Origin of the sequence: Paraburkholderia sp. J10-1, assembly GCF_905220165.1 — a bacterium.
In the GTDB taxonomy this organism is placed as follows: Bacteria; Pseudomonadota; Gammaproteobacteria; order Burkholderiales; family Burkholderiaceae; genus Paraburkholderia.
Genome location: NZ_CAJMYW010000005.1, coordinates 115344 through 229414 on the forward strand (window position 1 = coordinate 115344; position 114071 = coordinate 229414).

101 protein-coding genes, 1 tRNA gene and 1 riboswitch (2 of these 103 cut by a window edge) are annotated in these 114071 nt (G+C 64.8%); of the genes, 66 read left to right on the forward strand and 36 right to left on the reverse strand.

Annotated elements, in window-relative coordinates; all coding sequences use genetic code 11:
- From thiC to U5A65_RS17960, 3 genes are all read right to left on the reverse strand, one after another.
- Nucleotides 1-1648, reverse strand: the 5' portion of a protein-coding gene (thiC, locus tag U5A65_RS17950; protein WP_321909047.1) for a phosphomethylpyrimidine synthase ThiC. 284 nt of this gene lie to the left of the window's left edge; only the first 1648 of its 1932 coding nucleotides appear in the window; it begins with the start codon at nt 1646-1648; the stop codon falls past the left edge of the window.
- Nucleotides 1649-1751: 103 nt separating this feature from the next.
- Nucleotides 1752-1881, reverse strand: a riboswitch (TPP riboswitch).
- A gap of 73 nt (nt 1882-1954) precedes the next feature.
- Nucleotides 1955-2362, reverse strand: a complete 408-nt coding sequence (locus U5A65_RS17955) for a GreA/GreB family elongation factor (protein WP_321909046.1) — start codon at nt 2360-2362, stop codon at nt 1955-1957.
- Nucleotides 2363-2688: 326 nt separating this feature from the next.
- A complete protein-coding gene (locus U5A65_RS17960) occupies nt 2689-2976 on the reverse strand; it encodes a hypothetical protein (RefSeq protein WP_321946913.1) in 288 nt (95 codons plus the stop codon).
- 108 nt (nt 2977-3084) lie between these two features.
- Here U5A65_RS17960 and U5A65_RS17965 point away from each other — a divergent pair, with 108 nt between their 5' ends.
- Nucleotides 3085-4020, forward strand: coding sequence for an EamA family transporter (locus tag U5A65_RS17965; protein ID WP_321946914.1), 936 nt, complete (start codon nt 3085-3087; stop codon nt 4018-4020).
- Nucleotides 4021-4141: 121 nt separating this feature from the next.
- On the opposite strand, the gene U5A65_RS17970 is transcribed toward U5A65_RS17965, so the two are convergent.
- Nucleotides 4142-4279: an entericidin A/B family lipoprotein gene (locus U5A65_RS17970; RefSeq protein ID WP_042264962.1), complete on the reverse strand. Its 138-nt coding sequence runs from the start codon at nt 4277-4279 to the stop codon at nt 4142-4144.
- Between the two features lie 161 nt (nt 4280-4440).
- Between U5A65_RS17970 and U5A65_RS17975 the strand changes: the two genes are divergently transcribed.
- Nucleotides 4441-4602: a DUF1328 family protein gene (locus U5A65_RS17975; RefSeq protein WP_158757523.1), complete on the forward strand. Its 162-nt coding sequence runs from the start codon at nt 4441-4443 to the stop codon at nt 4600-4602.
- 65 nt (nt 4603-4667) lie between these two features.
- Complete coding sequence (locus U5A65_RS17980) at nt 4668-5210, forward strand: ferritin-like domain-containing protein (RefSeq protein ID WP_321946915.1); 543 nt, start codon at nt 4668-4670, stop codon at nt 5208-5210.
- A 15-nt stretch (nt 5211-5225) separates the two neighbouring features.
- On the opposite strand, the gene U5A65_RS17985 is transcribed toward U5A65_RS17980, so the two are convergent.
- The 10 genes from U5A65_RS17985 to U5A65_RS18030 all read right to left on the reverse strand — a co-directional run bounded on the left by U5A65_RS17985 (nt 5226) and on the right by U5A65_RS18030 (nt 15087).
- Nucleotides 5226-6440 (reverse strand): MFS transporter, encoded by a 1215-nt coding sequence (locus U5A65_RS17985; protein ID WP_321909041.1) that lies wholly within the window; start codon nt 6438-6440, stop codon nt 5226-5228.
- Between the two features lie 126 nt (nt 6441-6566).
- The gene (locus tag U5A65_RS17990) at nt 6567-7394 is read right to left on the reverse strand and encodes a phosphodiesterase (protein WP_321909039.1); all 828 of its coding nucleotides are present in this window, start codon (nt 7392-7394) and stop codon (nt 6567-6569) included.
- Between the two features lie 22 nt (nt 7395-7416).
- On the reverse strand, nt 7417-8457 hold the full coding sequence (locus tag U5A65_RS17995) for an ABC transporter ATP-binding protein (protein ID WP_321946916.1): 1041 nt from the start codon (nt 8455-8457) through the stop codon (nt 7417-7419).
- Nucleotides 8454-9398: an ABC transporter permease gene (locus U5A65_RS18000; protein ID WP_415765117.1), complete on the reverse strand. Its 945-nt coding sequence runs from the start codon at nt 9396-9398 to the stop codon at nt 8454-8456. Before U5A65_RS18000 ends, U5A65_RS17995 begins: the two co-directional genes overlap by 4 nt.
- 26 nt (nt 9399-9424) lie before the next feature.
- A complete protein-coding gene (locus U5A65_RS18005) occupies nt 9425-10249 on the reverse strand; it encodes an ABC transporter permease (protein ID WP_321909035.1) in 825 nt (274 codons plus the stop codon).
- A gap of 20 nt (nt 10250-10269) precedes the next feature.
- Complete coding sequence (locus tag U5A65_RS18010; RefSeq protein WP_415765204.1) at nt 10270-11304, reverse strand: ABC transporter substrate-binding protein; 1035 nt, start codon at nt 11302-11304, stop codon at nt 10270-10272.
- A gap of 201 nt (nt 11305-11505) precedes the next feature.
- Nucleotides 11506-12573 carry a LacI family DNA-binding transcriptional regulator gene (locus tag U5A65_RS18015; protein ID WP_321909033.1) on the reverse strand — a complete coding sequence of 356 codons (1068 nt, stop codon included), beginning with the start codon at nt 12571-12573 and terminating at the stop codon, nt 11506-11508.
- Nucleotides 12574-13583: 1010 nt separating this feature from the next.
- The gene (locus U5A65_RS18020) at nt 13584-13856 is read right to left on the reverse strand and encodes a hypothetical protein (protein WP_321946917.1); all 273 of its coding nucleotides are present in this window, start codon (nt 13854-13856) and stop codon (nt 13584-13586) included.
- An 87-nt stretch (nt 13857-13943) separates the two neighbouring features.
- Nucleotides 13944-14729: a class I SAM-dependent methyltransferase gene (locus tag U5A65_RS18025; protein WP_321946918.1), complete on the reverse strand. Its 786-nt coding sequence runs from the start codon at nt 14727-14729 to the stop codon at nt 13944-13946.
- Between the two features lie 109 nt (nt 14730-14838).
- Nucleotides 14839-15087, reverse strand: a complete 249-nt coding sequence (locus U5A65_RS18030; protein ID WP_321909028.1) for a hypothetical protein — start codon at nt 15085-15087, stop codon at nt 14839-14841.
- Between the two features lie 506 nt (nt 15088-15593).
- Here U5A65_RS18030 and U5A65_RS18035 point away from each other — a divergent pair.
- The 5 genes from U5A65_RS18035 to U5A65_RS18055 all read left to right on the forward strand — a co-directional run bounded on the left by U5A65_RS18035 (nt 15594) and on the right by U5A65_RS18055 (nt 19317).
- Nucleotides 15594-16208, forward strand: coding sequence for a glutathione S-transferase (locus tag U5A65_RS18035; protein ID WP_321909027.1), 615 nt, complete (start codon nt 15594-15596; stop codon nt 16206-16208).
- A 171-nt stretch (nt 16209-16379) separates the two neighbouring features.
- The gene (locus U5A65_RS18040; RefSeq protein WP_415765122.1) at nt 16380-16634 is read left to right on the forward strand and encodes a hypothetical protein; all 255 of its coding nucleotides are present in this window, start codon (nt 16380-16382) and stop codon (nt 16632-16634) included.
- Nucleotides 16635-17007: 373 nt separating this feature from the next.
- Nucleotides 17008-18411 carry an FAD-containing oxidoreductase gene (locus U5A65_RS18045; protein WP_321946919.1) on the forward strand — a complete coding sequence of 468 codons (1404 nt, stop codon included), beginning with the start codon at nt 17008-17010 and terminating at the stop codon, nt 18409-18411.
- 10 nt (nt 18412-18421) lie between these two features.
- On the forward strand, nt 18422-18796 hold the full coding sequence (locus U5A65_RS18050; protein ID WP_321934924.1) for a cupin domain-containing protein: 375 nt from the start codon (nt 18422-18424) through the stop codon (nt 18794-18796).
- 41 nt (nt 18797-18837) lie between these two features.
- Complete coding sequence (locus U5A65_RS18055) at nt 18838-19317, forward strand: metallophosphoesterase family protein (RefSeq protein WP_321909023.1); 480 nt, start codon at nt 18838-18840, stop codon at nt 19315-19317.
- Nucleotides 19318-19384: 67 nt separating this feature from the next.
- Here the strand turns inward: U5A65_RS18055 and proP are convergent, their stop codons facing one another.
- The 3 genes from proP to argA form a co-directional block, all read right to left on the reverse strand.
- Nucleotides 19385-20842: a glycine betaine/L-proline transporter ProP gene (proP, locus tag U5A65_RS18060; protein WP_321909022.1), complete on the reverse strand. Its 1458-nt coding sequence runs from the start codon at nt 20840-20842 to the stop codon at nt 19385-19387.
- Between the two features lie 647 nt (nt 20843-21489).
- Nucleotides 21490-21765: an oxidative damage protection protein gene (locus U5A65_RS18065; RefSeq protein ID WP_069268157.1), complete on the reverse strand. Its 276-nt coding sequence runs from the start codon at nt 21763-21765 to the stop codon at nt 21490-21492.
- 72 nt (nt 21766-21837) lie between these two features.
- Nucleotides 21838-23229: an amino-acid N-acetyltransferase gene (gene argA / locus U5A65_RS18070; RefSeq protein ID WP_321909020.1), complete on the reverse strand. Its 1392-nt coding sequence runs from the start codon at nt 23227-23229 to the stop codon at nt 21838-21840.
- Nucleotides 23230-23252: 23 nt separating this feature from the next.
- On the opposite strand from argA, the gene hrpA reads away from it, so the two are divergent.
- From hrpA to U5A65_RS18095, 5 genes are all read left to right on the forward strand, one after another.
- Nucleotides 23253-27902 (forward strand): ATP-dependent RNA helicase HrpA, encoded by a 4650-nt coding sequence (hrpA, locus tag U5A65_RS18075; protein ID WP_321946920.1) that lies wholly within the window; start codon nt 23253-23255, stop codon nt 27900-27902.
- A gap of 166 nt (nt 27903-28068) precedes the next feature.
- Nucleotides 28069-29106 (forward strand): beta-propeller fold lactonase family protein, encoded by a 1038-nt coding sequence (locus tag U5A65_RS18080; protein ID WP_321934922.1) that lies wholly within the window; start codon nt 28069-28071, stop codon nt 29104-29106.
- 21 nt (nt 29107-29127) lie between these two features.
- A complete protein-coding gene (locus tag U5A65_RS18085) occupies nt 29128-30180 on the forward strand; it encodes a sterol desaturase family protein (RefSeq protein WP_321946921.1) in 1053 nt (350 codons plus the stop codon).
- A gap of 138 nt (nt 30181-30318) precedes the next feature.
- The gene (locus U5A65_RS18090) at nt 30319-31152 is read left to right on the forward strand and encodes an EI24 domain-containing protein (protein ID WP_321909013.1); all 834 of its coding nucleotides are present in this window, start codon (nt 30319-30321) and stop codon (nt 31150-31152) included.
- A 37-nt stretch (nt 31153-31189) separates the two neighbouring features.
- Complete coding sequence (locus tag U5A65_RS18095) at nt 31190-32047, forward strand: competence/damage-inducible protein A (protein WP_321909012.1); 858 nt, start codon at nt 31190-31192, stop codon at nt 32045-32047.
- A 114-nt stretch (nt 32048-32161) separates the two neighbouring features.
- Here U5A65_RS18095 and U5A65_RS18100 read toward each other — a convergent pair whose 3' ends face one another.
- Complete coding sequence (locus U5A65_RS18100; RefSeq protein WP_321909010.1) at nt 32162-32626, reverse strand: rhodanese-like domain-containing protein; 465 nt, start codon at nt 32624-32626, stop codon at nt 32162-32164.
- Between the two features lie 464 nt (nt 32627-33090).
- On the opposite strand from U5A65_RS18100, the gene glnA reads away from it, so the two are divergent.
- The 4 genes from glnA (at nt 33091) to U5A65_RS18120 (ending at nt 39710) form a co-directional block, all read left to right on the forward strand.
- Nucleotides 33091-34506 carry a type I glutamate--ammonia ligase gene (gene glnA / locus U5A65_RS18105; RefSeq protein ID WP_042264808.1) on the forward strand — a complete coding sequence of 472 codons (1416 nt, stop codon included), beginning with the start codon at nt 33091-33093 and terminating at the stop codon, nt 34504-34506.
- A 203-nt stretch (nt 34507-34709) separates the two neighbouring features.
- Nucleotides 34710-35852, forward strand: coding sequence for a nitrogen regulation protein NR(II) (gene glnL / locus U5A65_RS18110; RefSeq protein ID WP_321909009.1), 1143 nt, complete (start codon nt 34710-34712; stop codon nt 35850-35852).
- A gap of 69 nt (nt 35853-35921) precedes the next feature.
- The gene (gene ntrC, locus U5A65_RS18115) at nt 35922-37499 is read left to right on the forward strand and encodes a nitrogen regulation protein NR(I) (protein WP_321946922.1); all 1578 of its coding nucleotides are present in this window, start codon (nt 35922-35924) and stop codon (nt 37497-37499) included.
- 117 nt (nt 37500-37616) lie between these two features.
- Nucleotides 37617-39710 (forward strand): prolyl oligopeptidase family serine peptidase, encoded by a 2094-nt coding sequence (locus tag U5A65_RS18120; RefSeq protein WP_321946923.1) that lies wholly within the window; start codon nt 37617-37619, stop codon nt 39708-39710.
- 9 nt (nt 39711-39719) lie between these two features.
- Here the strand turns inward: U5A65_RS18120 and xth are convergent, their stop codons facing one another.
- Entirely contained in the window at nt 39720-40505 is a 786-nt protein-coding gene (gene xth / locus U5A65_RS18125) for an exodeoxyribonuclease III (protein ID WP_321909004.1), read from the reverse strand.
- Between the two features lie 192 nt (nt 40506-40697).
- Between xth and U5A65_RS18130 the strand changes: the two genes are divergently transcribed.
- Nucleotides 40698-41318, forward strand: a complete 621-nt coding sequence (locus U5A65_RS18130) for a 2-hydroxychromene-2-carboxylate isomerase (RefSeq protein ID WP_321946924.1) — start codon at nt 40698-40700, stop codon at nt 41316-41318.
- Between the two features lie 77 nt (nt 41319-41395).
- Here U5A65_RS18130 and U5A65_RS18135 read toward each other — a convergent pair whose 3' ends face one another.
- Nucleotides 41396-42385, reverse strand: a complete 990-nt coding sequence (locus U5A65_RS18135; RefSeq protein ID WP_321934917.1) for a nitronate monooxygenase family protein — start codon at nt 42383-42385, stop codon at nt 41396-41398.
- A gap of 200 nt (nt 42386-42585) precedes the next feature.
- On the opposite strand from U5A65_RS18135, the gene U5A65_RS18140 reads away from it, so the two are divergent.
- From U5A65_RS18140 to U5A65_RS18150, 3 genes are all read left to right on the forward strand, one after another.
- Nucleotides 42586-43125, forward strand: coding sequence for a PadR family transcriptional regulator (locus tag U5A65_RS18140; RefSeq protein WP_321946925.1), 540 nt, complete (start codon nt 42586-42588; stop codon nt 43123-43125).
- A gap of 141 nt (nt 43126-43266) precedes the next feature.
- Nucleotides 43267-43343 (forward strand) — tRNA-Met (locus U5A65_RS18145).
- Nucleotides 43344-43832: 489 nt separating this feature from the next.
- Nucleotides 43833-45911 carry a site-specific recombinase gene (locus tag U5A65_RS18150; RefSeq protein ID WP_321908997.1) on the forward strand — a complete coding sequence of 693 codons (2079 nt, stop codon included), beginning with the start codon at nt 43833-43835 and terminating at the stop codon, nt 45909-45911.
- On the opposite strand, the gene U5A65_RS18155 is transcribed toward U5A65_RS18150, so the two are convergent.
- Nucleotides 45908-46603 (reverse strand): aspartate/glutamate racemase family protein, encoded by a 696-nt coding sequence (locus U5A65_RS18155; protein WP_321908995.1) that lies wholly within the window; start codon nt 46601-46603, stop codon nt 45908-45910. The two genes, U5A65_RS18150 and U5A65_RS18155, sit on opposite strands and share 4 nt — an antisense overlap.
- A 271-nt stretch (nt 46604-46874) precedes the next feature.
- Between U5A65_RS18155 and U5A65_RS18160 the strand changes: the two genes are divergently transcribed.
- Complete coding sequence (locus U5A65_RS18160) at nt 46875-48161, forward strand: amidohydrolase family protein (RefSeq protein WP_321946926.1); 1287 nt, start codon at nt 46875-46877, stop codon at nt 48159-48161.
- A gap of 84 nt (nt 48162-48245) precedes the next feature.
- Here the strand turns inward: U5A65_RS18160 and U5A65_RS18165 are convergent, their stop codons facing one another.
- From U5A65_RS18165 to fixL, 4 genes are all read right to left on the reverse strand, one after another.
- A complete protein-coding gene (locus tag U5A65_RS18165) occupies nt 48246-50345 on the reverse strand; it encodes a M3 family metallopeptidase (RefSeq protein ID WP_321908991.1) in 2100 nt (699 codons plus the stop codon).
- A 251-nt stretch (nt 50346-50596) separates the two neighbouring features.
- The gene (folD, locus tag U5A65_RS18170) at nt 50597-51451 is read right to left on the reverse strand and encodes a bifunctional methylenetetrahydrofolate dehydrogenase/methenyltetrahydrofolate cyclohydrolase FolD (protein ID WP_321908989.1); all 855 of its coding nucleotides are present in this window, start codon (nt 51449-51451) and stop codon (nt 50597-50599) included.
- Nucleotides 51452-51677: 226 nt separating this feature from the next.
- Nucleotides 51678-52325 (reverse strand): oxygen response regulator transcription factor FixJ, encoded by a 648-nt coding sequence (gene fixJ / locus U5A65_RS18175; protein ID WP_158757559.1) that lies wholly within the window; start codon nt 52323-52325, stop codon nt 51678-51680.
- Complete coding sequence (gene fixL, locus U5A65_RS18180) at nt 52322-54835, reverse strand: oxygen sensor histidine kinase FixL (RefSeq protein ID WP_321908987.1); 2514 nt, start codon at nt 54833-54835, stop codon at nt 52322-52324. The genes fixJ and fixL overlap by 4 nt, the downstream gene beginning before the upstream one ends.
- Nucleotides 54836-55130: 295 nt before the next feature.
- Between fixL and aceE the strand changes: the two genes are divergently transcribed.
- The 3 genes from aceE to lpdA all read left to right on the forward strand — a co-directional run bounded on the left by aceE (nt 55131) and on the right by lpdA (nt 61417).
- Nucleotides 55131-57827 carry a pyruvate dehydrogenase (acetyl-transferring), homodimeric type gene (gene aceE, locus U5A65_RS18185; protein ID WP_321908985.1) on the forward strand — a complete coding sequence of 899 codons (2697 nt, stop codon included), beginning with the start codon at nt 55131-55133 and terminating at the stop codon, nt 57825-57827.
- A gap of 78 nt (nt 57828-57905) precedes the next feature.
- Nucleotides 57906-59570 (forward strand): dihydrolipoyllysine-residue acetyltransferase, encoded by a 1665-nt coding sequence (gene aceF, locus U5A65_RS18190; RefSeq protein ID WP_321946927.1) that lies wholly within the window; start codon nt 57906-57908, stop codon nt 59568-59570.
- Between the two features lie 95 nt (nt 59571-59665).
- Entirely contained in the window at nt 59666-61417 is a 1752-nt protein-coding gene (gene lpdA, locus U5A65_RS18195) for a dihydrolipoyl dehydrogenase (protein ID WP_321946928.1), read from the forward strand.
- 241 nt (nt 61418-61658) lie between these two features.
- Here lpdA and U5A65_RS18200 read toward each other — a convergent pair whose 3' ends face one another.
- The gene (locus U5A65_RS18200) at nt 61659-62231 is read right to left on the reverse strand and encodes a phasin family protein (RefSeq protein WP_042264853.1); all 573 of its coding nucleotides are present in this window, start codon (nt 62229-62231) and stop codon (nt 61659-61661) included.
- Between the two features lie 716 nt (nt 62232-62947).
- Here U5A65_RS18200 and pbpG point away from each other — a divergent pair.
- The 3 genes from pbpG to U5A65_RS18215 all read left to right on the forward strand — a co-directional run bounded on the left by pbpG (nt 62948) and on the right by U5A65_RS18215 (nt 65185).
- Nucleotides 62948-64132 (forward strand): D-alanyl-D-alanine endopeptidase, encoded by a 1185-nt coding sequence (gene pbpG, locus U5A65_RS18205; RefSeq protein ID WP_321908979.1) that lies wholly within the window; start codon nt 62948-62950, stop codon nt 64130-64132.
- A 237-nt stretch (nt 64133-64369) separates the two neighbouring features.
- The gene (locus tag U5A65_RS18210) at nt 64370-64657 is read left to right on the forward strand and encodes a hypothetical protein (RefSeq protein WP_321946929.1); all 288 of its coding nucleotides are present in this window, start codon (nt 64370-64372) and stop codon (nt 64655-64657) included.
- A 3-nt stretch (nt 64658-64660) separates the two neighbouring features.
- Nucleotides 64661-65185, forward strand: coding sequence for a DNA-binding protein (locus tag U5A65_RS18215; protein WP_321946930.1), 525 nt, complete (start codon nt 64661-64663; stop codon nt 65183-65185).
- A gap of 70 nt (nt 65186-65255) precedes the next feature.
- On the opposite strand, the gene U5A65_RS18220 is transcribed toward U5A65_RS18215, so the two are convergent.
- The gene (locus U5A65_RS18220) at nt 65256-66056 is read right to left on the reverse strand and encodes an IclR family transcriptional regulator (protein WP_321908974.1); all 801 of its coding nucleotides are present in this window, start codon (nt 66054-66056) and stop codon (nt 65256-65258) included.
- 181 nt (nt 66057-66237) lie between these two features.
- Between U5A65_RS18220 and U5A65_RS18225 the strand changes: the two genes are divergently transcribed.
- The 12 genes from U5A65_RS18225 to iscX all read left to right on the forward strand — a co-directional run bounded on the left by U5A65_RS18225 (nt 66238) and on the right by iscX (nt 75767).
- Complete coding sequence (locus tag U5A65_RS18225) at nt 66238-66960, forward strand: (Fe-S)-binding protein (RefSeq protein ID WP_321908971.1); 723 nt, start codon at nt 66238-66240, stop codon at nt 66958-66960.
- 89 nt (nt 66961-67049) lie between these two features.
- Entirely contained in the window at nt 67050-68486 is a 1437-nt protein-coding gene (locus U5A65_RS18230) for a lactate utilization protein B (RefSeq protein ID WP_321908970.1), read from the forward strand.
- A 159-nt stretch (nt 68487-68645) separates the two neighbouring features.
- Complete coding sequence (locus U5A65_RS18235) at nt 68646-68876, forward strand: hypothetical protein (RefSeq protein ID WP_321908968.1); 231 nt, start codon at nt 68646-68648, stop codon at nt 68874-68876.
- A 103-nt stretch (nt 68877-68979) separates the two neighbouring features.
- Nucleotides 68980-69462 (forward strand): low molecular weight protein-tyrosine-phosphatase, encoded by a 483-nt coding sequence (locus U5A65_RS18240; protein ID WP_321946931.1) that lies wholly within the window; start codon nt 68980-68982, stop codon nt 69460-69462.
- 154 nt (nt 69463-69616) lie between these two features.
- Nucleotides 69617-70150, forward strand: a complete 534-nt coding sequence (gene iscR, locus U5A65_RS18245; protein ID WP_321908964.1) for a Fe-S cluster assembly transcriptional regulator IscR — start codon at nt 69617-69619, stop codon at nt 70148-70150.
- A 90-nt stretch (nt 70151-70240) separates the two neighbouring features.
- Nucleotides 70241-71464, forward strand: coding sequence for an IscS subfamily cysteine desulfurase (locus U5A65_RS18250; protein WP_321934908.1), 1224 nt, complete (start codon nt 70241-70243; stop codon nt 71462-71464).
- 111 nt (nt 71465-71575) lie between these two features.
- Complete coding sequence (gene iscU, locus U5A65_RS18255; protein WP_028216879.1) at nt 71576-71980, forward strand: Fe-S cluster assembly scaffold IscU; 405 nt, start codon at nt 71576-71578, stop codon at nt 71978-71980.
- A 143-nt stretch (nt 71981-72123) separates the two neighbouring features.
- Nucleotides 72124-72447, forward strand: coding sequence for an iron-sulfur cluster assembly protein IscA (gene iscA / locus U5A65_RS18260; RefSeq protein ID WP_028210067.1), 324 nt, complete (start codon nt 72124-72126; stop codon nt 72445-72447).
- A gap of 84 nt (nt 72448-72531) precedes the next feature.
- Nucleotides 72532-73080, forward strand: a complete 549-nt coding sequence (gene hscB / locus U5A65_RS18265) for a Fe-S protein assembly co-chaperone HscB (protein WP_321946932.1) — start codon at nt 72532-72534, stop codon at nt 73078-73080.
- Nucleotides 73081-73141: 61 nt separating this feature from the next.
- Nucleotides 73142-75013 carry a Fe-S protein assembly chaperone HscA gene (hscA, locus tag U5A65_RS18270; protein WP_321946933.1) on the forward strand — a complete coding sequence of 624 codons (1872 nt, stop codon included), beginning with the start codon at nt 73142-73144 and terminating at the stop codon, nt 75011-75013.
- A 184-nt stretch (nt 75014-75197) separates the two neighbouring features.
- Nucleotides 75198-75539 (forward strand): ISC system 2Fe-2S type ferredoxin, encoded by a 342-nt coding sequence (gene fdx, locus U5A65_RS18275; protein WP_158757575.1) that lies wholly within the window; start codon nt 75198-75200, stop codon nt 75537-75539.
- Nucleotides 75540-75569: 30 nt separating this feature from the next.
- The gene (gene iscX / locus U5A65_RS18280; RefSeq protein ID WP_028204168.1) at nt 75570-75767 is read left to right on the forward strand and encodes a Fe-S cluster assembly protein IscX; all 198 of its coding nucleotides are present in this window, start codon (nt 75570-75572) and stop codon (nt 75765-75767) included.
- 106 nt (nt 75768-75873) lie between these two features.
- On the opposite strand, the gene U5A65_RS18285 is transcribed toward iscX, so the two are convergent.
- The 5 genes from U5A65_RS18285 to U5A65_RS18305 all read right to left on the reverse strand — a co-directional run bounded on the left by U5A65_RS18285 (nt 75874) and on the right by U5A65_RS18305 (nt 82752).
- Entirely contained in the window at nt 75874-76611 is a 738-nt protein-coding gene (locus U5A65_RS18285; RefSeq protein ID WP_321946934.1) for a glycine zipper 2TM domain-containing protein, read from the reverse strand.
- Nucleotides 76612-76926: 315 nt separating this feature from the next.
- On the reverse strand, nt 76927-78462 hold the full coding sequence (gene lysS, locus U5A65_RS18290; protein ID WP_321908954.1) for a lysine--tRNA ligase: 1536 nt from the start codon (nt 78460-78462) through the stop codon (nt 76927-76929).
- Between the two features lie 211 nt (nt 78463-78673).
- Nucleotides 78674-79778 (reverse strand): peptide chain release factor 2 gene (prfB, locus tag U5A65_RS18295; RefSeq protein ID WP_321908951.1). Its coding sequence is split into 2 segments (ribosomal slippage): nt 78674-79696 and nt 79698-79778, totalling 1104 coding nucleotides; the frame shifts between segments, so codons are not numbered across the junction.
- 106 nt (nt 79779-79884) lie between these two features.
- On the reverse strand, nt 79885-81591 hold the full coding sequence (gene recJ / locus U5A65_RS18300; RefSeq protein ID WP_321934907.1) for a single-stranded-DNA-specific exonuclease RecJ: 1707 nt from the start codon (nt 81589-81591) through the stop codon (nt 79885-79887).
- 33 nt (nt 81592-81624) lie between these two features.
- Nucleotides 81625-82752, reverse strand: coding sequence for a regulator (locus tag U5A65_RS18305; protein WP_321908949.1), 1128 nt, complete (start codon nt 82750-82752; stop codon nt 81625-81627).
- Nucleotides 82753-83093: 341 nt separating this feature from the next.
- Here U5A65_RS18305 and U5A65_RS18310 point away from each other — a divergent pair, with 341 nt between their 5' ends.
- From U5A65_RS18310 to ftsB, 9 genes are all read left to right on the forward strand, one after another.
- Nucleotides 83094-84347, forward strand: a complete 1254-nt coding sequence (locus tag U5A65_RS18310) for a lipoprotein-releasing ABC transporter permease subunit (RefSeq protein WP_321908947.1) — start codon at nt 83094-83096, stop codon at nt 84345-84347.
- Nucleotides 84340-85071, forward strand: coding sequence for a lipoprotein-releasing ABC transporter ATP-binding protein LolD (gene lolD / locus U5A65_RS18315; protein WP_321908945.1), 732 nt, complete (start codon nt 84340-84342; stop codon nt 85069-85071). Before U5A65_RS18310 ends, lolD begins: the two co-directional genes overlap by 8 nt.
- A 21-nt stretch (nt 85072-85092) precedes the next feature.
- A complete protein-coding gene (locus U5A65_RS18320) occupies nt 85093-85881 on the forward strand; it encodes a TatD family hydrolase (RefSeq protein WP_321946935.1) in 789 nt (262 codons plus the stop codon).
- Between the two features lie 90 nt (nt 85882-85971).
- Nucleotides 85972-88605: a ComEC/Rec2 family competence protein gene (locus U5A65_RS18325; RefSeq protein WP_321946936.1), complete on the forward strand. Its 2634-nt coding sequence runs from the start codon at nt 85972-85974 to the stop codon at nt 88603-88605.
- A 76-nt stretch (nt 88606-88681) separates the two neighbouring features.
- Nucleotides 88682-89485: an alpha/beta hydrolase gene (locus U5A65_RS18330; RefSeq protein ID WP_321946937.1), complete on the forward strand. Its 804-nt coding sequence runs from the start codon at nt 88682-88684 to the stop codon at nt 89483-89485.
- A 151-nt stretch (nt 89486-89636) separates the two neighbouring features.
- The gene (locus U5A65_RS18335; RefSeq protein ID WP_321908940.1) at nt 89637-91298 is read left to right on the forward strand and encodes a CTP synthase; all 1662 of its coding nucleotides are present in this window, start codon (nt 89637-89639) and stop codon (nt 91296-91298) included.
- Nucleotides 91295-92149, forward strand: a complete 855-nt coding sequence (kdsA, locus tag U5A65_RS18340; protein ID WP_028204156.1) for a 3-deoxy-8-phosphooctulonate synthase — start codon at nt 91295-91297, stop codon at nt 92147-92149. Before U5A65_RS18335 ends, kdsA begins: the two co-directional genes overlap by 4 nt.
- 335 nt (nt 92150-92484) lie before the next feature.
- The gene (gene eno / locus U5A65_RS18345) at nt 92485-93768 is read left to right on the forward strand and encodes a phosphopyruvate hydratase (RefSeq protein WP_103703989.1); all 1284 of its coding nucleotides are present in this window, start codon (nt 92485-92487) and stop codon (nt 93766-93768) included.
- Between the two features lie 101 nt (nt 93769-93869).
- The gene (gene ftsB, locus U5A65_RS18350; protein WP_321946938.1) at nt 93870-94292 is read left to right on the forward strand and encodes a cell division protein FtsB; all 423 of its coding nucleotides are present in this window, start codon (nt 93870-93872) and stop codon (nt 94290-94292) included.
- Between the two features lie 96 nt (nt 94293-94388).
- On the opposite strand, the gene U5A65_RS18355 is transcribed toward ftsB, so the two are convergent.
- The 3 genes from U5A65_RS18355 to U5A65_RS18365 all read right to left on the reverse strand — a co-directional run bounded on the left by U5A65_RS18355 (nt 94389) and on the right by U5A65_RS18365 (nt 96522).
- Nucleotides 94389-94790 carry a hypothetical protein gene (locus tag U5A65_RS18355; RefSeq protein WP_415765141.1) on the reverse strand — a complete coding sequence of 134 codons (402 nt, stop codon included), beginning with the start codon at nt 94788-94790 and terminating at the stop codon, nt 94389-94391.
- Between the two features lie 164 nt (nt 94791-94954).
- Nucleotides 94955-95920: an Hsp33 family molecular chaperone HslO gene (hslO, locus tag U5A65_RS18360; protein ID WP_321908936.1), complete on the reverse strand. Its 966-nt coding sequence runs from the start codon at nt 95918-95920 to the stop codon at nt 94955-94957.
- Between the two features lie 77 nt (nt 95921-95997).
- On the reverse strand, nt 95998-96522 hold the full coding sequence (locus U5A65_RS18365; protein WP_321908935.1) for a gamma carbonic anhydrase family protein: 525 nt from the start codon (nt 96520-96522) through the stop codon (nt 95998-96000).
- A 188-nt stretch (nt 96523-96710) separates the two neighbouring features.
- On the opposite strand from U5A65_RS18365, the gene U5A65_RS18370 reads away from it, so the two are divergent.
- From U5A65_RS18370 to U5A65_RS18415, 10 genes are all read left to right on the forward strand, one after another.
- Nucleotides 96711-97631: a ferritin-like domain-containing protein gene (locus U5A65_RS18370; protein ID WP_321946939.1), complete on the forward strand. Its 921-nt coding sequence runs from the start codon at nt 96711-96713 to the stop codon at nt 97629-97631.
- 61 nt (nt 97632-97692) lie between these two features.
- Nucleotides 97693-98586, forward strand: a complete 894-nt coding sequence (locus U5A65_RS18375) for an alpha/beta hydrolase (protein WP_321946940.1) — start codon at nt 97693-97695, stop codon at nt 98584-98586.
- Nucleotides 98587-98708: 122 nt separating this feature from the next.
- Entirely contained in the window at nt 98709-99539 is an 831-nt protein-coding gene (locus U5A65_RS18380; protein WP_321908930.1) for a 3',5'-nucleoside bisphosphate phosphatase, read from the forward strand.
- A 179-nt stretch (nt 99540-99718) separates the two neighbouring features.
- A complete protein-coding gene (locus U5A65_RS18385; protein WP_321908928.1) occupies nt 99719-100357 on the forward strand; it encodes an L-threonylcarbamoyladenylate synthase in 639 nt (212 codons plus the stop codon).
- A gap of 61 nt (nt 100358-100418) precedes the next feature.
- Nucleotides 100419-101084 carry a site-2 protease family protein gene (locus U5A65_RS18390; protein ID WP_321908927.1) on the forward strand — a complete coding sequence of 222 codons (666 nt, stop codon included), beginning with the start codon at nt 100419-100421 and terminating at the stop codon, nt 101082-101084.
- 4 nt (nt 101085-101088) lie between these two features.
- Entirely contained in the window at nt 101089-102291 is a 1203-nt protein-coding gene (locus tag U5A65_RS18395) for a tryptophan--tRNA ligase (RefSeq protein ID WP_321908926.1), read from the forward strand.
- Nucleotides 102292-102299: 8 nt separating this feature from the next.
- Nucleotides 102300-102932, forward strand: coding sequence for a class I SAM-dependent methyltransferase (locus tag U5A65_RS18400; protein ID WP_321946941.1), 633 nt, complete (start codon nt 102300-102302; stop codon nt 102930-102932).
- Between the two features lie 44 nt (nt 102933-102976).
- Nucleotides 102977-103882, forward strand: a complete 906-nt coding sequence (dapA, locus tag U5A65_RS18405; protein WP_321908921.1) for a 4-hydroxy-tetrahydrodipicolinate synthase — start codon at nt 102977-102979, stop codon at nt 103880-103882.
- Nucleotides 103883-104020: 138 nt separating this feature from the next.
- Nucleotides 104021-105160, forward strand: coding sequence for an outer membrane protein assembly factor BamC (bamC, locus tag U5A65_RS18410; RefSeq protein ID WP_321908919.1), 1140 nt, complete (start codon nt 104021-104023; stop codon nt 105158-105160).
- Nucleotides 105161-105171: 11 nt separating this feature from the next.
- A complete protein-coding gene (locus tag U5A65_RS18415) occupies nt 105172-105948 on the forward strand; it encodes an MBL fold metallo-hydrolase (protein ID WP_321934899.1) in 777 nt (258 codons plus the stop codon).
- A gap of 123 nt (nt 105949-106071) precedes the next feature.
- Here the strand turns inward: U5A65_RS18415 and U5A65_RS18420 are convergent, their stop codons facing one another.
- Nucleotides 106072-106770, reverse strand: coding sequence for a Bax inhibitor-1/YccA family protein (locus U5A65_RS18420; RefSeq protein ID WP_158757600.1), 699 nt, complete (start codon nt 106768-106770; stop codon nt 106072-106074).
- Nucleotides 106771-107086: 316 nt separating this feature from the next.
- On the opposite strand from U5A65_RS18420, the gene ndk reads away from it, so the two are divergent.
- The 7 genes from ndk to bamB all read left to right on the forward strand — a co-directional run.
- On the forward strand, nt 107087-107512 hold the full coding sequence (gene ndk, locus U5A65_RS18425; protein WP_321908916.1) for a nucleoside-diphosphate kinase: 426 nt from the start codon (nt 107087-107089) through the stop codon (nt 107510-107512).
- Nucleotides 107513-107659: 147 nt separating this feature from the next.
- A complete protein-coding gene (rlmN, locus tag U5A65_RS18430) occupies nt 107660-108823 on the forward strand; it encodes a 23S rRNA (adenine(2503)-C(2))-methyltransferase RlmN (protein ID WP_321946942.1) in 1164 nt (387 codons plus the stop codon).
- 212 nt (nt 108824-109035) lie between these two features.
- A complete protein-coding gene (locus tag U5A65_RS18435) occupies nt 109036-110250 on the forward strand; it encodes a RodZ domain-containing protein (protein WP_321908912.1) in 1215 nt (404 codons plus the stop codon).
- Between the two features lie 125 nt (nt 110251-110375).
- Nucleotides 110376-111683 carry a flavodoxin-dependent (E)-4-hydroxy-3-methylbut-2-enyl-diphosphate synthase gene (ispG, locus tag U5A65_RS18440; protein WP_321909204.1) on the forward strand — a complete coding sequence of 436 codons (1308 nt, stop codon included), beginning with the start codon at nt 110376-110378 and terminating at the stop codon, nt 111681-111683.
- 85 nt (nt 111684-111768) lie between these two features.
- Nucleotides 111769-113106 carry a histidine--tRNA ligase gene (gene hisS, locus U5A65_RS18445; protein WP_321908911.1) on the forward strand — a complete coding sequence of 446 codons (1338 nt, stop codon included), beginning with the start codon at nt 111769-111771 and terminating at the stop codon, nt 113104-113106.
- A gap of 78 nt (nt 113107-113184) precedes the next feature.
- Nucleotides 113185-113814: a tetratricopeptide repeat protein gene (locus U5A65_RS18450; protein WP_321946943.1), complete on the forward strand. Its 630-nt coding sequence runs from the start codon at nt 113185-113187 to the stop codon at nt 113812-113814.
- An 87-nt stretch (nt 113815-113901) separates the two neighbouring features.
- Nucleotides 113902-114071, forward strand: partial view of an outer membrane protein assembly factor BamB gene (gene bamB, locus U5A65_RS18455; protein ID WP_321908909.1) — the 5' portion only. The gene runs 976 nt beyond the window's last position; the window shows 170 of its 1146 coding nt (coding positions 1-170); its start codon is at nt 113902-113904; its stop codon lies beyond the right edge, outside the window.

A 114071-nucleotide genomic window follows, 5' to 3' on the forward strand; every position in this document is an offset into this window, starting at 1 on the left:
ACAGCGCGTTGTCGCGCACCTGCGCGCCCGGATGACCCTTCGCAAGATCGGCCGCATGCGCCGCGAGCTTGTACGTGATGATGCCTTCCTTCACGTCGTCCTTGTTCGGCAAGCCCAGGTGTTCCTTCGGCGTGACATAGCAGAGCATGGCCGTGCCGAACCAGCCGATCATCGCAGCGCCGATGCCCGAAGTGATGTGGTCGTAGCCCGGCGCGATGTCGGTGGTGAGCGGCCCGAGCGTGTAGAAGGGCGCTTCCTTGCACCAGTCGAGCTGAAGATCCATGTTCTCCTTGATGAGTTGCATCGGCACGTGGCCCGGGCCTTCGATCATCACCTGCACGTCGTGCTTCCACGCGATCTGCGTGAGTTCGCCGAGCGTCTTCAGTTCGCCGAGTTGCGCTTCGTCGTTGGCGTCGTAGATCGAGCCGGGGCGCAGGCCGTCGCCGAGCGAGAAGCTCACGTCGTATTCCTTCATGATTTCGCAGATCTCTTCGAAATGCTCATAAATGAAGGACTCCTTGTGATGCGCGAGGCACCACTTGGCCATGATCGAGCCGCCGCGCGAGACGATACCCGTCATGCGGTTCGCGGTGAGCGGCACGTATTGCAGGCGCACGCCCGCGTGGATCGTGAAGTAGTCCACGCCTTGCTCGGCCTGTTCAATGAGCGTGTCGCGGAACATCTCCCACGTGAGGTCTTCGGCCTTGCCGTTGACCTTTTCGAGCGCCTGGTAAATCGGCACCGTGCCGATCGGCACCGGCGAGTTGCGGATGATCCACTCGCGCGTTTCGTGAATGTGCTTGCCGGTCGAAAGATCCATGACCGTGTCGCCGCCCCAGCGGATCGCCCACGTCATCTTGTCGACTTCCTCGCCAATCGACGACGTGACCGCCGAATTGCCGATGTTCGCGTTGATCTTCACGAGGAAGTTGCGGCCGATGATCATCGGCTCGCTTTCCGGGTGGTTGATGTTCGCCGGGATGATCGCGCGGCCGCGAGCGATTTCCTCGCGCACGAACTCGGGCGTGATCGCCTGAAGGGCATTCGCGCCGAAAGCCGCTGCGCCGAACGCCTGGCCCGGATGCTGGCGACCCATCATCGCGGCGAGCTTCGCACCGTTCGGGCCGCTGGCCTTGAGGCTTTCCAGATACTCGGCGCGGCGCTGGTTCTCGCGAATCGCGATGTACTCCATTTCCGGCGTGATGATGCCTTGACGCGCGTAGTGCATCTGCGTGACGTTCTTGCCAGCCTTCGCGCGGCGCGGCGTGCGATGCAGGCCTGGGAAACGCAACTCGGCCGTTGCGGGGTCGGCGGCGCGCTCGCGGCCGTATTCGGAGGAGAGGCCCGGCAGCGCTTCGGTGTCGCCGCGCTTTTCGATCCAGCTCTGGCGCAGCGCGGGCAGGCCCGCACGAATGTCGATCTTCGCTTCCGGATCGGTGTACGGACCCGAGGTGTCGTAGACGTAGATCGGCGGGTTCTTCTCGCCGCCGAAGCCCGTGGGCGTATCCGCCTGCGTGATTTCGCGCATCGGCACGCGGATATCGGGCTGCGAGCCGGTCACGTAGATCTTGCGGGAATTGGGCAGCGGCGCGATCGCGGCTTCGTCGACGTGCGCGTTGGCGGAAATGAACTTCGGATTCGCGTTCATGCGTCTCTCTCTCCATGCAATGCAAAGTGGGAACAGCGGCTTAGCAGGAGACGAGACGGAACGTGGACGGACTTCGCTGTGATGGATGAGGCGTTGAGCGATGTTGCGAAGTCCGGACGCTTCCCTGCGCTGGCATTATCCAGATCAGGTTCAAAGGGTATTTCTCACCCGCGAAATACGCAGCACGACTTTCGTTCGATGCGGCGCATAACGCAGGACCCCCGCGTAAGCAAGGCCAAACGATACACCGCGCTGCGACGATCTGGCAAGTGCCTTTGCGCGCGAGATGTGTCACGCGCGCGGAACTTACAACGTGAAATCCTTCGAGGCTTCGGGCTGAAACAGGATGCGTTCGATCTTCAGTGTTTCGACCGCGCCGCCCGGCGTCGTGAAGCGCACGGCGTTGCCCCGTTTGGCGCCGAGCAGCGCGAGTCCCGCTGGCGAGAACACGTTCAGCCGCCCGGCGTCGACGTTCGCCTCATGGGGATAGACGACGGTGTACGTGAGGGCTTCGCCGTTGCGCTCGTCCACGAGCGTCACCTGCGAGTTCATCGTCACGACATTGGCGGCGACGTCGCGCGGCTCCACGATTACGGCGTGTTCGAGCAGTTCGTCGAGCATGGTTTGACGGGCCGGTGCGGCGCCGGGTTCAGCGGCGCATTTCTCGAGGCGGGCGACGTCGAGTTCGGTGAGGTAGCGGATTTTTTTCGACATGACGGTTCTCCTTGCGATCCAGATGAAAGTCGAGGGACGGGCGAGGGCTGGCGGGCGAAATGGCGCGCGGGCCGCAGCGGGGCGCAACGGATCGGCCCGGAGCCCGACCGAACGGCTCCGATGGCTTGGGGAGGCAGGTTCAGTGCGGACGCCGGGCGGCGGTAAGCGGGGCGGACAGGGGAGGCAGGGCGCGCGCTCGGGTGGACAGCGGCCGCGCCGCCGTTCGCTCGCGGCCGGCTCGCGCACGCGCCCGCGCGCTGCGCAAACTGCGCGGCGGCAAGACGGGGACGGGACGCGAAACAAGCGAAAACATGGCGAACGGCGTGTTAGAAATGAAGTAAATGAAAGTTAAACGAAAGATTCGACCATGCTAGCACGATCTCACAAACCTGGCGCGACGCTGTCGCAGCACCGCGATAGGGTGCGCGATCGGCCATTCCGGCTCGCGCTTCGCACTGTGACGCGAACACAACGACACACCGCGCATAAAGCATCCTGAAAGCATCCGCGACGACCGGCGTTGTTGCATAATGCGGTTCGCCCGTCCCGGGTGTCCTTCGCACTCCGTCCTTTTTCGCGTTCTTGCGCATCTGCACCATGCCGTCGAGCTTCACCCGTCCCGCCGCCTTGCCGCCGGGGCGCCCGCGGTTCTGCCCTTCACGTGCCGCGGCAAAATGACGATGCCTCCCCGTTTGCCTTCACGCGTGAACCCCCAATCTTTCATGTCAACGGTCCTTCAGGCCGCCGCCGCGCTATGGCGTTTCGTGCGCGGCGTGCGGTTGCCGCAGTCGCGCGCCGGGCGCGTCGCGCTCTCGCTCGCGGTTGTCTACTTCGTCTGGGGCTCGACGTATCTCGGCGTGAAGGTTGCGCTCGAATCGTTCCCGCCGCTGCTTCTCTCCGGCTTGCGCAATCTGCTTGCCGGGATCGGGTTGTTCGTCTTTGCCATGCGCCGGCGACCCGTCATGCCGACCCTCCTCGAAGTGCGCAACGCGGGCGTGGTGGGCACGCTGCTCGTGGGCCTGTCGAGCGGCATGCTCGCTTACGGCATGCGGACCGTGGGCACTGGCACGGCGGCCGTGATGGTCGCCACAGTGCCGCTCTTCGCGACCGTGATCTCGGCGGTGACCGGGCGGCGCGTGGCGAAGGCCGAATGGGCTGCGGTCGCGCTCGGTCTCGTCGGCATTGCGATCCTGAGTCATGGCGGCGGTGCTGCGGGTTCGGCGGGCGGCAGCCTCGCGATTCTGTGTGGCGCGCTCTTCTGGGCGATCGGCGCACATCTGGCGGGCAAGCTCAGGTTGCCTACCGATCTGTTCATCGCGACGGCGCTGCAAATCGGCCTCGGCGGCGCCATTTCGACCTCGGTCGCGTGGATCAGCGGCGAACGCATGGGCGAGTTGCACGTTCTGCCGCTCGTGGCGTTCTTCTACCTGATGTTCATCGGCACGATGGCGGCCTACGTCGCCTATGGCTATCTGATCCGCAATACCAGCCCGCTCGTTGCGAGCAGTTGCATGTACGTGAATCCCGTTGTTGCCGTCGCGCTCGGCGCGCTGCTGCTCGGCGAGCCGGTCACGAGTGGCACCGTCGTCGCGACCGTGCTGATTCTCGGTAGCGTGGGTTTGTCGTTCCTCTTCGACGACCGTCGCCGGACCTCCTGAGTTCGTCCTGTCCCGGTGACGCGCCTCGCGTCATTGCGCCACATTGGTGTGCGCGGCCGCCCCGCATGTGTGGTGCGGAGCGGCCGCATCTTCGTCGCTGACCAATCGATGCCAGACGCGATTACTTGGCCTTTTCCGCGGAGTTCGTGAGGGCGTGGCCGCCCGCGGAAACGTCCTCGCCGGCACCCGCCATCGTGTTGCAGGCCGAAAGCGCTGCCAGCGAAGCGGTAACGAGAAAGAGGGCAATCAGGCGTTTCATGAGGAAGTCCTCCACGGTGTCAAAGGTGGCCACTGTCCAGCACGTCGCGTGCCCGGTCATTTGTGCCTCCCTATGTGTCCGCCATCAGGTCCGCTGCTTGCGCTAGCACCGATGCAGGCGCGACATAGCGCAGCACATCCGCCCACAAGGAGGACTACGCCATGCTTCACTACGCCATCGTGTTTTTCATCATCGCGATCATTGCCGCTGTGTTCGGCTTCACCGGCATCGCCGCGGGCGCGGCCGAAATCGCCAAGATCCTGTTCTACATCTTCCTCGTGGTCTTCGTGGTCACGCTATTGCTAGGCGTGATGCACGGATGACGCACGCAATGCCAAACCGCTGCGCACCACCCCGTTCATGCATGCCATGTTTGAAGGAGAGTCAGATGTCGAAGACACACGCTTCGTTCGAGTTCGATCTCAAACGCGTGCGCGATGAAGCGCGCCGCAATCTCGACCAGGGATCGGTCACGCCGGATTACCCGGCAAATCGCCAGACCGTGCTCAAGCTGCTCAACGATTCGCTCGCCACGGAACTCGTGTGCGTGCTGCGCTACAAGCGGCACCATTTCATGGCGAAGGGCATCGAGTCCGAGTCGGTGGCGGCCGAATTTCTTCAGCACGCGAACGAGGAGCAGCAGCACGCCGACATGCTCGCAGCGCGCATCGTGCAACTCGGCGGCGAGCCCGACTTTTCGCCGTCGACGCTAGTCGAGCGCTCGCACTCGGAATACAAGGAAGGGGCCGGCCTGAAGGACATGATTCGCGAGAATCTGATCGCGGAGCGCATCGCGATCGAAAGCTATCGCGCGATCATCAACTATCTCGGCCACGACGACACGACCACGCGGCGCATCTTCGAGCAAATCCTCGCGACAGAGGAGGAACACGCCGACGATATGACTGACCTGCTGTACGCGCACAAATAGCGCGCAGACTCGCCCTCAGGAAGAAGCCTCTGCGCCCGTGCCCACGCGCGGGCGCGTTGCATGGTGAATCCAGCCCGCGAGCGCCGTGAACGCAATGCCGGCCACGCACACGCCGATCCAGCCGAACGCATGCCAGGCCGTCACGCCGACGGCGGAGCCGGTTGCGCCGCCAATGAAGTAGCAGACCATGAACACCGTATTCACGCGGCTGCGCGCCTCGGGGCGCAGCGCGTAGATGCGCGACTGATTCGAGATCTGCGCGGCCTGCACGCCGACGTCGAGCACGATCACGCCGATCACGAGGCCGATCAGGCTCTTGCCCGAGAACGCGAAGATAACGAACGCGAGCGCCATCAGTACGATCGACATCGTGATGACCGCGCGCGGCCCGCGCTTGTCGGCCGAGCGGCCCGCCATGGGCGCGGCCAGCGCGCCCGCCGCGCCGACGATGCCGAAAAGCCCCGCCACCTGCGGCCCGAGATGGAACGGCTCGCCCGCAAGCAGCAGCGTGAGCACGGGCCAGAAGAGGCTGAACGCGGCGAAGAGGCAAGCACCCGTTGCCGACGCTTCGCGCAGGCCCGGCAGCTCCAGCACCAGATGCCACATCGAGCCGAGCAGCTTGCCGTAGCCGAGTTGCGAAGTGGGCTGGCTCTTTGGCAGTTTTTTCACGATCACGACCGCAAGCACGAGCAGCGCGACGATCGACGCCCCGAACACCGCACGCCAGCCAAAGTACTGTCCGACGAACCCGGCCGCCGTACGTGCGAGCAGAATGCCGAGCAAGAGCCCGCTCATCACGGTGCCGACCGCGTGGCCACGCGCCTCGGGCGGCGCGAGTTCGGCGGAAAACGGCACGGCCTGCTGCGCGATGGTGGCGAGGATGCCGATCGCGAGGCTCGCGCCGACCAGAACGGCAAGCGACGGCGCGGTGGCCGCGACGAGCAGGGCGACGCACAAGCCGGCCGTTTGCAGCAGGATGATGCGGCGGCGGTCGTAGCGGTCGCCGAGCGGCGCGAGCAGCAGCATGCCGGCCGCGTAGCCGAGCTGGGTGCCCGCCGGCACGGCGCCGATCCACGCTGCGCCGGCCGGGAAGCTCTGGCGGAAGTCGTCGAGCAGCGGCTGGTTGAAGTAGATGTTCGCGACCGTGACGCCCGCGATGGTCGCGAGCAGGAGCAGCAGGCCGCGCAGCGACTGGCTTTCGCCAGCGGTTGCGGAATCAGGTGTGGACATGAGCGTAATGCGGGTGGCGCCCGGTCAGACGGAAGACAGGCTTCGAGCGTGCCGATCATACCGGAGCGCGCGCAATCGCGCTGACGGCGCGGGAGCGTGCCGCCAGGCGTGCGTCTAGCTGCGCATTCAGCCGATCAGCTCGCCCGAGGGCTCGTAGAACGGATACGGGCCGTCGAACGTCTCGACGTACTCGTGGTGCGTCACGATCCCGCCGTTCGGGTCGTAACGATGCAGCGCAAAGGCGGGCGGCTCGAGCGTGAAGGTGGAGGGCGCATCGGGCGCGAGGTCGAGCGTGACCTGGTGAGCGGGCGCGGGCACGGCCGAGGCAATCGTGCCGCCGAAGCGCACGAACATGGGCCGGTGCACGTGACCGCACAGCACGCGCTCGACGTTGGGATGCCGTGCCACGAGCGCTTCGAGCGCCTGCGCGGCGCGGTCGTCGAGGCGAATCGCATCCATGTGACCAATGCCGCAGTCGAACGGCGGGTGATGGAGCGCGACCACCACGGGCTTGCCGCGCGCCGCCTCGAGCTGCTGCTCGAGCCACGCAAGGCGCGCTTCGCAGAGCGTGCCCGCGCTTTGCCCCGGCTGCATGGAGTCGAGTGCGATCACGCGTAGCGCTCCGAGGTCCACCGCGTACTGGACGAACTCGCCGCCCTCGCGCAGTTCGGGCCGATCGGGAAACACTTCGCGCAGCGGCCCGCGCGCGTCGTGGTTGCCGATCAGGAGCCAGTACGGAATCTCGAGCGTGTCGAGCAGCGTTTTGAGGTGCCGGTATTCTTCGAGCGAGCCCTGATCGACGAGGTCGCCGGTCATGAGCACCGCGTCCGGGCGCGGCGTGAGCGCATTGAGCCGAGCGATGGTGCGTGCAAGGCTCGCGGCCGTATCGACGCGGCGATAGGCGAGCGCGCCCGGTGGCTTGATGTGCAGGTCGCTGATCTGGGCGAGCAGCATGGTAGTCCTCGTTTTGTAAGATTTACGCAAGCGCAATGAGTGCTTCAGGGGCGATCGAGATGCCAACCGGCGTGCCGCGTGCAAGCTCGATGCGACCCGCCACGTCGACGAGCAGGGCATCGGGCGCGGCGCCGCCGATGGTCAGGCGCGTGCGCTCGCCGAGAAAGGTCGCCTGTTCGATGACGCCGCGCAGTTGTGCGCCAACGGGGTCGGCGAGCGTGGCGTCTTCGGGGCGGAAATACAGTTCGGCGGCGCCGGTCGTTTGGGACGCGTTGGCCGGCACGGCGCCGCCGCTCGTGCGCAGCATGCCGCCTTGCCATTCTCCGGCGATCCGGTTCAGCGTGCCGACGAACTGCGCGACTGCACGGCTCGCAGGCTGGAAGTAGATCTCGCGCGGCGTGCCGATCTGCTCGATGCGGCCCGCGCTCATCACGACGATGCGGTCGCCCAGTTCCATCGCCTCGGCCTGATCGTGCGTGACATAGACCGTCGTCACGCCCAGTTCGCGCAAGAGCGCATTCATCTCGCCGCGCAGGGTGTCGCGCAGGCGCGCATCGAGCGCGGTGAGCGGCTCGTCGAGCAGCAGCACACGCGGGCGCGGCGCCAGCGCGCGCGCGAGCGCCACGCGCTGGCGCTGGCCGCCCGAAAGCTGGTTGATGGGCTTGGCCGCGTGCGCTTCGAGGCGCATCATCGCGAGCAGTTCGTCGACACGTGCGCGCGCGTCGGCGGCGGGGACGCGCTGGATTTTCAGGCCATAACCGATGTTGCCGCGCACATCGAGGTTCGGAAAGAGCGCGTAGTTCTGGAACACCATGCCGACCTTGCGCTGCTCGATAGGCTGCGCGGTCACGTCCTCGTCGCCGAAGGCGACATGGCCGCCGGCGTCGGGCGTTTCCAGACCCGCGATCATGCGCAGCGTGGTGGTCTTGCCGCAGCCCGAAGGGCCGAGCAACACCAGCGTTTCGCCTGCGCCGATCGCAAGGTCGAGCGGTTCGAGCACGCGCGTGCCGCGAAACGTTTTCGCGCAGCGCGTGAGCGTAATCGGGATCGGTTCTAGTTTCATTCGGAATCCTTGTTGTTCCTTTGCTGGCCTGCGAGACGCGGCTTGCCAGTTGGCTTTCCTGAGGCGCCAGGTACGTCCACGCCGAGCCATTGCATTGCCACGAGCAGCGGCATCGTCATGAGGAAGAAGAGGATCGTGTAGGCGCTGCCGACTTCGATACGCAGTGACGCGTAGGTGTCCGCGAGGCCCACTGGCAGCGTTTTGGTGTCGGGCGTGTGCAGCATCCACGTGAGGTTGAATTCGCCGATCGAGAGCGTGAGCACCGCGAGCGCGCCTGCCACGATGCCGGGTCGCGCGTTGGGCAGCACGATGGTCGTGAAGCGCTGCCGGAAGCTCGCGCCGAGGCTCGCGGCGCCTTCCTCGAGTGTGCGCAGGTCTGCCGACGCGCACACGGCCGCCACGGGCCGCACCATGAACGGCAGCGTGAACACCACGTGGCCGACCACGATGAACGCCGCACTCATGCGAAACGTGCTGAAGCCGCCGTACACCACGAGCAGCGCGAGCGCCGAAGCGAGGCCGGGCAGAGCCACGGGCAGCACGAGCAACTCCTCGATAAAACGCGAGAGGCGCGTGCGGCTGCGTGCGAGCGCATAGCCCGCGGGTACGCCGGTCACTAGCGTGATGGCGAGCGTGGCGGCCGCCACTTCGAGCGAGAGGAATACACTCGCGTGATACTGCGTCCAGACCTGGTCGAGCCAGCGCAGCGTGAGGCCGCTCGCCACGCCGCGAAAATAGTTGACGGTGAGCCCCGCGACGATCGACATCACGACAGGCACGACGAGAAACGCGCACGTGGCAAGCGTGACGAGCCATTGCGCGCAAGCAATCCACGTGCGCGCCGAGGGCAGTGCGACGCGCCGCCGCGCGGCAGGCGGCTGGCCCGGCGCTTCGTGCATGTCTTGCGTTGCCGAAGCTGCGGAATTGACGACCGAATTCATTCTGGAGTCCTCGAAAACCACGGTGCTCATGCCGTGGCCGCGACGGCCGCACCCGTCACGCTGCGCGCGAGCGTGAGCACCGCCCACGTGACGAGACCGAGCACGATGGACAGGCCCGCCGCCGTCACCATGTTGGCGTTGAGCGTGAACTCGGTGTAGATGGTCATCGGCAGAACGTCGATGTCGGTGGCGAGCGTGAACGCGGTGCCAAACGCACCCATCGCGGTCGCGAAACAGATCGCCCCTGCAGCGACGAGGCCGGGCGCGAGCGCAGGCAGGATCACGTCGCACAGCACGCGCCACGACGACGCGCCAAGCGAACGCGCGGCTTCTTCGAGCGAGCCGTCGAGCTGGCTTGCGCAGGCCATCACGGTCACGATCACGCGCGGAATCGAAAAGTACAGGTAGCCCGCGAAGAGTCCCGCCATCGAGTAGGCGAAGACCCAGCGCTCGCCGGTGAGCCGCAGCGAAAGCGCGCCGATGAGTCCCTGGCGGCCTGCGAGCATGATGACCATGAAGCCGACCACCACGCCCGGAAACGCCAGCGGAAACGTGAGCAGCGCGACGAGCGCACGGCGTCCCGCGAACGTGCGCCTTGCGAGCAGAAGGCCGCAGATCGTGGAGATCACGAGCGTGGCCGCGGTGACGGCGGCCGAGAGCGCGATGGTCGCGGCGAGGCTTCTCATGTAGCGGCCATTCGTGAGCAGCGCGCGATAAGTCTCGATGAAGTGTCCGTCGGCGCTCACCTGAACGAGCGCGATCATCGGCAGCAGCCAGAAGGCGAGGAACACCGCGAGCGCGGGCGCGACGAGCGCCACGCGCCAGCGCAACGGAAAGGTGAGGTCATGCATGGAAGTGATTGGCCGGAGTCTCAGTGCATGATCTGCAGATAGCGCTCGCCAAACGTCTGCTGCTGCGCCGCCATCTTCGCGAAGTCCACTGGCTTTGCACGCGCGTAGTCGCTCGCTGGCAGGAACTTCGAAGCTGCTTCCGGCGAGAGCGCGCTCGCGCGCACCGGGCGCAGGTAGGCATTCGCCCAGAGCTTCTGGCCTTCGTCGGAGAGCACGAAGTCGAGCACCTTCTTGCCGTTCGCTTCGTGCGGCCCGTTCTTCACGAGGCTCATCACGTAGGGCACCGAAATCGTGCCTTCCTTCGGGATGACGAATTCGACGTTCGCGTGGTCCTTGTATTTTGCGCGGTAGGCGTCGAAGTCGTAGTCGAGCAGGATGGGAATTTCACCCGAGAGCACGCGTGCGTACGCGGTCTGCTTCGGCACGATCGGCTGGTTGGCCTTGAGCTTGCCGAACCATTCGAAGGCGGGCTGGAAGTTGTCGAGCGTGCCGCCCAGCGCGAGATTCACAGCCACTGCGCCCGCATAGCCCACGAACGCGCTCGACGGATCGAGGTAGCCGACCATGCCCTTGTACTCGGGCTTGAGGAGATCGGCCCACGAGCGCGGGACCGGCTTGCCTTCGAGCGCATCCTTGTTGACGAAAAAGCCGAGCGTGCCCGAGTGGATGGCGAACCAGTAACCTTGCGGGTCCTTCAGGTCAGCAGGAATGTCGCTCCAGTGCGCGGGCTTGTACGGTGTGATCACGCCCTTGTCCTTCGCCTGGAATGCCGACGACACGCCGAGGTAGACGACATCGGCGACCGGGCTTTTCTGCTCGGCCATCAGTTGTGCGATGGATTGTCCGGAGTTCTTGTTGTCGAACGGCACGCGAATGCCGGTCTCTTTCTGGATCGCCTGGATCTGGCTTGCCCAGTCGGCCCATTCGGGCGGGCAGTTGTAGCAGATCGCGGTTTCATCGGCCTGTGCCGTGAGCGGCGCGGCAAGACCGGCCACGAGGGCGGCGGCGGATGCGGCGAGGGGCAGCGCATGCGAGAGGTGAGTCAAGCGCCGCAACGGCGCAGCTAGCGTGCGCAGGGCAGCGCGCACGGGTGCAAGCGAAAGCGGGCCGGCAAAGGCGAGTCGGCGGGTCACGGCAGGTCTCCAGGTCGGTTGCGAGAGCGTACTGGTGGATGAGGGCCGCGTGCGTGCACGGCCCGGATTGTTCAGGTTGTTCGGTGTGTTACTAAGGCCTGCTGATGGTTCTGCAAAAGCGCCTCACGAAAGCGCGCCGCCGAGTTCGAGGTTGCGATCGATCGCAACCCCGCGCGCGCCGAGCGGCGCGTGGGCGATCGCCGCGATGGTGCCGCCCGCGCGCAACGTGTGCGGCAGCGTATTGGCGAGCGCTCCCGCGTACTGGCCGCCGATGCGCGCCATCAGGCATTGCCACGCTTCGCGGCCAATGTCGCGGTTCGGCGTGCCGATGCTCGCGAGCGGCGGCGCGAGCAGTTCGCTCATCGCGAGGCCGTCGAAGCCGAGAATCGACATGTCCTGTGGCACGCGCAGGCGTGCGCGGCGCAGCCCGCGCATGACGACCATGGCGAGCAGGTCGTTGCTGCAGAAGAGGGCCGTGGGGCGCGCGGGCCCGCTCGTCAAATGTGCGAGCACCGAAGGCGCGAGCTCTTGCGCATTGAAATCGATTTCAAGGGCCGGCGCAGGCGTGAGGCCGGCTTGCTGCATCGCGAGAGCATAGCCGGCATGACGCTGGCGCGCGCGGTCGGAGGCGGCCAGCGTGCCGGCCAGCATGAGGATGCGGCGATGGCCGTGCGCGATCAGCATGCGCACGCCGTCGCAGGCGGCCTGGTGGTTGTCCACCGACACCGAAGGGCGGCGCTTCGTGTCGTTGTGCATCAGCACGTAGAGCGGGCCGTCGGCGTCGAGTTCGTCGAGCAACGGATGCGTGTCGGCGTCGGCGACGGTCAGGATCAGGCCTTCGACACGTTGCGCGCGCAACGTCTCGATCGCGTGGCGCTCGCGATCGGCGTCGTACTGCGTGGTCATCAGCATGAGGCGAAAGCCCTGCGCGCAGGCAAGCTCGTCGATGCCTTGCAGGCACTCCGCGAACACCGGATTGGCGAGCGTGGGCAGCACCACGCCGATGAGCCGCGTGCGCTCGCCGCGCAACTGGCGGCCGAGCGGGTTCGGGCGGAACTTCAGCGCGTCGATGGCTTCGCGCACCCGCGCGAGCGTGATGGGGTTGACGGTGTGCGGTGCATTGATCGCACGCGACACCGTGGCGATCGAGAATCCGGCGTGTGCGGCGACATCCTTGATGGTTGGCGTCATGCGAGCGGCCCCGGCGTCGTTGTAAACGTTTTCGATGGGGCCGATTATGAAAAATGCGTATGACCGGCAGATGACGGACGTGCTAGCCGGTCGTGGCTTTGGGGCATGCGCCGCACAATGGTAGAATCGCGTCCGCCCTGCCGGGGTGATGAAATTGGTAAACATAGCGGACTTAAAAAACGATTGAGTGCCCGACCGGAAACGGCCGGTGCAGAACCCCTCAAATTCGGCGAACCCCCTGGGCCATCAAGCGCGTTGCGCGCGAGGCGCCGAGGCAACGCCGAGCCAAGCCGGCTGCTGCGCAAAGCGGCGGTCAGGAAGGTGTAGAGACTAGACGGGGGGCGCCTAAGGCGCGCGCGGCGTGACACACGCGGCGCTTCGCGACGGCGAAGGCATAGTCCAGCGCACGAACGCGCGTCCGTACAGGCACGCGTGGCGTCGAAAGACGTGGTGTGACGAAAATCCGCCGCCTAACGGCTTGCCGGTTCGAGTCCGGTCCCCGGCACCAGATGTTGTTCCAGTGGATTCCGCTGGAATCCTGAAACCCGCGATAGCGTTCAGCTTCGCGGGTTTTTTATTTGCACGGCTAAATCCGTGCGGACGCACGAAAGGAGAGCGGTTACGGCGAAGGGAAGGGCAGAAGAAGGCGGGAAAAAACTCACTGCTGCCGCGCGAAATGGCGGCGCATGAATCAGTCGGGCGCTGCGCCGCAACAAGGCGCTTGCGCACTCAACGATTGCCGATCTTCCCGGTGATGGGATTGATCAACCTTGCGAACCCGAACAATGCCGCAATGCCGAAGGGGCAGGCGACGAAGAATGCGGTCAACATGACTCGGCCCTAAACGTAACAAAATGTATCGTCAGTTTAGCCCGGTCATGCGGTTTGGGTATCAGGGTGAACGACAACAAACTATTGCGCTATCGCAAGGAATTGAGTCCTCAACGCTGGGGGAAACGGGCTGTAACGCCCGTCTGGCGCGGGTAGGCGAAAAGACTGTGCGAATCTCATCAGATGCAGTCGAAGATTACCTCTACTGTCTGTGACGTCACACCGCGCAAGCCTTCGCTATGGATCTCGACCGTGTGTAGCTGCTTCTTCTGCTTTTCGCAGTAGTCCTCGGCTTCGCTGAGCCCGACGGCGCGCACGTGATTCCACGAAACCAGATCCCAGCGCGCGCGGCTCGTGACGGTGAGATGGCCATCCTGTCTCGAATTGACGGCAGTCACCGATGTGCACGCCGTCAGCATGCTCATTACAAACAACAGGACGTAACCTTTCATAGATTCTCCGTGGTCCGCGAGCATTCTCGCCGCCAACCCGGGGCATTGGCAACCCAAAGCAATGCGCTTCGGCTCCGCTTCGGCTCGTTAGGGTTGCTTGATGCAGTGGAACGCTGCCGTGCCGTAGGGCACTGTCACGACAGCTTGGCCGCGCAACTCGGGCTCCGAATCGATCAGTGCGCGCAGTTCGGCTTCGATGCGGGCCTGCTCTTCGGGCGGCAAGGCCGCAATGAAACTCGTGGACTTCACCCGCGCGACGATCACGTCCTCTGGCGAACCAGTGTGGCCTTGCACGAAGCGCTGCTCGTGCAGCGGCCCGAATCCGGCAAACGGGAAGGCGTTGCGCCACTGGCCCGTGTAGTAGCGCGGCGTGTCGTCTTCGGCGCGGTTGACGATGGCGTCGAGCCGCGCGACCCATTCGACGCTCGCGTCGCGCAGGTTCCAGATCAGGCCGAGGCGGCCGCCGGGTTTGAGCACACGCAGCATTTCGGCGAGCGAGGCCGAGTTGGCGAACCAGTGGAAAGCCTGCGCACACACGATCGCGTCGACGCTGGCGTCACCGAGCGGGAGCAACTCTGCCGTACCCGCACGGGTGTCGACTGCGGGTAACGCGGCGGCAAGCTTCGCCCGCATGGCGGCTACGGGCTCGACGGCGATCACGTGGGAGCCGGTTTCCAGCAAGCGTCGAGTGAATTTGCCAGTGCCGGCGCCCAGATCGACGACTGTCGCGCCGGGGCCAAGGCTGAGCGTGTCGCGCAACCAGGCGTTGACTTCGGGCGGGTAATCGGGGCGGCCGCGCACGTAGTGGTCAGCTGCGGCGGGCGTGTAGCCCTGTTCGGCCGAGTGGTGTACGGCGTTGGGCGGGTTGCTCATGAGCGCGCTCCGGCGGTGGGTCCGCGAGCGAGCATAGCACTGCGTGCGGCGCCGTCGAATGGCGCCCGCACCGCGCAACGCGCCCGGATGGGCGCGCGGCGCAAGGCAATCAGTCGTGGGCGATCAGGTCGCCGACTTGACCCTGGCCCGACACGAGACAGGAAGAGAGGAAGTTTTCGCTCTGGCTGTTCGCGCCGCGCTCGCCGAATCCGCGCACGAGCGCTTCGGCCTTAACGAGTGCGGAGCCCTGGGCGCAGGTCAGCGAGCCAGCCTCGTGAGCCTGCACACGTGTCATGGCCCGATTCGCGAGGAGGAGTGCGAGGACGATGACAACACCAACATTGAATGCTTGTCTCATGATTTCGTCTCCTTGTGCATTCAGACTATCTCAGCCGTTCGGCGTCCGAATCCAGGAGTTTCCCGGCGATGCACTGCAGCACATGTGGCGCATAAAAACGCGCTTTCATGCGGTCTGCGTAATGCTTCGGCCTCCTTCGCTTGGCGCTTTCGAGCCGCTGCGCCTTGAGTAGCGTGGCACGGCAAAAAAGCGCTCAAACGCAGGGCCGGGCGCTGCGTCGCAACAATGTCGCGACGCGTCAGATTCGACGTCTGCTAACAAATGTAGCTCCGTTGTGCGCAGAGCTGGACGTGGCACATCGACACGGTGTGTTTTTGCACAACGCGCCGCCGGAAAACCACCATGCGGCACTGTTTTTCCGCCCGCTGCAAGCGTGGAAAGGCGGAAACGCCATGCACGGGCCGCGGCATGACGCCCGACCCCGCTGCGTCCGGCTGTCTTGAAATACGGCGGGGCTTCCTGCAAGATCGACGCCCGATCCCTTTTTTCCTGTGCGAGGTGAACCCATGCAGTTGATCGGCATGATGGACTCCCCCTATGTGCGTCGCGTCGCGATTTCGCTTCATGTGCTCGGCCTGCCGTTCGAGCACCGCAGCATTTCGGTTTTTCGGCAGTACGACGAATTTGCCCAGATCAATCCCGTCGTGAAGGCCCCCACCTTTATCGACGACGACGGCACGCAGCTGATCGACTCGACGCTGATCCTCGACTACCTGGACCACAAGGTGCCCGCCGCGCAGCGGCTCATGCCGGAGGAGACCCAGGAGCGGACTTTTGCACTGCGCGTGAACGGTTTCGCGCTCGCGGCCATGGAAAAGACGGTGCAGCAGGTCTACGAGCGCGAATTGCGTCCCGCCGAGCGCCAGCACGAGCCTTGGTTCGAGCGCGTGAACGCCCAGATGCATGCGGCGTGGGCCGTGCTCGACCAGCTCGTTGCGGGCCGCGACGGCTGGCTGTGCGCGGGCCGTATCACGCAAGCCGACATCACCGCGGCCGTTGCGTGGCGTTTCAACCAGTACATCCTGCCTGGCTGCGCCGATCCCGCCCGATATCCGGCGATTGCCGCGCTTTCCGCGCGCGCTGAGACGCTGCCGGTGTTCGTTGCCACCCCCCTCGACTGAAGCACGCCCGCGCCAGCCGGGCCTCGCGCAAAGCACCGTGTGGCGGGGCGAGGAGCAACGCCGCACCCGATGCCTCCGCCAGTCTTTCGATTGTTTGCGATTTTCGACAAGTGACTTCGCGGACGGCCCATTTATCAGCGCACGCTGCATTCCTAGAATGACAACCATCGAATGACCCTGCGTCAGGAGGACGCGGGGCATGCAGCGGGAGCGGTCATGAAATCCTTTATCGAACGACAGTTGTATCAGCCAGCGTTGGTTCTACCGATGGTGGACCTGATGCAGCTGATGGTGTCGGTCGACTTCAACTTGGGGCAAGTCGGGCTGATGGTGGCAACGCGCGGTGCGCGCGCCGCGTTCCAGCGTTCGCGCGAACTGTGGAGCGCGGGCCATGGGGAAGGTGCGCCCGCCGATTGCGTGCACTGATCGCACGTGCACTGAATTTGCCTGACTTTAACGACGGAATCTCCAATCGCCTATTCATCGAACGCCTGACGCAAACGCGCACTGACGTTCGCCGATCCCCCTGACGCGCAGCGGCTTCGCCCGTTTGCTGTTGTGACGTCACCCTGTGAGCCGCCTCGACGTGTGAGGCGGCTCTTTTTTTGCGCGATCGTCGTCCTTCGCGATGCGCGCCGATACCGACCCGATTCGCTGAATCACACTGGCGGCGGTGGCCGTTCGTCGCGCGTAAGATGGCGCGATCTGCCGCTCGTTCACGGCGCGCGGCCAGTCGGCTCAGGCGCAATTCGCGGTTCAACTTGCGGCTCAACTCGGGTCAACGGCAAAGGAGGGCGGCATGGCACAGCGTTTCGATGCGATCGTGATCGGCACGGGGCAGAGCGGGCCGCCGCTCGCCGTGCGGCTTGGCAAAAGCGGCCGCAAGACGGCGGTGATCGAGCGCGCGTCGTTCGGCGGGACCTGCGTGAACGTGGGCTGCACGCCGACCAAGGCGTATGTCGCTTGCGCGCGTGCCGCGCACGTGGTGCGCCATGCGGCAGATTTCGGTGTGCAACCCGGAAAGGGCGCGCAGCCGGGCGACGTTCGCGTCGATCTCGCGTTCGTGAACGCGCGCAAGGAGCGCATCATCGCGGCGTCGCGCGATGGCGTCGAAAGCTGGCTGCGCCATACGCCGAACGTCACCGTGTTTACGGGGCACGCGCGCTTCGCGGGCGCGCATGCGGTGCGCGTCGCTGCGCGCGACGGTACGCAGATCGATCTCGAAGCGCCCGAGATCTTCATCAACACGGGCACGCGCGCGCAAATTCCCGCCATTCCCGGCCTCGAGACGATCCGCTACGAAACCAATTCGACGCTGCTCGCGCTCGAGCAACTGCCCGCGCATCTGGCGATCTGCGGCGGCAGCTACGTGGCGCTTGAGTTCGCGCAGATGTTTCGCCGCTTCGGCAGCCTCGTGACGGTGCTCGTGCGCGGGCAACGCGTGCTCGCTCGCGAGGACGACGATTTCTCGCGCGCCGTACAGGACGTGCTTGCGCGCGAAGGCGTGGAATTTCGCTTCGGCGCCGAACCGCGCAGCGTCTCGCCGCTCGAAGGCGAGGCGGGCGTGCGCATCGCGCTCGACAGCGGCCCGCTTGACGTTTCGCATCTGCTCTTTGCAACGGGGCGCCTGCCGAACACCGACGATCTGGGGCTCGACGCCGCTGGCATCGAGCGTGACGCGCACGGGCTCATCGCTGTGGATGGTCAATTGCGTACGCGCGTTGAGGGCATCTGGGCATTGGGGGACGTGAACGGTCGTGGCGCGTTCACGCACACGTCATACGACGATTTCCAGATCGTCGCGGCGAATCTGCTGGACGGCAAATCGCGCAGCGCCGACACACGCATTCCCGCTTACGCCGTGTACGTCGATCCGCCGCTTGCGCGCGTTGGCATGAGCGAGCGCGACGTGCGCGAGCGCGGCAAACCCGCGCTGATCGCGACGATGCCGATGTCGCGCGTGGGCCGCGCGCGCGAACGCGGCGAGACCGACGGCTTCATGAAGGCGCTGGTGGATCCGCAAACGCAACGCATTCTCGGCGCGGCGATATTCGGCATCGAGGGCGACGAGGCAATCCACACGTTCATCGACACGATGACGGCCGACGCGCCCTACACGACGCTGCAATACGCGATGCACGTGCACCCGACTGTGAGCGAACTGGTGCCCACGTTGCTCGACGGCCTGAAACCGCTTGAATGAGCGCTTCTGCATGAACGAACCGAACAGCGCCGCGTTTGGCAACCTCTTTGCAGGCATCAACCCGGACGCCACTGAAGAGCGCTTCGATACGCTCGTTTCGCGCGACGGGGTGCTGATCGAACGCATCGTCTCCACAGGCCAGGCGAGCCCGCCAGGATTCTGGTACGACGATGCGCGCGAAGAGTGGGTGGCGCTCCTCGTCGGCGCGGCGACGCTGGAATTCGAAGATGCGGCGCAGCCGCCGCGACGCCTGCTGCCCGGCGACTACGTGCATATTCCGGCGCACTGCCGCCATCGCGTGTCGTGGACTGATCCGAGCGTGCCGAGCGTATGGCTCGCGGTGTATATCGGCGCGGCGCAAGGTGAAGGCGACAGCGAGGCGTGAGCGCGGCGATAATCGGCACTATTGAACCGATACGCAATGTCATGCCCACGAACTATCCCCTGCGCGTCGCTCTGGTTTCCGACACGCACAATCTCGTGCGTCCCGAGTTGCTCGCCTTCGTCGAGGGCGCGGATGCCATCGTGCACGCGGGCGACATCTGCGATCAACGCGTGCTCGACACGCTCGCGGCCATCGCGCCGCTCACTGTCGTGCGCGGCAACAACGACCATGGCGCGTGGGCCGAGGCGTTACCCGTGCAGATCGTCGTCGAGCTTGGCGGCGTTCGACTTGCGGTGGTCCACGAACTGCCGGATCTGCACGGCGATCCTGCCGGCGAAGGGATTGCCGTTGTGGTGAGCGGGCATTCGCACAAGCCTGCGCTGGAAACGCGCGAGGGCGTGCTGTACGTGAATCCCGGCAGCGCGGGGCCGCGCCGCTTCAAGCTGCCCATCTCGGCGGCGATGCTGACGATCGGGAAGGACGGCGCGTTGCACGTCGAACACGTCAATCTCGTGGAATAACGAAACGAGCGCGCAAGAAAAAAGGCCAGCGCGAGGCTGGCCTTTTTTGCGTTTCAGCGGTGCCGTATCAGGCGCGCACTGCGTTGCCGACAGCGTACTCCTCGTCGAGTTCGCGTGCGAGACGCACGCCGCGCAGTACGGCATGCGCTTCTGCCTTGGTGCTCACGCTCGGCGCCGAGCCCGGCAGCGGTCGGCGCGCCGTTTCATGCAGCGCCAGCACCGAGATGATGCCGATCACCGCCGCGCCCATCAGGTAGTAGGCGGGCATCATGAGGTTCTGCGTGTGCTCGACGAGCCAGGCTGCCACGAGCGGCGTCGTCCCGCCGAACAGCGACACCGACACGTTGAAGCCGATGGCGAGCGCGCCGTAACGGATCGCGGTCGGGAACAGCGCCGGCAGCGCCGAGGGCATCACGCCCGTGAAGCACGAGAGCAGCGCGCCGAGAATCAGGAGACCGAAGAACACCGGCACGAGCTCGCCCGTCTGGATCAGTGTGAGCGACGGGATCGACAGCAGGATCAGGCCCACGCAGCCCGCGAGCATGACCGGCTTGCGGCCCACGGCGTCGGAGAGGCGGCCGAACGCGAGCGTCATCGGCATCATGAGGACCATCACGATCAGCACGAGGAACAGGCCGTGCGTTTCGTTGAAGTGCAGCGTGGCCGAAAGATAGCTCGGCAGATACGACAGCGCCATGTAGTCGGTCACGTTGAAGATCAGCACGAGACCCACGCACAGCAGGAAGGGGCGCAGATGCTGCGTGAGCAGCGAGTGCAGCGTGAGCTTCGGGCGCGCGTGCTCTTCGGCTTCGCGCAGTTCCGCTTCGCGCTTGAACGCGGGCGTTTCTTCGAGCTTCGTGCGGATATACAGACCCACGAGGCCGAGCGGACCCGCGATCATGAACGGCACGCGCCAGCCCCAGTCGAGCAGTTGCTGGTGCGAGAGCATGGCGGTCAGCACCGCAACCGTGCCCGCGCCGAACACATAGCCGATCAGCGTGCCGAATTCGAGGAAGCTGCCCATGAAGCCACGGCGCTTGTCGGTGGCGAATTCGGCGATGAAGGTCGCAGCGCCCCCGTATTCGCCGCCGGTCGAGAAGCCCTGCACGAGGCGCGCCACCAGCAGCAGCGCGGGCGCTGCAATGCCGATCGAGTGATACGAGGGAATCAGGCCGATGGCAAAGGTGCCGCAGGCCATCATGATCATCGTCATCGCGAGCACGCGCTGGCGGCCGATGCGGTCGCCGAGCGGCCCGAACACCATGCCGCCGATCGGGCGCACGAGGAACGCGGCCGCGAACGTGCCGAACGTGGCGATGAGCTGTGCCGAGGGGCTGCTCGACGGGAAGAACACCTGGCCGAGCGTGACGGCGATGTAGCTGTACACGCCGAAGTCGAACCATTCCATGGCGTTGCCGAGCGCCATGGCGCCGACGGCGCGTTTGAGGAGGCTTTTGTCGACGATCGTGATGTCGTCGAGGGTAAGGTCGGTCTGGGCCGACGAGCCGGAAGTGGAAGCGGTCAAGGTCTGCATCTCCAATGACTGCGACGAGCCCCACGCGAGCCCGCCACGGTTGCCGGAGAGTGCCGTTTCGCGATAGCGGCGACATTTCGCGCACGGCGCGCCGCATGTCGTCAGGGACGAGGGCGGGCCGATGACGCATCGCACAAGGCGAGCGGCGCACGAAAGCAATGCTGAGGTGTCGCGAAACGACACTCGGACGAATTGTGTTTAACGTAGCGCCTGCGTGGCCGTGGAAGGGGGGCAGGGCGCATGAGGACGCTGGACCGGCATGAGGTGCACGGTAAAGCGCCGCTGAAACGAAAAAGAAGCCCGCGTGGCGGAGCGTTCCTTTTGTCATCTGCGCATTCGGATTAACGGCGTTTTTGGGCGCCTTCCAGAATGCAATTGATGGCTAATGCCTGTTGAACGAAGCGTTATGATAGCACGATAACGGAAGATCGCGCAAACGCCCGCAACTGCGGGGATTGGGGCGCGGGCTGGAAGCCCCGTGTGGCGGGGGATTGGCGCGATTCGATGGAACCGTTTCCGCCGTCTGGAAAGCGCATGAAGCGCATAAAAAAACCGCGCCGGGGGCGCGGTTTTTGCGGGGATTGGCGCGGCGTTTTTCGTCTGTCAGGGACAGATCTCACCGTGCAACGGAAGGGTGTTTAGCCTTCGGTCGGCGGCACGTAGCCCGACGCCTGGTCGGCGCCTTCGCCGAAGAAGAACTTCTCCGTCTGCTTCATCAGGTACTGACGCGCACGCGGATCGGCCATGTTCAGGCGGTTTTCGTTGATCAGCATGGTCTGCTGCTTGAGCCATTGCTGCCACGCCTCCTTCGAGACGCTTTCGTAGATGCGTTTGCCGAGTTCGCCCGGCAGCGGGGGAAAGTCGAGTCCCTCGGCTTCCTTGCCGAGCTTCGCGCATTGGATCATACGGGCCATGCTGTGCTTCTCCTTAGTCGTATGTGTGGGGTGGCGGCGCGCCCTGTCTGCGGACGGTGCAGACGGGAACGTTCAGAGCTGTTTCATCAGCACGAGCGACTTGCGCTGCCAGTTATAGAGGCGGCGGCGGTCTTCGGGCAGGTCGTCCACCGTGGCCTTGACGAAGCCGCGCTTCAGGAACCAGTGTTCGGTGCGCGTCGTGAGCACGAAAATGCGCGTGAGGCCGCGTGCCCGCGCGCGTTGCTCGATACGGCGCAGGAGTCGCTCGCCATCGCCGGAGCCCTGGGCTTCGGGCGAGACCGTGAGGCACGCCATCTCGCCGATGCGCTCCTGCGAATACGCGTACAGCGCCGCGCAGCCAAAGAGCACGCCGTCGTGCTCGATCACCGAGAAATGGTCGATGTCGCGCTCGATCTGGTGACGCCCGCGACGCACGAGCGTGCCGTCGGTTTCGAGCGGCTCGATCAGCGTGAGAATGCCGCCGACGTCGTCGGGGGTCGCTTCGCGCAGGCTTTCCAGGTTCTCGTACGAGATCATGGTGCCCACGCCGTCGTGCAGGAACAGTTCGAGCAGCAAGCCGCCGTCGAGCACGTAGGGAATGATGTGCGCGCGGCCCACGCCGCCGCGGCAGGCGCGAATGGAGTGCTTCAGATAGAAGCCCTCGTCGCCGAGCACGGTGCCGCCTTCCTGCAGCTTGTAGGCGTCGTCGAGCGACATTTCGCGGATCAGCTCGCCTTCCTCGTTGATCAGGCCCTGCGTCTCCGTGAGGAAAATGATCTTGTCGGCGCGCAACGCGATGGCCGCCGCCGAGGCGACGTCTTCCATCGACAGGTTGAACGCCTCGCCCGTGGGCGAAAAGCCGAGCGGCGAGAGCAGCACGAGCTTGCGGCTCGCGAGCGAGTGGCGGATCGAATCGGCGTCGATCTTGCGCACGACACCCGTGTGCTGGAAGTCCACGCCGTCGAGAATGCCGACCGGACGCGCCGTCACGAAGTTGCCCGACACCACGCTGATGTGCGCGTGCGCCATGGGCGTATTCGGCAGACCCTGGCTGATCGCGGCCTCGATGTCGAGACGCACTTCACCGGCCGCTTCCTTCGCCGATTCGAGCGCGCGGGCATTGGTGATGCGCATGCCGTGCGAGAACTCGGACTCGACGCCGTGCAGGCTCATCTGCTCTTCGACCTGCGGGCGCGAACCGTGCACGAGCACGATCTGGATGCCCATGGCCTGCAGGAGAGCGATGTCGGCAACGAGCGCGTTGAGCAGATTCTGGTGCACGACCTCGCCGCCGAAACCGACGACGAATGTCTTGCCCTGGAACGCGTGGATGTAGGGTGCGACCGATCGCATCCAATCCACGAATTGCGCGTGCTGCGCCATGATCTGCGAGTCGGAATCCGCAGCGGCGGCGGAGGCCGGCGCGCTGGCGGTGGCGGGGACGAGGTCGGTTTGGGAATTCATGCCCGGGATTATAATGCGCCCCCATGTCGAATGTACCCAAAAGACCTGCCTCGGCGCAGGGCAGCAACACCCCGGCCGGGCAGGAAACGGCGCAGGACGGCGCGAAAGCGAAAAGCGCGTCGCAGAAGTATGGCGACGGGGAAAAGCTCGCGTCGTCGGACAAGCTTGCCACGCTCATGGGCGGCGGCGCGCTGGGCGGCGCGCGCGTGCAGGACAAGCGTGCGGCACCGCCCGCGCCGACGCAGTCCGCGAGTCCCAAGGACGCGCCAGGCGGGCATGGCGAAACACGCAAGCCCGAGCAACCTCGCGAAGCGCGAAATGTTTCTCAGCCAGCGGCGGCGCAGCCGGCGCGCAGGGAGCCAAATCGCGCAGCGCAAAGCGAACAACGCGTGCAGCAGGGTGAGGCACGCGCGCCGCGCAAGCCAGACGCGCAGCGTGATGCCCGGGCGCAAACGCAACGCGCACCGCGCGACGCTACGGATAACGCATCGCAGAAGCCGTCGCGCAATGCCCCGCGTGATCCTTCCCAGCAGCAAAAGCCGACGCAACATCAACCGCACCGCGCGCCACGGCCGCAAGCTGTACGCGAACGCGATCCCTCCGCGCAGCAGCGCGCCGCGCGCACTGGCAACGAAACGGCCGTAACGAATGAAACGGCCGAAGCGGCCGTAGCGAACGAACGCAAGCCGCGCAGCGAGCGCCCGGCGCGTGCTCCGCGCGCCAACGTCGAGCCGAACAAGGTCCCGCCCATCACGTTCCCCGAAGCGCTGCCGGTTTCGGGCCGTCGCGAGGAAATCGCGCGTGCGATTGCGCAGAATCAGGTCGTGATCGTGAGCGGTGAAACGGGCTCGGGCAAGACCACGCAGTTGCCGAAAATCGCGCTCGCTTTGGGCCGCGGCCTCGGCGCGGGCGGCACGGGTCTGATCGGCCATACGCAGCCGCGGCGGATTGCGGCTTCGGCCACGGCGCGCCGCATTGCCGACGAACTCAATACGCCATTCGGCGAAGTGGTCGGCTACAAGGTGCGCTTCACCGACAATCTCTCGCCGGGCGCCTCGGTCAAGCTCATGACCGACGGCATTCTGCTCGCGGAGACGCAAACCGATCCGCTGCTCAAGGCCTACGACACGATCATCATCGACGAGGCGCACGAGCGCAGTCTCAACATCGACTTTCTGCTCGGCTATCTGAAGGAGATCCTGCCGCGCCGGCCCGACCTCAAGCTGATCGTGACCTCGGCGACGATCGACGCCGATCGCTTCGCGCGCCACTTCGGCAGCGAGGAAAAGCCTGCGCCGGTGATCGAGGTGAGCGGGCGGCTGTATCCCGTCGAGGTGCGCTACCGGCCGGTGCAGGAGGACAGCCCGGCGGTGAAGAATGCGCAGGGCACGACGGGCCGCGAGCGCAGTGAAAAGGGCGCGAAGTCGCAGCGAGACAGCGATCGCGACCTCATGGAAGCGATCGTCGACGCCGTCGATGAACTCTGCCGCGAAGGCTCGGGCGACGTGCTCGTATTCCTGCCCGGCGAGCGCGAAATTCGCGACGCAGCGGAAGCGCTGCGCAAGCACCATCCGCCGCACACGGAAATCTTGCCGCTTTTCGCACGCCTTTCCGCGCAGGAGCAGGAGCGCGTGTTCAAGCCTTCGAACGCGCGCCGCATCGTGCTCGCGACCAACGTGGCCGAAACCTCGCTCACGGTGCCAGGTATCCGCTACGTGGTCGATACCGGCCTCGCGCGCGTGAAACGTTATTCGTACCGCAACAAGGTCGAGCAACTGCAGATCGAATCGATCTCGCAGGCGGCCGCGAACCAGCGCGCGGGCCGTTGCGGTCGCGTAGCCGACGGCATCTGCATCCGGCTTTACGAGGAATCGGATTTCATCGCGCGGCCGCGATTCTCCGATCCGGAAATCCTGCGCTCCTCGCTTGCCGCCGTGATTCTGCGCATGAAGTCGCTGCATCTCACGGCGATCGAGACGTTCCCGTTCATCGAGCCGCCGCCGGGTCGCGCGATCGCCGACGGCTATCAGCTGCTCAACGAACTGGGCGCAGTCGACGACGACAACGCGCTCACGCCGCTTGGCCGCGAACTCGCGCGCCTGCCGCTCGACCCGCGCGTGGGCCGCATGATTCTCGGCGCGCGCGACGAGCAGGCGCTGCGCGAAGTGCTCGTCATCGCGAGCGCGCTTTCGGTGCAGGACCCGCGCGACCGGCCGATCGAGGCGCAAGAGCAGGCCGATCAGGCGCATCGCCGGTTCGCCGACGAGCGCTCCGAGTTTCTCCAGTGGCTCAAGATCTGGGCCTGGTTCGAGGAGGCCGTCGCGCACAAGAAGTCCAACCGGCAATTGCTGGATGCGTGCCGCGCGAACTTCCTTTCGCACTTGCGTCTGCGCGAATGGCGCGATGTGCATTCACAATTGCTGACGGTGGTGCGCGAGCATGGCTGGCGGATCAACGAAGCCGACGCGACCTACGAGCAGATCCATCACGCGCTGCTCACGGGCCTGCTCGGCAACATCGGCCTGAAGGCCGACGACGAGCCGCACTACCTCGGTGCGCGTAGCATCAAGTTCCACTTGTGGCCGGGCTCTGCGCTCGTGAAGAAGGCGGGGCGCTGGGTCGTGGCGGCGGAACTCGTCGAAACGAGCCGCCTCTACGCGCGCTGCATCGCGAAGATCGAGCCCGAGTGGCTCGAGAAGGTGGGCGCGCATTTGCTGAAGAAGTCGCTTTCCGAGCCGCATTGGGAAAAACGCGCGGCGCAGGTGAGCGCGTTCGAGCGCGGGGTGCTTTATGGCCTGCCGGTGTACCAGCGCCGGCGCGTCGCGTTTGGCAAGCAGGACCCGGCGCGTGCGCGCGAGCTCTTCATTCGCGGCGCGCTGGTGGAAGGCGAATTCGACACGAAACTCGCGTTCTTCGCGCATAACCGCAAGCTGCTTGCCGATATCGAGCAGCTGGAACACAAGTCGCGCCGCCAGGACGTGCTCGTCGACGACGAATTGATCTACGGCTTCTACGACCAGGCGATTCCCGAGGGCATTTACTCGGGCGCGTCGTTCGAGCGCTGGTATCGCGACGAGGTGAGGAAGGGCGGCCAGCCCGAGGACAAGCTGCGTCTGTTGTACCTCTCTCGCGACGACCTGATGCGTCACGAAGCGGCCGGCGTGACGACCGATCTGTTCCCGAAGCGCATGACGATGTCGGGCGTGGCGATGGCGCTCACGTATCACTTCGAGCCGGGCTCGCCGCGCGACGGCGTGACGCTCGCGGTGCCGCTCTACGCGCTCAACCAGGTCGATGCGCGCCGCTGCGAATGGCTCGTGCCGGGCATGCTCAAGGAGAAGGCGCAATTGCTCCTGAAGTCGCTGCCGCAGAAGCTGCGCCGGCATTGCGTGCCGTTGCCCGAGTACGCGGCTGGCTTTGCCGAGCGTGTGGGCGGCGAGCGCTTCGGCGCGGGCGGTCTGCTGGAGGCGCTGATCGCCGACGTGCGCGAGCAGAAGCAGGTCGCGCTGAAATCCGCCGACTTCAAGCTGGAAACACTGGCCGCCCACCTTTTCATGAACTTTAAGGTGATCGACGAGCACGGTCGCCAGCTCGCGATGGGCCGCAACCTTGCGCAACTGCGCGCTGAACTTGGTGCGCAGGCACAGCAGCAATTCCAGAAGCTCGCGAGCGCAACGGCGCTGGCTGCGCTGGAAACGCACGCGCAGGGCGGGGATGTCGCGCAGATCGCCCAGGCCGAACGCGGGGCGAGCGCCAACGCGCCGCAAAAGAGCAACGTGCCGCACACGAGCGCGCCGGGAGATGCCGCGCCCGCCACCGCGCTCTACGAAAACCTCACGACGTGGAATTTCGGCAAACTGCCCGAGCTGCTGGAAATCCGCCGCGGCGGACAGACGCTGTTCGGCTATCCGGCGCTCGTCGACCGTGGCACGCATTGCGATGTCGAAGTGTTCGATTCGCCGGAGGAGGCCGCGCGGATTCATCGCGCGGGGCTGCGTCGATTGTTCGCGCTGCAGCTGCGTGAGCCGATCCGCTACCTGGAGAAAAATCTGCCGGGTCTGCGCGAGATGGCGATGCAGTTCATGGCGCGCGCGACGCAGGAGGAGCTGCGCGATCAACTGGTCGAACTCGCGCTCGACCGCGCCTGCCTGCAAGACCCGCTGCCCGACGACGACGCGAGTTTCCACGCGCGCAAGGACGAAGGCCGCGGACGTCTGTCGCTGCTCGCGCAGGAAATTGCCCGGCTCGTGGGCCAGATCCTCGCCGAGTATGCGTCGCTTGCGAAGAAGCTCGTGCAGGCCAAGGCGTTCGGTGCGCCCGCAGCGGACATGCAGGCGCAGGTCGACGCGCTCATCAGCAAGCGCTTCATTCTGGAGACGCCCTATGCGCAGCTCGTGCATTTCCCGCGCTACTTGAAGGGCGTCGCGCTGCGCATCGACAAGCTGCGTGCCGACCCCGCACGCGACGCGCGCCAGGCCGCCGAGTTTCAGCCGCTCGCGCAGCAGTATCAGCGCGCGCTCTCGCAGCGCGGCGGCGTTTTCGATCCGCGTCTCTCGGAGTTCCGCTGGCTGCTCGAGGAGCTGCGCATCTCGCTCTTCGCCCAGGAGTTGCGCACGCCGATGCCGGTTTCCGTGAAGCGTCTGTACAAGGTTTGGGAATCGATGCAGCGATAAGCCGCACCTGCCCGCCACTGCCGGCGTATTTGCGGCATTGCGGGCCATAACACTTGTTCGAAATGGGGCGCTTTATTGCGCCCCTTTCATATTTCAAGGGCCCTACGTCAACCTTGCGTGCAGGTAGACGTTCTACAATCACGAATCTGCCCGGGAACGATTCTTCATGCCGAACCACAACACATTTAGCCGCTCATTTGGCCGCTCATTTGGCCGCTTTGCCACCAAGACCGCTGCCGCCGCACTCGCCTGTGCCGCGCTGGTTTCAACGGCCGCGCATGCGAACAACATCATCGTCCTCAATTCGGGCGAAGCCACGCTGAGCCTCATCGACGACAAGACGCACGAAGTCGTCGGCACCGTGCCCACAGGCAAGGAACCGCATCACCTCTTTCCCACGCCGGACAACACGTCGCTGATCGTCGCGAACTCGGTGTCGAACAATCTGCTGTTCGTCGATCCGAAAACCGGCAAGCCGCAGCGCTGGGTCGAAAACGTCGAAGACCCGTATCAGCTCGGCTTCTCGCCCGACCGCAAGTGGTTCGTCACCACGGGGCTGCGCCTCGACCGTCTCGACATCTACAACTACGCGGGCGGCAGCAATATCACGCTCGCGAAGCGCCTGCCGCTCTCGGCCATGCCGAGCCACCTGGCGTTCACCAACGACAGCCGCACCGTGTTCGTTTCGCTGCAGGTGTCGGGCGAAATCGCAGCGGTCGATCTGCCCACGCAGAAGGTGCTCTGGAAAATGAAGGTCGGTTCCGCACCGGCCGGCCTGTGGCTCACGCCCGGCGACAAGTACCTGCTCGTCGGCATGACGGGCGCCGACTATGTGGCGGTCGTAGACTGGCGCAACCAGAAAATCGTCAAGACGATCCAGGTGGGCAAGGCCGCGCACAACTTCCGCTCGCTCGTGGACGGCCGCCACGTGCTGGTGTCGAGCCGCGTGGCGAATGTCATTAGCATCATCGACGAGGAAACGCTCGAAAAGACCGGTGAGATCAGCGGTCTGATGCCCGGTCCGGACGACATGGAACTTACCGCCGACAAGCGTTATCTTTGGGTGACGTTCCGTTTCGCGAAGCACATCGGCCTCATCGACATGCAGTCGAAGAAGCTCATCAAGACCATCGCCGTGGGCCGCTCGCCGCATGGCATCTACTTCTACGATCGCGCGCCCGTGACGGCGCCGAACGGGGCCTGAAGAACGGGAGGACGTGTGGACATGGTGGCGTCTGGGCTGGCGGTGATCGCGCACGCGGGGCAGGCCGTGGTTGCGGGTGCGGACGACCTCGTGTCGTGGCTCCAGACGCTTCTCTACGTCAATGCGATTCAGCCGCTGCTTTTCCACGTCGGCATGATGGACGTGGACGAAGACACCTACGACGCGCTCTACTGGGTGATCGTGGGCGTGCTCGAAGTGGGCCTGATGTACGCGTTGCTGCGCCCGCTTGAAGCGCTCCTGCCCGCGGAGAAGTGGCGTGACCGCAAGGGGGTAGGGGTGGATGCGCTCTACACCTGGATCACGCGCCTCGGCATTCTGAACCTGCTGTTTTTCTTCACGATGCAGCCGTTCTTCGACCGCGCGCAGAGCGCGCTGCGGCTCATGGGCGTGAAGACGGTGGATCTCGACAACCTCTGGCCTGGCGTGACCACGCAGCCGCTCGTGGCATTCGCCATCTACCTCGTGGTGCTCGACTTCTTCAGCTACTGGTACCACCGGCTTTCGCATCGCTACGGCATCTGGTGGGAACTGCATGCCGTGCATCACAGCCAGCGCAAGATGTCGCTCTGGTGCGATGACCGCAACCATCTGCTCGACGTGGTCGGTCAATCGTGCATGTTCGCCGTCGTCGCGCTCGTGATTGGCGTGCCGCCCGCGCAATTCGTGGTGCTGGTGGCGCTCACGAACTTCATGCAGAGCGTGCAGCACGCCAATATTCGCGTGCATTTCGGCTGGCTCGGCGAGCGGCTGGTCGTGAGCCCGCGTTTTCACCGCCGCCATCACGCCATTGGCTATGGCCATGAAGGCACCCACTACGGCTGCAACTTCGGCGTGCTGTTCCCCTGGTGGGACATGATGTTCGGCAGCGCGTCGTTCAATCGCGAGATCGAGCCCACGGGTATTCGCGACCAGCTCGAAGGCGCGCGCTATGGCGAAGGCTTCTGGGCGCAGCAGGCTTATGCGTTCAACCGCATCGCGCGGCGCCTGCGTTCGGGTTCCCATGCGGCCACTGCCGCGCGGGCCGAGGCACGCGACGACGCCACCGTGACCTGAACGCCGGCGCGGCGTCTTTCCCCTTCATCGCAGCCGTCTTACCCGCCGTACGCGCGGTGGTTTATGCTGTCGGCTTGGTCGCACCGATTTCGCCGACACTGTGTTCTCCACCCGTCCTTTTCGCCTTATTCCGCTCGCATGAATGATCTGTTGCGCTCGTTCGGACGCGCGCTCGCGAGCGTGTTCCATCCCGCCATGCTGCTCCTCACCTTCGTGCCGTTTCTCGTGGCGGCGGCGGTGTGGGGCGCCGTGCTCTATGTGTTCTGGCAGCCGCTGCTCGACCTCATGCGCGGCGCGCTCGCGAACTGGTCGTCCACGGCCTACCTCTACCATCTCTTCGACGCACTCGGCTTTGGCTGGCTTCGCGCGACGATCGCGCCGTTTCTGGTCATCATCCTGACGATTCCGCTCATCGTGATTTCGGTGTTGCTGCTGATCGTCGCGATTTCGATGCCGCGCGTGATCGGCCATCTTTCGAAGCGCCAGTATCCGATGCTCGAGATGCGGCGCGGCGGCAGCTGGTACGGCAGTCTGTTCTATTCGCTCGTCACGACCCTCGTCTGCCTGATCGTCATGATCGTGACGCTGCCGCTCTGGCTCATCCCGCCGTTCTTCGCGCTCATTCCGCCGCTCTTGTGGGGCTGGCTCACGTATCGTGTGATGACCTACGACGCGCTAGCGCTGCACGCAACCGTCGAGGAGCGCCGCGCGCTGGTGCGCAGCCATCGCCTGCCGCTGCTCGTGATCGGCGTGGTGAGCGGGCTGCTCGGCTCGTTGCCCACGGCGATCTGGGCCGTCTCCGCGTGGCTGCTGCTGTTCTTTCCCGTGCTCGCGGCGGTGACCATCTGGATTTACGCGTTCATTCTGGTGTTCACGGCACTCTGGTTCGGGCACTACTGCCTGCGCGCGCTTCAGCGCATGCGCGCGCATGAAGTGCAGCAGGCATCCGGTGACGTGACGATCGTGCACTAACACGCTCCACACTCAAGACAATTCAGCGAGGCGACACATGGCATTTGGCGTCATCATCATCGGCGACGAGATTCTCTCGGGGCGCCGCTCCGACAAGCATCTGCCGAAGGTCATCGAATTGCTCGGCGCGCGCGGCCTCTCGCTCGAGTGGGCCCAGTACGTGGGCGACGACCCCGTGCGCATTACCGAGACGCTGCGGCGCTCGTTCGCTTCGGGCGACATCGTATTTTCGACGGGCGGCATCGGCGCGACGCCGGACGACCACACGCGCCAGTGCGCGGCCGCGGCGCTGGGCGTGCCGCTCGCGCTGCATCCGGATGCCGAGGCGGCGATCCGCGAGCGGATTCGCGACATGCACACGGGCGCCGATCCCGTGAACTTTCAGTCGCCCGAGAATCTGCATCGCTTCCAGATGGGCACGTTCCCGCAGGGCTGCGAGATCATCCCGAACGGCTACAACAAGATTCCGGGATTTTCGATCCGCGATCATCACTTCGTGCCCGGTTTCCCCGTGATGGCCTGGCCGATGATCGAGTGGGTGCTCGACACGAAGTACGCGCACCTGCATCACCAGACGCCGCACGCCGAGAAGTCGCTGCTCGTGTTCGAGTTGCCGGAGTCGACGCTCACGCCGCTCATGGAGTGCATCGAGCGCGATTTTCCGGGCGTGCGGGTGTTCAGCCTGCCGAGCGTCGGCGATACGGAGCGCGGCGGCATTTACGCGCGCCGGCATATCGATCTGGGTGTGAAGGGCGAGCCCGAGGCCGTGGCGGCCGCCTTCGTGAAGCTGCGCGAAGGCGTGCACGAACTGGGCGGCGATGTGGTCGAGCCGCCGGCGCCGGGCGAGGGCGCGCCCGATCGCGAGCGCCGCAGCGGGCCGCGCGCCGGTTTTTGAGTCAGCGAGTCAAGGTGCGCCGCGTAGCGCGGTAGGGCTGGCGGCGCATCATCGGCGTGTCACACGGGGCGCTCAGAGTGGCCCGTTGGGTTGCAGCGGGCCAGTTTCAGGGCTTTATGCGCCGATCCACGGCAAGCCGCGGAAGCACCAGCCTGTGACGGTTTTGCGGTGTCCCTGGCCGTCTTTGTCGCCTTCGAAACCTTCGAGCAGGTCATAGGCTTTCGTGAAGCCGGCCTTTGCGGCTTCGATGGCGGCGAGCTTGGAGCGTGCGGCGCTGCGGCACAGGAACAGCACGGGTGCGTCGGTTTCCACGGCGCTCTTGAGCTGGGTGAGGAACTCGGCGTTGGGCACGCCTCCCGGATAGCGGGTCCATTCGACGTGCGAGTATTGGCCGTCGCCCACGACGGGACGGCCGACCCAGTCGAGTTCAGCGCGCGTGCGCACGTCAACGAGGCGCGCACGCGGGTCGAGCTGCAGAAGCTCGAATGCCTCTGCGGGCGATACCGCGCCCGCGTAGGGCAGCTGGTTCTCGACGCGGCGCTTCTCGGCCTGGGCGTACAACTGTTCGAGCGTACTCATGACAACGGATCTCCTGTTTCGCGTTGGACCAAAAAACCATTCTAGCGCGTGGGGACGGAGCGAGGCGGCCAGTCCGGGCAACGCAAAACCGCAACCGCGCGGTGCTTGACCAACATAAAGGGCGGAATGCATTAAGTTGGTGCATGCGAGGCGTTTTGCACCATAATAAAGAGAGATTCGCGCGCCAAATTCGGGATTGCACGAATTTGGTGCCGATGAGTCGCCACCTTGGTGGCTCCACAAAAGCGCGGCGCACGATTTTTGATTGCAAGTGTGTGTCGCGAAAGGGATTTGCGCCACGTTGGCGCATGCATGGCACGGAAGCTGCTTTATATGTCTCGATCGATTCGCAGCCGGCCAGTCGAGGTCAGCAGGACGGACCTGGGAAGGAGGCGGCCGGCGAGGATCAACAAGATTGGGACGGCGGCAGCGTTCGCCGAAATCGTTAATCAGGAGAATAGGTTATGAGTAAATCCGTGGCCGACGTCATGCAACTCGTCAAGGACGAAGACGTCAAGTTTGTCGACTTCCGCTTCACGGACACGCGCGGCAAGGAGCAGCACGTTTCGGTTCCGCTGTCGGCATTCGACGAAGACAAGTTCGAGTCGGGTCATGCGTTTGACGGTTCGTCGATCGCCGGCTGGAAGGGCATCGAAGCCTCGGACATGCTGCTCGTGCCGGACCCGAACACGGCCTTCATCGACCCGTTCTACGAAGAATCGACGCTGGTCCTGACCTGCGACGTGGTTGAGCCGGCCGACGGCAAGGGCTACGAGCGCGACCCGCGCTCGCTGGCAAAGCGCGCTGAAGCCTATCTGAAGAGCACGGGTCTCGGCGACACCGCCTTCTTCGGTCCGGAGCCGGAATTCTTCATTTTCGATTCGGTCCAGTGGAACACGGATCAGTCGGGCTGCTTCGTGAAGATCGGCTCGGATGAAGCACCGTGGTCGTCGGGTCGCGAAATCGAAGGCGGCAACACGGGTCACCGTCCGGGCACGAAGGGCGGCTACTTCCCGGTCGCGCCGGTCGACACGTTCCAGGACATCCGTTCGGAAATGTGTCTGCTGCTCGAGCAGATCGGCATTCCGGTCGAAGTGCACCACCACGAAGTGGCGGGCCAGGGCCAGAACGAAATCGGCACGAAGTTCTCGACGCTGGTTCAGCGCGCGGACTGGACGCAGCAACTGAAGTACATCGTCCACAACGTGGCGCACACGTACGGCAAGACGGCGACGTTCATGCCGAAGCCGGTCGTTGGCGACAACGGTTCGGGCATGCACGTTCACCAGTCGATCTGGAAGGACGGCCAGAACCTGTTCGCGGGCAACGGCTACGCAGGCCTGTCGGAATTCGCGCTGTTCTACATCGGCGGCATCATCAAGCACGCTCGCGCGCTGAACGCCATCACGAACCCGGGCACGAACTCGTACAAGCGTCTCGTTCCGCACTTCGAAGCGCCGGTCAAGCTCGCTTACTCGGCACGCAACCGTTCGGCGTCGATTCGTATTCCGCACGTGTCGAACCCGAAGGGCCGCCGTATCGAAACGCGCTTCCCGGATCCGCTCGCCAACCCGTACCTGTGCTTCTCGGCACTGATGATGGCGGGTCTGGACGGCGTGCAGAACAAGATCCACCCGGGCGAAGCCGCCGACAAGAACCTGTACGACCTGCCGCCGGAAGAGGATGCAAAGATCCCGACCGTTTGCGCCGGCCTCGACCAGGCGCTCGAAGCGCTCGACAAGGATCGCGAGTTCCTGACGCGCGGTGGTGTGTTCACCGACGGCATGATCGACGCGTACCTCGCGCTGAAGGAAAGCGAACTGCAACGCGTGCGTATGACCACGCACCCGGTCGAGTTCGAACTGTACTACTCGCTGTAATTGGCGATGGCGCTTCGCTGCACGCTGTACAGCGAAGCGCCGGTTCAGTTTGTACGACTCGCAGGACGCTTAGGCGTTGGTCTCCAAGGGACGGCGGTGCCGTCCCTTTTTCGTTGGGCGCTTGATGCACGCCGACCCGCTCATTGAACAGTACTAACGACCAGGACCGTAGCCGGTGCGCCGCGTGGCGGCCGGCCTGAAACATGGTGCTCAAGAATCTGATCAAGGCAAGAAAGGGCCACGCCGAACCGCTCTCCGGCGACGCGCCGCTCATCGAGTCGGGCCTGTTGCCCGGCTTCGAGGCGCTGCCCACGGTCGTGCTCGTGCTCGACAAGCGCACGCTGCGTGTCGCCTTCGCGAATCCTTCGGCGGAGGCGATGCTCGATCTCTCGCGCCGTCAACTCGCGCAGATGGCGTGGTCGGATCTCTTCTCGAACGCGGACGAATTGCTTTCGACGATCGCGTCGATCGCCGAGCATCGCTTTCACGCAACGCGGCTCGACGCTTCGCTAGAACGCCTTGGCCGCGAGCCGCTGAACGTGCATGTGGTGGTGGGCTTTCTCGAAAGCGCGCCCGACTATGTGTTGCTCGAACTGTTCGAGAACGAGCGGCATCTGCGCAGCGATCGCGAGGAGCGCATTCACGACCTCACGGCCGTGAACAAGCATTTGATTCGCAATCTCGCGCACGAGATCAAGAACCCGCTCGGCGGCATTCGCGGCGCCGCGCAACTGCTCGAATTCGAGCTTGGCGCGCTGGAGCGCGACGAATTGCGCGAGTACACGCAGGTGATCATCAAGGAGTCGGACCGCCTGCAAACGCTCGTCGACCGGCTGCTGGAGCCGCACCGTCATCCGCATATCGTGGGCGACGTGAATATTCACGAAGTGTGCGAGCGCGTGCGCGCCGTGATCCTCGCGGAATTCCCGCGCGGCCTCACGATCGAGCGCGACTACGACGTGAGCGTGCCCGACCTGCGCGGCGACAAGGAGCAGCTGATCCAGGCACTGCTGAACATCGTGCGCAACGCGGCGCAGGCGCTGCGCGAGCGTATCTCGCAGGGCGACGCGCGCATCGAATTGCGCACGCGTGTTGCGCGCAAGATCACGATTTCGAAACGCCTGTGCAAGCTGGCATTGGACTTGCATATCACTGACAACGGACCCGGCATTCCCGAAGATATTCGCGACCGCATCTTCTATCCGCTCGTTTCCGGACGCGAGGATGGCAGCGGTCTCGGCCTCACGCTCGCGCAGACGTTCGTCCAGCAGCACGACGGACTTATCGAAGTGGATAGCCGGCCGGGCCACACTGAGTTTCAGATATTGCTGCCGCTTGATAGTTGAACAAACAACGACTCAAGTCGCTCACGGATTTACCGATACCGCACGCCACCAGGACTTCTGACCGATCTTATGAAGCCGATCTGGATAGTAGACGACGACCAATCGATACGCTGGGTGCTCGAAAAGGCCCTTGCCCGCGAGAACTTCGCGACCCGCAGCTTTTCGAACGTGCGCGAGGCCGCGAGCGCGCTCGATCACGACAGCCCGCAGGTGCTCGTCTCCGACATCCGCATGCCGGGCGGCTCGGGCCTCGAGCTGCTGCAAACGGTGCGCGAGCGTGTGCCGGGGTTGCCCGTCATCATCATGACGGCGTTCTCGGACCTCGACAGCGCGGTCGCCGCGTTTCAGGGCGGCGCGTTCGAGTATCTCGCCAAGCCTTTTGACGTCGACAAGGCCGTCGAGCTGATTCGCCGCGCCGTGGACGAAAGCATGCGCGGCGAGCAGCAGTGGGACGAGCGTCCCGCTGAGGCGCCCGAGATGCTCGGCCAGGCGCCGGCCATGCAGGACATGTTCCGCGCCATCGGACGGCTTTCGCATTCGGCGGCCACCGTGCTCATCACGGGCGAGTCTGGCACCGGAAAGGAGCTTGTCGCGCGCGCCTTGCACCGACATAGCCCACGCGCGAACGGTCCGTTCATTGCGCTGAACACTGCCGCCATTCCGAAGGATCTTCTGGAATCCGAACTGTTTGGCCACGAGCGCGGTGCGTTCACGGGCGCGCAGGCCATGCGCCAGGGCCGCTTCGAACAGGCCGAGAACGGCACGTTGTTCCTCGACGAAATCGGCGACATGCCGTTCGATCTGCAAACGCGCCTCTTGCGTGTGCTCTCGGACGGGCAGTTCTACCGCGTGGGCGGACACAATCCGCTGCGCGCGAACGTCCGCGTGATCGCCGCGACGCACCAGAATCTCGAAACGCGTGTGCGCCAGGGCCTCTTCCGCGAGGACTTGTATCACCGGCTCAACGTGATTCGCCTGCGTTTGCCCGCGCTGCGCGAACGCAGCGAGGACATTCCGTTGCTCACGCGCCACTTCCTCCAGAAGAGCGCGCGCGAACTGGGCGTGGAGCCCAAGCGCGTCTCCGACGAGGCGCTTGCCTGGATGTCCGCGCTGCCGTTTCCGGGCAACGTGCGCCAGCTCGAGAATCTCGCGAACTGGCTCACGGTGATGGCGCCCGCGCAGACCATCGAGATCAAGGATCTGCCGCCTGACCTCGTGCCTGCGCACGGCTCTGCGGGTGCGGCGGCGCATCTCGGCGATGCCGCGGCCGAAGCCAGTGCGGCGGCCAATGGCGCGAGCGCTGCATCGCCCGTTGCGGGTGCTTTGGCGGGCGCGGGCTTGCCTGGCGCCATGGGCGGCGCGTCGGGCGGCGTGGTGTTCGGCACGCCTGCGTTCGGCGCGTCTAACGGTGCCGCGGCTGCCGTCGCGACGCTGAGCGTGTGGGAGAGCGGTTTGCGCACGGAAGTCGCGCGTCTCTTGCGCGAGAACAGCGCCGACGTGATGGACGAACTCTCGCGGCGCTTCGAAGCCGCCGTGATCCGCGAGGCGCTGGATTTCACGCGCGGTCGCAAGGTCGAGGCCGCCGAGCGTCTTGGCATTGGGCGCAACACCATTACGCGCAAGATTCAGGAACTCAATCTGGAATGAGCGTGCGTTAGCATGTGGCAACGGGCCGGCCTCGCGCAATGCGAGCCGGCCCGCTGCGCAGTGCGCCGGTGCGCACACAGGGCATAATCGACGCTGTTTTCCTGTCGACGACCGATCATGCCCGTGACTTCTCCCTGGCCCGCCGAGGCCGACCCCTTCCTTTCGCTCGAATCGCTCGACGACCCCGCCGTCATGGCCTGGGTCGAGTCGCAGAATGCGCGCACGCGCGCCGCGTGGCAGGGCGGTGCGCGTTTCGAGGCGCTGGAAAAGCGCCTCGCGCAGGCCTACCTGCCTCGCGAACGGCCCGTGATCCCGAGCCGCTGGCAGCAGTGGGCCTACGACCTGTGGGAGGACGAGGACAATCCCAAGGGCCTGTGGCGCCGCGCGCTCTGGGCCGACTGGCGCGCTCACAAGCCGCAGTGGCAAACGCTCATCGACTTCGACGCGCTCGGTGCGAAAGAAGAGAAGCCATGGGTGTGTGCGGGTATCGACGTCCTTTACCCGGACGGCGACCGTGCGCTGATCCAGCTCTCCGATGGCGGTTCCGACGCAGTCATCGTGCGCGAGTTCGATATCGTGAAGCGCGAATTCGTGAGCGATGGCTTCGCGATTGCGAAGGAAGGCAAGCACATCATTTCGTGGATCGATCGCGATACCGTGTACCTGGGCTGGGATGCGGGCGGCAAGGCCGGCAAGAAGATGCTCACGCGCTCGGGCTACCCGCGCGAGGTGCGCCGCTGGACGCGCGGCACGGCGCTCGCGGACGCGCCGGTGGTATTCAGCGGCGAGTTCGACGACATCAGCGTCGAGGGCGACTACGACCCGGTCGAAAAGCGCCACGACGTGGTGCGCAGCGTCGACTTCTTCGATTCCTATACCTATCGCCTGGATGAGCGTGGCGACTGGCAAGTGTACGACGTGCCCACGCATGTCTCGGTGGGCGCGTGGCATGGCTGGCTGCTGCTCGAACCGCGCCTCGACTGGACCGTTGCGGGCGTGACGTACAAGGGCGGCGCGTTGCTCGTGATTCGCGAGGACGCTTTCCTCGCAGGTGACCGCGCCTTCACGGCGCTCTTCACGCCGACTCCCGTTACGTCGGCATGCGACTGGACCAATACGCTAAACGTCCTGATCGTCTCCTGGCTCGACGACGTGGAGAGCCGCACGATGCTCTGGCAGCCGCGGCAGGAGGAGGGCGCGTGGCGCTGGGAGTCTCGCGTGTTTCCCGCACGTGCGAGTTCGCAGGTGGACGTCTCGCCCATTGAAGACACGCTCAACGACGAGGTATTCGTCGACGTCGACGATTACCTGCTGCCGCCCGAATACTGGTTGGCCGATCTCGCGCAAACCGATCTCCAGCAGTGGGAATTGCTCGACCGCTGGCCCACGCAGTTCGATGCCGGACCGCTCACGGTCATTCGCTCGCACGCGCGCTCGGCCGACGGCACGAGCGTACCGTTCACCGTGATTGGTCCGAAGGCCGTATTGGACGCCGGTTCCCGCCAGGCGTCGCCGTGCCTGCTCACGGGCTACGGCGGCTTCGCGATCGCGCTCACGCCGCAATATCTGGTGGGCTCGGGCATCGGCTGGCTGGAGCAGGGCGGTGTCGTGGCGATCGCGCACATTCGCGGCGGCGGCGAGTACGGCACGGCCTGGCACGTCGAGGCGCAGCGCGAGCATCGCCAGCGCTCGTTCGACGACTTCATCGCCGTGGCCGAACAGTTGATCGCCGATGGCTATACGAGCGCTGCGCAACTGGGTATCAAGGGCGGCAGCAACGGCGGACTGCTTGTGGGTGCGTGCATGGTGCAGCGTCCTGAACTGTTTGGCGCGGTGGTGTGCGAGGTGCCGTTGCTCGACATGCAGCGTTACCCGCTGCTGCATGCGGGCGCGTCATGGATCGACGAATATGGCGATCCTGAGGATGCCGAAGAATCGCGCGCACTCGCCGCTTACTCGCCTTACCACCATGTTAAGCCCGGTGTTGCGTATCCGCCGTCGCTGTTTACCACGTCGACGAGCGACGACCGCGTCCACCCCTCGCACGCGCGCAAGATGGTCGCGCGCATGGAGAAGCAGGGGCACGCGAACGTCTGGTATCTGGAGAACACCGAAGGCGGCCACGGCCCCGGCAGCGATTCGCTCGAGCGCGCAGAATATGACGCGCTCGTCTATCGCTTTCTGTGGACCACGCTCGCGGGAAGCTGGTAAGGCGGGCGTTTAGCCGGCGACATCGAGCGTGGCGATGACCGGCGTGTGATCCGAAGGCTGTTCCCACTTGCGCGGCACCTTGTCGACTTCACATGCGGTGAGGTGCCCCGCGAGCGCGGGCGAAAGCAGGATGTGATCGATGCGCAAGCCCGCGTTGCGGCGAAACGCGAACATGCGGTAATCCCACCACGTGAAGATCTTTTCGGGCTGCTCGAACTGGCGGAACGCGTCGACGAAGCCCAGTTCGATCAGCCGGCGGAACTGCGTACGTTCTTCGGGCGAGACGAGGTTCTGGCCTTCCCAGGCCTTCGGATCGTGCACGTCGCGGTCTTCGGGCGCGATGTTGTAGTCGCCGAGCAGCGCGAGCTTCGGGTAGCGCTGCATTTCCTGCGCGAGCCAGTCGTGCATGGCGTCGAGCCATTGCAGCTTGTACGCGAACTTCTCGGTGCCCGGCGCCTGACCGTTCGGGAAATAGGCGCTCACCACGCGCACATCGCCGATGGTCGTCGCGATCACGCGCTGTTGCGGATCTTCGAAGCCAGGAATGTTGCGCACGACCGTGGCTTCGTCGACGAAGAGGCCTTCGCGCACGAGGATGCCCACGCCGTTATAGGTCTTCTGGCCCGCGAACCAGCTGCGATAGCCGTGCGCCTCGAGGTCGGCGCGGGGGAACTTGTCGTCGGTGAGCTTCAGTTCCTGGAGGCAGAGCACGTCGGTCTTGCTCTCGTTGAGCCAGTCGATGACGTGCTGCAGACGGACCTTGAGGGAATTGACGTTCCACGTTGCGATTTTCATGTGAGGCTCGATAGGGTGACGGTGTGCTTTCTGTGCACTTCGGCGCCATTATCGCCTGCGCCGATGACCGGTACGGCTTTCTTTTGCATCATGGTGCTTGTCTCGCGCTCGTTGATGGCAGCCCGGTTTCCGGTATCTTAGGATGTCGGCGTGCGTGGGCAAAGCTGCGCAAATTTACATAGAGGAGACACAATGGGTGACGTCAACGTGCAGTTTCTGTTCGACTTCGGCAGTCCTAACGCGTATCTGTGCCATAAGGTGATCGGCGACATCGAGGCGCGGCAGCAGGTGCGTTTCGACTATGTGCCGATACTGCTTGGCGGCCTCTTCAAGCTAAGCGGCAACCGCTCGCCGGGCGAGGCGTTCGCGGGTGTCGAAAACAAGCAGAAGTTCATGATGCTGGAGATGCGGCGCTTCGTCGAGCGGCATGGACTCACGGCTTATCGGCGCAATCCGCACTTTCCGGTGAATACGCTGCAAATCATGCGCGGCGCGATTGCCGCGCAGCGTAACGGCACGTTCGAACGCTACGTTGACCGTATGTTCGCGCACATGTGGGAAGAGGGGCTCAAGATGGACGACGCTGCGGTGATCCGCACAGCGCTCCAGGCAGATGGTCTCGACGCCCCCGCGTTTGAAACGGCGATTCAGGACGCCGACGTGAAAGCCGCGTTGCTGGCGAATACGCAGTTGGCGTTCGAGCGCGGCGCATTCGGTTCGCCGACGTTCTTTGTCGGTGACGAAATGTACTTCGGCAAGGATCAGTTGCGCGACGTCGAAGAGGAAATCGCGCGCGTGAAATTGCGCACATAACGCGCGCGCACAAGGCGCGCTGCTTCATGACGAAGCGAGGCGGGCGCGGCATGATCGCCCCCGCCTCGCGCCGCGCATCAAAGCGCGGCTTGCTCCTCGGCTTGCGGTGCGGTGGCCACGCCCAGACGCACGCGCGCTGCCTGATATTCGCGCTTCAAACGCTCGATGAGTTCGGCGGCCGGCACGACGCTCTTCACCGCGCCAATGCCCTGGCCCGAGCCCCAGATATCCTTCCACGGCTTCACGCGCGTCGAGCCGAAATTCATCGCCGACGGATCCGACTGCGGCAACGCTTCCGGATCGAGGCCGCTCGCGACGATGCTCTGGCGCAGATAGTTGCCGTGCACGCCCGTGAAGAGATTCGAGTAGACGATGTCGCCCGCGGCGCCGTCGACGATCATCTGCTTGTACGCGTCGACGGCATTCGCTTCATGCGTGGCGATGAACGCCGAGCCGATATAGGCGAGGTCTGCGCCTGCTGCCTGCGCCGCGAGAATCGCGTTGCCGTTGCCGATCGCGCCCGAAAGCAGCAGGGGGCCGTCGAACCATTCGCGAATCTCGTGGATCAGCGCGAACGGCGAGAGCACACCCGCATGGCCGCCGGCACCGGCGGCCACGGCGATCAGTCCGTCCGCGCCTTTTTCGATTGCCTTCTTCGCGAACGTGTTGTTGATGACGTCGTGCAGCACGATGCCGCCCCATGCGTGGATCGCATGGTTGACTTCTTCACGCGCGCCGAGCGACGTAATGACGATCGGCACCTTGTATTGCGCGCAAACGCCGAGGTCGTGCTCGAGGCGGTCGTTCGACTTGTGCACGATCTGGTTCACGGCGAACGGCGCAGCCGGCGCGTCCGGGTGCTTCGCGTTGTATTCGGCGAGTTCGGTGGTAATGCGGTCCAGCCATTCACCCAGCACGGGCTCGGGCCGCGCATTGAGCGCAGGGAACGAGCCGACGACGCCCGCCTTGCACTGGGCGATCACGAGATCGGGATTCGAAATGATGAAGAGCGGCGAGCCGACGACCGGAATCGACAGGCCGCGGCGCAGCACGGCGGGCAGGGACATCCATATCTCCTTGACTGGGGCGGCGGCCGGGTGCGGCTGCCGTCGCGTGATTTGTTGCGTGACGCGTTGCGCCGGCGTGGGCGCCGGCTGGCAGGCTTAAACATAGCAAAGCCGTCGAAACTATGCAACCAGTTGCATAGTGGAAAAATTCGATCCGCAACAGATCCGGCATTGGGTGGGGCGTGGTTTAGAATCGCCGCATGTCGACGCCGCACGCCATCCTCATCGCCTTGCTGGAGAAGCCTTCGTCGGGCTATGACCTCGCGCGCCGCTTCGATCGCGCGATCGGCTACTTCTGGCATGCCACGCATCAACAGATCTATCGCGAACTGGGCCGCATGGTCGAGGCGGGGTGGGTGTCGGTCGTCGAGGACGAGACGGCTGCCGCGTCGCGCAAGAAGGTGTATTGCGTGTTGCCGGTGGGGCGCGATGAGGTGGCGCGCTGGGCGCGCGAGACGGTGCTCGACCTCGACTCGCGCAACGTGTTCCTGCTCAAGCTGCGTGCCGATGCCGTGATCGGGCCGCTCGGCCTCGCCGAGGAACTCGCGCGGCTCATCGCCGAAAATCGCGCACGGCTTGCGACTTATCGGGAGATCGAGCAACGCGATTTTGGATCGTCTTCGCTCACGCGCGGGCAGCAGTTGCAGTATGCGATCCTCAAGGCGGGCATTCACACGCAGGAGATGTGGCTGGCCTGGGCGGAAGAGGTGTGGCCGCTGGTGGAGCCTGCGCAGGCGTAGTCCAATTTGCCAGGGTGTCCGAAGCAATCGCGGTGTGACGAGCGCTCGCTCGATGATGGTCGAAGGCGTGATGTGTCACCTGAATGAAAAAGATGTTTGACGGAAGGCCTTCGATACCTTATACTTCTTTTCTCTGACGGACGCGGGGTGGAGCAGTCTGGCAGCTCGTCGGGCTCATAACCCGAAGGTCGTAGGTTCAAATCCTACCCCCGCAACCAAAGCCTAATCAGGCTTTTCGTACAAGCCGTCACGCAAATGAACCCGCTCTTGAGCGGGTTTTTTGTTGCCCAGCGAAATCCGGTACGAACGGCTCCACAGTCGTCGCCACTCACACATCTTCCTCGTATCGCAGGCGCGAAGCTTCTCCGTAACCCGTTGCGGCAAGCCTTTGTGCCGATCCATGAAACCGCCGCGAGCGGTTTTTTCTACCTTACGCATCCCGCTCATCAAGACGGCCGACTCGCGCATAGTGACCACCATCGCTCGCATGACGTCAGCGCTCACAGGGTGGATTCATTCGACGTTTCCGGCGTGTCCGGGCCGACTTGACCGCTGACAAGTCGAGGCGACTTCCGACTTTGTCCGATGTCCAGCAGCCCTTAACCTTCTCTGCCTGCCGGCACTTGCTGACCAGCCGACCGGCAGGCGGCAGCCTTTTTCGTCTCTTGTCGCCCCCCGAACGTGCGTACCGTTTTGCCCGCAACCCCATGAAGAAACCCGTCACTTCCGATACCCATCAGTCGGCGCTCGAGCGCGTTCTGGATGGCTTCGTCGATGCGAGCGAGTCAGACATTGTGCTTCTGAGCGATCTCGTCAGCAGGATCCGCCCACGCCGCGCCTTCCATGGCGAGGCGGCCAGACATGCGGTCTACACGCTTTGCTTTCTGCTCGAGCACCGCAGCGACTATCGAGCCGCGCTGCGCGGCGCGCTGCGGCGCCTGCTGACCGAGCGCAAGCAGGTGGCACTGTATACGGACGTTGGCATTTTCCCGAACAACGGTTTTTTCACCGAAGTGACGCACCGGCTCGTTCGCAGCACGCTGCTGCCCGATTTGCTCGATCTGGGCCAGTTGCGCGATGTGATCGCCAAGGTCTTCGGGCGCGCAAGCGATCATCTGTGGGTGCGCGAGGTGGGTGTCGACGCGTGGACCGACCTGCTGCGCGCGCTGCGATTCGACGAAGACGCAGAGGAAGAATGCGCACGCGACGCGCCGGGCGCGGTGCAGCCTCTGCATCAAGTGCTCGAAGCGTTGCGCGTGCTGTCTTACCGGATTGCCGCCATTGGCCTCGAGCCCGAAATGCTGCGGCACGACCCGATGCTCGAATCGGAACGCTCGCCGTTCATCGCGCAAAATCAGGAAATACTGGCCTACATTGCGAGCTTCGAGACGTCGCCCGCCCGCACCGCCGGCATCGACTCGCAACACGTTGCGGTGCTGCTGGATCAGTGCCGCGCCGTTGGCGACCGGATTCGCAAACGCGCGGCGCGCGCTGGCACCAGCGTCTCGCTGACATTGCATCTGCTGCGCTTGAACCAGCATCTCTCCCGTGCCGAAACGCTGATCGACCTGGTGGCGGCGCTGCGCGAGTCGCTCGAGGCCGATATCGTGCTGCCGATGATCGCCGACCTCGCATCCGGGCTCATTCAGGCGGAATGCTGCCGCAACAATTTGCGCGATTACTTCCGCCAGAATGTCGAGTTGATCGCACTGCGCGTGACCGAAAATGCCGGCCATGCGGGCGAGCACTATATTGCGGCAAGCCGCAAGGATTACTTTGCGCTGCTACGTTCGGCGCTGCTCGGCGGTTCCATCATCGGTTTCATGTCGGCGCTCAAGTTCATCATTGCCGGGTATGGCTGGACGCCGCTCAACGAATCGTTCGCCTTCGGGCTCAACTACGGGCTCGGCTTCGTGCTGATTCACATCCTGCGCGGCACCGTAGCCACCAAGCAGCCCGCGATGACGGCCCATGTACTGGCCGCGGCAATCAAGGACAGCAGCCGCAAGGGCGGGCGCGACCTCGAGCACCTCGTGACGCTGGTTGTGCGAACCATGCGCAGCCAGACCGCGGCGATCTTCGGCAACGTGGCGCTGGCCGTGCCGGTCGCGATGTTGATCGGGCTTGCGTACCGGTGGGCGACAGGGCATCCGCTGATCAGCGCCGCCAGGGCCACGGGACTGCTCAACGAGGTGGCGTTCAAACCGTCCACGCTGGTCTACGCAGCACTTGCGGGCGTCTGTCTTTTCCTTGCCGGTCAGATCAACGGCTACTGCGACAACCTGTGCATCTACGAGCGCATTCCCGAGCGGATTACACACATCCGCTGGGCGAGGCGTGTGTTCGGCGAGCGCAATCTGCAACGCATTGCCAACTATGTCAGAGGTAACCTCGGTGCGTTGATCGGCAACCTCGTATTCGGTTTCATGTTGAGCGCGGTATGGGTGGCCGGCATGCTGCTCGGGCTGCCGCTCGACATCCGGCACGTCGCATTCGCGTCCACGTACTCCGGTTTCGCGAGCGTTTCGCTCGATTTTGCGGTACCCCAGACCTTGCTCCTGGGCGCCATGGCGGGAACCTGGGCGATCGGCACGATTAACCTGTTCGTGAGCTTCAGTCTTGCGATGTGGGTCGCGCTGCGCGCGCGCAACGTCACCTTTGGCGAGACGCGCCGGCTGTTCGGCGACGTGTTGAGTCGCCTGCGCCGTCATCCCAGGGACTTCTTTTTCCCGCCGCGCACACATCTCGCAGCGGGTCATGATGTGCCAGGCGAGACAGGCGGTTAGCCCCCCAATGACCAATCCACCGCGGCCTGCGCATGTAACGCGGTGGTGTCGAATACCGGCAGGGTCGAATCTTTCGGGCCAATCAGCAGCGTGATTTCCGTACAGCCGAGAATGACGGCCTGCGCGCCGCGCGCGGCGAGGTCTTCTATGACGCGCTGGTAGACACGGCGCGATTGCGCGTTCACATTGCCGTGACACAACTCGTCATAGATGATGCGATGCACATCCGCGCGATCGTGTTCGTTCGGTACGATCGCTTCGATACCGTGTGCTTCGCGCAGCCGTCCCACATAAAAGTCCTGCTCCATCGTGTAGCGCGTGCCGAGCAGCGCCGCGCGCGTGACGCCGGCGGCGCGCAATGCCTGGCCGGTCGGGTCCGCGATATGCAGGAAGGGAATGGAGATTGTCGCCTCGATCGCCGCGCATACGCGGTGCATGGTGTTCGTCGCGAGCAGCACGATGTCCGCGCCGCCGCGTTCGAGCTGGCGGGCGGCGTCGGCCATCTGCACGCCGAGCGCGTCCCAGTCGCCCGCGCGCTGGCGTTCCTCGACTTGCGCGAAGTCCACGGTCACCATCAGGCTGCGTGCGTTGTGATGCCCGCCCAGACGCGCTTTCGCATGGCGGTTCAGCAGCCGGTAGTACTCGGCCGACGATTCCCAGCTCATTCCTCCGATCACGCCGATCGTCTTCATCGATTTCCCTCTCACGCTCTTGGACTAGTCAGTCCGCACGAGTATAGGCGTGTCCGGCGCGCCGTACAGGTACGCTCGGGCCGATCCGACGCGGTACGGTCATGGGCGCGGCCCGCATACAGTCCGTTTGTTGAGTACCCGGACCGCGAAAGCGCATGCTTGCGACCTCGCGCCGCCGGTTATGCCGGTTACGGTGATGGCGGCGCTATTCTGGCGTCGCTAGAATCGATGCGAAAGGCACTCGCCGCCCGACCAGAACAAGGAGCCGCAGATGGACCTGATCATTCGCCGCGCGGTGCTCGCGCATGCCCATCCCGCCGGGTATCCCACGGTGGATATCGGCATCGACGGCGGGCGCATTGCCGCCGTGGAACCGCATCTCGCGGCGGCGGCACGCGAGGAGATCGATGCGGCGGGTGCGCTCGTGAGCGCACCGTTCGTCGACGCGCATTTCCACATGGACGCCACGCTCTCATATGGCCTGCCGCGCGTGAATGCGTCGGGCACGCTGCTGGAGGGCATTGCGCTGTGGGGCGAGCTCAAGCCGCATCTCACGCAGGAGGCGCTCGTCGAGCGCGCGCTTCAGTACTGCGACTGGGCCGTCGCGCGCGGGCTGCTCGCCATCCGCTCGCACGTCGATGTGTGCGACGCGCGGCTGCTCGCGGTCGAAGCGCTGCTCGAAGTGAAGCGCCGTGTCGCGCCGTATCTCGATCTCCAGCTTGTGGCGTTTCCGCAGGATGGCGTCTTGCGCAGCCCCGGCGCTTTCGACAATCTCAAGCGCGCGATCGCGATGGGCGTGGACGTGGTAGGCGGCATTCCCCACTTCGAGCGCACGACGGCGGAGGGTGCCGAATCGGTGCGCCTGCTCTGCGAGTTCGCCGCCGATAAGGGCCTGCGCGTGGACATGCATTGCGACGAATCCGACGACCCGCTTTCGCGCCACATCGAAACGCTCGCGGCGCAAACGCATCGCCTGGGCCTGCACGGGCGCGTGACCGGCTCGCATCTCACGTCGATGCATTCGATGGACAACTACTACGTGAGCAAGCTGATTCCGCTCATGTGCGAATCCGGTGTCGCGGCGATTGCGAATCCGCTCATCAACATCACGCTGCAGGGGCGCTCCGATACCTACCCGAAGCGCCGCGGCATGACGCGCGTGCCTGAGTTGATGGCGGCAGGCGTGACTGTTGCATTCGGCCACGATTGCGTGATGGACCCGTGGTACAGCTTCGGCTCGGGCGACATGCTCGAAGTCGCGCATATGGGTCTGCACGTCGCGCAGATGACGGGCACCGACGCCTCGCGCGCCTGCTTCGATGCGGTGACCGTGAATGCCGCGACGATCCTTGGCCTTGAAGGCTATGGCGTGGCGCCCGGGTGCGCGGCGAACCTCGTCGTGCTCGACGCGCGCGATCCCATCGAGGCGATCCGGTTGCGCGCAGCGCGGCTCGCAGTCGTGAGCCGGGGCAGGGTGGTGAGCCGGCAACCTGCACAGCGCGCGGCGCTTTCGCTCGAGGGGCGGCCGGAAAGCGTCGATTTCAGGCTGCATCGATAAAACGCAAAGGCAACAAAAAACCGCGCATGGGTTGCACACCCATGCGCGGTTTTAGTTCGGATCGCTTACGAGCGAGTCACGTGATCATGACTGTGCCGGCGGCTGCTCCATGCCGTTGTGACGCAGCAGCGCGTCGATGTTCGGCTCGCGGCCGCGGAAGGCCTTGAACGACTCCATCGCCGGGCGGCTGCCGCCCACTTCGAGAATTTCCTTGCGGTAGCGCGTGCCGGTCGCTTCGTCGAGCACGCTCGACTTCGCGGCCTGCGCGGCTTCCTCGAAGGCTGCGTAGGCGTCGGCGGAAAGCACTTCGGCCCACTTGTAGCTGTAGTAGCCGGCCGCATAGCCGCCCGCGAAGATATGGCTGAACGTGTTCGGCCAACGCGAGAACGAAGTCTGCGGAATGACGTGATAGCGCTCGTTGATCTCGCGCGCCAGGTCGTTCGCGCTCTTGCCCTTCGAAGCGTCGAAGTCGACGTGCAGCGCCATGTCGAACATCGAAAACACGATCTGGCGCAGCGTGCCGAGACCGCTCTGGAAGTTCTTCGCGGCGAGCATCTTGTCGAAGAGTTCGCGCGGCAGCGGCTTGGCGGTTTCAACGTGCGAACTCATCTCGCGCACCACGTCCCATTCCCAGCAGAAGTTCTCCATGAACTGCGAGGGCAGTTCGACGGCGTCCCACTCCACGCCGTTGATGCCCGATACGCCCAGTTCATCGACACGCGTGAGCATGTGGTGCAGGCCGTGGCCGAACTCGTGGAAGAGCGTGATGACTTCGTCGTGCGTGAAGCACGCGGGACGGCCGCCCACCGGCGCCGAGAAGTTGCACGTGAGATACGCGACGGGCGTTTGCACGCCGTTGCCTTCGAGCTTGCGGCGCGAGCGTGCGTCGTCCATCCATGCGCCGCCGCGCTTGCCTTCACGCGCGTAGAGATCGAGATAGAACTGCGCGACGAGCGTGCCGTCCGCATTTTCCACGCGGAAGAAACGCACATCGGGATTCCACACCGGCGCGCTGTCTGCGCGGATACGCACGCCGAACAGCGTTTCCGTGACCTTGAACAGGCCCTGCAGCACGAAGTCTTCGGGGAAATATTGCTTTACCTCGTTCTCGGAAAACGAGTAGCGCTTCTGGCGCAGGCGCTCGGCGGCGAACGCCATGTCCCACGGTTCGATCTGCGCGAGGCCCAGTTCGCTCGCGGCAAATTCGCGCAGCTCTTCCCAGTCCTTTTCGGCGTGCGGGCGCGCGCGCGTGGCGAGGTCCTCGAGGAAGCTCATGACCTGGGCCGGCGTTTCCGCCATCTTCGGCGTGAGCGAGACTTCAGCGAAGTTGTTGTAGCCGAGCATCTTCGCTTCTTCGGCGCGCAGCTTCAGTTGCTCCTCGATGATCGCCGTGTTGTCCCATTCGGCCTTGCCGCCGCCGTAGACGGGACCGAGTTCCGATGCGCGCGTGACGTAGGCGCGGTACATCGTTTCGCGCATCGCGCGGTTTTCCGAGTACTGCAGCACCGGGAAGTACGAGGGGAAGTGCAGCGTGAATTTCCAGCCTTCCTTGTTCTCGCGCTCGGCGGCTTCACGCGCGGCGGCGATCACGTCTTCGGGCAGGCCCACGAGATCGGCTTCGCTCGTCGCGTAGAACGCGTAGCCATTGGTCGCGTCGAGCACGTGGTCGGAGAAGGCTTTGGCGAGCGCGGCCTGGCGCTCCTGCAGTTCGGCGAAACGCGGCTTCTGGTCTTCGGGCAGCTCCGCGCCCGAGAGGCGGAAGTCGCGCAGCGAGTTGTCGAGGATCTTCTTGCGCTCGCCCGAAAGCAGTTCGAACGAGTTGTGATTCGTGATGGCCTTGTACTTCTTGAACAGTTCGAGATTCTGGCCGACGCTCGACCAGAATTCGGTCACACGCGGCAGGTTCTCGCCGTGGGCGGCGCGCAGTTCGGGTGTGTCGGCGACGGCGTTCAGGTGACCGACCACGCCCCAGGCGCGCGAAAGCGGCTCGCTCGCGCGCTCGACCGGCTCGACCACGTCGCTCCATTGCGAGGGCGTCATGGGTTGCGCGGCGCGCTCGACCGCAGCCTTTGCGTTCGCGAGCAGGACGTCGAGCGCAGGCGTCACGTGCTCGGGGCGGATTTCGCCAAAGCGCGGCAGGCCGGTGAAATCGAGGAGCGGATTGTCGGAGGGGGTAGTAGCCATGATGCTTCCTGTTCCTGTCTGTCGCGGGTTAGGGGACCGGGGCGCGGCATGCGCGCGCGTGCCCGATATTTCGGTTATTGGGGCGCCAAGTGCACTTTCCAACCGGGCTATCCGAGCAAATTAACAGATGTGGCGCAACGGCGGCGAAATCCCTGCCCGCGTGACGCGCGCGGGCGGTCGTCGCAAAAAGAAAGCGGCCCGTAATGGGCCGCTTCCGGAACGTCATGCTGTAACGCGCGCTCGCACAATGCTTATGCTGCGGCCGCGCGCTCCGCCGCTTCGATCGTGTTCACGAGCAGCATGGTGATGGTCATCGGGCCGACGCCGCCCGGCACCGGCGTGATGAAGCCGGCCACGTCCTTGAGGCCAGCGAAATCGACGTCGCCGCAGAGCTTGCCGTTGTCGTCGCGGTTCATGCCCACGTCGATCACGGTGGCGCCGGGCTTGATCATGTCGGCGGTCAGCACGTTGCGTTTGCCCACCGCGGCGACCACGACATCGGCGTCGCGCGTGTGCTTCGCGAGGTCGCGCGTCTTGCTGTGGCAGATCGTGACCGTCGCGCCCTTTTCGAGCAGCAGCAGCGCCATGGGCTTGCCGACGATGTTCGAGCGGCCGATCACCACGGCGTTTGCGCCTTCGAGTGGGATCTTGTATTCCTCGAACATCTTCATCACGCCATAGGGCGTGCACGGGCGAAAGAGCGGTTGGCCCGTCATGAGCGCGCCCGCGTTGGCGACGTGAAAGCCGTCAACGTCCTTCTCGGGCGCGATCGCCTCGATGACCTTGTGGCTGTCGATGTGCTTGGGCAGCGGCAACTGCACGAGAATGCCGTTGATCTTCGGGTCGCGGTTCAGTTCGTCGATGCGCTTGAGCAGGTCGGCTTCGGAAAGCGACTCGGGATAGCGGTCGTACGACGAGTAGAGGCCGTTGTCTTCGCAGGCTTTGACCTTGTTGCGCACGTAGACTTCGCTCGCCGGATTGTCGCCGACCAGCACGACGGCGAGTCCCGGCTGATGGCCGCGGGCGGTGAGGGCGGCGGCGCGCATGGCGACGTCGGCGCGCAGTTTCTTGGAGAGGGCGTTGCCGTCGATGATAGTGGCAGTCATGGTCGGTCGGGGTCGAGAGTGGGCAATGCGGGCTCGTGGGGGCGCGAGCGCTGGCGCGCGTGGGGTGCGGGCGAGCGGCATAGGGCGGGCGCCATTCGAAGGCCGACATTATACCCGCGCGCAGGGCGGGCTCTGACCTGAACGGACGAAGGGCGAAGAATGTGGGTCGCGGCGAGACGCCGCGGGCTGCATTGGCGCGCGCCAATGCAGCCCGGGAAGGGTGCGCTTACTGCTGCGCCTGTTGCGGCTTGTTGGAGAGCGCGAGACGCAGCAGGTCGGCGACCGTGTTGACGTTGAGCTTCTCCATGATGTTGGCGCGGTGCGCCTCCACCGTTTTGATGCTGATGCCAAGGTCGTCGGCGATTTGCTTGTTCAGGCGGCCCGCGATGATGCGCTCGAGCACCTGGTGCTCGCGCGCCGTGAGTTTGCCGAGGCGTTCGGCGGCCGCGCGCTGTTGCTGCACGTTCGTGCTTTCGTTGCGCGCCTTGTCGAGCATGCGCTCCACGAGCTTGCGCAGTTCGGCTTCGTCGAAGGGCTTCTCGATGAAGTCCATCGCGCCCTTCTTCATGGTCGAAACGGCCATCGGCACGTCGCCGTGGCCCGTCACGAAGATGGTCGGCAGCGCGGCGTTTTCTGCGATCAGACGTTCCTGCAATTCGAGACCGCTCATGCCCGACATACGCACGTCGAGAATCAGGCAGGCGATCTGGCCGGCCTGTTGTGCCGGCTGGTAGGCCTCGAGGAACTCCTCCGCGCTATTGAAACACTGGACACGGTAGCCGTTCGCTTCGAGGAGCCATCGCAGGGAGTCTCGTACGGCCTCGTCGTCATCGACAACAAAGACGGTTTCCTGGGTGGTGACTGGGCTGTTCATGGCTCTCCCGTAACGGTTTGTGGAGTCGGTTCGTCGGTGTTCCGCGAGGGGGTGTCCGATTCGCCGATGGGCAGACTGCAATGGAACGTTGCGCCGCTGATGTGGCCGTCGGATTCGACGTTGTTGACCACCCAGAGACGCCCGCGGTGCGATTCAATGATGGAACGGCAGATGTTCAGGCCCATGCCCATGCCGTCCGATTTGGTGCTGTAGAAGGGTTCGAAGAGGCGCTCGGCCGTGGCTTCGTCCACGCCCGGGCCCTGATCGACGACGCTGATGCACACGTTGCCGCCTTCGCGCTTCACGATCACGCGGATCACCGGGTCGATCGCATTCGGGCGAGCATCGGCCATGGCTTCTGCTGCGTTCTTCAGCAGATTGACGAGCACCTGTTCGATCAGCACCGGATCGACGTAGATCACGGGCATGCGCGAGCGCATGTCGGTCACGATGCGGATGCGGCGCTTGCGCGCCTCGATCTCGGCAAGACCCACCGCGTCGGCGACGATGTCGGCCACACGCGCGGCCTGCCGCTTCGGTTCGGAGCGCTTCACGAATTCGCGGATGCGCTTGATGATCATGCCGGCGCGCACGGCCTGCTGCGCCGTTTTTTCGAGCGCGGGCAACAGGTTCTCGGGCGCGCCGCGGCCCGACTTCACGAGCGCGACGGTGCCCGAGGCATAGTTGTTGATGGCGGCGAGCGGCTGATTCAGTTCGTGCGCGAGCGACGAGGCCATTTCGCCCATCGTCATCAGGCGGCTCGTGAACTGGAGCTTTTCGTCCTGCTGGCGGGCCAGTTCCTGCGCCTGCTTGCGCGTGGTGATGTCGGTCGCGATCTGCATCTGCGCGAGGTGGCCGTCGACCCACTGGATGTACTGGCGGCGCACTTCGAACCACTTCTGGATGCTCTCGACGTACACCTCCTGGGCATCCGCCGTGCTTTCGGTGAGCGCGGTGGCGGGCAGGCCGGCGAACGCGTCGACCATGTCGATCGAGTCCGAGGAAGCGCTGGCCGAATCGAAGCCGCCACCGCCCGCGAGTTCCAGATGGCCGTCCGGGCGGATGCCGAACAGGTGGCGGTAGTAGCGGTTCGCAAACAACAGTTCGGCTTCGTCGGCGGCGAGCACCGAGACGGCGGCGTCGAGGCTTTCCAGCACCGTGGTGAAGCGCTCGTGCGCGGCGGCGAGTTCTTCGCGTGCGCGCTTGGGTTCCGTGATGTCGGTCATCGACGACATCCAGCCGGTCTGGCGGCCTGAGCTATCGATGAGCGGCGAGACATAAAGCCGCGCGTGGAATTGCGAGCCGTCCTTGCGGCGCACGCGCAACTCGAAGCCTGAGGAGGGCGCCTTGCCGCGCAGCGTCATGTCGAGCTGGCGCTGCATTTCGGGGTAGGCGTCGCGCGGCCAGTAGGGGAACGGTGCGTTCTTGCCCACGAGGTCGCTTTCGTCCCAGCCGGTCATGCGGCAGAACGCCGGGTTCACGTGCGTGATGCGCCCATGCATGTCGAGCACACGCATGCCGATCAGCACCGAATTTTCCATGGCGCGGCGGAAGAACGCTTCCGCGTAGAGCGCCTGCTGCGCCTCGAAGCGCTGGCGCGTGTGCTTCCACAGGCTCCAGAGACTCCACAGCACGAAACACGACAGACCGGCAACCAGCCACACGAGCGTGTTGTTCGTGAAGTTGGTCATCTGCGGGTACGAGTACACGCGCACCGAAACGCCCTGGCCCGGCGGGTCGAGCGGCAGGTCGTAGTAGACGTCGCGCGGTAGGCGCGGACGCGTCGAGGTGGTGGCGAGCTCGCGGTTGTTCGCGTCGAGAATCGAGATCTTGTACTTGGCCGACAGCTCGGGCGGGATGTCGTGCTTCAGGATGCCTTCGACCGAGAACACGGCCGCGATCGAACCAAGGAATTCCCGATCGCGGTATACCGGCGTTTGCAGCGTGATGTAACCGTTACCGACGTCGTCGTAAATGAGCGGCGAATACACCTGGCGGCGCGTGGCGCGCGCCTCGGCGAATGCGGCCTTCACGGCCTCGTCCATTTGCGCGTCGTTCGGCTTCGCGAGGCGCTGGCCGAATACCGGCATCGCCGTGTTGGGCCAGCGCGGCTCCTCCTGGCTCGTGTACCAGTTGAGATAGAGGATCTCGGGATGGCCCTGCATGATGTCCGTCGTGGACGTCTGGAAATACTGCGGGTCGCTATGCCCCGCGGCCAGGTCGCGAGCCAGCGCCTGCAGCTGCTCCTGCGCGCCTGTCATGGAAAGCCGGATCTGCTGCTGGGCCCACGCCACGTTGCGGTAGAGCGTGTCTTCCTGCTGCTGTTGCTCGCGGCGGTTCAGGCTCCACAAGATCAGGCTCATGACGATCAAAAACACGAGGATCGACAGGAGCGGCGTCAGCAAATAGGAATTCGACCACCAGGGTCCGTGGTGCCAGCGAGATGGCGACGACTCGCCGGGCGTTCCGGGCGGCCGCGCCGAGCGTGCGAAAAGCCGTTCGGTCAACATGGCAAGGATTGTAGCTCAGCGTAAGACGCCGAAATGCCGTGAAAAAAGCCGTAAATCGCCGATAAACGGGTGCAAACTGGCCGTTATCGGCACAGGGGCATGAACGATTAAGCGTGCGCTGCAGCAATTTTTCACATTATAAAATTGCATCTCGCAATTCGAAAATTTTGTTGCGCGATGGTCAGGGGGGTCATTACAATCGCCCCGAAGCTGCTGCGGTTGGCCCGGTCACGTCTTAAGCGTCGCCGCCCGCATGGTCCGATCAACAGCGTTCCCCTACATCCAGGAGACGAGCATGTCCGCTGTACCCGACGAAGTCCTCAAGTACGTTGCCGCCGACAAGGACGAGGATCCCCAGGAAACCGCCGAATGGCTCGAAGCGCTGGATGGCGTGATTTCGACGGTCGGCCCTGATCGCGCCCACTACCTGATCGAAAAGCAGATCGAATTCGCCCGCGTGCACGGCGAGCATCTGCCGTTCTCGGCGAACACGCCGTACATCAACACGATCCCCGTCGCCAACCAGGTGCAGAACCCGGGCGACCAGGACATCGAACACCGCATTCGCTCGTACACGCGCTGGAACGCCATGGCCATGGTGCTGCGTGCGGGCAAGCACACGAACGTGGGCGGCCACATCGCGTCGTTCGCCTCGGCGGCCACGCTTTACGACGTCGGCTACAACCACTTCTGGCGCGCGCCCTCGGCTGAGCATGGCGGCGACCTCGTGTTCGTGCAGGGCCACTCGTCGCCTGGCGTCTACTCGCGCGCGTTCCTGCTGGGCCGCCTGAGCGCGAACCAGCTCGACAACTTCCGTCAGGAAGTGGACGGCGGCGGCATTTCGTCGTACCCGCACCCGTGGCTGATGCCGGACTTCTGGCAGTTCCCGACCGTCTCGATGGGTCTCGGCCCGATCATGGCGATCTACCAGGCGCGCTTCATGAAATACCTGCAGGCGCGCGGCATTGCGAAGACCGACGGCCGCAAGGTCTGGGCCTTCCTCGGCGACGGCGAGACGGACGAGCCGGAATCGCTCGGCGCGATCGGCATGGCCGGCCGCGAGCACCTGGACAACCTCGTGTTCGTCATCAACTGCAACCTGCAGCGTCTGGACGGCCCGGTGCGCGGCAACGGCAAGATCATCCAGGAACTCGAGAGCGAGTTCCGCGGCGCCGGCTGGAACGTCATCAAGGTCATCTGGGGCAGCCGCTGGGACGCCCTCTTCGCACGCGACAAGACGGGCGCGCTGATGCGCCGCATGATGGAAGTCGTCGACGGCGAATACCAGACGTACAAGTCGGAGTCGGGCGCGTTTGTTCGCGAACACTTCTTCAATACGCCTGAACTGAAGGCACTCGTCGCCGACTGGTCCGACGACGACATCTGGAACCTGAACCGCGGCGGCCACGACCCGCACAAGATCTACGCGGCGTTCCATCAAGCCCAGCACGCGAAGGGTCAGCCGACCCTCATCCTCGCGAAGACGATCAAGGGCTATGGCATGGGCGAAGCTGGCCAGGCCATGAACATCACCCACCAGCAGAAGAAGATGCAGGTGGATCAGCTCAAGAAGTTCCGCGACCAGTTCCGCCTGCCGATCACGGACGAGCAGATCGTCGACGTGCCGTACCTCACGTTCGAGGAAGGTTCGAAGGAACTGGACTACATGCGCCAGAAGCGCATGGATCTCGGCGGTTACCTGCCGGCGCGCCGCCAGAAGGCCGAGTCGCTGCCGGTGCCGGCGCTCGACGCGTTCGAGCCGCTGCTCAAGGGCACGGGCGAAGGCCGCGAGATCTCCACGACGATGGCGTTCGTGCGGATCCTGAACATCCTCTTGAAGGACAAGGCGCTCGGCAAGCGCGTCGTGCCGATCGTGCCGGACGAGTCGCGTACCTTCGGTATGGAAGGCCTGTTCCGCCAGATCGGTATCTGGAACCAGGAAGGCCAGAAGTACGTGCCGGAAGATTCCGACCAGCTGATGTTCTACAAGGAATCGCAGACGGGCCAGATTCTCCAGGAAGGCATCAACGAAGCCGGCGGCATGTGTGACTGGATCGCAGCCGCGACGTCGTACTCGACGCACGGCGAGATCATGGTGCCGTTCTACATCTTCTATTCGATGTTCGGCCTCCAGCGCATCGGCGACCTGGTGTGGGCGGCGGGCGACATGCGTTCGCGCGGCTTCCTGCTGGGCGGCACGGCTGGCCGCACGACGCTTAACGGCGAAGGTCTGCAGCACGAAGACGGCCACTCGCTCCTGTGGGCCGCTTCGGTGCCGAACTGCGTGAACTACGACCCGACGTTCGGCTATGAACTCGCGGTCATCATGCAGGACGGTCTGCGCCGCATGGTGCAGGAGCAGGAAGACGTGTTCTATTACATCACCGTGATGAACGAGAACTACGAGCACCCGGCGATTCCGCAGGGCGAGCACGTGGCGGCCGACATCATCAAGGGCATGTACGCGTTCCGCAAGGGCGCCGACAACGCCAAGGCGCCGCGCGTGCAGCTCATGGGCGCGGGCACGATCTTCAACGAAGTGATCGCCGCGGCCGACCTGCTGAAGAACGACTGGGGCGTCGAAGCCGACCTCTGGAGCGTGCCGAGCTTCACCGAACTCGCGCGTGAAGGTCACGAAGTCGAACGCTGGAACCTGCTGCACCCGAGCGAGCCGCGCCGCGAATCGCACGTCGAGAAGCTGCTCAAGGACACGCAAGGTCCGGTCATCGCTTCGACTGACTACGTGCGTGCGCTGGTCGACCAGATCCGCGGTCTCGTGCCGCGCAAGTTCGTGGTGCTCGGCACCGACGGCTTCGGCCGCTCGGACACGCGTGAAAAGCTGCGTCACTTCTTCGAAGTCGATCGTTACTGGACCACGGTTGCGGCGCTCAACGCGCTCGCGGACGAAGGCAAGATCGAGCGCAAGGTGGTTGGCGAAGCCATCGCCAAGTACAACCTCGATCCGTCCAAACCCAACCCGATGACCGTCTAACCCATCACCCCTGTGCATGGCATGTGCGCCTCCCCGAAGCGGGGAGGCGTGTTGTATGCGGCCCCGGAGACACTAACAATGAGTCAAGCGATCGAAGTCAAGGTGCCGGACATCGGCGATTACAAGGACATTCCTGTAATCGAGGTGCTGGTGAAGGCGGGCGATACCGTCGAAAAAGAGCAGTCCCTCGTTACGCTCGAGTCGGACAAGGCGACCATGGATGTGCCGAGCCCGGCGTCGGGCACGGTCAAGGAAGTGAAGGTCAAGGTCGGCGACAACGTGTCGGAAGGCTCGCTCGTGCTGGTCCTCGACGGCGCTGGCGCCGCGGCGGCTCCTGCTGCCGCGCCTGCCCCGGCACAGGCTGCCGCTGCACCGGCTCCCGCCGCTGCACCCGCACCGGCTGCCGCACCCGCCGCTGCCGCGAGCGGCGGCGTGCAGTCCGTCAAGGTCCCCGACATCGGCGACTACAAGGACGTGCCGGTCATCGAGATTGGCGTGAAGGTTGGCGACCGCGTCGAGAAGGAGCAGTCGCTCGTCACGCTCGAATCGGACAAGGCGACGATGGACGTGCCGAGCCCGGTGGCTGGCGTCGTCAAGGAAATCAAGGTCAAGGTCGGCGACAACGTGTCGGAAGGCACCGAGATCGTCATCGTCGAAGCCGAAGGCGCTTCGGCTGCGGCCGCCGCACCCGCGCAGAAAGCGCCGGTCGAACAACCGTCCGACGCGCCACAAGCCGCACCGGCCAAGCCCGCGCCGGCCGCACCGTCGGCACTCGCACAGGCGCCGATCATTCCGGCAGGCGAAGGCGGCGCGCGCCGTCCGAGCCACGCTTCGCCTTCCGTGCGCAAGTTCGCGCGCGAACTCGGCGTGGACGTTGGCCGCGTGGCGGGCACGGGCCCCAAGGGCCGCATCACACAGGACGACGTCACCGCGTTCGTGAAGGGCGTGATGACGGGCGCGCTGGCGGCACCGGCTGCGGCTGCTGCCGCTCCGGCGGGCGGCGGCGCGGGCCTGAACCTGCTGCCGTGGCCGAAGGTCGACTTCACGAAGTTCGGCCCGATCGACACGCAACCGCTCTCGCGCATCAAGAAGATCTCGGGCGCGAACCTGCACCGCAACTGGGTCATGATCCCGCACGTCACGAACAACGACGAAGCGGACATCACCGACCTCGAAGCGCTGCGTGTGCAGCTGAACAAGGAAAACGAGAAGGCGGGCGTGAAGTTCACGATGCTCGCGTTCGTCATCAAGGCCTGCGTCGCCGCGCTCAAGAAGTTCCCGGCGTTCAACGCGAGCCTCGACGGCGACAACCTCGTCTTCAAGCAGTACTACCACATCGGTTTCGCCGCCGACACGCCGAATGGCCTCGTCGTGCCGGTGATCCGCGACGCGGACAAGAAGGGTCTTGTCGACATCGCCAAGGAAATGGCCGAGCTCTCGAAGCTCGCGCGCGAAGGCAAGCTCAAGCCGGACCAGATGCAAGGCGGCTGCTTCTCGATCTCGTCGCTCGGCGGCATCGGCGGCACGCATTTCACGCCGATCATCAACGCGCCGGAAGTGGCGATCCTCGGCCTGTCGAAGAGCGCGATGAAGCCGGTGTGGGACGGCAAGCAGTTCGTGCCGCGCCTCACGCTGCCGCTGTCGCTCTCGTACGATCACCGCGTGATCGACGGTGCAGCTGCCGCGCGCTTCAACGCGTACCTCGCTTCGATCCTCGGCGATTTCCGCCGCGTGATTCTGTAAAACCGATCTGACCGGCTCGCGCTGCCGCGCCGCACGTTCATGACGTGCGCGCAGCGGCAGGCGCGGCCGGTCATCCTTTAGGGGTAGGGGACACCATGAGTCTCGTCGAAGTGAAAGTGCCGGATATCGGCGACTTCAAGGACATCGACGTCATCGAAGTCAACATCAAGGCGGGCGACGTCATCGAGAAAGAGCAGACGCTGCTCTCGCTCGAGTCGGACAAGGCCACGATGGAAGTGCCCAGCGACGTCGCGGGCACGGTCAAGGAAGTGAAGATCAAGGCTGGCGACAAGGCTTCGCAAGGCACGGTGATCGCGCTGGTCGAAGCCGCCGTTGGCGCGGCCGCGCCCGCGCCGAAGGCCGAAGCGCCCAAGGCTGCCGAAGCACCGAAGGCCGCAGCGCCGGCACCGCAAGCCGGCAGCTTCAGCGGCAGCGCCGACGTCGAATGCGACATGCTCGTGCTTGGCGCCGGCCCCGGCGGCTACTCGGCAGCGTTCCGCTCCGCCGACCTTGGTATGAAGACCGTGCTGGTCGAGCGTTATTCGACGCTCGGCGGCGTGTGCCTGAACGTGGGCTGCATTCCGTCGAAGGCGCTGCTGCATACGGCGCTCGTGATCGACGAAGCCGAAGCGCTCGGCTCGCACGGCATCACGTTCGGCAAGCCGCAGATCGATCTGGACAAGCTGCGCGACTTCAAGTCGGGCGTCGTCAAGAAGCTCACGGGCGGCCTCGCCGGCATGGCGAAGGCGCGCAAGGTCGAAGTCGTGACGGGCGTGGGCGCGTTCCTCGACCCGAACCACATGGAAGTGGTGGGCGAGAGCGGCAAGAAGATCGTCAAGTTCAAGCAGGCGATCATCGCTGCCGGCTCGCAAGCCGTGAAGCTGCCGTTCATGCCGGAAGACCCGCGCGTGGTCGATTCGACCGGCGCGCTGGAACTGCGTCAGATTCCGCAGAAGATGCTCGTGATCGGCGGCGGCATCATTGGTCTCGAAATGGCGACTGTCTACGCGACGCTTGGTGCGCAGATCGACGTCGTGGAAATGCTCGACGGCCTGATGGCGGGCGCGGACCGCGATCTCGTGAAGGTCTGGGAAAAGTACAACGCGAAGCGCTTCGCGAACGTCATGCTCAAGACCAAGACCACGAAGGCCGAGGCGAAGGACGACGGCATTTACGTGTCGTTCGAGGGTGAGAAGGCGCCGGCCGAGCCGCAGCGCTACGACCTCGTGCTGGTCGCCGTGGGCCGCTCGCCCAACGGCAAGAAGATCGGCGCGGACAAGGCCGGCGTGGCGGTGACGGATCGCGGCTTCATCGACGTCGACAAGCAGATGCGCACCAACGTGCCGCACATCTTCGCGATCGGCGATGTGGTCGGCCAGCCGATGCTCGCGCACAAGGCCGTGCACGAAGGCCACGTGGCGGCGGAAGCGGCGCATGGCGAGAAGGCGTACTTCGACGCGCTGCAGATTCCGTCGGTGGCCTACACCGATCCGGAAGTGGCGTGGGCCGGCAAGACCGAAGAGCAGTGCAAGGCCGAAGGCATCAAGTACGGCAAGGCAGTGTTCCCTTGGGCCGCTTCGGGCCGCGCGATCGCTAACGGCCGCGACGAGGGCTTTACCAAGCTGATCTTCGACGAAGAGACGCATCGCGTGATCGGCGGCGGTATCGTCGGCCTGAACGCGGGCGACCTCATCAGCGAAGTGTGCCTCGCCGTGGAAATGGGCGCGGATGCGACGGACATCGGCAAGACGATCCACCCGCACCCGACGCTGGGCGAGTCGATCGGCATGGCGGCCGAGTTGTACGAGGGTGTCTGTACAGACCTCCCGCCGCAGAAGAAGAAGTAAGTTCGTGTCGCGCCGCTCGTTGCGGCGCGCACGAAGAAACGGCGCACTCCGTGAGGAGTGCGCCGTTTGCATTTTGGGGTAACGCTCAGTGCTGCGTGATGTTGCGAGAGGCGCCGGAGCGTAAAAAAGATTCCCGGTCGGCGACCGGGCAAGTGACATGCCGGGCGGCATGCCGGAGCGTTCAGGTCCGACGCACGGTGCGCCGCTGCTGCTGCGCGCGCACCGGTTCAATGTGCAACGTTCAGACCGTCTTCTTGGCCGAAGCGGCAGCCGAGCGCGACGCCTGGGCGGCAGCCTTGCTCGCAGCAGCGGTGGCGGCGTTGAAGTTGCTCTCCGCCATTTCCACGGCTTGCTTCGTAGCCTTGTGGACCGTTTCGTAGGTCGTGTTCGCGGCGTTGATGGCCGACTTGATCACGGCAACTGCGGTTTCCGAGCCAGCCGGTGCGTTCTTCGCGACGTTGTCGACGAGCGATTGAACCTTGCGGTTCTGCTCTTCGTAGTGGGCTTCGGCGACCTTCGCAAACTCAGCCTGGGTGGCCGAGGCGATTTCATACACATGACGGCCGTACGACAGCAGCTTTTCGGTCAGCGGCTGGGCATAGCTCGTTTGCAGGGCCAGGAATTCCTGCGCGTCCTTCACCGACAGTGCGCGCTGGGCGTGTTCCTGCGATTCCGCCAGATTCGAGCGGACAGCCTGAAGGTTCAATTCGACGAGCTTTTCCACGCCTTCGAATGCCTTGCCGGTGAGGCCGAACAGGGTTTCGAGGTTGGCTTTCTGGGCAGCGGCGAATTGCTCAGGGGTCAGCAGACTCATGTTTACGCTCCTGTATGTCGGCGGCCTTCGTGGGTCGCCTGAAGTAAGTGGCACGGCGCTGGTGCTCTGTCACTCGCTTTGTGCGTCGCAACATTGACTCGATTTTAGGATGCTCCGGAAGAAAGTCAAGGCTTTTTGGTGCGTCGCACAATGTCGATAATTTATTATTAAACAGTCACTTATGCCTCGCGCATGGCGCAGGTGCGACAACGGCGCCGACGCCCCAAGGCGCTAGCCCCACGGCGGGTTGCGGGCGGCGGCGGGCAGGGTGGGGCAAGCGCGGAAACGCGGCTTCTGGCAAGATGCGGCATGGATCACATGAACGCGCCTATGGGATTTCTCCTGGGTGCGTACACCAAATTCCTACATGGAACGTTAATGATCCATTGCTGTCGAACGCGCGTCGCGCGGCACGGCGGCACTGGTGGTCAGGCAATCTCACCCGTATTTTCCTCAGTTCAAGTTCCGTACGACGAACGCCGTTAACGCAGCAAGCGCACTGTGCGTGCGCCGCAAACGTTATCAGCAGGCGGCGCCGTGGCGAGAGGAGCGGCTTGGGCAATTGTCTGACTCCATCGAATGCGGGAAGTGCATTGGCCAGCTCAATCGAAGGTCATACTTCGGTTTAATGAGCGCCGATAAGTGCTTCAATTTGCGAATTTTTCGTGGTTTTACTACACTTGGCGAACGATCCCGCCGCTCCATCAAGAACACCAATGAAATCCGACAAGCTCCTGTCGTTCTCACTGATGCCGTCGTCGGTTATCAGCACCGCGTTGTCGGTTGCTATTTCCGTCGCGATCAGTGCGACGCTCGTGGCGCCTGAGGGCGCCTTTGCTGCGTCGCAAGACGCTGCACCGGCCAAAACGGCCAAGGCGAAAAAGGCCACCAAGAAGGTTGCGAAGGCTGAGCCGGAATCGGCAAAGGCCACCAAAAAGGCGGGCGCAACCCGTACCGTCGCCGCGAAAGACGACGATGCGCGTCCGGTGGCGAAAAAGCGCCGCGTCACTTATACGATGAACGGCCGCCATCATTCGGCGGTGCGCCGTGTCGCGTTCGAACCGCGCCAGCCGACCGTCGGTCAGGCGTTCGGTCTGCACGAGACGCCTGACTCGCTGATGCTGCGCTCGGGCGTTGCGTACGTGGTCGACCAGAACACGCTCGAGCCGCTGTTCGACAAGAACTCGCACGCCGTCGTGCCGATCGCCTCGATCTCGAAGCTCATGACGGCGATGGTCGTGCTCGACTCGAAGGAGTCGCTCTCGGAGCAAATCGAAGTCACGGACGAAGACCGCGACTACGAAAAGAACACGGGCTCGCGTCTTTCCGTGGGCTCGGTGCTCTCGCGCGAAGACATGCTGCACATCGCGTTGATGGCCTCGGAAAACCGTGCGGCGGCAGCGCTCTCGCGCTATTACCCGGGTGGCCGTCCGGCGTTCATCGCGGCGATGAACGCGAAGGCAAAGCAACTCGGCATGACCGATACGCACTTCGAGAATTCCACGGGGCTCACGAGCCACAACGTCTCGACCGCGCGTGACCTTGTGAAGATGGTGAATGCGGCCTACCAGTACCCGATGATTCGCCAGTTCTCGACCGACCGCAGCTACGACGTGTTCACGGGCAAGCGCAACCTCGCCTACAACAGCACGAACGCGTTGGTCCGCAATGCGTCGTGGGACATCGGCTTGCAGAAGACGGGCTTCATCAACGAAGCGGGTGAATGCCTCGTCATGCAGACGACGGTTCATAATCGTCCGGTGATCATGGTCCTGCTCGATTCGAGCGGAAAGTATTCGCGCTTCGCGGATGCAACGCGCGTACGCACGTGGCTCGACAATGGCGGCGCCGACCAGCAGCCGCGCATTACGAGCGCCGACGCAGGCGGTCCTGGCACCTGATCCCAGTCGTTGCCGATTTACCCGACAAACGCCCCGCAACTGCGGGGCGTTTTGCTTTCTGATGCGTGGTGGTCGTCCTATGACGATCGGCAGACTGTCTCGTCATTTGGTTCGTCGGCAACATTGCCCGGTAAGTACCTGGCACCCATTCCCGCCTGGCTTTTGTGCCCGGTGATACGGGGTTTTGATGGTTGTCAATTGACAACCAATCCGACGATGCATACACTGAGTTTGTCGATGAGACGTTCGCACCCAAAGAAAGAGATCGAAGCCGTGCTTGCTTACGCCGAGAAACAAGGCTGGTTAGTTCAGCCAGGTAAAGGCCACGGGCACGCGTGGGGTCGCATGTACTGCCCATACAACCATGCCGCCTGTCGTTGCGGGGAATTCTGCATCACGAGCATCTGGACCACGCCGCGTAACGCGGGCAATCATGCCTATGTGCTCAAACGAGTGGTCGACAATTGCACGACCCATCGTAACAACGCGGCAGCCGCATGTGCGGCGGCCGTTGCGCCGGAGTAACGCATGGATTATCTGTTCACTCTCAAGTACCAACTGCCGGCCGAAGACAGCGATCACGAGGCGCTCGTGGAGCGCCTCGCCGTCGCAGGCTGCGACGACGCGACAATCGGCGTTGGGTTGCCAGGTCGAATCGCGCTGACGTTCATGCGCGACAGTGCGAATGCATGGTCGGCAATCTATTCGGCGCTGCAAGACGTCAAAAAGGCGGTGCCTGCCGCGCGCCTCGTAGAAGCCGCGCCAGATTTCGTCGGCTTGACCGATGCCGCCGACTTGACCGGCATGTCGCGCCAGAACTTGCGCAAGCTGATGCTCGGGCACACGGCGGAATTTCCCCAGCCCGTGCACGAGGGCAATCCGTCGCTATGGCATTTGAGCGACATCCTGGCCTGGCTGACGGGTCGCGACGGATACAGCATCGACTCGGCGCTGCTCGAAACGGCGCGCACGGCGAAGCAGGTGAATCTCGCAAAAGAAGCGCGCCATCTCGATACGAAGCTGAATCGCAAGCTCGATGAACTGGTGGTGTGAGGACGGCGGCGAGCCAAAAAAAAAGCGGAGGGCACGCCTCCGCTCTTCTCGATTCTGCCTCGCGCTGACTTCACGCGGGCTGCGCGTTGCCTTCAGCGGGCTCCGCGTGATAGCCCAGCGACTCCGAAATCGTGAGCGCCGTCTTGCTCAATTGACCGAGCCACGAATCTTGCAACCGATCCGCGGGCGCGGAGAGCGAAAGGCCTGCTACGAGCTTGCCGGTATCGTCGTAGATGCCAGCGGCGATGCACCGTACGCCGAGTTCGAGCTCCTCGTTGTCACGTGCGCAGAACTGCTGGCGTACGTGGGCGAGTTCGCGCTCGAGGCGCCCAAGGTCGGTAATGCTGTTGCGCGTATGGCCCGAAAGGCCGGTGCGCGTGGCGTAGGCGCGCACGCGGTTCGCTTCGTCGGCGGCGAGAAAGAGCTTGCCGACCGAAGTGAGGTGCAGCGGGGCCCGGCCGCCAATGGCGCGCACCACCTGCATGCCCGAGCGCTCCGAGTAGGCGCGTTCGATATAGACGATTTCGTCGCCCTGGCGCACAGAGAGGTTGACGGTCTGACCCGTGAGGCGGTGCAGTTCGCGCATCGGTGTGAGCGCCGCGTCGCGCACGGAAAGGCGTGCCTTCACCAGGTTGCCGAGTTCGAGCAGCCGCATGCCAAGGCGGTAGGTGCCCGGGTCGGAGCGGTCGACGAGCCGGCAGCTCACCATATCGTTCAGGATGCGGTGCGCAGTCGAAGGGTGCAGTTCGGTGCGCTGCGCGAGTTCCTTCAGGCTGACCGGGTCGCTGTGCGCGGCCAGCGCGTCGAGCAGGCGCATCATGCGCTCGATCACCTGAATCGAGGTCTTCGGATCTGGATGGGTGTCGCTCATGAGTTCAGATTCGTTTGACGCTTGAGGCGGAAATGCATTGTATCTCGTATTGTGAAAAAAGTAAGCGGTAGGGCGGCGGCTTGTGCTGCGCTGCGGCGGGCCGGCGAGGGTGATGCAGACCCGCGTTGGTCGTGGCGACGAAACAGCGGATAATCGGGGACGGTTTTAACGAGGAGTCCCCATGCGAGTCGGTTTGTTCGTCACGTGCCTCATCGACACGATGCGTCCGGAAATTGGCTTTTCGGCGCTCAAATTGCTCGAAGAGGCAGGCTATGAAGTCGTCGTGCCGCCTGCGCAGACCTGCTGCGGCCAGCCGGCCTACAACTCAGGCGAGCGCGCGCTCGCGCGTGATCTCGCGGAAAAGACGCTGCGCGAATTCGAGCAGTTCGACTATGTCGTCGTCCCATCGGGCTCCTGCGGCGGCATGATCCGCGTGCACTACGGCGACCTGTTCCGGGACGATCCGGAACTGATGGGGCGCTACGGCAAGTTGCGTGAGCGCGTCTACGAACTCACGGATTTCCTCGTCAACGTCGCGAAGGTCACGCTGCCGCAAGGGGAGTTCAGCGGGCCGGTGACCTACCACGACTCGTGCTCGGGCCTGCGCGAACTTGGCGTGAAGGCACAGCCGCGCACATTGCTCGCCCAGCGCGGCGTCGAAGTGCATGAGATGAAGGATTGCGAGCACTGCTGTGGTTTCGGCGGCACCTTTGCCGTGAAGTACGGTGACATTTCGACGGCCATTGCCGATGAAAAATGCGCAAATGTTCAGGCGAGCGGCACGGGCGCCGTGGTGCTCGGCGACCTCGGCTGCATGCTGAATATCGAAGGCCGCCTGCGCCGCACCGGCGACACCGCCACGCGCGTGCTGCACGTTGCCCAGGTGCTGGCAGGCGACGTGTGATGCGCCGCTGGTTGCCATCGCGCCTTTTGCGCGCAGTGCACGAATAGCCCCAGATCCTGCCGAACACCGCACAACATCGCCCACACGCCATGCAAGTCCAATCGATGCAGTTCAAAGCGCGCGCCGGCCAGAAGCTGGCCGATGAGCGTCTGCAGCACAACCTCAAGAAGCTCTCGACGAAGTTCGTCTCGGCGCGCGCCGAGGCGATCACCGCGATCGATTTCCCCGCCACGCGCGCCGCGCTCAAGGCGCGCCGCAACCGCGCGCTCGAGAATCTCGATGTCTGGCTCGAACAGTTCGAAACCGAGGCAACGCGGCGCGGCGTGACCGTGCTCTACGCGGAAACGGCGCAGGATGCGGCGAAGCTCGTCGCGGACATCGCGCGGCGCCACGACGTGCACAAGGTCATCAAGACAAAGTCGATGGTTTCGGAGGAAATGCGGCTCAATACGGTGCTCGCGGAAATGGGCGTGCAGTCTATCGAGACCGATCTGGGCGAGTACATCCTGCAGATCAACGACAACGAGCCGCCGAGCCACATCATTGCGCCCGTCGTCCACAAGGACAAGGATGAGATCGCCGATCTCTTCGCGAAAACGCACGACAAACCGCGTCTGACCGAAATCCCCGATATGACGCGTGAGGCGCGTGAAGTCCTGCGTCCGCATTTTCTCTCGGCGGATATGGGCGTGACGGGTGGCAACTTCCTCGTCGCGGAAACCGGCTCGGTCGTGCTCGTGACCAACGAAGGCAACGAGGGCATGTGCACGGTGATGCCGCGCGTGCATGTGGCGGTGACGGGCATCGAGAAGGTGCTGCCTACGCTTGAAGACCTCGCGACGGCCATGCGTCTGTTGCCGCGCTCGGCAACGGGGCAGGCCACGTCGAACTATTTCTCGGTTTTGACGGGCCCGCGCGGACCCGAAGACCAGGACGGCCCGGAGCATATGTACGTCGTACTCGTGGACGGCGGCCGCACTGGCCTGATTGGCGGGGAATTCCAGGAGATGCTGCGCTGCATCCGTTGCGGGGCGTGCATGAACCACTGCCCTGTCTATCAGAAGGTGGGCGGCCATGCGTACGGCTGGGTCTACCCGGGACCGATGGGCTCCGTGCTCACGCCAAGCTACGTCGGTCTCGAAAAGACACTCGATCTTCCTCAGGCAGCTACGCTCTGCGGCGAATGCAATAGCGTCTGCCCGGTGGGCATTCCGCTGTCGGATTTGCTGCGCAAACTGCGCGAGAAGCAAGCGGAGAGGCATCTGCGCCCGTGGCGCGAGCGTGCGGCGCTCGCCGCGTGGGGCTGGCTCGCGCTGCATCCAACGGCCTACGCATTGCTCACCAAACTCGGCGTGCGGATCCTGGAGCGCATGGGCGGCCAGGCCCGGCTCATTCGCAAGCTGCCATTTGCGCGTGGCTGGACCAACGGGCGCGACATGCCCGCGCCGGTCGGCCGCACGTTCCGCGAACTGTACGCGGCGCGGCACACGCATCTGGACACGACAAAGCGCCCCGAACAGGCCTGACGCGCGCCCATCGGTCAAGCTCAGGTCGCCGACTATTTAAGCTGGCGCAACAGTGTGTTCGTCCGGACCGGGTTTTTCCTGATTGCGACTCTCTATATCATCTCGACTGGCGATAGTGCGTCCGCACCTGTCGCTTCACAGTCGATAGAGAGTCGCATCATGAGAAAGAAAATAACGGTGTACTGGCCGCTGGCGCTGATCGTGCCGCTCGCGGTGATCGCATGGGTCCATGCATGGAAAACCGCCGAGCAGCAAATGCCGCTCGCAGCCGATCAGGTCACGGCGGAACTTGCGCGCGCGGTCTCGTATGGCCTCGTGGGCAGCGAAGGCAAGACGCCGGTGAAGGCAATGAACAGTATTGCGCCGCTGCCGCGAGCCAGCGCGATCTGACGATCCCGCTGGCGTCAACGCGCAGCGCGCACTTCGTGCGCTTTGTATAATTCAAGATTCGCCTGCGCGCACTGAACGCCGACCGCTGTTTCAGCCCCCACGAATGAAAAAGGTTTCCGTCTGCTTCGTTTGTCTTGGCAACATCTGCCGCTCGCCCACGGCCGAGGCCGTGATGTTGCGCCTCGTGGATGAAGCGGGGTTGGCGGGGCACGTCGAGGTCGATTCGGCGGGCACGGGTGACTGGCACATCGGCGAGGCGCCCGACGCGCGCGCGCAGCGGGCAGGCGGCCAGCGCGGCTACGATCTCGCGCCGTTGCGCGCCCGCCAGATCGCTGCCGAGGACTTCGGCCGCTTCGACCTGATCGTGGCGATGGACGACGCGAACGTCAGCGCGCTTCAGGATGTCTGCCCGGCGAGCGAGCGCGACAAGATCCGTTTGTTGATGGAGTTCGCACCGCAGGCGCAAGCGCGGGTGGTAGTCGATCCCTATTTCGGCGGCGCCGCAGGCTTCGAAATGGTGCTCGATCAGTGCGAGGCTGCCTGCGCGGGTCTGCTCGCCGCATTGCGTGGGCAACTGGCGGACTGAGATGAGCGGCGTGGATCTGCCGGATGCAGAAATCGCGCCATTTTTGCGATTCGCAGCGCACCTAATAACCCAGATCGCGACGTTGATACTTGACTAAACTAGTCATGTATTTATACTTGACGAAAATTGTCGAGAATTGCGGTTCCCCTACATCATGAGACTCACCACCAAAGGCCGTTTCGCCGTCACGGCGATGATTGACCTGGCCCTGCGCCAGGAGCAGGGCCCGGTGACGCTTGCGGGTATCAGCCAGCGGCAGCATATCTCGCTGTCGTACCTCGAACAGCTGTTCGGCAAGCTGCGCCGTCATGAAATCGTCGAATCGGTCCGCGGGCCGGGCGGCGGGTACAACCTCGCGCGTCGCGCGGAGGATGTCACGGTCGCGGACATCATCATTGCCGTGGACGAGCCGCTCGACGCCACGCAGTGCGGCGGCAAGGGCGCCTGCGAGGGCACCAAGCAGCACGACGGCCACTGCATGACGCACGAACTCTGGTCGACGCTGAACCAGAAAATGGTCGAGTACCTCGATTCGGTGTCGCTCAAGGATCTGGTGGACAAGCAGCGCGCCCGCGAAGGCGCCGCGCCCGCCGTCCTGCGCGACCGCCGCGCCGAGGCGCCGCCGGTGGAGCCGGTCAGGGCGGTGCCGCTAGGTCCGAACTCGATCTTCAACATGGCGGGTTCGTAGTCCCTTCGAGCGCCGCCAGAACGCCGTAGTTGGCCGCAGTTGACAATACAGACAGTACAGCGCAGCACACAAGATTCCCCGGAGCGATAGATGAATAACGACATTCCCCACCTGCCCATTTACATGGACTACAGCGCGACGACCCCCGTCGACCCGCGCGTGGTGGACAAGATGATTCCGTATCTGCGTGAGCAGTTCGGCAATCCGGCGTCGCGCAGCCACGCTTATGGCTGGGACGCGGAGCATGCTGTCGAGGAAGCGCGCGAGCAGGTCGCCGCGCTCGTCAACGCCGACCCGCGCGAAATCATCTGGACCTCCGGCGCGACCGAATCGGACAACCTCGCGATCAAGGGCGCCGCGCACTTCTACAAGAGCAAGGGTAAGCACATCATCACGGTCAAGACCGAGCACAAGGCCGTGCTCGACACCTGTCGTGAACTCGAGCGCGAAGGCTACGAAGTCACCTATCTGGACGTCAAGGACGACGGCCTGATCGACCTCGACGTGTTCAAGGCCGCGCTGCGTCCCGACACGATCCTCGTTTCCGTCATGCACGTGAACAACGAGATCGGCGTGATCCAGGACATCGAGACGATCGGCGAGATCTGCCGCGAAAAGGGCATCATTTTTCACGTCGATGCCGCGCAGTCCACGGGCAAGGCGCCCATCGACCTGCAAAAGCTCAAGGTCGACCTGATGTCGTTCTCGGCGCACAAGACCTACGGCCCGAAGGGCATCGGCGCGCTGTACGTGCGTCGCAAGCCGCGCGTGCGCATCGAAGCGCAGATGCACGGCGGCGGTCACGAGCGCGGCATGCGCTCGGGCACGCTGGCGACGCACCAGATCGTCGGCATGGGCGAAGCGTTCCGCATCGCGCGTGAAGAGATGGCCACGGAAAACGAGCGCGTGCGCATGCTGCGCGACAAGCTCCTGCGCGGCCTGAAGGAAATCGAAGAAACGTATGTGAACGGCGACATGGAACAGCGTGTCCCGCACAACCTGAACATCAGCTTCAACTTCGTCGAAGGCGAGTCGCTGATCATGGCGGTCAAGGACGTGGCGGTGTCGTCGGGTTCGGCTTGCACGTCTGCGTCGCTCGAGCCGTCGTATGTGCTGCGCGCGCTCGGCCGCAACGACGAACTGGCGCACAGCTCGATCCGCTTCACGGTGGGCCGTTTCACGACGGAACAGGACGTCGATTACGTCATCAACCTGCTGAAGACGAAGATCGCCAAGCTGCGCGAGCTGTCGCCGCTGTGGGAAATGCACCAGGACGGCATCGATCTGTCGACCATTCAGTGGGCGGCGCACTAAGGCTTTCGCGGCGCAGTCAGCATCGCGCAGTTGCATCGAAAACGAACCGGCCGCAGCGCAATGAGCAGAGCACTGCATGCAGCGCGGCCAACGAATTGAAGGAGTGTGATCATGGCATATAGCGACAAGGTTCTGGACCACTACGAAAACCCGCGCAACGTCGGCTCGTTCGCCAAGGACGACGACGCGGTCGGCACCGGCATGGTCGGCGCGCCTGCGTGCGGCGACGTGATGAAGCTGCAGATCCGCGTGGGCGCGGACGGCGTGATCGAAGACGCGAAGTTCAAGACCTACGGCTGCGGCTCGGCGATCGCTTCGAGCTCGCTCGTGACCGAGTGGGTGAAGGGCAAGACGCTCGACCAGGCCCTCGACATCAAGAACACGCAGATCGCCGAAGAACTGGCGCTGCCGCCGGTGAAGATCCACTGCTCGATTCTCGCGGAAGACGCAATCAAGGCAGCGGTCGCGGATTATCGCCAGCGTCACACGACTGAAGCGAAGGCCGACGCGGCGTAAGCGCGGCAGCGTCGATGCAGGAAGGCGCCGGACCATGGGGTGCGGCGCTCTGGGACTAACGATTTTGGATGCAGCAGGGTTGCGTCGCGACGCAAGGGAAGGCGAGAGCCGAACCCGGCGGCGCGAGGCGCGGCGAAGATGCTATGGCAATTACGTTGACTGAAAAAGCGGCACAGCACGTGCAAAAGTACCTGACCCGTCGCGGCAAGGGCGTGGGCCTGCGTCTTGGCGTGCGCACGACGGGCTGCTCGGGCCTCGCGTACAAGCTCGAGTACGTCGACGAGCTCGCGCCCGAGGACAACGTCTTCGAGAGCCACGGCGTGAAGGTCATCGTCGACCCGAAGAGCCTTGCCTATATCGACGGCACGCAACTCGACTTCGTGCGCGAAGGCCTGAACGAGGGCTTCCGGTTCAACAACCCGAATGTGAAGGACGAGTGCGGCTGCGGCGAGTCCTTCCGCGTTTGAGCCCGCGTCGAGCGGTGAAAAGGCGGCCTGTGCCGCCTTTTTGATTTTGATGGCCCTGATAGACCCACCCGAACGTTCCAGCCGATGAGCACGCCTTCCACGTCTACCCGATCGCTCTCCGACAGCCACTTCGTGCTGTTCGGCCTGCCCGAGCAGTTCGCGATCGATGCGAACGCGCTCGACCACGCCTACCGCACGGTGCAGGCGCAGGTGCATCCCGACCGTTTCGCCGCGGCCGGCGAGGCGCAAAAGCGCATCGCCATGCAATGGGCGACGCGCACGAACGAGGCGTACCAGACGCTGCGCGATCCGCTCAAGCGCGCGAAGTATCTGCTGCATTTGCGCGGTATCGACGTGGGCGCAGAGAACAACACCGCGATGGAGTCCGCGTTCCTCATGCAGCAAATGGAGTGGCGCGAGGCGATTGAAGACGCGGTCGGCGCGAAGAACGTCGATGCGCTCGATGCGCTCGCGGGCGAGCTGCGCGACGACGAACGCGTGCGCTTCACGAAGCTCGCGGCGCTGCTCGACAGCGGCTCGAACCAGCCGGCCGCCGAGGCGGTGCGCCAGCTCATGTTCATTGAGCGCGTGGCGGGCGAGATCGACTCGCAGATCGAGCGTCTCGAAGGCTGAAGCGGATATCGGGCGCTCGCGCTCATCAGGTTTAAAGCAGGTTAAAAAGCAGATTACACAGATGGCATTACTGCAAATCTCCGAACCCGGCATGGCGCCGGCGCCGCATCAGCGGCGACTCGCCGTCGGCATCGACCTCGGCACGACGAACTCGCTGGTCGCAGCGGTGCGCAGCGGCGTGCCCGACGTGCTGCCCGACGAAGACGGCCACGTGCTGCTGCCTTCGGTCGTGCGCTATCTCGCGAATGGCGGCCGTCGGATCGGCCGCACGGCGAAGGCTGAAGCCGCCACCGATCCGCGCAACACGATCGTGTCGGTCAAGCGCTTCATGGGCCGCGGCAAGTCCGAAGTCGAAGGCGCGGCCAACGCGCCGTACGATTTCGTCGACGCGCCGGGGATGGTGCAGATCCAGACCGTGGACGGCGTGAAGAGCCCCGTCGAAGTTTCGGCGGAGATTCTCGCGACGCTGCGCCAGCGCGCCGAAGACACGCTCGGCGACGAGCTCGTCGGCGCCGTCATCACGGTGCCTGCGTACTTCGACGAAGCGCAGCGCCAGGCGACCAAGGACGCCGCGCGTCTCGCGGGCCTGAACGTGCTGCGTCTGCTCAACGAGCCGACCGCGGCGGCGATTGCCTACGGGCTCGACAACGGCGCCGAAGGTCTCTACGCGGTCTATGACCTCGGCGGCGGCACGTTCGACCTGTCGATTCTCAAGCTCACGAAGGGCGTGTTCGAAGTGCTGGCGGCCGGCGGCGATTCGGCGCTCGGCGGCGACGATTTCGACCACGCGCTTTTCGCGCATGCGCTGGAGCAGTCCGGCATCGAGCGCGCGAGCCTCGCACCCGAAGACGTGCGCCTGTTGCTCGACCGCGTGCGCGATGCGAAGGAGGCGCTCTCGTCCGCGCCCGAGGCGCGCATCGAGGCGAGCCTGTCGAGCGGCAAGCAGATCGCGCTGACGATCGACGAGCCGCGCTTCGAAGCGCTCACGCAAGCGCTCGTGCAGCGCACGCTCACGCCGACAAAGAAGGCGCTGCGCGACGCAAAGGTGGCTGCGAAAGACGTGAAGGGCGTGGTGCTGGTGGGCGGTGCGACGCGCATGCCGGTGATCCGCCGCGCCGTGGAGCAGCACTTCGGCCAGGCGCCGCTTACGAATCTCGACCCGGACCAGGTCGTCGCGCTCGGCGCGGCGATCCAGGCCGACCTGCTCGCGGGCAACCGCGGCGTCGAGGACGACTGGCTGCTGCTCGACGTCATTCCGCTGTCGCTCGGTGTGGAGACGATGGGGGGCCTCGTCGAGAAGATCATCCCGCGCAATTCGACCATCCCGGTCGCGCGAGCGCAGGACTTCACGACCTTCAAGGACGGCCAGACGGCCATGGCGATTCACGTCGTGCAAGGCGAGCGCGAACTCGTTGCCGACTGCCGCTCGCTCGCGCGTTTCGAGCTGCGCGGCATTCCGCCGATGGCGGCGGGCGCGGCGCGCATTCGCGTGACTTACCAGGTGGATGCGGACGGCCTCTTGTCCGTGTTCGCGCGCGAGCAGCTCTCGGGCGTGGAAGCGTCGGTGGTGGTGAAGCCGTCCTACGGTCTCGCCGATGACGACGTGGCCCGCATGCTCGAAGACAGCTTCAAGACCGCCGAAGTCGACATGCGCGCCCGCGCGCTGCGCGAGGCACAGGTCGAGGCGCAACGCATCGTCGAAGCGACGAACGCCGCTTTGGGCGCCGATGGCGAACTGCTCGACGAAGCCGAGCGTGCGCAAGTCGACGCGCTGATCGCCGCGCTCGCGCAAGTCGCGCAGGGCGACGACGCCGGCACGATCGAAGCGGCGACGAAGGCGCTTTCCGAAGGCACCGACGAGTTTGCCGCGCGCCGGATGAACAAGGGCATCAAGCGCGCGCTGGCGGGCAAGAAGCTCGACGAGATCGGCTGAAGCCGCGGTTAAAAGCGTGGCTGAAACCTCAACAGCTTAAAGGTGACCGCGTCGTTAGCAAACGGCGCGCGCGTGCGTGCTTTCCCGATGTGGCGGAGCACGCACCGACAGTAGAATGGGCACATGCCGTCGTCGGAGGCGGGGCATGCGCCCGATATGAAAGTTATTGGATACGGAAATCACAATGCCTCAAATCGTGGTGCTGCCCCATGTCGAACTGTGCCCTGAGGGTGCGGTCATCGACGCCAAGCCGGGCGAGAGCGTGTGCGACGCGCTGCTCGAACACGGTATCGAAATCGAGCACGCATGCGAGAAGTCGTGCGCCTGCACGACCTGTCACGTGATCGTGCGCGAAGGTTTCGATGCGCTCGTGCCGTCCGAGGAAGACGAAGACGATCTCCTCGACAAGGCGTGGGGACTCGAGCCGACATCGCGGCTGTCGTGCCAGGCCATCGTGCCTGCGAACGACGATCTGGTGGTCGAGATTCCGCGTTACTCGATCAACCACGCGAAGGAAAACCACTGAGCCACTGAACATCAGGAGGAGCGCGCAGCCATGAAATGGACCGATACGCAGGACATCGCGATGGCCTTGACGGACACCCATCCAGAAGTGGACCCGCAGTACGTGCGCTTCACCGATCTGCACCGCTGGATCACGCAGCTCGACGGCTTCGACGACGACCCCGAGCGCTCGAACGAGAAGATTCTCGAGGCGATCCAGGCGGCGTGGATCGAAGACGCGGACTACTGATTCCCGGCACGCCCGCGAAGCAGACGAAAAGACGAGAAAAAGGCGATTTGCCCTTACGGCAAATCGCCTTTTTTATTGCGCAACTAGCTTCCCGGCGTCAGCGCAATCAACCCGCGACCAGCGTGCCGTTCTCCACGCGCACGCGCTCGCCCTGCTGGAACGGCGGCGCTTCGTGATACGTGAAGTAGCGCGTCTTGCCGTTCTCCATGCGCACGCGCACCGAATAGGTTGTCGTGCTGCGCAGGTGCTTTTCGACCGAGTTGCCCGCGAAGCCGCCACCGAGTGCACCTAGCAACGTCATGGCCGTGCGGCCGTTACCCGAGCCGAACTGGTTGCCGACCACGCCGCCGGCCACCGCGCCGCCCACGGCGCCGATACCGGTACCGTGGCCTTCTTGCTTTGCCTCGGAAATCGCGACGACCGTGCCGCACGTCGAACACGCGGGCTGGGCGGGCGGCGCTTCCTGTGTGTACTGCTGTTGCGAAGGCTGCGGCGGCTGGCCAGGCTGTTGACCATATTGCTGCGCAGGCGCGACGGGCACGGCCGCTGGCTGTTGAGCCTGTACCGGCGCCGGTTGCGTCTCGGCGGGCGCATTCTGGTCGTTCTGCGCGTATTGCGAAGCCTGCACCGGCCTCGTCGAGTCAACGACAGCCGGCTGTGAAGCCGTCATCGACGTCTGTCCCGTCTGCACCTGAGCGCTTTGCTCGGTGGTGCTGGAGGCTTTCGGGAAAACGCCGGTGATGGCTGCGGTGGCCGCGAGGCTCGCGACGATGACGGCCGCCGCCGCGGTTGCGATCAACGGGTGGAGGCGGCGTTTCGGTGTGGTTGGATCAGTTGTGTTCATGACAGGCTCCGTCTTTGGCAGAGTTGGCTCGCTTGTGAGACTTGTGAGACCCAGTGTGAGCCAATCCAATTCTGTGAGCGTTTCAATTTGTAACCCGGCGCATCGGCGGCATTGTGACGAAAAGTGCGCAATCGTCGCGCAGCGTTGCACAGCGCGGTTTTCCACGCTGGCGCAATGGATGTGCCCGTTTCAGCCGCTGCGCTAGCCGGCAGATCTTACCGATGGTTACAAACCTGGGCGTTGAGATGCCATAAAGAAACGGGGCGCATGCGGTGTGAACCGCATGCGCCCCGTCATGTCAGGCAGAGCTTGCGCTTAGTCTTCGCGGCGCAGGTGCGGGAAGAGGATCACGTCACGAATGCTGGCGCTGTCCGTGAGCAGCATGATCAGGCGGTCGATGCCGATGCCGCAGCCGCCCGTCGGGGGCATGCCGTACTCGAGCGCGCGGATGTAGTCGGCGTCGTAAAACATCGCTTCTTCGTCGCCGGCGTCTTTCTGCTCGACCTGCTTCTTGAAGCGGGCGGCCTGGTCTTCCGGATCGTTCAGCTCCGAGAAACCGTTGGCGATCTCGCGGCCCGTGATGAACAGCTCGAAGCGTTCGGTAATGCCCGGCAGCGTGTCCGAGGCGCGAGCAAGCGGCGAGACTTCGACGGGATAGTCGATGATGTAGGTCGGCTCCCAAAGCTGCGACTCGGCGGTCTCTTCGAACAGCGCCAGTTGCAGCGAACCCACGCCCGCATTCAGGAACTGCGGCTGGTTGGCGTCCACGCCGAACTTCTTCAGTTCCGAGCGCAGGAAGGCGGCGTCGGCGAGTTGCTCGTTCGTGTACTGCGGCGCGTACTTCTGGATCGCCTGGACGATCGTCAAGCGATGGAACGGCTTCGAGAGGTCGAGTTCGCGGCCCTGATACGTCAGCACGGCGGTGCCGCTCGCGTCGATGGCGGCCTGGCGGATCAGCTGCTCGGTGAAGTCCATGAGCCACGCGTAGTCGGTGTACGCCGCGTAGAACTCCATCATCGTGAATTCCGGATTGTGACGCGGCGAAACGCCTTCGTTACGGAAATTCCGGTTGATTTCGAACACGCGCTCGAAGCCGCCCACGATCAGACGCTTCAGATACAGCTCGGGCGCGATGCGCATGAACATCTGCATGTCGAGCGCGTTGTGATGCGTGACGAACGGCTTGGCGGCCGCGCCGCCCGGGATCGGGTGCAGCATCGGCGTTTCGACTTCCATGAAGTCTGCGTTCGCCATGAAGTTGCGCACCGACGAGATTGCCTTGGTGCGCGCCTGGAACGTCTGACGCGCTTCGGGCGTGACGATCAGGTCGACATAGCGCTGGCGATAGCGCATTTCCTGGTCGGAGAGGCCGTGGAACTTGTCCGGCAGCGGGCGCAGTGCCTTCGAGAGCAGGCGCAGTTCCGTGCAGCGGACCGAAAGCTCGCCCTTGTTGGTGCGAAACAGCACGCCCTTGGCCGCGACGATGTCGCCCAGGTCCCACTTCTTGAACGCTTCGTAGGTGGCTTCGCCCACGTCGGCGGGCGTGATGAAGAACTGGATCTGGCCCGAGCCGTCGCGCACCGTTGCGAAGCTCGCCTTGCCCATCACGCGCTTGAGCATCATGCGGCCGGCAATGGCGACTTCGAGCGGATTCGCTTCGAGCGCGTCCTTGTCGGTGTCGGCGTAGTCGCGCTGCAGGTCGGCGGCGTGGTGGGTGGGGCGGAAGTCGTTCGGATAGGCGACGCCTGCCTCGCGCAGTGCGCGCAGTTTCTCGCGACGCTCGGCGATGATCTGGTTGTCGTCGAGTTCGGGCGCGGCGCTGGGCGCGTTCTGCTGGGTCGGTTCGGTCATGATGGCTCGGAGTTCTTTGATTCGCAGGTGTTTCGGCGAGTTTTCGGGGCGGCGGCCCCGGTATGGTCCTTCGCGGGACACGGCGCGCACGGCGCGCAGATAAGCGGACTTCGGTTCCTGCTGCGCGCCGCATGCCTCGCAGTCGAGGCGGGCGGCGCAGCAGGAGAGGGCGGCATGCGGTGTTCTGCAGCGCCCGTGGCGTGCGGCAAGCTTACACGCCCTGTTTCAGGCTCGCGCTGATGAAGGCGTCGAGATCGCCGTCGAGCACGGCCTTGGTGTTGCTGATTTCGACGTTGGTGCGCAGGTCCTTGATACGGCTGTTGTCGAGCACGTAAGAGCGGATCTGGTGGCCCCAGCCCACGTCCGACTTGCCCGCTTCGAGCTTGTCCTGTTCCGACTGGCGCTTGCGCATTTCGGCTTCGTACAGGCGCGATTTGAGCATGGCCATGGCTTCGGCGCGGTTGCGGTGCTGCGAGCGGTCGTTCTGGCACTGCACGACGATGCCCGACGGAACGTGCGTAATACGCACGGCGGAGTCGGTCTTGTTGATGTGCTGACCGCCCGCGCCCGAAGCGCGGTACGTGTCGATGCGCAGATCGGCCGGATTGACTTCGATCTCGAACGAATCGTCGATTTCCGGATACACGAACACCGACGAGAACGACGTATGACGCCCGCCCGACGAGTCGAACGGCGACTTGCGCACGAGGCGGTGAATGCCGGTTTCGGTGCGCAGGAACCCGTAGGCATATTCGCCTTCGACCTTGATCGTCGCGCTCTTGATGCCGGCCACGTCGCCTTCGGACTCTTCGAGCACTTCGGTCTTGAAGCCCTTGCGTTCGCAGTAGCGCACGTACTGGCGCAGCAGCATGGAAGCCCAGTCGCACGCCTCGGTGCCGCCGGCGCCGGCCTGGATGTCGATGAACGCGTTGTTCGGGTCGGCCGGATTCGCGAACATGCGGCGGAACTCGACGTCGGCGACGCGTGCTTCGATCGCGTGAGTGTCGGTTTCGATGGCGACGAGCGTGTCCTCATCGCCTTCCTCGCGGGCCATCTCGAAGAGATCCTGCGTGTCGCGCGTGTCGTTCTCGATGCCGTCGAGCACGTGCACGACGCCCTCGAGCAGCTTCTTTTCCTTGCCGAGACCCTGGGCGTGCTTGGCGTCGTTCCAGACGTTGGGGTCTTCGAGTTCGCTGTTGACTTCGACGAGCCGTCGGGCTTTTACGTCGTAGTCAAAGATACCCCCGTAGCTCGCCCGCGCGCATGCGCAGGTCCGCCAAAAGGGCTTCGATCGCGTTGAGACGTTCCGCTTCCATTTGTGTCGTGATCCGGCGTGTAAAACATTGAATTATAGCCGATTGGACCCGGATCAAGGGCGGCGCGGACCATCTGGGGGCCCGCGCGTGGGCGCTCATGGCGCACTCAGAGCGCCGCGTGCTCCACGACGAGTTGCACGCGCGAGACGCCGTTCCAGGTGTCGCGCACGAGCCGGTAAGCGACCGTGGTGTGCTGCGGCAGCGACTCGGTGTGATTGAACCAGATCGCGTTGAAGCGCTGGCGCCCGCGCAGCAATTGCAGCTTGAGGTGCTTGTCTTTCACGAGCGCCTGCGAAGCCACTTCGAATTCTCCCGAAAACACGGGCGCCGGAAAGCCTTGGCCCCACACGGCGGCATCGAGCATCTCCACGAAATCGGGCGTGAAGTAGGCGTCTTCGAGATCGCCGTCAGTCTCGACGGTGCGGGCGAGCGCTTCTTCGGTGAGCCATTCGCGGCCCACGCGTTCGAACGCGGCGGCGAATCGCGGCACATCGGCGGCGGCGATCGTCATGCCCGCGGCCATGGCGTGGCCGCCGAACTTCTGGATCAGGCCCGGCTCGCGTTTGCTGATGAGATCGACGGCGTCGCGCAGATGGAAACCGGGGATCGAACGGCCCGAGCCTTTCACGAGTTCGCCGTCGTCGTCAGCCGGGGCGAAGGTGAACGAGGGGCGATGAAAGCGCTCCTTCAGGCGCCCCGCGACGATGCCGATCACGCCCTGGTGCCAGCCTTCGTTGAACAGCGTGAGCGTGGCCTTGCCTTGCGGGTCGACATCGGCGAGATCGGCAAGCGCCTGCTGCTGCATGCCCGCCTCGATCTCGCGGCGCTCGCGGTTCATCGAGTCGAGCTGCTGGGCGAGTTCCCACGCGCGGCCCACGTCGTCGGTGGTCAGGCATTCGATGCCGAGCGACATGTCCGAAAGCCGGCCGGCTGCGTTCAGACGGGGCCCGAGCGCGAAACCAAAGTCAAAGCCCGAGGCGCTTTTCGCGTCGCGCCCCGCAGCGCGAAAGAGCGCTGCGATGCCCGGCTGCATGCGGCCGTTGCGCACGCGCTGCAAGCCCTGCGCGACTAGCACGCGGTTGTTGCAGTCGAGCTTCACGACGTCGGCCACGGTGCCGAGCGCGACGAGATCGAGCAGGCCGTCGAGGCGCGGCTCGGGCTTGCCATCGCTGAACGCGCCGCGCTTGCGCAATTCCGCGCGCAGCGCGAGCAGCGTGTAGAACATGACGCCCACGCCCGCGATGCACTTGCTCGGAAACTCGCAACCCGGCTGGTTCGGATTGACGATGGCGCGCGCGTCGGGGAGCGTGTCGCCCGGCAGGTGGTGATCGGTCACGAGCACTTCGATGCCGAGCTCGTTGGCGGCTTCGACGCCTTCCACACTGGCGATGCCGTTGTCCACCGTGATCAGGACGTCGGGTGGCCCGCCTTTGCGTTGGGCGGCGAGCGCGACGATCTCAGGTGTGAGGCCGTAGCCATACTCGAAGCGGTTCGGCACGAGATAGTCGATCTGCGCGCCGAACATGCGCAGGCCGCGTACGGCCACGGCGCAGGCGGTCGCGCCGTCGCAGTCGTAGTCGGCGACCACGAGCATGCGGCAATCGGCTTCAAGCGCGTCGGCGAGCAGCGTGGCGGCCTCGTCGATGCCCTTCATGCCCGTGGGCGGAATCAGGCGCGCGAGTCCGGTTTCGATCTCGTCGGGCTGGCAGACGCCGCGCGAGGCGTAAAGGCGTGCGAGCACCGGATGCAGGCCGTGGCGCACGAGCGCTTCGGTGTCGGCGGGCGAGCAGGCGCGGGTGACGATTCGGGTCATGCGTGAGTGCGGAAGAAAGAGGTCATTCGGGGATCATTCGATAAAGAGCGACGCGAACAGACGGCGTCGCCAGAACTTGCGCAGATCGCCGCGCGTGATGGAGAGCGTGACCGAGCCGGTGTCGCCGCACAGCGTGAGGTCGAGCGCGGCGAGCGCGCCCGTTTGCAGCGCGGCGAGCGCGGGCGCGAACCAGTCGCGCTCCAGTTGCGCGAACGCGGCGTTCCAGCGGCCCCAGTCCTGCTGGATGAAGGCGGCTGAAAACGGATCGAGTTCGACGAGCGTCGCCCCCGTGCCCGAACCGTTGTTGAGCGAGGCTGCGAGCGCGGCGAAGGTCGCAGGCGCGGCACTGACTTCCGACTTCGCGGCGAGTGCCAGGCCACGTGTGGCGGCTGCGTCGGAGCGCACGCGTGCATAAGGGCTCGTGACCGGGCGCAGCTCGCCTTGCGCGTGGAACCAGATCGAATTGACGGCGGGCAGACCGCGCGCCTCGCGCGCCTCGTTCACAGGATGCTCGAACCACGCCATCTGCACTTCGTTCTGCACCTTCATCCACGCGCGCGAACGCTGGCCCGACTGGGCCTCGTGCGGCAGCCAGATCTCGATGTTGCGGCCGCTCGCGCGCAAGGGCGAAGCGCCCGCGAGCGTGCCGAACGCTTCTGAGGAGAGGTACCAGCGCTGCGGAGTCGGAGCCTCGACGCGCACGCCCAGCTCTTCGATCAGCGGGCGGGCGACGGTGTAGAGCGTGGCGGCGTCGGCGTCGGCGAGTTCGAGCGAAGCGGGGTCGATCAGCACCAGATGGTCGTGCGCGATGCGCACGTGCACGGGCTGCACGCATGCCCACGTGGCGTTGCCTGGCGTGCCGCCATCGGCGAGCAGCATGTAGGGCGCAAGGGGCGCTTCGTCGTCGGCGGCCGGCGCGGGTCTTGCGTCGTTTGCGTTCGCGGCACCGAGCGCGCCGAACTGGCGCGCAACCCAGCGCTCGTGCGGCAGCGTGCGCTGGAAGTCCTCGCCGATCACCTGCTCGCCGAGTGTCGCGCGCGCAACCAGTTTCGCGAGCGCCGGGTATTCGAGGCCCGCAAGCGCGGTGGAGGCGGCCGCAGCGGACGGCAAGGCAAAAGGAACGAGGAGATGGAGTCGGTCGGCGGGCATGATGGTGCGCATTGTACTTCGGCGCCTGGCGCGCCGGGCGGCCCTCTGGCGTATCGCAACGGGCCCGCATCGCTCCGTTATGCTTGTGCGGCGGCACTTGTGGACGAAATGCGGCTCGAAGGAGAGGGCGGGCAAACGCCCGCGGGCCGTGCGTGTCGCAGGCGCGCAAGTTTGTGCGATCGCCGGCGAAAGTCGGTCGAATGTCCGTGGAGGGGCGCCAGTATGGCAAACTTCGCGGTTGATCGCCGCCCGACCCGGCACGATATTGTTCGGGCGTCCGGCGCACTGGCCCCAGGGTCACCCAGGGTCAATACGCGCCGCCGGAGCGCAACGAAGACGCAAAAAGGATTCGCTTGAAACTTCCCTACGAATGGCAGATAGGCTGGCGCTACACCCGCGCCGGCAAACGCACGACCGGCAACGGGTTCATCTCGTTCATCGCGCTCATCTCGATGTCGGGCATCGCGCTCGGCGTCGCGGCGCTGATCGTCGTGCTCTCGGTGATGAACGGCTTCCAGCGCGACGTGCGCGACCGCATGCTCTCCGTGCTCGCGCACATCGAGATCTTTTCGCCCACGGGCACGATGCCAGACTGGCAGCTCACCGCGAAGGAAGCGAAGACCAATCCGGAAGTGATCGGCGCGGCGCCTTACGTGGACGCCCAGGCGCTGCTCACGCGCGGTGACAGCGTGAACGGCGTCGCGCTGCGCGGTATCGAGCCTTCCGAAGAGCCGCAGGTGTCGGACATCGGCAAGGAGATGAAGGCGGGCAGCCTGAACGACCTCACGCCCGGCAGCTTCGGTATCGTGCTCGGCGCCGATCTCGCCGTGAACCTCGGCGTTACAGTGGGCGACAAGGTCACGCTCGTCGCGCCCGAGGGCTCGATCACGCCGGCCGGCATGCTGCCGCGCCTGAAGCAGTTCACGGTGGTGGGCGTGTTCGAATCGGGCCACTACGAGTACGACAGCACGCTCGCGCTCACCAACATCCGCGACGCGGAAGTGCTGTATCGCCTCGGCGCGCCAAGCGGCGTGCGTCTGCGCCTGAAGGACATGCAACGCGCGCCGGCGGTGGCGCGCCAGCTCGTGCATACGCTCTCGGGCGACCTCTATATCCGCGACTGGACGCAGCAGAACAAGACCTGGTTCTCGGCCGTGCAGATCGAAAAACGCATGATGTTCATCATCCTCACGCTCATCATCGCGGTCGCGGCGTTCAATCTCGTTTCGTCTCTAGTCATGACCGTCACCAACAAGCAGGCCGATATCGCGATCCTGCGCACGCTCGGCGCGCAGCCGGGCTCGATCATGAAAATCTTCGTCGTGCAGGGCGTGACGATCGGCTTCGTGGGCACCGGCCTCGGCATTGCGCTCGGTTGCCTGATCGCATGGAGCATTCCATGGAGCGTGCCGGCGATCGAGCATCTGCTCGGCATCCAGTTCCTGCCGCCTTCGGTGTATTTCATCAGCGAGCTGCCTTCGGAACTCGTGGCGTCCGACGTGATCCGCATCGGCGTGATTGCGTTCGTGCTGTCCGCGCTCGCCACGCTCTATCCGAGCTGGCGTGCGGCCAAGGTTCGTCCTGCGGAGGCGCTGCGCTATGAATGACCGTCAATCGCTGATCGCCGCGGCCGGCGACTATCCGTATGTGCTCGAAGCGCACGGCGTCTCGAAGGTCTTCGGCCAGGGCGCGCTTGCCGTGCAGGTGCTGCACGACACCGATCTGAAAGTGAAGCGCGGTGAAAAGCTCGCCGTGGTGGGCGCGTCGGGTTCGGGCAAGAGCACGCTGCTGCACGTGCTGGGCGGGCTCGATGAGCCGGGCGCGGGCAAGGTCTCGGTGCTCGGCAAGCCGTTCACCGAGCTTTCCGAGCGCGAGCGCAACGAGTTGCGCAATCGCGCGCTCGGGTTCGTCTATCAGTTCCACCATCTGCTGCCCGAGTTTTCGGCGCTCGACAACGTGGCGATGCCGCTGCGCATTCGCCGCATGACGCAGGAAGACGCGCGCGCCGAGGCGATGCAGATTCTGGAGCGCGTGGGCCTGTCGCATCGTGCGCGCAACCGGCCGGGCGAGCTTTCGGGCGGCGAGCGCCAGCGCGTGGCGATCGCACGTGCGCTCGTGACGAAGCCCGCGTGCGTGCTCGCCGACGAACCCACGGGCAACCTCGACGGCACGACGGCGGATACCGTCTTCAACCTGATGCTCGAACTTTCCGACCAGTTCGACACGAGCTTCGTGATCGTCACGCACGATCCCGACCTCGCGGCGCGCTGCGACCGCATTGTGCGTTTGCGCGACGGCATGCTGCACGAGGAACCGGTCGTCCCGGTCTGAGCTTTCCCGCGAGCGAGCGCCATGTGGATCGACACGCACTGCCATCTCGATGCCGCCGAGTTCGACGTTGACCGCGACGCGGTCGCGTCGGCGGCGCAAGCGGCGGGCGTGTCGCGCATCGTGGTTCCGGCGGTCGCGCGCGAGAACTTCTCGACGGTTCGCGCGCTCGCGCACCGCACCGCGGGCGCGGTCTACGCGCTCGGCATCCATCCGCTCTATACGCCGCAGGCGCGCGACGAAGACCTCGAGGCGTTGCGCCGCGAGATCGAAGCGAGTCTCGACGATCCGCGTTTCGTTGGCATCGGCGAGATCGGGCTCGATTACTTCGTGCCGGGCCTCGACGACGCACGTCAGCAGCACTTCTACGACGCGCAGCTGCGCCTCGCGCGCGAGTTCGGCCTGCCGGCGATCTGCCACGTGCGCAAATCGCAGGATCAGGTGCTCAAGGGGCTGCGCCGCAACGGCGTGAAAAGCGGGATCGCGCATGCGTTCAACGGCAGTTTTCAGCAGGCGCGCGCGTTCATCGATCAAGGCATGCACCTGGGCTTCGGCGGCAATCTGACGTTCGAGCGCGCGCTGCAGATTCGCAGGCTCGCGCAGCAGTTGCCGCTCGAGGCAATCGTCATGGAAACCGACGCCCCCGATATCTCGCCAGCCTGGCTTTATCGTGAGCGCAACACACCCGACCAGGTGCCGCGCATCGGTGCCGTGCTTGCGGGCTTGCGCGGCTTGAGTCCCGCGGAACTTGCACTTGGCACGACGGCTAACGCTGCGGCCGCGCTGCCGCGGCTCGCGCTTTCGTCTGCATAATCGTTTCCAGGGTGGCGGGTACGGCGCGCGGTGTGCGCGGCGTGATTGTTGCGGTCGGCGCATGTTGCCCCCTCGTTGCGAGGAGGCAGGATGCGGGCGATATGGTGCGGGTTTGCGCTGGGCGTGATTGCCTTGCAGCGGCAGGCTGCGCTACCGGGGTGGGGCGCGTGGGTCGGGCTCGTTCTGGCAATCGTGCTTGCAACCGGGTGGGCGGTTTGGGGGCTCGGCGCCCATGCGCAGGCAGATGACCCACGGATGTTCGGCACGTTTGGCGACCAACGCTGGCGCACGGCGAGCGGCTGGGCGGCGGTGTGGCTCGCAGCAGGCTGCGCAGGCTTTGGCTACGCGGCCTGGCGCGCCGAACTGCGGCTTGCACAGGCGCTTCCCGCCGCCTGGCAGACGCGCAATCTCGACGTCACTGGCTCTATCTCCAGCTTGCCTTCTTACGGCGAAAACGGCGCGAGCTTCCTCTTTCGCGTTGAATCCTGGGGGCCGCACGAAGAAACACACAAAGCCACGTCACGGCTGCCGCAATTGATCCAGTTGTCCTGGGTGGCGCGCGAAGCGCCGCTGCCGCCGCTCGTGCCCGGCGCGCGCTGGCGCCTTGCCGTGCGGCTCAAACGGCCGCACGGCAATGGCAACTTCGGTCTGCGCGACACGGAGGCCACACTGCTCGCGCGCGGCGTGCGCGCAACCGGCTATGTGAGCGATCCGGCGCGGGCTGTGCGATTGCCCGTCGACGCCTCCGGTGTCGGCGTGCGCATCGAACGGGCGCGCGCGGCGCTGCGTGCGCGCATCGACGCGGTGCTCGGCGATGCGCCGCATCGCGGCATCGTTATCGCGCTCGCGACCGGCGCGCAGGACGCGGTCAGCGACGCGGACTGGCGTCTCATGCGCAATACGGGCACGAGCCATCTGGTGGCGATTTCCGGGCTGCATCTTGCGTTCGTCGCGGGGCTCGCGGGGTGGGTCGTCGGTGCGATGTGGCGGCGCGCGCGCTGGCGCGGCGTCGAGGCGCCGCTCTTTGTGCCCGCGCAGAAGGTTGCCGTTGCGGGCGCGTTGCTCGCGGCGGGCATCTATGCGGCGCTCGCCGGCTTCAACGTGCCGGTGCAGCGAGCGCTCTGGATGCTGGCGGTCGTGGCCCTCGCGCTATTCGCCGGGCGCGAAGTCGCGCGCTCGCACGTGCTGGCGTGGGCGCTTGGGCTTGTCCTGCTGCGCGATCCGTGGGCTGTGACGGCCGCCGGCTTCTGGCTCTCGTTCTGCGCGGTCGGGGCGATTCTGTTCGCGGCGAGCGGCGTGCCCCGTTTGTACAGGGAAGCGCCACAGGATTTATCGGCTGACGAGATCGATCCGATGCGCGACCGAGCCGAACCACCCGCAGAGCCACCCGCGCGCGACCGCTGGCTTCGGCGTCTCGCCGCCATGGCATTTCCGCGAGGCGGCTGGCGTGAGGCGATGCGACGCATTGCCTCGCGCGTGGGCGATAGCGCTCGCGTGCAATGGGCCGTCACCCTGGCGCTCGCGCCGCTCACGGCTTACTGGTTCGCGCAGATCCCGCTAATCGGACCGTTCGCCAATGCGTTTGCCATTCCCTGGGTGAGCATGCTTGTCACGCCACTGGTCATCGGGAGCGCGGCGCTACCCGCACCAATCGACGCGTTCGCGCTACGCGTGGCGCATAGCTGCCTCGACGGGTTGGCCGCAACGCTGGGTGCACTCGAAGGCCTGCCGTGGGCGGTACTGCGATTGCCGCAACCCGGAGCGTGGCCGCTCGCCTGCGCGGCCGTGGGCGTCGCCTGGTGTCTTGCGCCGCGCGGCTGGCCGCTGCGCTGGCTCGCGCCGTTCACGTGGCTGCCGTTACTGGTGCCCGCGCCCACAGGGCCGCCGCCGGGCGCTTTCCGGCTCACCGCGCTCGACATCGGGCAGGGTACGTCGGTGCTGGTCGAAACCGCGCATCATCGCCTGCTTTTCGACGCGGGCCCAGGGCCCGAATCGACGCAGGCGGGCGAGCGCATTGTCGTACCGTATCTGCAGGCGCATGGCATAGGGCACCTCGACGCGCTGATGATCAGCCACGACGATTCCGATCATTCCGGCGGCGCGCAAGCCGTGCTCGATGCCGTTGATGTGGGGCAATTCGTGGCAGGCATTCTGCCCGCGCATCCGCTCTGGGCGAGCGCGCGCGCAAAGGGCGCGCAGACCGTGCAGTGCGCCGCCGGCCAGCGTTGGCGGTGGGACGGCGTCGACTTCGAGGTGCTGTGGCCCGACCCCGGGCCGCTCGCGGGCAAACCCAATGCGCATTGCTGCGTCCTGCGGGTGACAACGGCGGCGAGCGCCGCGCGCGAAACCCAGGCGGGCCCGGTTTCCGCGCTGGTCGCCGCCGACATCGAAGCGGGGGTCGAGCGTACGCTGCTTGCGCGCGACCCCGCGCGGCTGCGCGCGCAGGTGCTCGTCGTGCCGCACCACGGCAGCCGAACCTCGTCGACTGAACCGTTCCTCGACTCTGTCCGGCCGCTCGTCGCGATATTTCAGGTAGGCTATCTGAACCGCTTTCATCACCCGCATCCGGGCGTCTACGCGCGCTACGCGGCCCGTCACATCGTGCTCGCGCGCAGCGACGCCCACGGTGCCGTGCGCGTCGAGGCAGGACCCGGCGCGCTCGCCGTGGAGCGCTATCGCGATACACAGCGGCGCTACTGGATGGACCCGCCCACGCAGGACTGACGCGCCGGGCCGGCAGAGGCAGGGACGCACGCGCGATAGACGAAAGAGATCAACAAAATAGAGAGACAAGCCGCCTTTGAAAAACGTCATCCATTTCTCGCACGCAAACGGCTTTCCGGCGTCGATCTATCGCACGTTCTTCGCCGAACTGGGCGATAACTACGAACTGCGTTACATCGAGCGCATCGGGCACGACGCGCGCTTTCCCGTCACGCGCGACTGGCCGCATCTCGTCGAACAACTGCTCGACGACATTGGCCGCACCTACGAGGAACCCGTATGGCTCGTCGGCCATTCGCTCGGCGGCTACCTTTCTCTTATGGCCGCGCTGAAAAAGCCGCAATGGGTCAAAGGCGTCGTGATGCTCGATTCGCCGGTGATCGCGGGCTGGCGCAGCAGCATGCTGCGGGTTTCGCAGTGGACCGGCCTCGACGAACGGCTTTCACCGGCCGCCGCCACGCGCACGCGCCGCACGAACTGGGCGAGCCGCGACGAGGCCTGGCGGCATTTCCATTCGAAGGCGGCGTTCGCGCGCTGGGACGAGCGTGTGCTGTCCGACTATGTCGAGTTCGGCATTCCTCAGACCTCGGTTGACGGCGGCCGCACGCTCGCCTTCGACCGCCAGACCGAATACATGATCTACCGCACGCTGCCGCATACGCTCGGCGCGCGGCTCGCGCACGGCTCGCCCGTGCCGGTGAGCTTCGTCGCGGGCACGCAGTCGCGCGAAGTCCGCCAGGTCGGGCTTGCGGCAACCCGGCGCATTGCGGGCGAGCGTTTTGAGTGGATCGAGGGCAGTCATCTGTACCCCATGGAGCGTCCGATCGAGACCGCGCGCGCGGTGCAGCGCATGCTTTACGCCATGGAAAACGGAGCCTGAGCGCCGGCTTTCCGGCGCTGTTGCTTGCGGGGCAGGGGAGCACGCAGGGCGACACACTACGCCTCGCATTCGACCCACATTCGGCCCGCTCAAAATTCAGGGTTAGCCCTTGCTTTCAGGTATAATCCGTTTTTCCCGCGAGCATTCAGCGATGACCAAATATGTTTTCGTCACCGGCGGCGTAGTTTCGTCCCTTGGCAAGGGTATTGCCGCCGCCTCCCTCGCCGCGATCCTCGAATCGCGCGGTCTGAAAGTCACCCTCCTCAAGCTCGATCCCTACATCAACGTCGACCCCGGCACGATGAGCCCGTTTCAGCACGGCGAAGTGTTCGTGACGGAAGACGGAGCGGAAACCGACCTCGACCTCGGCCACTATGAGCGCTTCATCACCACGAAGATGCGCAAGGCCAACAACTTCACCACGGGCCAGATCTACGAATCGGTGATCCGCAAGGAACGCCGCGGCGACTATCTGGGCAAGACCGTGCAGGTCATTCCGCACATCACGAACGAAATCCAGGCGTTCGTCGAACGCGGCGCCGCATCGGCGACGTGTGGCGAGCCAGACGTCGCGATCGTCGAAGTGGGCGGCACGGTGGGCGACATCGAATCGCTGCCGTTCCTCGAGGCCGCGCGTCAGATGAGCCTGCGCCTTGGCCGCAACAGCGCGTGCTTCGTGCACCTCACGCTCGTGCCGTTCATCGCCACGGCGGGTGAGCTCAAGACCAAGCCCACGCAGCACAGCGTGCAGAAGCTGCGCGAAATCGGTATCTATCCGAACGTGCTGCTGTGCCGCGCCGACCGCCGTATTCCCGACGACGAACGCGCGAAGATCTCGATGTTCTCGAACGTGCCCGAAGACGCCGTGATCTCGGTGTGGGACGCCGACAGCATCTACAAGATTCCGCAGATGCTGCACGACCAGGGTCTCGACTCGATCGTCTGCGACGAGCTGAAGCTTTCCGCCAAGCCCGCCGATCTGTCGATCTGGTCGGAAATGGTCGAGAAGCTCGAGCATCCGAAGCACGAAGTCACGATCGGCATGGTCGGCAAGTACGTCGACCTCACCGAGTCGTACAAGTCGCTCATCGAAGCGCTGCGCCACGCGTCGATCAAGACGTCGGCGAAGGTGAACATCGAGTACATCGACTCCGAGCAGATCGACGAAGAGGGTGTCGAGAGCCTCAAGCATCTCGACGCGATCCTCGTGCCGGGCGGTTTCGGCCGTCGTGGCACCGAAGGCAAGATCAAGGCGATTCAGTACGCTCGCGAAGCGAAGGTGCCGTACCTCGGCATCTGCCTAGGCATGCAGCTCGCCGTGATCGAATTCGCGCGCGACGTGGTGGGACTGAAGCACGCGAACAGCACGGAATTCGATCCGGACACGCCTGACCGCGTCGTCGCGCTCATCACCGAATGGGCCGACCGCGAAGGCAAGGTCGAGAAGCGCACCGAAGACTCCGACCTCGGCGGCACGATGCGCCTCGGCTCGCAGCGCTGCCCGATCAAGCCCGGCACGCTCGCGGCGGAAATCTATGGCAAGGATGTGAACGAGCGTCACCGTCACCGTTATGAAGTCAATAACGGCTACGTGCCCAAGCTCGAGGCGAACGGCCTTATCATCAGCGCCCGTACGCCGTCGGAAGATCTGCCGGAAATGATGGAACTGCCGCGCGACATGCACCCGTGGTTCGTCGGCGTCCAGTTCCACCCGGAATTCACGTCCACGCCGCGTGACGGCCATCCGCTCTTCAAGGCGTATGTCGAAGCGGCAGTCGCGCACCATGAGGCGCGCGCCGAGGAGAAAGCATGAATCTGTGCGGTTTCGAGGTAGGTCTCGACAAGCCGTTTTTCCTGATCGCAGGCACCTGTGTCGTCGAATCTGAACAGATGACGATCGACACGGCGGGCCGCCTGAAGGAAATCACGTCGAAGCTCGGTATCCCGTTCATCTACAAGTCGTCCTACGACAAGGCCAATCGTTCGAGCGGCAAGTCGTTTCGCGGCCTCGGGATGGACGAGGGCCTGCGCATCCTCTCCGAAGTGAAGCGCCAGCTCGGTCTGCCCGTGCTGACCGACGTGCACTCGGAAGAAGAGATCGGGCCCGTGGCGTCGGTCGTGGACGTGCTGCAAACGCCTGCGTTCCTGTGCCGCCAGACCGACTTCATCCACGCGTGCGCGCGCTCGGGCAAGCCGGTCAACATCAAGAAAGGCCAGTTCCTCGCGCCGCACGACATGAAGAACGTGATCGACAAGGCGCGCGAAGCCGCGCGTGAGGCGGGTCTTTCCGAAGACCGCTTCTTCGCCTGCGAACGCGGTGTTTCGTTCGGTTACAACAACCTCGTCTCGGACATGCGTTCGCTCGCTATCATGCGCGAGACCGGCGCACCGGTCGTGATGGACGTGACCCACTCGGTGCAGTTGCCGGGCGGGCAGGGCACGAGCTCGGGCGGTCAGCGCGAATTCGTGCCGGTGCTTGCGCGCGCGGCCGTTGCCACGGGCGTGGCGGGTCTCTTCATGGAGACGCACCCGAACCCTGCGCAGGCCAAGTCCGACGGTCCGAACGCCGTGCCGCTGAACCGCATGGCCGATCTGCTCGAAACCCTCGTGACGCTCGACCAGGCGGTCAAGCGCACGCCGTTCCTCGAGAACGACTTCAGCTGAGTTGGGAATTACGTAGTACGGCGCGCCGCTTCGATTGCATGAGCGGCGCGATGGAGGAGCAGCGCGGCGCAGGACCGCGCGCATGGCAAATGTCACGTAACGACATCATGCTGTGCGCAGCGGCGCCAACGCACCGCGTTCGATGTACAAGGCAGCGTGGCAGCGTCTCGGTCACTGGAGCGTGACCGACGCGCTGCGGCAAGTTGAACCTGGCGAGCACGCAGCCTGTCCCATGTGACGGTGTGCCCCGAGCGAGCATAGAAACTGTGCCTCGCGGGCCGATGCAGCAGGCGGCGCAGCTCGCGCAAGAATTACTGTCATTTCCTGAGGAAACCATGAGTGCAATCGTAGATATCATCGGTCGCGAGATTCTGGATTCGCGCGGCAATCCCACCGTCGAATGCGACGTGCTGCTCGAATCGGGCACGATGGGCCGCGCAGCGGTGCCGTCGGGCGCGTCGACCGGTTCGCGCGAAGCGATCGAACTGCGCGACGGCGAAGCCGGCCGCTACAACGGCAAGGGCGTGCTGAAGGCCGTTGAGCACATCAACACCGAAATCTCCGAGGCGATCATGGGCCTCGACGCGTCGGAACAAGCCTTCCTCGACAAGACCCTGCTCGAGCTCGACGGCACCGACAACAAGTCGCGTCTCGGCGCCAACGCCATGCTGGCCGTGTCGATGGCCGTCGCGAAGGCCGCCGCTGAAGAAGCCGGCCTGCCGCTGTACCGCTATTTCGGCGGTTCGGGCGCAATGCAACTGCCGGTGCCGATGATGAACATCGTCAACGGCGGCGCGCACGCGAACAACAGCCTCGACATTCAGGAATTCATGATCGTGCCGGTGAGCCAGCCGACCTTCCGCGAAGCGCTGCGTTGCGGCGCGGAAGTGTTCCATGCGCTCAAGAAGATCCTCTCGGATCGCGGCATGAGCACGGCAGTAGGCGACGAAGGCGGCTTCGCACCGAACTTCGGCAGCAACGACGAATGCCTCTCGACCATCCTGCAAGCGATCGAAAAGGCTGGCTACCGCGCCGGTGAAGACGTGCTGCTCGCGCTCGACTGCGCCGCGAGCGAGTTCTACCACGACGGCAAGTACCAGCTCGCGGGCGAAGGCCTGCAGCTGTCGTCGGCCGAGTTCGCCGACTACCTGGCAACGCTCGCCGACAAGTTCCCGATCGTCTCGATCGAAGACGGCATGCACGAGTCCGACTGGGCCGGCTGGAAGCTGCTGACCGACAAGCTCGGCAAGAAGGTCCAGCTCGTCGGCGACGACCTGTTCGTGACCAACACGCGCATCCTGAAGGAAGGCATCGACAAGGGCATCGCCAACTCGATCCTCATCAAGATCAACCAGATCGGCACGCTGACGGAAACCTTCGCGGCAATCGAAATGGCCAAGCGCGCCGGCTACACGGCCGTGATCTCGCACCGTTCGGGCGAAACTGAAGACTCGACGATCGCTGATATCGCCGTGGGCCTGAACGCGGGTCAGATCAAGACCGGTTCGCTCTCGCGTTCGGACCGCATCTCGAAGTACAACCAGCTGCTGCGCATCGAGGAAGATCTCGGTGATATCGCCAGCTACCCGGGCAAGTCGGCGTTCTATAACCTGCGTTAAGCGGAACCTGCGCCGGCAGCAGCCTTGCTGTCACCCTTCGTCATCTCTCTCCGCCGCCCTGCGTATAGCGCAGGGCGGCGTGTATTTATCCGGCACCTTTCATGCGGCTTGTCACTGTCGTTCTGATCATCCTGCTTGTGCTGATTCAGTATCCGCTCTGGTGGGGCCATGGTGGCTGGCTGCGTGTGCACGAACTGCAGCAGCAGCTCGCCCAGCAGCAAAAGCAGAACGACGACGAGAAACTGCGCAACGAGCGCATTGCGGGCGAAGTGCAGGATCTGCAGAGCGGCACCGCTGCTGTCGAGGAGCGTGCGCGCTACGAAATGGGCATGGTGAAGGACAGAGAGGTGTTCGTGCAGTTCGTCTCGCCGAACCAGACGCCACCTGTGACGCCGAGCGGTTCGTCGAATACCTCGACGCGCGGCGAGATGTCGGCGGCGCCGGTGAGGGTGGTGCCGAACCCCGTTTCGCGTGTTCCTGAGAAGCGGCACGGGCACGGGAAGGAAGCGAAGAAGGCGGGTTGAGTGCGCCGCTTGTTCTGAGCACGCGGGCAAACAAAAAGGCGCGGCATTGAGCCGCGCCTTTTTTCGTTTACGCGTTCGCGCTGGAAAGCTGTGTGATTACCAGCCCCAACCCGGATAGCCGTAGCCAATACCCGTGCCCCAGCCGTGCCCCCAACCGCCGCTGTAATAGCTGCCGTAGACCGTGACGGGCGGCGCGTAGGCCCGCGACCACGCCTGTGCGGCAGCTTCCGCTGCCATGGCGTTGTCCTGTTCCGCGAGCACCTGGCGGTCGATTGCATCGTAGCGCGCTTTTTCGTCGGGCGTGAGCACTGGCGCGGCGGCGGGAAGGCCGGACTGCGCCGCGGGCAGCCGGCTATAGATCGGCGATGGGCCGGGCGGGTCCACCATGCAGCCGCTCGTCGATGCAACGGTCGCGCCGAGTGCAGCCAACACGAGTAGCGCGCCCACGCGCGGCGTGCGGTCGCGCAACGGAAGTGCGAAGCGTTTGTTCTTGATCATGCTTCTCTCCATCTATCGGACGCCTAAATAATTTGAGATGACGGCCGGCCCGCATTGTGGTTCGGACATCCGTCTACGCGCTGCTGTACAGGGCGGCGGCGCAACACGCGTTGCGCCGCATAGGCGTTATCGGCTCAGTGTGCCCTGGTGCGCTTCGGCGCGCCTCAGTGGCGACGCTCGGCAGCGGGGCTCACGCTTTCTGAGAGCCCCGTCACGGCAAAAAGTTGCGCGACATCCACCGGGTCGAACTCATAGCGCTGGTTGCAATAGTCGCAATGAATCTCGACATGACCGCGTTCTTCGATCACGCCATCGACTTCGTCGCGGCCCAGCATCTTGAGCATCGCGCCCACCTTCTCGCGCGAGCACGAGCACTGGAAGCGCGGCGCAAGCGGCTCGAAGTGACGCACATTTTCTTGCCAGAAGAGGCGGCGGAACAACGTCTCGCCGTCTTCCGTGAGCATTTCGTCACGCGTGAGCGTGCCGCCGAGCGTGCAGACGCGCTCCCAGGTATCGAGGTCGTGCTCGCCCTGATGCGGCACGATGCCGCCGTCGCCCGGCAGCTTCTGAAGCAGCATGCCGACCGCGCGGTCGTCGTTTGCGGCGAGCCACAGGCGCGAGTCGAGCTGTTCCGAGTGATGCATGTAATGCTCGAGCACGGCGGCGATCGACTTGAGCGGGCTGCCGTCTTCGCCGTTCAGCGGCACGATGCCCTGGTAGGGCTGCTGGCCTGGCTGCTTTTTCGCCGGGTCGAGCGTGATCACGCAGCGGCCCTGGCCGTCCGGATTCACGAGGTCGGCGAACGTGAGTTCTTCGCTGAGCGGCAGGGCGTTTTCGCCCGTGAAGTCTTCTCCGAGCCGCGCGGTGGCGCGCATTGTCAGATCCGAGCCGCACTGCACGACCAGCATCTTCACGGGGCCGTCGCCGAAGATCTGCATGATCAGCGTGCCGTCGAACTTGAGATTCGCCGAGAGCAGCGCGCACGCCGCCATCATTTCTCCGAGTACGGTGCGTACCGGCGTCGGATACTGGCGGCGCTTGAGCACTTCCTGCCACGCGTTGCCCAGCGAGACGATCTCGCCGCGCACCGGGGCAGCGCTGAACATGAATTTTTGCAACTGGTCGTTCACAATCTTTTCCTTCGTTTGAATCGGGGCGGCGCGGCCCGCGCCGCACGGCGAGAGCTTGTCACTCTCACCTGCGGCTCTCAGCCGATGCGCACGAGCTGCGCCTTGAAAAATTCGCGACGCTGCGCGTAGACATCCGCGTTGCGCTTGAGGCCGGCGATGTCGGCCTCGGTCAGCTCACGCACGACTTTGGCCGGCGCACCGAGAATCAGCGAGTTGTCGGGGAACACCTTGCCTTCCGTGACCACCGCACCCGCGCCAACCAGACAGTTGCGGCCGATTACCGCGCCATTCAAGACCACGGCCTGAATACCGATGAGCGCGCCTTCCTTCACGGTGCAGCCGTGCAGCATGGCCTGATGGCCTACCGTCACGTTCGCTTCGAGCGTGAGCGGGTAGCCGGGGTCCGTGTGGAGCACCGCGCCTTCCTGAACGTTGCTGCGCGCGCCGACGGTAATCGGCTCGTTGTCGCCGCGCAGCGTCGCGCCAAACCAGACGCTCGAGTCTTCGGCCAGTTCGACCTTGCCGATGACGGTCGCGTTGTCCGCGACGAACACGCTTTCGTGAATGGTCGGTGCGGCTTCGCCAAGCTTGTAGATGGCCACGGTGTCGAGTCTCCTGATATTGGGGGCTGCTGCCGGTCCGCGGGCGTCACGCAATGGATGCGGACGACGCGAGGCAGGTGAATCGCGTATTGTAAACGGTTGCGTGCGCGGTCCGCTTGGGGCAGGTTTGGGCGGCTTCGCGCAAAGGTTGGGTGCTCCCCGTTTTTCGGTCCCTGTTTCTTCTGCCGATGAATTCCGTTTTTTCCGCTGCCAGCGCAAGCGCTGACGTCTCAACTTCACTGGGTGACGCGTCCACCTGCTGGCGCCTCGCCGCGCTCGCCGCGCTGCGCGAGTGCGACCCGGCCGCCAAGGCCGACGCGGTCCGCGCGCTGCACGCGCAAAGTCAGGCTCAGGCCGCGGCGCCGCGCTGGGAGCCGCAACGCGACATTGCGACGCCGGCCGGCTTGCCTGGCCGCCCGAGCGAGCCGCCGCTCGTCGAGCCGCGCGAACTGCAACGCCGCAGCATGAGCACGCCGCAGGGCCGCATGGTGCTGCTGCACGCGTTGGCCCACATCGAATTCAACGCGATCAATCTCGCGCTCGACGCCGTGTGGCGCTTCCCCGCCATGCCCGACGCCTTCTACGCCGACTGGCTCAAGGTCGCGGCGGAAGAGGCGTATCACTTCTCCCTGCTGCGCGCGCGCCTCGCCGACTATGGTCACGTGTACGGCGACTTCCCCGCGCACAACGGCCTGTGGGAGATGTGCGAGCGCACAAGCACTGACGTGCTCGCACGCATGGCGCTCGTGCCGCGCGTGCTGGAGGCGCGCGGGCTCGACGCCTCGCCGCCCATTCGCGCGCGCCTGAAACAGGCCCGCGACGACGAGTCGGCTGCGATCCTCGACATCATCCTGCGCGACGAAGTGGGGCACGTGCGCATCGGCAACCATTGGTTCCGCCACCTGTGCGAGTCGCGCGGTCTCGACCCGCACGCGGCGTGGCTCGCGCTCGCCGAGCAGTACCACGCGCCGCGCATGCGCGGGCCGTTCAACTTCGAAGCGCGCCGCTCGGCGGGCTTCGACGAGGCCGAACTGGCTTCGCTGGCGGCCCAGGATGCGGCGGAGCAGGCCGCCACGCGGCAGTCAACGGAACGTTACTCGAACGAATGACCTGGCGCAGACGCTCAGCGCCTATATAATCGAACGATCATTCTTTTTTGCGGCGGCGCAAATGAATCAATCCCGTTCCGAATTCGTCGATGTCAATGGCATCCGGCTGCACGTGCGCCGCTGGGGTGAAGAGAGCGCACCCGCGCTCTTCATGCTGCACGGCTGGATGGACGTGGCGGCGTCGTTCCAGTTCGTCGTCGACGCGCTCGACACACGCGGCGGCAACTGGCAGGTGATCGCGCCCGACCTGCGCGGCTTCGGCCTCTCCTGCTGGCCCGTCGCGCAGGGGCAGGGCAGCAATTACTGGTTCCCCGACTACCTTGCCGATCTCGATGCCCTGCTCGCGCACTACGCGCCAGAGGGCCAGGTCGATCTCGTCGGACACAGCCTTGGTGCGAACATCGTTTGCCTGTACGCGGGCGTGCGGCCCGAACGCGTGCGACGCGTGGTCGATCTGGAGGGTTTCGGCCTGCCGGCGACGTCACCGAGACAGGCGCCGGCCCGCGTGCGCGAGTGGCTCGACGAGGTCCGTACGCCGCCGCAACTGCGTACCTACGCGTCGCTAGACGACGTAGCCGCGCGGCTCGTGAAGACGAACCCGCGTCTGATCGCGCCCCGCGCGCGCTTTCTTGCCGAACACTGGTCGAAGCCGGACGGCGAGGGCGGCTACGTGCTGCTAGGCGATCCGGCGCACAAGATGCGCGGGCCGCTGCTGTATCAGCTCGACGAAGTGATGGCGATCTGGTCGAAGGTGAGTGCGCGGGTGCTGCACGTCGAAGCGGCCGGCTCCGAAACGCTCGCGCGGCTCGCGGGGGCGGTGCCCATCGACGAATTCAAGAAGCGCTTCGAGGCGTTTCCCGATTGGCGCGAGCGGATCGTCGACGGAGCGGGGCACATGGTGCACCACGACCAACCTGAAGAGGTCGCGCGCCTGATCGAGGCGTTCTGCGCCTGAGTGCCTGGCGCATCGAGCGTTGTGCATCGAGTGTTCATTCGGGCGACGTCGGCGCGCAAGGCGCCGCCCGACGACTTCACTGCGTTGCAGTAAAATGAGCGTTCACCCTTTTCGCACACGCAATGAACGCCGATCTCCACTGTCACTCGACTGTCTCCGACGGCCAACTGGCCCCCGCTGCCGTCGCGCAGCTGGCGAAAGCAGGCGGCGTGAACCTGTGGGCGCTCACCGATCATGACGTGCTCGGCGGCCAGCGCGAAGCGCGCGAGGCGGCTGAAGCGCTCGGCATGCGCTATTTGTGCGGCGTCGAGATTTCGGTGACCTGGGCGTCGCGCACGGTGCACATCGTTGGCTTGCATGTGGATACCGAGTGCGCCGCGCTCGTCGACGGACTCGCGCGCACGCGCGACGGCCGCGCGGCGCGCGCCGAAGCGATTGGCGAGCGGCTCGGCGAACTCGGCATTCCCGATGCGTACGAAGGCGCGCTCGAGTACGTCTCGAATCCCGACCTGATCTCACGTACCCACTTCGCGCGCTTTCTTGTGGAAAGCGGTCGGGCGCAGAACACCCAGGACGCGTTTTCTCGCTGGCTCGGGGAAGGTAAGCCCGGTTACATCGCGCACCGCTGGGCGAAGCTCGCCGACGCCGTCTCGTGGATCAAGGCGGCCGGCGGCGAGGCGATCATCGCGCATCCGGGCCGCTACGCGTACACCCAGCTCGAATTCGACACGCTTTTCGGCGAGTTCATCGATCTGGGCGGCAAGGCCATCGAAGTGGTCACGGGCAGCCATACGCCCAGTCAGTACGGCGAGTATGCGGCCGTGGCGAGGCGCTTTGGTTTCGAAGCGTCGCGCGGTTCGGACTTCCATGCACCCGGGCCCGACGCGATCGAGCCGGGCACGCTGCCGCCGTTGCCTTCCGATCTCAAGCCTGTTTGGGAGCGATGGCTGTAGGCCGCGCATGGCGCGTGGCCCACTGACCCGTCCCTTTGCTGCAAGGCGCTTCGCGCCGGTCAATCCCGCTTTGTCGTCACTTTGTGGTACTACGTGCAGTTGCCTGCCGTTTGCGCGCAGCGCATCGCAGTTTTTCACCACCGCCGTTTTTCTTCGCCATTCGTTAGCTGATTACTGCCATGTCCCAGTTCTTTCGGCTTCATCCAGAAAACCCGCAGCCGCGCCTCGTCAAGCAGGCGGTGGAGATCATCCGCGACGGCGGCGTGATCGCGCTGCCCACTGACTCGAGCTACGCGCTCGCCGCGCGCATCGACGACAAGCACGCGGCCGAGCGTTTGCGCCGCATCCGCGGGCTCGACGAAAAGGCGCTGCTCTCGCTGATGGTGCGGGACCTGTCGGAACTCGCGAACTTCGCCATGGTGGACAATCGCCAGTACCGGCTCATCAAGTCGGTGACGCCGGGACCGTACGTCTTCGTGCTGGTGGCCACGAAGGAAGTGCCGCGGCGTCTGTCGCATCCGTCGCGCAAGACGATCGGCCTGCGCGTGCCCGGTCATCCGATTCCGCTGGCGATTCTCGAAGAACTGGGCGAGCCGCTGCTTGCCTCCACGCTGATCCTGCCGCCCGACACCGAGCCGCTCAACGACCCCGAGGAGATTCGCGAGCGCCTCGAAAAACAGCTCGATCTCGTGATCGACGGCGGGGCGTGCCCGTGCGAGCCGTCCACCGTAATCGATCTCACCGGTGAAGAACCGGTGCTCGTGCGGCCGGGGCGGGGCGCGCTGGCGCCCTTCGGCATCGAAGAGGAAGAGGCATGACGCAACATGCACGGTGTGAACGCGGCCAGAGCGCATTGACGCATTGATACAATAGCCCGCCATGGAAGCCAATCTGATTCAGACGATCGTCGTCTACGCGTTGCCGGTCATCTTCGCGATCACGCTGCACGAAGCTGCGCACGGCTACGTCGCGCGCATGCTCGGCGACAACACCGCGTACGTGCTCGGTCGCGTCTCGTTCAACCCGATGCGCCACATCGACCCGATCGGCACCATCGCGATGCCGCTCGTGCTGTATTTCCTGACGAATGGCGCGTTCGTGTTCGGTTACGCGAAGCCCGTGCCGATCGCCTTCAGCAATCTGCGCGATCCGCGCTGGGGCACGCTGTGGGTCGCGGCAGCCGGGCCGCTGTGCAACTTCGTGCAGGCCATCGTATGGGGCGTGTTCGGCGTGGCGCTCGCGGTGCTCGGCGTGGACGAGCCGTTCTTCACGCGCATGGCCGCCGCCGGCGTGGGCGTGAATCTCGTGCTTGGCGTGCTCAATCTCTTTCCGTTGCCGCCGCTCGACGGCGGCCGCGTGCTCGGGGCGCTGTTGCCCACGCGTGCGAGCATTGCGCTCGCGCGTATCGAGCCCTATGGTTTCATCATCGTGATGGGGTTGCTCGTGAGTGGCATCTTCACGCGATTCTGGCTGCGCCCGCTCGTAAGTCTAGGTTACGCCGCGGTCACCGCCATCCTTACCCCTCTTGTGTCGCTCTTTTCATAACATCATGTTCCCAGACCGTATCTTCTCCGGCATGCGGCCCACCGGGTCGCTGCACCTCGGCCACTATCACGGCGTGCTGAAAAACTGGGTGCGCCTGCAGTCCGAGTATCCGTGCTTCTTCTGCGTGGTCGACTGGCATGCGCTCACCACGCACTATGAAACGCCGGATGTCATCGAGAAGAACGTCTGGGACGTGCTGATCGACTGGCTCGCCTCGGGTATCGACCCGAACCAGGCCACGCTCTTCATCCAGAGCCGCGTGCCCGAACACGCCGAACTCGCGCTGCTGCTCGGCATGAGCACGCCGCTGTCGTGGCTCGAGCGCGTGCCGACCTATAAGGAGCAGATCGAGAAGCTGCGCGACAAGGACCTCGGTACCTACGGCTTCCTCGGCTACCCGGTGCTGATGGCCGCCGACATCCTGCTGTACCGCGCGTCGCTCGTGCCGGTGGGCGAGGACCAGGTGCCGCACGTCGAAATGGCCCGCGAGATGGCGCGCCGCTTCAACTACATGTACGGTCGTGAGCCGGGCTTCGAAGAGAAGGCCAACGAAGCGGCGAAGAAGCTGGGCGGCAAGCGCTCGAAGCTCTATCACGAACTGCGCAATGCCTATCAGCAGGAAGGCAACGAAGAGGCGCTCGAACAAGCCCGCGCGATGCTTTCGGAGTCGCAAAGCCTCTCGATGAGCGATCGCGAGCGTCTTTTCGGCTACCTCGAAGGCTCGCGCAAGATCATCCTGCCGGAGCCGCAGGTGCTGCTCACGGAAGCTTCGCGCATGCCGGGCCTCGACGGCCAGAAGATGTCGAAGTCGTACGGCAACACCATCGGCCTGCGCGAAGACGCCGAGTCGATCACGAAGAAGGTCCGCACCATGCCGACCGACCCCGCACGCGTGCGCCGCACCGATCCGGGCGATCCGGACAAGTGCCCGGTGTGGCAGCTGCACCAGGTATACACGGACGAGCAGACGCACGACTGGGTGCAAAAGGGCTGCCGTACGGCGGGTATCGGTTGCCTGGAATGCAAGCAGCCGGTGATCGAGGGCATCCTGCGTGAGCAGCAGCCGATGCTCGAACGTGCGCAGAAGTACATGGACGACCCGTCGCTGCTGCGTGCAATCGTTGCGGACGGCTGCGACAAGGCGCGCAAGTTCGCCAACGAAACGATGCGCGACGTGCGCGAGGCCATGGGCCTCTCGTACAGCTGACCGAGCTGATGACGTCGACGCCTGCCGCCGGTTCGCTGGCCCACGGGCTCTCCGAGCCTTCGCGCTGGGTGCGCCGCTGGGCGCACCTGATCGCACCCGGCGGCACGGTGCTCGACGTGGCCTCAGGCGCGGGCCGGCACACCCGCTGGCTCGCGGGGAAGGGCCATCCGGTCACGGCGCTCGACCGCGATGCCGCCGCGCTCGCCACGCTGCATGATGTGACGGGCGTTGCGACACTAGAGTGCGACCTCGAAGGCGCGCCCTGGCCGCTCGCGGCGGATGCCCGTTTTGCCGCCGTGGTCGTCACGAACTACCTGCACCGCCCGCTCATGCCGCGTCTCATTGACGCGCTGGCGCCGGGCGGCGTCCTGATCTACGAAACCTTCGCGCAGGGCAACGAAACGGTCGGCAAGCCATCGAACCCCGCTTTCCTGCTGGCTCCCGGCGAGTTGCTGGCGGTCTGCACGCCCGCGCTGCGGGTAATCGCCTATCAGGACGGATTTCTTTCGCAGCCGCGTGAGGCGTATATTCAGCGCATCTGCGCGGTACGGGAAAAAACGACCTCAGCGTCCCCCGAAAGAGCCGGTAATGTTCCCGAGAACCAGGTCCTACCCGTAACGCGTTACGATCTGACCGGCTAATCCGCTACAATCGCGGTTTAACCGACTCATTTTTCTGGCGTTTCATGGCTAACGGCACTCAGGACGGCATTACGCTGCAAGGCAGCATTCCCGCGATCGTCACCCCCATGCACGAAGACGGCAGTCTCGACCTGCCGGCATTCCGCAAACTGATCGACTGGCACGTAGAAGAGGGGACGGATGCCCTCGTCGTCGTTGGTACGAGCGGGGAGTCCGCCACGCTTGACGTCGAAGAGCACATTCTGATGATCAAGACGGCGGTCGAGCACGCTGCCGGCCGTATGCCGATCATCGCGGGCGCCGGCGGCAATTCCACCGCCGAAGCCATCGAACTCACGAAGCACGCAAAGGAAGTCGGCGCGCAGGCGTCGCTCCAGGTCGTGCCCTATTACAACAAGCCAACCCAGGAAGGCATGTACCGCCACTTCGCGAAGATCGCGGAGGACGTGGACCTGCCGGTCATCCTCTACAACGTGCCGGGCCGTACGGTCGCGGACATGGCGAACGAGACCATCCTGCGTCTGGCCGAAGTGCCGGGCATCATCGCGGTGAAGGAAGCGACGGGTAACATCGACCGCGCCGCGCACCTCATCAAGCATGCGCCGAACGGCTTCAAGATTTTCAGCGGCGATGATCCCACGGCGATCGCGCTGATGCTGCTCGGCGGCCACGGCAATATTTCGGTAACCGCGAACGTTGCGCCGCGCCAGATGAGCGACCTGTGCAAGGCCGCGCTCGCCGGCGACGTCAAGACGGCGCGTGCGATCCATATGAAGCTGTTGTCGCTTCACAAGAACCTGTTCATCGAATCGAATCCGATTCCGGTGAAGTGGGCGCTGCAGGAACTCGGCCGCATCGAAGGCGGCATCCGACTGCCGCTCACGCCGCTCGACGCGCGCTACCACGACGTGGTGCGTGCCGCGCTGCGCGAAGCCGGTCTGGCTGGCTGATCCGATCAGCCAGTCGCCGATTTTTCAACCGACGCCGCCACGGCCCAACCGCCCAATCACTGAAAGACCTCGGACCGACCTCGGACCCACCGTCTCGCAGAGCAAGGCTTAGCGTTCCCGTATCACACGAAGGCCCACATGAAACGTTCCGCTTTTTCCCTCCACGCAACCCGCATGGCGGTGCTGGCGCTTGCACTCGGCTCGCTCGCAGGCTGCGAGTCGCTGAACGACATGTTCGCGTCCGATCGCGTGAACTACAAGGACACGCCGACTGCGCCGCCGCTGAACGTGCCGCAGGATCTGTCGTCGGCGCCGAGCGACCAGAAGTACGTCGCGCCGCCGCCCACGGTCACGCTTGGCGGTGCTGCCCAGCGCACGGTCACGCCGGCCGGCAACGCCACGCTCGGCGTGCCGAGTACGCAGGATCCGTTCGGCATGCACGTCGAGCGCGACGGCGACCGCCGCTGGCTCGTGGTGGACGGCCGCTCGCCGGACGACGTCTGGCCGCAGCTGCAGGAATTCTGGACGGAAAACGGCTTCACGCTGACGACCGACTCGCCGTCCACGGGCATCATGACGACCGATTGGGCGGAAAACCGCGCCAACATTCCGGACGACTGGTTCCGCCGCACGATTGGCCGCGTGATCGACTTCGCGTACTCGTCGGGCACGCGCGATCGCTTCCGCGTGCTGGTCTCGCGCGGCCCGGACGGTCAGACGGATATTTCCGTCACGCATAACGCGATGGAAGAAGTGCTGACGGGCCAGGACAAGACCGGCTCGAAGTGGGTGGAGCGTCCGCGCGATCCGGCGCTCGAAGCCGCGTTCCTCGCGAAGATCATGCAGAAGTTTGGCCTGACCGATGCGCAGTCCAAGCAACTTTTGACCGATGCGCGTCCGTCGACGGCGGGCGTCAAGGTCGCCGCCGGTCCTGACGGCACGACGCTCGATCTGCCCGAAGCGTTCGACACCGCGTGGCTGCGCGTGGGCCTTGCGCTCGACCGCACGAACTTCACGGTCGACAACCGCGACCGCGAGAAGGGCCTCTACTACGTGCGCTACGCCGACTCGATGCAGGAGCTCAAGGGCGACGGCCTGCTCGGCAAGCTTTTCTACAACCCGAAGAAGGCTGCGAAGGATCAGGGTCCGGAATACGTCGTGGCGGTTCGCTCGACGGGCAATTCGACCCAGGTTGCCGTGGTCGACCAGACCGGCCGCATCGACACGTCGTCGGACGCGCAACGTATCGTTTCCGCGCTCCATGCGCAGCTGAACTGACGTGCGCTGATATGCGATTTGCGAGCCTCGGCAGCGGCAGCGAGGGCAACGCACTGGTCGTAGAAGCAGGCAGCGGCACGACGCCCACGCGCGTGCTGCTCGACTGCGGATTCTCAGCGAAAGAAGTCGAGCGGCGCCTCGCCCGCGCGGGGCTGGCCGCCGACTCGCTCACCGCGATTCTCATTACCCACGAACACAGCGACCACATCGGCAGCGCACTCACGCTGGCGCGCCGCTGGTCGGTTCCGCTTTACATGAGCTGGGGCACGGCGCAGGCCGTCGGCGCCGACGATGCCGCAGGCGTCGAACTCAACGTGTTGTGGGGCGATGAAGCAGTCGAAATCGGCGAACTTGGCGTGTTGCCCTACACGGTGCCGCACGACGCCCGCGAGCCGCTGCAGTTCGTGTTCAGCGACGGGGCGAGCCGGCTTGGCGTGCTGACCGACGTCGGCGAATCGACGTTGCATATCAGCAGCGTGCTGAGCGGTTGCGATGCGCTCGTGCTCGAATGCAACCACGACCTCGAGATGCTCGCGGCGAGCCGCTATCCCGCATCGCTGAAGGCGCGTATTGGCGGTTCGCATGGTCACCTGAACAACGAGGCCGCCGGCGACATCCTCGCGGGGCTCGATCGTACGAAGTTGCGGCATTTGATCGCCGCGCACCTGAGCCAGCAAAACAACACTCCCGAGCTTGCGCGCGCGGCGATGGCCGCGGTTCTCGGAAACGCCGCAACGGAAATCGGGGTCGCCTCGCAAGCCGAGGGATTTGACTGGATCGCGCTCTAAGTCCTGCGCTCGCCTGGCAACCAAACGAGTGGACGAAAAAAAGCCCATGACGAAAGTCATGGGCTTTTTGCATGGTGAGGCCGGCGATCTGTCGATCCGGCCCCGCCAGGGTTTGGTTGCGCTTTAGTTGCGATTGCCGCCGAAGATGCCGAGGATGGCGAGCAGGTTCGTGAACACGTTATAGAGGTCCAGATAGATCGCGAGCGTCGCCGAGATGTAGTTCGTCTCGCCACCGTTCACGACGCGCTGCACGTCGAACAGCATGTAGGCCGAGAAGATCGCGATGGCGAGCACCGAAACCGTCAGCATCAGCGCGGGCAGCTGCAGGAACATGTTCGCGACGCCGGCCAGCAGGATCACGATTACGCCCATGAAGAGCCACTTGCCGAGGCCCGAGAAGTCACGCTTGCTGACCGTGGCGATGGTGGCCATGGCGGTGAAAATGATGCCGGTGCCGCCGAATGCGAGCATGATGAGCTGCGGGCCGTTCGAGAAGCCGAGGATGAACGACAGCAGGCGCGAAAGCATCAGGCCCATGAAGAACGTGAAGCCGAGCAGCACGAACACGCCCACCGAGCTGTCCTTGGTGCGCTCGATTGCGAACATGAAGCCGAAAGCGATCGCAAAGAACGCGAGCAGGCTCATGGCCGGGCTGGTGGCAGCAAAAAGCGAGAAGCCGGTCGCGACGCCCACCCACGCGCCGAGCACCGTCGGCACCATCGACAGCGCGAGCAGCCAATAGGTGTTGCGCAGCACGCGGTTGCGGGTCTCCGCCGAGGTGACGGTGCCGCCGCGGCCGAAGTTATAGGGATACTCGTTCATGCTTTCTCCTTGCGTGAGACGCGTGGGTGAGGGTGCGCAGGTGCGCGGTCCGCTCCCCCATAAGATAAGTGTGCTGACCCAGAGTTTCAACGGGTTGCCACACAGTTTCCGTTATGTTTCTACAGCGCTTGCGTACAGACTATGCCGCCAATCTTAAGCCTCTCTGAAACCTGCGGCGGCGCGGCGCTCGTGTCTGGATTGCGCTCATTAGCGCCGGTTTGCCGGACTATGAGGGTTCAATCGCAATCATACATGGGAACATGCTACAATTGCGGATTCATTTGAATCTGTAACCTCTTAATTTTTTGGAGCTTTTATGGCGATCGAACGCACCCTGTCGATTATCAAGCCGGACGCAGTGGCAAAGAACGTGATCGGCCAGATCTACAGCCGCTTCGAAAACGCTGGTCTGAAGGTCATTGCCGCCCGCATGGTCCACCTCTCGCGCGCTGACGCCGAGAAGTTCTACGCTGTTCACGCAGCGCGCCCGTTCTTCAAGGACCTCGTGGACTTCATGGTCTCGGGCCCGGTGATGATTCAAGCGCTCGAAGGCGAGAACGCCATCCTGAAGAACCGCGATCTGATGGGTGCAACGGACCCGAAGAAGGCTGACAAGGGCACGATCCGCGCTGATTTCGCCGACAGCATCGACGCGAACGCCGTGCACGGTTCGGACGCCGCTGAAACGGCTGCAGTGGAAATCGCGTTCTTCTTCCCGCAAGTCAACGTCTACTCGCGCTAAGCACAGCGCGGGCAGATTGCAGTAGTAGCATAGGGTCGCGAACGGCGATGACGCTCACCGTCCAGTTCCCGGTGCCGCGCAAGTGCGCAGGCAGCTGGGCAACGCGGGCGGTGGGCGCGCTCTCGCACTGAAATGGCAGGATTCGATATGACGAGCAGTTCCACCGTCAACCTTCTCGATCTCGACGCCCAAGGGCTCGTCGCCTATTGCGAGAGCCTGGGCGAGAAGCCGTTTCGCGCCAAACAGCTTCAGCGCTGGATCCATCAGTACAACGCCGCCGACTTCGACGGCATGACGGATCTCGCCAAATCGCTGCGCGAGAAGCTCAAAGGGCGCGCCACCATCGGCATGCCCGGCATCATTAGCGACAACGTTTCCTCCGACGGCACGCGCAAATGGCTCGTGGACGTCGGCAACGGCAACGCGGTCGAAACCGTGTTCATCCCCGAAGACAACCGCGGCACGCTGTGCGTGTCGTCGCAGGCGGGATGCGCGGTCAATTGCCGGTTCTGTTCGACCGGCAAGCAAGGTTTTTCACGCAATCTCACCACGGCCGAAATCATCGGCCAGCTGCGCATGGCGGAATTCGCCCTGCGTGCTTCCCTTCTGGGTGAAGCGGGCGGTCGCGCGACCGGCGGTGACGGCAAGGGCGAACGCGTCATCACGAACGTCGTGATGATGGGCATGGGCGAGCCGCTTCTGAACTACGACGCGGTCGTGCCGGCCATGCGCCTGATGCTCGACGACAACGCCTACGGCCTGTCGCGCCGGCGTGTCACGCTCTCCACCTCGGGTGTTGTGCCGATGATGGACCGTCTTGGGGCCGAACTTCCCGTGGCGCTCGCCGTGTCCTTGCACGCACCGAACGACGCGCTGCGCGACGAACTCGTGCCGCTCAACCGCAAGTACCCGCTGCGCGAGTTGATGGCGGCTTGCCAGCGCTACCTGGAAGTCGCGCCGCGCGACTTCATCACGTTCGAGTACTGCATGCTCGACGGCGTCAACGACACCGAAAAGCACGCGCGCGAATTGCTCGCCGTCACGCGTGACGTGCCGTGCAAGTTCAATCTGATCCCGTTCAATCCGTTCCCCGAGTCGGGCTTGCTGCGTTCGAAATCGGACCAGATCAAGCGCTTTGCGCAGATTCTGATGGATGCGGGCGTCGTCACGACCGTGCGCAAGACCCGCGGCGACGACATCGACGCGGCCTGCGGCCAGCTCGCCGGCGAGGTGAAGGACCGCACGCGCCTTGCCGAGCGCATGAGCCGGAGCACGGGCAAGGTCATCGAAGTACGGCCGGTTCGGCACTGAGCCGGCATGAGGAGGGCCCACGGCGGCGTGCGGGGGAAACGCGCGGCCGTAGGCGGTAGTAAAGAAACGTTGCAGAAGCGATCGCAAGCGGCCAAAGGTTTTACAACGTGGCCGCGCATTTTGTTATAAACGGTCTGCGAATCGGGTAGACGCGGGGCGGGACGTGCCCCACCGGTTCCAGTATTGAAAAGAATCGACGCAAGGACTTTGGGATGAGCGAGCCGCAGCACCCTTTCGGGACAGACGGAACTGACAGCAACGCAGGTCGTTCGGCGCCGGGCGCGTCGCCCTCGCCGGTGCAGGCCGTGCCCGACACACTGGCTGCGGCCGGCGCGCGTCTTGCACAGCTGCGCGAGGCCAAGGGTTGGGCGATCGAAGATGTCTCGGCGCGCCTCAAAGTGGCGGTGTCGAAGCTGCGCGAACTCGAAGCGGGCGATCTCAGCCATCTGCCGGACACGACGTTCGCGCTGGGCGTGGTGCGCGCCTACGCGAAGCTGCTCGGCACCGATCCTGCGCCGTTCACGCAAGCGCTGCGCCGCGAGCGCGGCATTGCGCAGCCGGATCTGTCGATGCCCGCTTCGGCCGGCTCCGATCTGCCGCGCGGCCGCGTTTCCCTCTCGCTCGGCGGCGGTGGCGCACGTGCGCCGCGCCGTCGCGCCTCGTGGCTGTGGGGCGTGGCGATCATCGTGGTCGCGGTGCTCGCACTTTCCATGTGGCACACGAATAGTGGCGAATCGTCGGCGTGGTTTGCTCGCCTGAAGGCGATGGCAAATGGCGCGAGCGTGCAGCCGGGTGCGTCCTCGCCCACGGTGACGCAGGGCGTTGCGACCGGCAGCGAAGGCGCTTCGGCCGCCGAGGGCGCCGATCAGCCGGCTACGCCGCAAGCCGGCGACGCAAACGATGCGGGCGACAACGCCAATGCCGCGCCCGATCAAGGCGCGGGCGCGAGCGCACCGCTTGCGGCGCCGCAAGCTACGCAACCGGCGCCGCAGGCGACGCAGCCGGCAACGCAACCGGCGCAACCTGCGGCTCAGCCGGCGCCCCAGGCGGCGAAGCCCGCCGCTGCAAGCGCAGCGCCGGCGGCTGCCGTTGCCAACGCGGCAAGCGCAGCGCACGCTCAGGCAGCGAGTGCAGCGGCCGCAGCGGCAGCGCAGAACCCGGCAGCCGACAACGGCGCGGACACTTCGACGTTCGCGATTCGCGTGACGCAGGACACCTGGGTCAGCGTGCGCCAGAAGGATGGCAAGGAAGTTTTCTCGGGCATGATCCACGGCAGCGACGCGCGTGAGATCACCGGCACCGAGCCGCTCAAGGTCACAGTGGGCAACAAGGCCGGCATCGAGTCGATGACCATCGACGGCCAGCCGGTCGACACGTCGAAGTACGCGTCGGCGCGCGGCAACGTTGCGCGCTTCGTGCTGCCCTGATCAAGACATGGCACGCGTCGCGGCCGGGCAAGTCTTCTTGCCTGCCGCGACGCTTTTTCAATTCACGCAGTGCCGTCGCCAACTAGCTGGCGATAAGCGCGCGTGAGGCGTAAATGGGTTTTTCGATGCAAAGCGAAACGCAATCCTCGACCAGCAACAGTCAGATCTGCTCGACCGAGCCGGTCCTCGGCGGCCACGCGCCGCGCCGCAAGTCGCATGCCGTGCATGTGCGCTGGGGCGGCCAGCTGGTGACGATCGGCGGCGACGCGCCGGTGCGCGTGCAGTCGATGACCAACACCGACACCGCGGACCCCATCGGCACCGCGATCCAGATCAAGGAACTCGCGCAGGCGGGCTCGGAACTCGTGCGTATCACGGTCAACACGCCGGAAGCCGCGGCGGCCGTGCCGTACATCCGCGAGCAGCTTGACCGCATGGGCGTGATGGTGCCGCTCGTCGGCGACTTCCACTACAACGGCCATCTGCTGCTGCGCGACTATCCCGCTTGCGCGGAGTCGCTCTCGAAGTACCGTATCAACCCGGGCAACGTGGGCCAGGGCGCGAAGCGCGACACGCAGTACGCGCAGATGATCGAAGCGGCCATCAAGTACGACAAGCCGGTGCGTATCGGCGTGAACTGGGGCAGCCTCGACCAGGACCTGCTCGCGCGCATGATGGACGAGAACGGCGCTCGCAAGGAGCCGTGGGAAGCGCAAAGCGTGATGTACGAAGCGCTCATTCAGTCGGCCATCGGCTCGGCGGAACGCGCGGTCGAACTCGGCCTTGGCCGCGACAAGATCATCCTGTCGTGCAAGGTGAGCGGCGTGCAGGACCTGATCGCCGTCTACCAGGAACTTGCAAAGCGCTGCGACTTCGCGCTGCACCTGGGTCTCACGGAAGCGGGCATGGGCTCGAAGGGCATCGTCGCTTCGACGGCGGCGCTTTCCGTGCTACTCCAGCAAGGCATTGGCGATACGATCCGCATCTCGCTCACGCCGGAACCGGGCGGCGCGCGCACGGGCGAAGTCGTGGTCGGTCAGGAAATCCTGCAGACCATGGGCCTGCGCTCGTTCACGCCGATGGTCATCGCTTGCCCCGGCTGTGGTCGCACGACCAGCACGCTGTTCCAGGAACTGGCTTCGCAGATCCAGGGCTATCTGCGTGCGCAGATGCCGATCTGGCGCGACGAGTATCCTGGCGTCGAGACGATGAATGTCGCTGTGATGGGCTGCATCGTGAACGGCCCGGGCGAGTCGAAGCACGCGAACATCGGCATCAGCCTGCCGGGTTCGGGCGAGAACCCCGCGGCGCCGGTCTTCATCGACGGCGAAAAGGTGAAGACGCTGCGCGGCGAGCGCATCGCCGAAGAATTCCAGCAGATCGTGAGCGACTACGTCGCGCGCAAGTACGGCAAGGCCGAAGCGACGAACTGAGCAGGGCGGTCGATCCGCTCGTAGTTCGCTTGTGGCCGCTTGTGGTCACGATACGCACAACCGAATAAAGCCAATACGCAACGCAATGACTGAACAGAAACGCAAGCCCGAAAAGCTCACGGGCGTGAAGGGCATGAACGACATCCTGCCGCAGGAGGCAGGGCTGTGGGAATTCTTCGAAACCACGGTCAAGTCCATGCTTCGTTCGTACGGCTATCAAAATATCCGCACGCCGATCGTCGAGCATACGCAGCTCTTTACGCGCGGCATCGGCGAAGTGACCGACATCGTCGAGAAGGAGATGTACAGCTTCACCGACGCGCTCAACGGCGAGAATCTCACGCTGCGCCCGGAAGGCACGGCTGCCGCCGTGCGCGCGTCGATCGAGCACAACATGCTCTACGACGGTCCGAAGCGCCTGTGGTACATCGGCCCGATGTTCCGTCACGAGCGTCCGCAGCGTGGCCGTTATCGTCAGTTCCATCAGGTGGGCGTCGAGGCGCTCGGTTTCGCGGGTCCCGATGCGGACGCGGAAATCATCCTGATGTGCCAGCGCCTCTGGGACGATCTCGGCCTCGCCGGCATCAAGCTCGAGATCAACTCGCTCGGCGTGGCCGAAGAGCGTGCGGCGCATCGCGTCGAACTCATCAAGTACCTTGAGCAGCACGTCGATCTGCTCGACGAAGACGGCAAGCGCCGCCTCTACACGAACCCGCTGCGCGTGCTCGACACGAAGAATCCCGCGCTGCAGGAGATCGCAGACAAGGCGCCGAAGCTGATCGACTTCCTCGGCGAGGCTTCGCTCGCGCACTTCGAAGGGCTGCAGCGCATTCTCAAGTCGAACAACATTCCGTTCAAGATCAACCCGCGTCTGGTGCGTGGTCTCGATTACTACAATCTGACCGTGTTCGAATGGGTGACCGACAAGCTCGGCGCGCAGGGCACGGTCGCAGCGGGCGGCCGCTACGATCCGCTGATCGAGCAACTGGGCGGCAAGCCGACGGCGGCGTGCGGCTGGGCCATGGGCATCGAGCGCATTCTCGAATTGCTCAAGGAAGAAGACCTCGTGCCGGAAGAAGAAGGTTGCGATGTCTACGTTGTCCACCAGGGCGACGCCGCGCGCGAGAAGGCGTTCATCGTGGCGGAGCGTCTGCGCGACACGGGCCTCGACGTTATTTTGCATTGCAGTGCCGACGGTCAGAGCGCGAGCTTCAAGTCGCAGATGAAGCGCGCAGATGCGAGCGGCGCGGCGTTTGCCGTGGTACTCGGCGAGGACGAAGTGGCCAAGGGCGAGGCCGGTGTGAAGGCGCTGCGCGGCACGGCCGCGGAGGCCCGCAGCGAGCAACAAACGGTAGCGCTTGAGGACTTGACCGAATATCTGATCAATGCGATGGTTGCATCCGCCGAAGACGGCGACGACTAACAGGGCCGCCCCAAGGGGCTGCCCGGTTCGCTGCGCATTCGAAAACAGGCTTCAGAATAAACGAGGAATCGCTACGCGATGAGTTACCACGACGAACAGGAATCGATCGAGAGCTTCAAGGCATGGTGGGGGCAGTGGGGTAACGCCGCTACGTGGGTCGTGCTGATCGTTCTGCTCGCGCTCGCTGCGTGGAATGGCTGGAACTTCTGGCAGCGCCGCCAGGCGGCCGAGGCCGCCGTGCTGTACGACCAGGTGCAACAGGCCGCGAGCAGCGGCGACAAGGCCATGCTCACGCGCGTGGCGACCGACATGGAAGATCGCTTCGGCGGCACGGCGTACGCGCAGATGACTGCGCTTGGCGTGGCCAAGGCGCTCTACATGGCGGGCGACACGGCCGGCGCGAAGGCGCAGCTGCAATGGGCCGCCGATCACGCGAAGGACGACGAATTCCGCCAGATCGCGAAGCTGCGTCTGGCTTCGCTTCTGCTCGACGAAAAGGCCTACGATCAGGGCCTCGCGCTGATTCCGCAACCGGATTCGGGTCCGTTCAAGGGCATCGTGGCCGACGGCCGTGGCGATTTGCTGGCTGCGGCCGGAAAGCGCGACGACGCGCGCGCGTCCTACAAGCTGGCCCTCGACAGCCTGCCGAAGAGCGACGCTTCCGAGCGTCAGCTGATCCAGTTCAAGCTGGATGCGCTCGGCGGCTAATTCGACGGCTAAGTTGCGAAGCGCGCCGTGGGTGCGCGCAGCATTGCGAAACTATTCAAACCAACTTCATTCATGCGTCGTTCACCGATGAATCTGCTGAAACGAACCGTTGTGCCCGTCGCTCTCGCGATGACCGTCCTGGCTCTCGCAGCCTGCTCATCGACGAAAGACGTGCGTCGCGTACCGGTGCCGCTGACCGATTTCAAGCAGGCGCTGGATGTCCAGCAGGTGTGGAAGTCGAGCGTCGGCAAGGCCGG

What these genes read in the sequence shown, in the direction of transcription:
- U5A65_RS17955 (WP_321909046.1), bottom strand. Translation starts at nt 2,362, where the DNA reads ATGTCGAAAAAAATCCGCTACCTCACCGAACTCGACGTCGCCCGCCTC.
- U5A65_RS17965 (WP_321946914.1), top strand. Translation starts at nt 3,085, where the DNA reads ATGTCAACGGTCCTTCAGGCCGCCGCCGCGCTATGGCGTTTCGTGCGC.
- U5A65_RS17970 (WP_042264962.1), bottom strand. Translation starts at nt 4,279, where the DNA reads ATGAAACGCCTGATTGCCCTCTTTCTCGTTACCGCTTCGCTGGCAGCG.
- U5A65_RS17975 (WP_158757523.1), top strand. Translation starts at nt 4,441, where the DNA reads ATGCTTCACTACGCCATCGTGTTTTTCATCATCGCGATCATTGCCGCT.
- U5A65_RS17980 (WP_321946915.1), top strand. Translation starts at nt 4,668, where the DNA reads ATGTCGAAGACACACGCTTCGTTCGAGTTCGATCTCAAACGCGTGCGC.
- U5A65_RS17985 (WP_321909041.1), bottom strand. Translation starts at nt 6,440, where the DNA reads ATGTCCACACCTGATTCCGCAACCGCTGGCGAAAGCCAGTCGCTGCGC.
- U5A65_RS17990 (WP_321909039.1), bottom strand. Translation starts at nt 7,394, where the DNA reads ATGCTGCTCGCCCAGATCAGCGACCTGCACATCAAGCCACCGGGCGCG.
- U5A65_RS17995 (WP_321946916.1), bottom strand. Translation starts at nt 8,457, where the DNA reads ATGAAACTAGAACCGATCCCGATTACGCTCACGCGCTGCGCGAAAACG.
- U5A65_RS18000 (WP_415765117.1), bottom strand. Translation starts at nt 9,398, where the DNA reads ATGAATTCGGTCGTCAATTCCGCAGCTTCGGCAACGCAAGACATGCAC.
- U5A65_RS18005 (WP_321909035.1), bottom strand. Translation starts at nt 10,249, where the DNA reads ATGCATGACCTCACCTTTCCGTTGCGCTGGCGCGTGGCGCTCGTCGCG.
- U5A65_RS18015 (WP_321909033.1), bottom strand. Translation starts at nt 12,573, where the DNA reads ATGACGCCAACCATCAAGGATGTCGCCGCACACGCCGGATTCTCGATC.
- U5A65_RS18020 (WP_321946917.1), bottom strand. Translation starts at nt 13,856, where the DNA reads ATGAAAGGTTACGTCCTGTTGTTTGTAATGAGCATGCTGACGGCGTGC.
- U5A65_RS18025 (WP_321946918.1), bottom strand. Translation starts at nt 14,729, where the DNA reads ATGAGCAACCCGCCCAACGCCGTACACCACTCGGCCGAACAGGGCTAC.
- U5A65_RS18030 (WP_321909028.1), bottom strand. Translation starts at nt 15,087, where the DNA reads ATGAGACAAGCATTCAATGTTGGTGTTGTCATCGTCCTCGCACTCCTC.
- U5A65_RS18035 (WP_321909027.1), top strand. Translation starts at nt 15,594, where the DNA reads ATGCAGTTGATCGGCATGATGGACTCCCCCTATGTGCGTCGCGTCGCG.
- U5A65_RS18040 (WP_415765122.1), top strand. Translation starts at nt 16,380, where the DNA reads ATGACCCTGCGTCAGGAGGACGCGGGGCATGCAGCGGGAGCGGTCATG.
- U5A65_RS18045 (WP_321946919.1), top strand. Translation starts at nt 17,008, where the DNA reads ATGGCACAGCGTTTCGATGCGATCGTGATCGGCACGGGGCAGAGCGGG.
- U5A65_RS18050 (WP_321934924.1), top strand. Translation starts at nt 18,422, where the DNA reads ATGAACGAACCGAACAGCGCCGCGTTTGGCAACCTCTTTGCAGGCATC.
- U5A65_RS18055 (WP_321909023.1), top strand. Translation starts at nt 18,838, where the DNA reads ATGCCCACGAACTATCCCCTGCGCGTCGCTCTGGTTTCCGACACGCAC.
- U5A65_RS18065 (WP_069268157.1), bottom strand. Translation starts at nt 21,765, where the DNA reads ATGGCCCGTATGATCCAATGCGCGAAGCTCGGCAAGGAAGCCGAGGGA.
- argA (WP_321909020.1), bottom strand. Translation starts at nt 23,229, where the DNA reads ATGAATTCCCAAACCGACCTCGTCCCCGCCACCGCCAGCGCGCCGGCC.
- hrpA (WP_321946920.1), top strand. Translation starts at nt 23,253, where the DNA reads ATGTCGAATGTACCCAAAAGACCTGCCTCGGCGCAGGGCAGCAACACC.
- U5A65_RS18080 (WP_321934922.1), top strand. Translation starts at nt 28,069, where the DNA reads ATGCCGAACCACAACACATTTAGCCGCTCATTTGGCCGCTCATTTGGC.
- U5A65_RS18085 (WP_321946921.1), top strand. Translation starts at nt 29,128, where the DNA reads ATGGTGGCGTCTGGGCTGGCGGTGATCGCGCACGCGGGGCAGGCCGTG.
- U5A65_RS18090 (WP_321909013.1), top strand. Translation starts at nt 30,319, where the DNA reads ATGAATGATCTGTTGCGCTCGTTCGGACGCGCGCTCGCGAGCGTGTTC.
- U5A65_RS18095 (WP_321909012.1), top strand. Translation starts at nt 31,190, where the DNA reads ATGGCATTTGGCGTCATCATCATCGGCGACGAGATTCTCTCGGGGCGC.
- U5A65_RS18100 (WP_321909010.1), bottom strand. Translation starts at nt 32,626, where the DNA reads ATGAGTACGCTCGAACAGTTGTACGCCCAGGCCGAGAAGCGCCGCGTC.
- glnA (WP_042264808.1), top strand. Translation starts at nt 33,091, where the DNA reads ATGAGTAAATCCGTGGCCGACGTCATGCAACTCGTCAAGGACGAAGAC.
- glnL (WP_321909009.1), top strand. Translation starts at nt 34,710, where the DNA reads ATGGTGCTCAAGAATCTGATCAAGGCAAGAAAGGGCCACGCCGAACCG.
- ntrC (WP_321946922.1), top strand. Translation starts at nt 35,922, where the DNA reads ATGAAGCCGATCTGGATAGTAGACGACGACCAATCGATACGCTGGGTG.
- U5A65_RS18120 (WP_321946923.1), top strand. Translation starts at nt 37,617, where the DNA reads ATGCCCGTGACTTCTCCCTGGCCCGCCGAGGCCGACCCCTTCCTTTCG.
- xth (WP_321909004.1), bottom strand. Translation starts at nt 40,505, where the DNA reads ATGAAAATCGCAACGTGGAACGTCAATTCCCTCAAGGTCCGTCTGCAG.
- U5A65_RS18130 (WP_321946924.1), top strand. Translation starts at nt 40,698, where the DNA reads ATGGGTGACGTCAACGTGCAGTTTCTGTTCGACTTCGGCAGTCCTAAC.
- U5A65_RS18135 (WP_321934917.1), bottom strand. Translation starts at nt 42,385, where the DNA reads ATGTCCCTGCCCGCCGTGCTGCGCCGCGGCCTGTCGATTCCGGTCGTC.
- U5A65_RS18140 (WP_321946925.1), top strand. Translation starts at nt 42,586, where the DNA reads ATGTCGACGCCGCACGCCATCCTCATCGCCTTGCTGGAGAAGCCTTCG.
- U5A65_RS18150 (WP_321908997.1), top strand. Translation starts at nt 43,833, where the DNA reads ATGAAGAAACCCGTCACTTCCGATACCCATCAGTCGGCGCTCGAGCGC.
- U5A65_RS18155 (WP_321908995.1), bottom strand. Translation starts at nt 46,603, where the DNA reads ATGAAGACGATCGGCGTGATCGGAGGAATGAGCTGGGAATCGTCGGCC.
- U5A65_RS18160 (WP_321946926.1), top strand. Translation starts at nt 46,875, where the DNA reads ATGGACCTGATCATTCGCCGCGCGGTGCTCGCGCATGCCCATCCCGCC.
- U5A65_RS18165 (WP_321908991.1), bottom strand. Translation starts at nt 50,345, where the DNA reads ATGGCTACTACCCCCTCCGACAATCCGCTCCTCGATTTCACCGGCCTG.
- folD (WP_321908989.1), bottom strand. Translation starts at nt 51,451, where the DNA reads ATGACTGCCACTATCATCGACGGCAACGCCCTCTCCAAGAAACTGCGC.
- fixJ (WP_158757559.1), bottom strand. Translation starts at nt 52,325, where the DNA reads ATGAACAGCCCAGTCACCACCCAGGAAACCGTCTTTGTTGTCGATGAC.
- fixL (WP_321908987.1), bottom strand. Translation starts at nt 54,835, where the DNA reads ATGTTGACCGAACGGCTTTTCGCACGCTCGGCGCGGCCGCCCGGAACG.
- aceE (WP_321908985.1), top strand. Translation starts at nt 55,131, where the DNA reads ATGTCCGCTGTACCCGACGAAGTCCTCAAGTACGTTGCCGCCGACAAG.
- aceF (WP_321946927.1), top strand. Translation starts at nt 57,906, where the DNA reads ATGAGTCAAGCGATCGAAGTCAAGGTGCCGGACATCGGCGATTACAAG.
- lpdA (WP_321946928.1), top strand. Translation starts at nt 59,666, where the DNA reads ATGAGTCTCGTCGAAGTGAAAGTGCCGGATATCGGCGACTTCAAGGAC.
- U5A65_RS18200 (WP_042264853.1), bottom strand. Translation starts at nt 62,231, where the DNA reads ATGAGTCTGCTGACCCCTGAGCAATTCGCCGCTGCCCAGAAAGCCAAC.
- pbpG (WP_321908979.1), top strand. Translation starts at nt 62,948, where the DNA reads ATGAAATCCGACAAGCTCCTGTCGTTCTCACTGATGCCGTCGTCGGTT.
- U5A65_RS18210 (WP_321946929.1), top strand. Translation starts at nt 64,370, where the DNA reads ATGAGACGTTCGCACCCAAAGAAAGAGATCGAAGCCGTGCTTGCTTAC.
- U5A65_RS18215 (WP_321946930.1), top strand. Translation starts at nt 64,661, where the DNA reads ATGGATTATCTGTTCACTCTCAAGTACCAACTGCCGGCCGAAGACAGC.
- U5A65_RS18220 (WP_321908974.1), bottom strand. Translation starts at nt 66,056, where the DNA reads ATGAGCGACACCCATCCAGATCCGAAGACCTCGATTCAGGTGATCGAG.
- U5A65_RS18225 (WP_321908971.1), top strand. Translation starts at nt 66,238, where the DNA reads ATGCGAGTCGGTTTGTTCGTCACGTGCCTCATCGACACGATGCGTCCG.
- U5A65_RS18230 (WP_321908970.1), top strand. Translation starts at nt 67,050, where the DNA reads ATGCAAGTCCAATCGATGCAGTTCAAAGCGCGCGCCGGCCAGAAGCTG.
- U5A65_RS18235 (WP_321908968.1), top strand. Translation starts at nt 68,646, where the DNA reads ATGAGAAAGAAAATAACGGTGTACTGGCCGCTGGCGCTGATCGTGCCG.
- U5A65_RS18240 (WP_321946931.1), top strand. Translation starts at nt 68,980, where the DNA reads ATGAAAAAGGTTTCCGTCTGCTTCGTTTGTCTTGGCAACATCTGCCGC.
- iscR (WP_321908964.1), top strand. Translation starts at nt 69,617, where the DNA reads ATGAGACTCACCACCAAAGGCCGTTTCGCCGTCACGGCGATGATTGAC.
- U5A65_RS18250 (WP_321934908.1), top strand. Translation starts at nt 70,241, where the DNA reads ATGAATAACGACATTCCCCACCTGCCCATTTACATGGACTACAGCGCG.
- iscU (WP_028216879.1), top strand. Translation starts at nt 71,576, where the DNA reads ATGGCATATAGCGACAAGGTTCTGGACCACTACGAAAACCCGCGCAAC.
- iscA (WP_028210067.1), top strand. Translation starts at nt 72,124, where the DNA reads ATGGCAATTACGTTGACTGAAAAAGCGGCACAGCACGTGCAAAAGTAC.
- hscB (WP_321946932.1), top strand. Translation starts at nt 72,532, where the DNA reads ATGAGCACGCCTTCCACGTCTACCCGATCGCTCTCCGACAGCCACTTC.
- hscA (WP_321946933.1), top strand. Translation starts at nt 73,142, where the DNA reads ATGGCATTACTGCAAATCTCCGAACCCGGCATGGCGCCGGCGCCGCAT.
- fdx (WP_158757575.1), top strand. Translation starts at nt 75,198, where the DNA reads ATGCCTCAAATCGTGGTGCTGCCCCATGTCGAACTGTGCCCTGAGGGT.
- iscX (WP_028204168.1), top strand. Translation starts at nt 75,570, where the DNA reads ATGAAATGGACCGATACGCAGGACATCGCGATGGCCTTGACGGACACC.
- U5A65_RS18285 (WP_321946934.1), bottom strand. Translation starts at nt 76,611, where the DNA reads ATGAACACAACTGATCCAACCACACCGAAACGCCGCCTCCACCCGTTG.
- lysS (WP_321908954.1), bottom strand. Translation starts at nt 78,462, where the DNA reads ATGACCGAACCGACCCAGCAGAACGCGCCCAGCGCCGCGCCCGAACTC.
- recJ (WP_321934907.1), bottom strand. Translation starts at nt 81,591, where the DNA reads ATGACCCGAATCGTCACCCGCGCCTGCTCGCCCGCCGACACCGAAGCG.
- U5A65_RS18305 (WP_321908949.1), bottom strand. Translation starts at nt 82,752, where the DNA reads ATGCGCACCATCATGCCCGCCGACCGACTCCATCTCCTCGTTCCTTTT.
- lolD (WP_321908945.1), top strand. Translation starts at nt 84,340, where the DNA reads ATGAATGACCGTCAATCGCTGATCGCCGCGGCCGGCGACTATCCGTAT.
- U5A65_RS18320 (WP_321946935.1), top strand. Translation starts at nt 85,093, where the DNA reads ATGTGGATCGACACGCACTGCCATCTCGATGCCGCCGAGTTCGACGTT.
- U5A65_RS18325 (WP_321946936.1), top strand. Translation starts at nt 85,972, where the DNA reads ATGCGGGCGATATGGTGCGGGTTTGCGCTGGGCGTGATTGCCTTGCAG.
- U5A65_RS18335 (WP_321908940.1), top strand. Translation starts at nt 89,637, where the DNA reads ATGACCAAATATGTTTTCGTCACCGGCGGCGTAGTTTCGTCCCTTGGC.
- kdsA (WP_028204156.1), top strand. Translation starts at nt 91,295, where the DNA reads ATGAATCTGTGCGGTTTCGAGGTAGGTCTCGACAAGCCGTTTTTCCTG.
- eno (WP_103703989.1), top strand. Translation starts at nt 92,485, where the DNA reads ATGAGTGCAATCGTAGATATCATCGGTCGCGAGATTCTGGATTCGCGC.
- ftsB (WP_321946938.1), top strand. Translation starts at nt 93,870, where the DNA reads ATGCGGCTTGTCACTGTCGTTCTGATCATCCTGCTTGTGCTGATTCAG.
- U5A65_RS18355 (WP_415765141.1), bottom strand. Translation starts at nt 94,790, where the DNA reads ATGATCAAGAACAAACGCTTCGCACTTCCGTTGCGCGACCGCACGCCG.
- U5A65_RS18370 (WP_321946939.1), top strand. Translation starts at nt 96,711, where the DNA reads ATGAATTCCGTTTTTTCCGCTGCCAGCGCAAGCGCTGACGTCTCAACT.
- U5A65_RS18375 (WP_321946940.1), top strand. Translation starts at nt 97,693, where the DNA reads ATGAATCAATCCCGTTCCGAATTCGTCGATGTCAATGGCATCCGGCTG.
- U5A65_RS18380 (WP_321908930.1), top strand. Translation starts at nt 98,709, where the DNA reads ATGAACGCCGATCTCCACTGTCACTCGACTGTCTCCGACGGCCAACTG.
- U5A65_RS18385 (WP_321908928.1), top strand. Translation starts at nt 99,719, where the DNA reads ATGTCCCAGTTCTTTCGGCTTCATCCAGAAAACCCGCAGCCGCGCCTC.
- U5A65_RS18390 (WP_321908927.1), top strand. Translation starts at nt 100,419, where the DNA reads ATGGAAGCCAATCTGATTCAGACGATCGTCGTCTACGCGTTGCCGGTC.
- U5A65_RS18395 (WP_321908926.1), top strand. Translation starts at nt 101,089, where the DNA reads ATGTTCCCAGACCGTATCTTCTCCGGCATGCGGCCCACCGGGTCGCTG.
- U5A65_RS18400 (WP_321946941.1), top strand. Translation starts at nt 102,300, where the DNA reads ATGACGTCGACGCCTGCCGCCGGTTCGCTGGCCCACGGGCTCTCCGAG.
- dapA (WP_321908921.1), top strand. Translation starts at nt 102,977, where the DNA reads ATGGCTAACGGCACTCAGGACGGCATTACGCTGCAAGGCAGCATTCCC.
- bamC (WP_321908919.1), top strand. Translation starts at nt 104,021, where the DNA reads ATGAAACGTTCCGCTTTTTCCCTCCACGCAACCCGCATGGCGGTGCTG.
- U5A65_RS18415 (WP_321934899.1), top strand. Translation starts at nt 105,172, where the DNA reads ATGCGATTTGCGAGCCTCGGCAGCGGCAGCGAGGGCAACGCACTGGTC.
- U5A65_RS18420 (WP_158757600.1), bottom strand. Translation starts at nt 106,770, where the DNA reads ATGAACGAGTATCCCTATAACTTCGGCCGCGGCGGCACCGTCACCTCG.
- ndk (WP_321908916.1), top strand. Translation starts at nt 107,087, where the DNA reads ATGGCGATCGAACGCACCCTGTCGATTATCAAGCCGGACGCAGTGGCA.
- rlmN (WP_321946942.1), top strand. Translation starts at nt 107,660, where the DNA reads ATGACGAGCAGTTCCACCGTCAACCTTCTCGATCTCGACGCCCAAGGG.
- U5A65_RS18435 (WP_321908912.1), top strand. Translation starts at nt 109,036, where the DNA reads ATGAGCGAGCCGCAGCACCCTTTCGGGACAGACGGAACTGACAGCAAC.
- ispG (WP_321909204.1), top strand. Translation starts at nt 110,376, where the DNA reads ATGCAAAGCGAAACGCAATCCTCGACCAGCAACAGTCAGATCTGCTCG.
- hisS (WP_321908911.1), top strand. Translation starts at nt 111,769, where the DNA reads ATGACTGAACAGAAACGCAAGCCCGAAAAGCTCACGGGCGTGAAGGGC.
- U5A65_RS18450 (WP_321946943.1), top strand. Translation starts at nt 113,185, where the DNA reads ATGAGTTACCACGACGAACAGGAATCGATCGAGAGCTTCAAGGCATGG.